The 115,343-nt window shown below is 35.9% G+C and carries 108 protein-coding genes, 1 rRNA gene and 6 pseudogenes (2 of these 115 cut by a window edge); 69 read left to right on the top strand and 46 right to left on the bottom strand.

What is annotated here, in order from left to right:
- The 9 genes from cadA to HS129_05880 form a co-directional block, all read left to right on the top strand.
- Positions 1 to 1,260, top strand: the 3' portion of a protein-coding gene (cadA, locus tag HS129_05920; GenBank protein ID MBE7411588.1) for a cadmium-translocating P-type ATPase. 774 nt of this gene lie to the left of the window's left edge; the window shows 1,260 of its 2,034 coding nt (coding positions 775-2,034); the start codon falls outside the window, past its left edge; it ends in the stop codon at positions 1,258 to 1,260.
- A 391-nt stretch (positions 1,261 to 1,651) separates the two neighbouring features.
- Entirely contained in the window at positions 1,652 to 2,410 is a 759-nt protein-coding gene (locus HS129_05915; protein MBE7411587.1) for a hypothetical protein, read from the top strand.
- An 863-nt stretch (positions 2,411 to 3,273) separates the two neighbouring features.
- Positions 3,274 to 3,963 (top strand): hypothetical protein, encoded by a 690-nt coding sequence (locus tag HS129_05910; protein MBE7411586.1) that lies wholly within the window; start codon positions 3,274 to 3,276, stop codon positions 3,961 to 3,963.
- Complete coding sequence (locus tag HS129_05905; protein MBE7411585.1) at positions 3,960 to 5,693, top strand: hypothetical protein; 1,734 nt, start codon at positions 3,960 to 3,962, stop codon at positions 5,691 to 5,693. The genes HS129_05910 and HS129_05905 overlap by 4 nt, the downstream gene beginning before the upstream one ends.
- Positions 5,690 to 5,920, top strand: coding sequence for a hypothetical protein (locus tag HS129_05900; GenBank protein ID MBE7411584.1), 231 nt, complete (start codon positions 5,690 to 5,692; stop codon positions 5,918 to 5,920). The genes HS129_05905 and HS129_05900 overlap by 4 nt, the downstream gene beginning before the upstream one ends.
- Positions 5,921 to 5,929: 9 nt before the next feature.
- Positions 5,930 to 6,631 (top strand): PilZ domain-containing protein, encoded by a 702-nt coding sequence (locus HS129_05895; GenBank protein MBE7411583.1) that lies wholly within the window; start codon positions 5,930 to 5,932, stop codon positions 6,629 to 6,631.
- Between the two features lie 373 nt (positions 6,632 to 7,004).
- Positions 7,005 to 7,931: a site-specific DNA-methyltransferase gene (locus HS129_05890; GenBank protein MBE7411582.1), complete on the top strand. Its 927-nt coding sequence runs from the start codon at positions 7,005 to 7,007 to the stop codon at positions 7,929 to 7,931.
- Entirely contained in the window at positions 7,928 to 8,539 is a 612-nt protein-coding gene (locus tag HS129_05885) for a restriction endonuclease (GenBank protein MBE7411581.1), read from the top strand. Before HS129_05890 ends, HS129_05885 begins: the two co-directional genes overlap by 4 nt.
- Before the next feature lie 460 nt (positions 8,540 to 8,999).
- On the top strand, positions 9,000 to 10,145 hold the full coding sequence (locus HS129_05880) for a DUF1016 family protein (protein ID MBE7411580.1): 1,146 nt from the start codon (positions 9,000 to 9,002) through the stop codon (positions 10,143 to 10,145).
- A gap of 208 nt (positions 10,146 to 10,353) precedes the next feature.
- On the opposite strand, the gene HS129_05875 is transcribed toward HS129_05880, so the two are convergent.
- Both HS129_05875 and HS129_05870 read right to left on the bottom strand, forming a co-directional pair.
- Positions 10,354 to 11,841, bottom strand: a complete 1,488-nt coding sequence (locus HS129_05875; protein ID MBE7411579.1) for an IS1182 family transposase — start codon at positions 11,839 to 11,841, stop codon at positions 10,354 to 10,356.
- 21 nt (positions 11,842 to 11,862) lie between these two features.
- On the bottom strand, positions 11,863 to 13,854 hold the full coding sequence (locus HS129_05870) for an N-6 DNA methylase (protein MBE7411578.1): 1,992 nt from the start codon (positions 13,852 to 13,854) through the stop codon (positions 11,863 to 11,865).
- 547 nt (positions 13,855 to 14,401) lie between these two features.
- Between HS129_05870 and HS129_05865 the strand changes: the two genes are divergently transcribed.
- The gene (locus HS129_05865; protein ID MBE7411577.1) at positions 14,402 to 15,559 is read left to right on the top strand and encodes a transposase; all 1,158 of its coding nucleotides are present in this window, start codon (positions 14,402 to 14,404) and stop codon (positions 15,557 to 15,559) included.
- 294 nt (positions 15,560 to 15,853) lie between these two features.
- On the opposite strand, the gene HS129_05860 is transcribed toward HS129_05865, so the two are convergent.
- The 4 genes and pseudogenes from HS129_05860 to HS129_05845 all read right to left on the bottom strand — a co-directional run bounded on the left by HS129_05860 (position 15,854) and on the right by HS129_05845 (position 20,084).
- On the bottom strand, positions 15,854 to 16,426 hold the full coding sequence (locus tag HS129_05860; GenBank protein MBE7411576.1) for a YkgB family protein: 573 nt from the start codon (positions 16,424 to 16,426) through the stop codon (positions 15,854 to 15,856).
- Between the two features lie 48 nt (positions 16,427 to 16,474).
- Positions 16,475 to 18,976, bottom strand: coding sequence for a heavy metal translocating P-type ATPase (locus HS129_05855; GenBank protein ID MBE7411575.1), 2,502 nt, complete (start codon positions 18,974 to 18,976; stop codon positions 16,475 to 16,477).
- 68 nt (positions 18,977 to 19,044) lie between these two features.
- Positions 19,045 to 19,938 (bottom strand): annotated as a pseudogene (locus tag HS129_05850) (IS3 family transposase).
- Positions 19,872 to 20,084 (bottom strand): hypothetical protein, encoded by a 213-nt coding sequence (locus HS129_05845; GenBank protein ID MBE7411574.1) that lies wholly within the window; start codon positions 20,082 to 20,084, stop codon positions 19,872 to 19,874. The pseudogene HS129_05850 and the gene HS129_05845 overlap by 67 nt, the downstream one beginning before the upstream one ends.
- A 252-nt stretch (positions 20,085 to 20,336) precedes the next feature.
- Here HS129_05845 and HS129_05840 point away from each other — a divergent pair, with 252 nt between their 5' ends.
- The 6 genes from HS129_05840 to HS129_05815 all read left to right on the top strand — a co-directional run bounded on the left by HS129_05840 (position 20,337) and on the right by HS129_05815 (position 23,810).
- Positions 20,337 to 20,963, top strand: coding sequence for a M23 family metallopeptidase (locus tag HS129_05840; protein ID MBE7411573.1), 627 nt, complete (start codon positions 20,337 to 20,339; stop codon positions 20,961 to 20,963).
- 9 nt (positions 20,964 to 20,972) lie between these two features.
- Positions 20,973 to 22,067: an SH3 domain-containing protein gene (locus tag HS129_05835; GenBank protein MBE7411572.1), complete on the top strand. Its 1,095-nt coding sequence runs from the start codon at positions 20,973 to 20,975 to the stop codon at positions 22,065 to 22,067.
- 606 nt (positions 22,068 to 22,673) lie between these two features.
- Entirely contained in the window at positions 22,674 to 22,862 is a 189-nt protein-coding gene (locus HS129_05830; GenBank protein MBE7411571.1) for a transposase, read from the top strand.
- Positions 22,849 to 23,085, top strand: coding sequence for a hypothetical protein (locus tag HS129_05825; GenBank protein ID MBE7411570.1), 237 nt, complete (start codon positions 22,849 to 22,851; stop codon positions 23,083 to 23,085). Before HS129_05830 ends, HS129_05825 begins: the two co-directional genes overlap by 14 nt.
- Positions 23,086 to 23,094: 9 nt before the next feature.
- Positions 23,095 to 23,268 (top strand): hypothetical protein, encoded by a 174-nt coding sequence (locus tag HS129_05820; GenBank protein ID MBE7411569.1) that lies wholly within the window; start codon positions 23,095 to 23,097, stop codon positions 23,266 to 23,268.
- 311 nt (positions 23,269 to 23,579) lie between these two features.
- Positions 23,580 to 23,810 (top strand): hypothetical protein, encoded by a 231-nt coding sequence (locus HS129_05815; GenBank protein ID MBE7411568.1) that lies wholly within the window; start codon positions 23,580 to 23,582, stop codon positions 23,808 to 23,810.
- Positions 23,811 to 24,092: 282 nt separating this feature from the next.
- Here the strand turns inward: HS129_05815 and HS129_05810 are convergent, their stop codons facing one another.
- The 3 genes and pseudogenes from HS129_05810 to HS129_05800 all read right to left on the bottom strand — a co-directional run bounded on the left by HS129_05810 (position 24,093) and on the right by HS129_05800 (position 25,834).
- Positions 24,093 to 24,488, bottom strand: a complete 396-nt coding sequence (locus HS129_05810) for a type II toxin-antitoxin system VapC family toxin (protein MBE7411567.1) — start codon at positions 24,486 to 24,488, stop codon at positions 24,093 to 24,095.
- Positions 24,488 to 24,718: an antitoxin gene (locus HS129_05805; protein MBE7411566.1), complete on the bottom strand. Its 231-nt coding sequence runs from the start codon at positions 24,716 to 24,718 to the stop codon at positions 24,488 to 24,490. Before HS129_05805 ends, HS129_05810 begins: the two co-directional genes overlap by 1 nt.
- A gap of 204 nt (positions 24,719 to 24,922) precedes the next feature.
- A pseudogene (locus HS129_05800) lies at positions 24,923 to 25,834 on the bottom strand (hypothetical protein).
- A gap of 57 nt (positions 25,835 to 25,891) precedes the next feature.
- Between HS129_05800 and HS129_05795 the strand changes: the two are divergent.
- Complete coding sequence (locus HS129_05795; GenBank protein MBE7411565.1) at positions 25,892 to 26,224, top strand: transposase; 333 nt, start codon at positions 25,892 to 25,894, stop codon at positions 26,222 to 26,224.
- A complete protein-coding gene (locus tag HS129_05790; protein ID MBE7411564.1) occupies positions 26,155 to 27,018 on the top strand; it encodes an IS3 family transposase in 864 nt (287 codons plus the stop codon). The genes HS129_05795 and HS129_05790 overlap by 70 nt, the downstream gene beginning before the upstream one ends.
- Positions 27,019 to 27,051: 33 nt before the next feature.
- On the opposite strand, the pseudogene HS129_05785 reads toward HS129_05790, so the two are convergent.
- The 3 genes and pseudogenes from HS129_05785 to HS129_05775 form a co-directional block, all read right to left on the bottom strand.
- A pseudogene (locus HS129_05785) lies at positions 27,052 to 27,954 on the bottom strand (DUF262 domain-containing protein).
- Between the two features lie 149 nt (positions 27,955 to 28,103).
- Positions 28,104 to 28,463: pseudogene (locus HS129_05780) on the bottom strand (HigA family addiction module antidote protein).
- Between the two features lie 6 nt (positions 28,464 to 28,469).
- Entirely contained in the window at positions 28,470 to 28,751 is a 282-nt protein-coding gene (locus tag HS129_05775; protein MBE7411563.1) for a type II toxin-antitoxin system RelE/ParE family toxin, read from the bottom strand.
- Positions 28,752 to 28,841: 90 nt separating this feature from the next.
- Here HS129_05775 and HS129_05770 point away from each other — a divergent pair, with 90 nt between their 5' ends.
- The 9 genes from HS129_05770 to HS129_05730 all read left to right on the top strand — a co-directional run bounded on the left by HS129_05770 (position 28,842) and on the right by HS129_05730 (position 34,460).
- The gene (locus tag HS129_05770) at positions 28,842 to 29,039 is read left to right on the top strand and encodes a hypothetical protein (GenBank protein MBE7411562.1); all 198 of its coding nucleotides are present in this window, start codon (positions 28,842 to 28,844) and stop codon (positions 29,037 to 29,039) included.
- A gap of 341 nt (positions 29,040 to 29,380) precedes the next feature.
- On the top strand, positions 29,381 to 29,560 hold the full coding sequence (locus HS129_05765) for a hypothetical protein (GenBank protein MBE7411561.1): 180 nt from the start codon (positions 29,381 to 29,383) through the stop codon (positions 29,558 to 29,560).
- A gap of 167 nt (positions 29,561 to 29,727) precedes the next feature.
- Positions 29,728 to 29,838, top strand: a complete 111-nt coding sequence (locus tag HS129_05760) for a hypothetical protein (GenBank protein ID MBE7411560.1) — start codon at positions 29,728 to 29,730, stop codon at positions 29,836 to 29,838.
- Between the two features lie 327 nt (positions 29,839 to 30,165).
- The gene (locus HS129_05755; GenBank protein MBE7411559.1) at positions 30,166 to 30,354 is read left to right on the top strand and encodes a transposase; all 189 of its coding nucleotides are present in this window, start codon (positions 30,166 to 30,168) and stop codon (positions 30,352 to 30,354) included.
- A gap of 216 nt (positions 30,355 to 30,570) precedes the next feature.
- The gene (locus tag HS129_05750; GenBank protein MBE7411558.1) at positions 30,571 to 31,122 is read left to right on the top strand and encodes a hypothetical protein; all 552 of its coding nucleotides are present in this window, start codon (positions 30,571 to 30,573) and stop codon (positions 31,120 to 31,122) included.
- A gap of 224 nt (positions 31,123 to 31,346) precedes the next feature.
- Complete coding sequence (locus tag HS129_05745; GenBank protein ID MBE7411557.1) at positions 31,347 to 32,975, top strand: N-6 DNA methylase; 1,629 nt, start codon at positions 31,347 to 31,349, stop codon at positions 32,973 to 32,975.
- The gene (locus HS129_05740; GenBank protein MBE7411556.1) at positions 32,950 to 33,669 is read left to right on the top strand and encodes a hypothetical protein; all 720 of its coding nucleotides are present in this window, start codon (positions 32,950 to 32,952) and stop codon (positions 33,667 to 33,669) included. The genes HS129_05745 and HS129_05740 overlap by 26 nt, the downstream gene beginning before the upstream one ends.
- A 189-nt stretch (positions 33,670 to 33,858) precedes the next feature.
- Positions 33,859 to 34,053, top strand: coding sequence for a type II toxin-antitoxin system VapB family antitoxin (locus HS129_05735; GenBank protein ID MBE7411555.1), 195 nt, complete (start codon positions 33,859 to 33,861; stop codon positions 34,051 to 34,053).
- Entirely contained in the window at positions 34,053 to 34,460 is a 408-nt protein-coding gene (locus tag HS129_05730; protein ID MBE7411554.1) for a PIN domain-containing protein, read from the top strand. Before HS129_05735 ends, HS129_05730 begins: the two co-directional genes overlap by 1 nt.
- 165 nt (positions 34,461 to 34,625) lie before the next feature.
- Here HS129_05730 and HS129_05725 read toward each other — a convergent pair whose 3' ends face one another.
- A complete protein-coding gene (locus tag HS129_05725) occupies positions 34,626 to 36,113 on the bottom strand; it encodes an IS1182 family transposase (protein ID MBE7411553.1) in 1,488 nt (495 codons plus the stop codon).
- Positions 36,114 to 36,370: 257 nt separating this feature from the next.
- On the opposite strand from HS129_05725, the gene HS129_05720 reads away from it, so the two are divergent.
- The 4 genes from HS129_05720 to HS129_05705 all read left to right on the top strand — a co-directional run bounded on the left by HS129_05720 (position 36,371) and on the right by HS129_05705 (position 39,325).
- Positions 36,371 to 37,102: a hypothetical protein gene (locus HS129_05720; protein ID MBE7411552.1), complete on the top strand. Its 732-nt coding sequence runs from the start codon at positions 36,371 to 36,373 to the stop codon at positions 37,100 to 37,102.
- Between the two features lie 73 nt (positions 37,103 to 37,175).
- Positions 37,176 to 38,335, top strand: a protein-coding gene (locus tag HS129_05715; GenBank protein ID MBE7411551.1) for an IS3 family transposase whose coding sequence is annotated in 2 segments (ribosomal slippage) — positions 37,176 to 37,452 and positions 37,452 to 38,335 — 1,161 coding nt in all. Because the reading frame shifts where the segments join, the coding sequence is not laid out codon by codon here.
- A gap of 41 nt (positions 38,336 to 38,376) precedes the next feature.
- Entirely contained in the window at positions 38,377 to 38,970 is a 594-nt protein-coding gene (locus HS129_05710; protein MBE7411550.1) for a hypothetical protein, read from the top strand.
- Between the two features lie 52 nt (positions 38,971 to 39,022).
- Positions 39,023 to 39,325: a hypothetical protein gene (locus HS129_05705; protein MBE7411549.1), complete on the top strand. Its 303-nt coding sequence runs from the start codon at positions 39,023 to 39,025 to the stop codon at positions 39,323 to 39,325.
- A 30-nt stretch (positions 39,326 to 39,355) separates the two neighbouring features.
- On the opposite strand, the gene HS129_05700 is transcribed toward HS129_05705, so the two are convergent.
- Complete coding sequence (locus tag HS129_05700) at positions 39,356 to 40,219, bottom strand: IS3 family transposase (protein ID MBE7411548.1); 864 nt, start codon at positions 40,217 to 40,219, stop codon at positions 39,356 to 39,358.
- Positions 40,150 to 40,482, bottom strand: a complete 333-nt coding sequence (locus HS129_05695; GenBank protein MBE7411547.1) for a transposase — start codon at positions 40,480 to 40,482, stop codon at positions 40,150 to 40,152. Before HS129_05695 ends, HS129_05700 begins: the two co-directional genes overlap by 70 nt.
- A gap of 144 nt (positions 40,483 to 40,626) precedes the next feature.
- On the opposite strand from HS129_05695, the gene HS129_05690 reads away from it, so the two are divergent.
- The 3 genes from HS129_05690 (at position 40,627) to HS129_05680 (ending at position 42,047) form a co-directional block, all read left to right on the top strand.
- Positions 40,627 to 41,133 carry a hypothetical protein gene (locus HS129_05690; protein ID MBE7411546.1) on the top strand — a complete coding sequence of 169 codons (507 nt, stop codon included), beginning with the start codon at positions 40,627 to 40,629 and terminating at the stop codon, positions 41,131 to 41,133.
- A 218-nt stretch (positions 41,134 to 41,351) separates the two neighbouring features.
- Positions 41,352 to 41,639 carry a type II toxin-antitoxin system HigB family toxin gene (locus HS129_05685; GenBank protein ID MBE7411545.1) on the top strand — a complete coding sequence of 96 codons (288 nt, stop codon included), beginning with the start codon at positions 41,352 to 41,354 and terminating at the stop codon, positions 41,637 to 41,639.
- Positions 41,640 to 41,642: 3 nt separating this feature from the next.
- A complete protein-coding gene (locus HS129_05680) occupies positions 41,643 to 42,047 on the top strand; it encodes a helix-turn-helix domain-containing protein (protein ID MBE7411544.1) in 405 nt (134 codons plus the stop codon).
- A 193-nt stretch (positions 42,048 to 42,240) separates the two neighbouring features.
- On the opposite strand, the gene HS129_05675 is transcribed toward HS129_05680, so the two are convergent.
- Positions 42,241 to 43,728, bottom strand: a complete 1,488-nt coding sequence (locus HS129_05675) for an IS1182 family transposase (protein ID MBE7411543.1) — start codon at positions 43,726 to 43,728, stop codon at positions 42,241 to 42,243.
- Between the two features lie 1,023 nt (positions 43,729 to 44,751).
- On the opposite strand from HS129_05675, the gene HS129_05670 reads away from it, so the two are divergent.
- From HS129_05670 to HS129_05655, 4 genes are all read left to right on the top strand, one after another.
- The gene (locus HS129_05670) at positions 44,752 to 45,627 is read left to right on the top strand and encodes a M23 family metallopeptidase (protein ID MBE7411542.1); all 876 of its coding nucleotides are present in this window, start codon (positions 44,752 to 44,754) and stop codon (positions 45,625 to 45,627) included.
- Between the two features lie 637 nt (positions 45,628 to 46,264).
- Positions 46,265 to 46,429 carry a hypothetical protein gene (locus tag HS129_05665; protein MBE7411541.1) on the top strand — a complete coding sequence of 55 codons (165 nt, stop codon included), beginning with the start codon at positions 46,265 to 46,267 and terminating at the stop codon, positions 46,427 to 46,429.
- 195 nt (positions 46,430 to 46,624) lie between these two features.
- Positions 46,625 to 48,505, top strand: coding sequence for a hypothetical protein (locus tag HS129_05660; GenBank protein ID MBE7411540.1), 1,881 nt, complete (start codon positions 46,625 to 46,627; stop codon positions 48,503 to 48,505).
- Complete coding sequence (locus tag HS129_05655; GenBank protein MBE7411539.1) at positions 48,414 to 48,734, top strand: hypothetical protein; 321 nt, start codon at positions 48,414 to 48,416, stop codon at positions 48,732 to 48,734. Before HS129_05660 ends, HS129_05655 begins: the two co-directional genes overlap by 92 nt.
- A 535-nt stretch (positions 48,735 to 49,269) precedes the next feature.
- Here HS129_05655 and HS129_05650 read toward each other — a convergent pair.
- Positions 49,270 to 49,713: a MarR family transcriptional regulator gene (locus HS129_05650; GenBank protein ID MBE7411538.1), complete on the bottom strand. Its 444-nt coding sequence runs from the start codon at positions 49,711 to 49,713 to the stop codon at positions 49,270 to 49,272.
- Positions 49,714 to 49,837: 124 nt separating this feature from the next.
- Here HS129_05650 and HS129_05645 point away from each other — a divergent pair, with 124 nt between their 5' ends.
- Positions 49,838 to 50,404, top strand: coding sequence for a hypothetical protein (locus HS129_05645; GenBank protein ID MBE7411537.1), 567 nt, complete (start codon positions 49,838 to 49,840; stop codon positions 50,402 to 50,404).
- Between the two features lie 4 nt (positions 50,405 to 50,408).
- On the top strand, positions 50,409 to 50,861 hold the full coding sequence (locus HS129_05640; GenBank protein ID MBE7411536.1) for a hypothetical protein: 453 nt from the start codon (positions 50,409 to 50,411) through the stop codon (positions 50,859 to 50,861).
- A 351-nt stretch (positions 50,862 to 51,212) separates the two neighbouring features.
- On the opposite strand, the gene HS129_05635 is transcribed toward HS129_05640, so the two are convergent.
- Complete coding sequence (locus HS129_05635; GenBank protein ID MBE7411535.1) at positions 51,213 to 53,048, bottom strand: OmpA family protein; 1,836 nt, start codon at positions 53,046 to 53,048, stop codon at positions 51,213 to 51,215.
- Positions 53,049 to 53,166: 118 nt separating this feature from the next.
- Between HS129_05635 and HS129_05630 the strand changes: the two genes are divergently transcribed.
- From HS129_05630 to HS129_05620, 3 genes are read left to right on the top strand one after another with little or no spacing between them, the layout of a single operon-like run.
- Complete coding sequence (locus HS129_05630; protein MBE7411534.1) at positions 53,167 to 54,804, top strand: ATP-binding cassette domain-containing protein; 1,638 nt, start codon at positions 53,167 to 53,169, stop codon at positions 54,802 to 54,804.
- Positions 54,805 to 55,617, top strand: coding sequence for a MoxR family ATPase (locus HS129_05625; GenBank protein ID MBE7411533.1), 813 nt, complete (start codon positions 54,805 to 54,807; stop codon positions 55,615 to 55,617). It abuts the gene before it with no gap.
- Between the two features lie 2 nt (positions 55,618 to 55,619).
- Positions 55,620 to 56,150: a gamma carbonic anhydrase family protein gene (locus HS129_05620; protein MBE7411532.1), complete on the top strand. Its 531-nt coding sequence runs from the start codon at positions 55,620 to 55,622 to the stop codon at positions 56,148 to 56,150.
- Positions 56,151 to 56,166: 16 nt separating this feature from the next.
- On the opposite strand, the gene HS129_05615 is transcribed toward HS129_05620, so the two are convergent.
- The gene (locus tag HS129_05615; GenBank protein MBE7411531.1) at positions 56,167 to 56,820 is read right to left on the bottom strand and encodes a carbonic anhydrase; all 654 of its coding nucleotides are present in this window, start codon (positions 56,818 to 56,820) and stop codon (positions 56,167 to 56,169) included.
- Positions 56,821 to 57,166: 346 nt separating this feature from the next.
- On the opposite strand from HS129_05615, the gene cysK reads away from it, so the two are divergent.
- Positions 57,167 to 58,081, top strand: a complete 915-nt coding sequence (cysK, locus tag HS129_05610) for a cysteine synthase A (protein ID MBE7411530.1) — start codon at positions 57,167 to 57,169, stop codon at positions 58,079 to 58,081.
- Here the strand turns inward: cysK and HS129_05605 are convergent.
- The 13 genes from HS129_05605 to HS129_05545 all read right to left on the bottom strand — a co-directional run bounded on the left by HS129_05605 (position 58,078) and on the right by HS129_05545 (position 69,637).
- Positions 58,078 to 58,479, bottom strand: coding sequence for a hypothetical protein (locus HS129_05605; protein ID MBE7411529.1), 402 nt, complete (start codon positions 58,477 to 58,479; stop codon positions 58,078 to 58,080). The two genes, cysK and HS129_05605, sit on opposite strands and share 4 nt — an antisense overlap.
- Before the next feature lie 348 nt (positions 58,480 to 58,827).
- The gene (locus HS129_05600; GenBank protein ID MBE7411528.1) at positions 58,828 to 59,055 is read right to left on the bottom strand and encodes a hypothetical protein; all 228 of its coding nucleotides are present in this window, start codon (positions 59,053 to 59,055) and stop codon (positions 58,828 to 58,830) included.
- Positions 59,056 to 59,392: 337 nt separating this feature from the next.
- On the bottom strand, positions 59,393 to 60,904 hold the full coding sequence (locus HS129_05595; GenBank protein ID MBE7411527.1) for a hypothetical protein: 1,512 nt from the start codon (positions 60,902 to 60,904) through the stop codon (positions 59,393 to 59,395).
- Positions 60,905 to 60,914: 10 nt separating this feature from the next.
- Positions 60,915 to 61,523: a hypothetical protein gene (locus HS129_05590; GenBank protein MBE7411526.1), complete on the bottom strand. Its 609-nt coding sequence runs from the start codon at positions 61,521 to 61,523 to the stop codon at positions 60,915 to 60,917.
- The gene (locus HS129_05585) at positions 61,498 to 62,232 is read right to left on the bottom strand and encodes a hypothetical protein (GenBank protein ID MBE7411525.1); all 735 of its coding nucleotides are present in this window, start codon (positions 62,230 to 62,232) and stop codon (positions 61,498 to 61,500) included. The genes HS129_05590 and HS129_05585 overlap by 26 nt, the downstream gene beginning before the upstream one ends.
- Positions 62,233 to 62,534: 302 nt before the next feature.
- Positions 62,535 to 64,040 (bottom strand): hypothetical protein, encoded by a 1,506-nt coding sequence (locus HS129_05580; GenBank protein MBE7411524.1) that lies wholly within the window; start codon positions 64,038 to 64,040, stop codon positions 62,535 to 62,537.
- A gap of 13 nt (positions 64,041 to 64,053) precedes the next feature.
- Positions 64,054 to 64,617, bottom strand: coding sequence for a hypothetical protein (locus HS129_05575; GenBank protein MBE7411523.1), 564 nt, complete (start codon positions 64,615 to 64,617; stop codon positions 64,054 to 64,056).
- Positions 64,614 to 64,934, bottom strand: coding sequence for a hypothetical protein (locus tag HS129_05570; GenBank protein ID MBE7411522.1), 321 nt, complete (start codon positions 64,932 to 64,934; stop codon positions 64,614 to 64,616). Before HS129_05570 ends, HS129_05575 begins: the two co-directional genes overlap by 4 nt.
- Positions 64,935 to 64,949: 15 nt before the next feature.
- On the bottom strand, positions 64,950 to 65,345 hold the full coding sequence (locus HS129_05565) for a hypothetical protein (protein ID MBE7411521.1): 396 nt from the start codon (positions 65,343 to 65,345) through the stop codon (positions 64,950 to 64,952).
- 270 nt (positions 65,346 to 65,615) lie between these two features.
- Positions 65,616 to 65,888, bottom strand: a complete 273-nt coding sequence (locus HS129_05560) for a hypothetical protein (protein ID MBE7411520.1) — start codon at positions 65,886 to 65,888, stop codon at positions 65,616 to 65,618.
- Between the two features lie 18 nt (positions 65,889 to 65,906).
- The gene (locus HS129_05555; protein ID MBE7411519.1) at positions 65,907 to 67,799 is read right to left on the bottom strand and encodes a long-chain fatty acid--CoA ligase; all 1,893 of its coding nucleotides are present in this window, start codon (positions 67,797 to 67,799) and stop codon (positions 65,907 to 65,909) included.
- 95 nt (positions 67,800 to 67,894) lie between these two features.
- Positions 67,895 to 68,716 (bottom strand): enoyl-CoA hydratase/isomerase family protein, encoded by an 822-nt coding sequence (locus HS129_05550; GenBank protein MBE7411518.1) that lies wholly within the window; start codon positions 68,714 to 68,716, stop codon positions 67,895 to 67,897.
- Between the two features lie 3 nt (positions 68,717 to 68,719).
- Positions 68,720 to 69,637 (bottom strand): nitronate monooxygenase, encoded by a 918-nt coding sequence (locus tag HS129_05545; GenBank protein MBE7411517.1) that lies wholly within the window; start codon positions 69,635 to 69,637, stop codon positions 68,720 to 68,722.
- Positions 69,638 to 69,777: 140 nt separating this feature from the next.
- Here HS129_05545 and HS129_05540 point away from each other — a divergent pair, with 140 nt between their 5' ends.
- Positions 69,778 to 71,073 (top strand): acetyl-CoA hydrolase/transferase family protein, encoded by a 1,296-nt coding sequence (locus tag HS129_05540; GenBank protein ID MBE7411516.1) that lies wholly within the window; start codon positions 69,778 to 69,780, stop codon positions 71,071 to 71,073.
- 74 nt (positions 71,074 to 71,147) lie between these two features.
- Here the strand turns inward: HS129_05540 and HS129_05535 are convergent, their stop codons facing one another.
- The 3 genes from HS129_05535 to HS129_05525 form a co-directional block, all read right to left on the bottom strand.
- Positions 71,148 to 71,609 carry a DUF1564 family protein gene (locus HS129_05535; protein ID MBE7411515.1) on the bottom strand — a complete coding sequence of 154 codons (462 nt, stop codon included), beginning with the start codon at positions 71,607 to 71,609 and terminating at the stop codon, positions 71,148 to 71,150.
- Positions 71,610 to 71,811: 202 nt separating this feature from the next.
- Positions 71,812 to 72,699, bottom strand: coding sequence for a hypothetical protein (locus HS129_05530; protein ID MBE7411514.1), 888 nt, complete (start codon positions 72,697 to 72,699; stop codon positions 71,812 to 71,814).
- On the bottom strand, positions 72,696 to 74,681 hold the full coding sequence (locus tag HS129_05525) for a beta-galactosidase (protein MBE7411513.1): 1,986 nt from the start codon (positions 74,679 to 74,681) through the stop codon (positions 72,696 to 72,698). The genes HS129_05530 and HS129_05525 overlap by 4 nt, the downstream gene beginning before the upstream one ends.
- A gap of 62 nt (positions 74,682 to 74,743) precedes the next feature.
- Here HS129_05525 and HS129_05520 point away from each other — a divergent pair, with 62 nt between their 5' ends.
- The 3 genes from HS129_05520 to HS129_05510 all read left to right on the top strand — a co-directional run bounded on the left by HS129_05520 (position 74,744) and on the right by HS129_05510 (position 78,364).
- Positions 74,744 to 75,334, top strand: a complete 591-nt coding sequence (locus HS129_05520; protein ID MBE7411512.1) for an Hsp33 family molecular chaperone HslO — start codon at positions 74,744 to 74,746, stop codon at positions 75,332 to 75,334.
- Positions 75,335 to 75,364: 30 nt separating this feature from the next.
- Complete coding sequence (locus HS129_05515) at positions 75,365 to 75,604, top strand: Hsp33 family molecular chaperone HslO (protein MBE7411511.1); 240 nt, start codon at positions 75,365 to 75,367, stop codon at positions 75,602 to 75,604.
- Positions 75,605 to 75,691: 87 nt separating this feature from the next.
- Positions 75,692 to 78,364, top strand: coding sequence for a glucosidase (locus HS129_05510; GenBank protein MBE7411510.1), 2,673 nt, complete (start codon positions 75,692 to 75,694; stop codon positions 78,362 to 78,364).
- A 20-nt stretch (positions 78,365 to 78,384) separates the two neighbouring features.
- On the opposite strand, the gene HS129_05505 is transcribed toward HS129_05510, so the two are convergent.
- Positions 78,385 to 78,723 carry an STAS domain-containing protein gene (locus HS129_05505; GenBank protein MBE7411509.1) on the bottom strand — a complete coding sequence of 113 codons (339 nt, stop codon included), beginning with the start codon at positions 78,721 to 78,723 and terminating at the stop codon, positions 78,385 to 78,387.
- 248 nt (positions 78,724 to 78,971) lie between these two features.
- On the opposite strand from HS129_05505, the gene HS129_05500 reads away from it, so the two are divergent.
- From HS129_05500 to HS129_05490, 3 genes are read left to right on the top strand one after another with little or no spacing between them, the layout of a single operon-like run.
- Positions 78,972 to 80,168, top strand: coding sequence for a bifunctional 3,4-dihydroxy-2-butanone-4-phosphate synthase/GTP cyclohydrolase II (locus tag HS129_05500; GenBank protein MBE7411508.1), 1,197 nt, complete (start codon positions 78,972 to 78,974; stop codon positions 80,166 to 80,168).
- A 2-nt stretch (positions 80,169 to 80,170) separates the two neighbouring features.
- Positions 80,171 to 81,301, top strand: a complete 1,131-nt coding sequence (locus tag HS129_05495; GenBank protein ID MBE7411507.1) for a hypothetical protein — start codon at positions 80,171 to 80,173, stop codon at positions 81,299 to 81,301.
- Positions 81,301 to 82,716: an MBOAT family protein gene (locus HS129_05490; GenBank protein ID MBE7411506.1), complete on the top strand. Its 1,416-nt coding sequence runs from the start codon at positions 81,301 to 81,303 to the stop codon at positions 82,714 to 82,716. Before HS129_05495 ends, HS129_05490 begins: the two co-directional genes overlap by 1 nt.
- Here the strand turns inward: HS129_05490 and HS129_05485 are convergent.
- Both HS129_05485 and HS129_05480 read right to left on the bottom strand, forming a co-directional pair.
- Entirely contained in the window at positions 82,697 to 83,491 is a 795-nt protein-coding gene (locus tag HS129_05485) for a prepilin peptidase (GenBank protein MBE7411505.1), read from the bottom strand. The genes HS129_05490 and HS129_05485 overlap by 20 nt on opposite strands.
- Before the next feature lies 1 nt (position 83,492).
- Entirely contained in the window at positions 83,493 to 84,572 is a 1,080-nt protein-coding gene (locus HS129_05480) for an aminotransferase class I/II-fold pyridoxal phosphate-dependent enzyme (GenBank protein ID MBE7411504.1), read from the bottom strand.
- Between the two features lie 296 nt (positions 84,573 to 84,868).
- Here HS129_05480 and HS129_05475 point away from each other — a divergent pair, with 296 nt between their 5' ends.
- Positions 84,869 to 85,672 carry an SHOCT domain-containing protein gene (locus HS129_05475; protein ID MBE7411503.1) on the top strand — a complete coding sequence of 268 codons (804 nt, stop codon included), beginning with the start codon at positions 84,869 to 84,871 and terminating at the stop codon, positions 85,670 to 85,672.
- Between the two features lie 70 nt (positions 85,673 to 85,742).
- On the top strand, positions 85,743 to 86,135 hold the full coding sequence (locus HS129_05470; GenBank protein ID MBE7411502.1) for a DoxX family membrane protein: 393 nt from the start codon (positions 85,743 to 85,745) through the stop codon (positions 86,133 to 86,135).
- A gap of 136 nt (positions 86,136 to 86,271) precedes the next feature.
- Here the strand turns inward: HS129_05470 and HS129_05465 are convergent.
- Positions 86,272 to 87,327: pseudogene (locus HS129_05465) on the bottom strand (hypothetical protein).
- 321 nt (positions 87,328 to 87,648) lie between these two features.
- Positions 87,649 to 88,098 (bottom strand): DUF2141 domain-containing protein, encoded by a 450-nt coding sequence (locus tag HS129_05460; GenBank protein MBE7411501.1) that lies wholly within the window; start codon positions 88,096 to 88,098, stop codon positions 87,649 to 87,651.
- Between the two features lie 232 nt (positions 88,099 to 88,330).
- On the opposite strand from HS129_05460, the gene HS129_05455 reads away from it, so the two are divergent.
- Positions 88,331 to 91,900, top strand: a complete 3,570-nt coding sequence (locus HS129_05455; GenBank protein ID MBE7411500.1) for a carboxypeptidase regulatory-like domain-containing protein — start codon at positions 88,331 to 88,333, stop codon at positions 91,898 to 91,900.
- Positions 91,901 to 92,020: 120 nt separating this feature from the next.
- Positions 92,021 to 92,629: a transcriptional repressor LexA gene (gene lexA, locus HS129_05450; GenBank protein MBE7411499.1), complete on the top strand. Its 609-nt coding sequence runs from the start codon at positions 92,021 to 92,023 to the stop codon at positions 92,627 to 92,629.
- Between the two features lie 10 nt (positions 92,630 to 92,639).
- On the opposite strand, the gene HS129_05445 is transcribed toward lexA, so the two are convergent.
- Positions 92,640 to 93,386, bottom strand: a complete 747-nt coding sequence (locus HS129_05445; GenBank protein ID MBE7411498.1) for a dolichol kinase — start codon at positions 93,384 to 93,386, stop codon at positions 92,640 to 92,642.
- Between the two features lies 1 nt (position 93,387).
- Positions 93,388 to 93,750 (bottom strand): STAS domain-containing protein, encoded by a 363-nt coding sequence (locus HS129_05440; protein MBE7411497.1) that lies wholly within the window; start codon positions 93,748 to 93,750, stop codon positions 93,388 to 93,390.
- 35 nt (positions 93,751 to 93,785) lie between these two features.
- Here HS129_05440 and HS129_05435 point away from each other — a divergent pair, with 35 nt between their 5' ends.
- The 4 genes from HS129_05435 to HS129_05420 all read left to right on the top strand — a co-directional run bounded on the left by HS129_05435 (position 93,786) and on the right by HS129_05420 (position 97,090).
- Positions 93,786 to 94,766 (top strand): hypothetical protein, encoded by a 981-nt coding sequence (locus HS129_05435; protein ID MBE7411496.1) that lies wholly within the window; start codon positions 93,786 to 93,788, stop codon positions 94,764 to 94,766.
- Entirely contained in the window at positions 94,738 to 95,091 is a 354-nt protein-coding gene (locus HS129_05430) for a hypothetical protein (protein ID MBE7411495.1), read from the top strand. The genes HS129_05435 and HS129_05430 overlap by 29 nt, the downstream gene beginning before the upstream one ends.
- 6 nt (positions 95,092 to 95,097) lie before the next feature.
- Positions 95,098 to 96,591, top strand: coding sequence for a hypothetical protein (locus HS129_05425; protein MBE7411494.1), 1,494 nt, complete (start codon positions 95,098 to 95,100; stop codon positions 96,589 to 96,591).
- A gap of 91 nt (positions 96,592 to 96,682) precedes the next feature.
- Positions 96,683 to 97,090, top strand: a complete 408-nt coding sequence (locus HS129_05420; protein MBE7411493.1) for a transcriptional regulator — start codon at positions 96,683 to 96,685, stop codon at positions 97,088 to 97,090.
- Between the two features lie 53 nt (positions 97,091 to 97,143).
- Here HS129_05420 and HS129_05415 read toward each other — a convergent pair whose 3' ends face one another.
- The 3 genes from HS129_05415 to HS129_05405 form a co-directional block, all read right to left on the bottom strand.
- Positions 97,144 to 98,544, bottom strand: a complete 1,401-nt coding sequence (locus HS129_05415) for a hypothetical protein (protein ID MBE7411492.1) — start codon at positions 98,542 to 98,544, stop codon at positions 97,144 to 97,146.
- 6 nt (positions 98,545 to 98,550) lie between these two features.
- Positions 98,551 to 99,081 carry a sigma-70 family RNA polymerase sigma factor gene (locus HS129_05410; GenBank protein MBE7411491.1) on the bottom strand — a complete coding sequence of 177 codons (531 nt, stop codon included), beginning with the start codon at positions 99,079 to 99,081 and terminating at the stop codon, positions 98,551 to 98,553.
- Between the two features lie 144 nt (positions 99,082 to 99,225).
- Positions 99,226 to 99,381 carry a hypothetical protein gene (locus HS129_05405; protein ID MBE7411490.1) on the bottom strand — a complete coding sequence of 52 codons (156 nt, stop codon included), beginning with the start codon at positions 99,379 to 99,381 and terminating at the stop codon, positions 99,226 to 99,228.
- 619 nt (positions 99,382 to 100,000) lie between these two features.
- On the opposite strand from HS129_05405, the gene HS129_05400 reads away from it, so the two are divergent.
- The 3 genes from HS129_05400 (at position 100,001) to HS129_05390 (ending at position 105,229) form a co-directional block, all read left to right on the top strand.
- Positions 100,001 to 104,069 (top strand): 23S ribosomal RNA (locus HS129_05400).
- 544 nt (positions 104,070 to 104,613) lie between these two features.
- Positions 104,614 to 104,820 carry a hypothetical protein gene (locus HS129_05395; protein MBE7411489.1) on the top strand — a complete coding sequence of 69 codons (207 nt, stop codon included), beginning with the start codon at positions 104,614 to 104,616 and terminating at the stop codon, positions 104,818 to 104,820.
- Positions 104,821 to 104,941: 121 nt separating this feature from the next.
- Positions 104,942 to 105,229, top strand: a complete 288-nt coding sequence (locus tag HS129_05390) for a hypothetical protein (protein MBE7411488.1) — start codon at positions 104,942 to 104,944, stop codon at positions 105,227 to 105,229.
- Positions 105,230 to 105,271: 42 nt separating this feature from the next.
- On the opposite strand, the pseudogene HS129_05385 reads toward HS129_05390, so the two are convergent.
- Positions 105,272 to 106,482, bottom strand: a pseudogene (locus tag HS129_05385) (IS256 family transposase).
- A gap of 980 nt (positions 106,483 to 107,462) precedes the next feature.
- On the opposite strand from HS129_05385, the gene HS129_05380 reads away from it, so the two are divergent.
- The 7 genes from HS129_05380 to cyoE all read left to right on the top strand — a co-directional run.
- A complete protein-coding gene (locus HS129_05380) occupies positions 107,463 to 107,705 on the top strand; it encodes a DUF1564 family protein (protein MBE7411487.1) in 243 nt (80 codons plus the stop codon).
- A gap of 439 nt (positions 107,706 to 108,144) precedes the next feature.
- Positions 108,145 to 109,569: a cbb3-type cytochrome c oxidase subunit I gene (locus tag HS129_05375; GenBank protein ID MBE7411486.1), complete on the top strand. Its 1,425-nt coding sequence runs from the start codon at positions 108,145 to 108,147 to the stop codon at positions 109,567 to 109,569.
- Between the two features lie 168 nt (positions 109,570 to 109,737).
- Complete coding sequence (locus HS129_05370; protein MBE7411485.1) at positions 109,738 to 110,262, top strand: cytochrome C oxidase subunit II; 525 nt, start codon at positions 109,738 to 109,740, stop codon at positions 110,260 to 110,262.
- A 4-nt stretch (positions 110,263 to 110,266) separates the two neighbouring features.
- Positions 110,267 to 112,006 (top strand): cbb3-type cytochrome c oxidase subunit I, encoded by a 1,740-nt coding sequence (locus tag HS129_05365; GenBank protein ID MBE7411484.1) that lies wholly within the window; start codon positions 110,267 to 110,269, stop codon positions 112,004 to 112,006.
- A gap of 16 nt (positions 112,007 to 112,022) precedes the next feature.
- Entirely contained in the window at positions 112,023 to 112,970 is a 948-nt protein-coding gene (locus HS129_05360; GenBank protein MBE7411483.1) for an SCO family protein, read from the top strand.
- 15 nt (positions 112,971 to 112,985) lie between these two features.
- Positions 112,986 to 115,127 carry a hydrogenase iron-sulfur subunit gene (locus HS129_05355; GenBank protein MBE7411482.1) on the top strand — a complete coding sequence of 714 codons (2,142 nt, stop codon included), beginning with the start codon at positions 112,986 to 112,988 and terminating at the stop codon, positions 115,125 to 115,127.
- On the top strand, positions 115,109 to 115,343 hold the 5' portion of the coding sequence (gene cyoE, locus HS129_05350) for a protoheme IX farnesyltransferase (protein ID MBE7411481.1). It continues 677 nt past the right edge of the window; 235 of the gene's 912 nt are visible here — the first part of the coding sequence; its start codon is at positions 115,109 to 115,111; the stop codon falls past the right edge of the window. Before HS129_05355 ends, cyoE begins: the two co-directional genes overlap by 19 nt.

Raw genomic sequence — 115,343 nt, 5'->3', positions numbered from 1 at the left:
GTTACCACAGCATATACCGATAGTAAGTTGAGTAAAATTTTAGAATTGGTACAAAATGCCACTTCACAAAAAGCACCTACGGAATTGTTTATCCGCAAGTTTGCAAAAATCTACACACCAATAGTAGTGTTGTTAGCCGTTGCCATTTGTTTGCTTCCTTACTTTTTTGTGGCAGATTATCAGTTTACAGATTGGTTGTACAGGGCTTTGGTTTTCTTGGTAATTTCTTGCCCTTGTGCGTTGGTTATTTCCATTCCGTTGGGTTATTTCGGTGGCATTGGTGCAGCAAGTAAAAACGGTATTTTGTTTAAAGGAAGTAACTTTTTAGATGTACTTGCCAATATCCAAAACGTAGTAATGGATAAAACAGGAACAATGACAGAGGGCGTTTTCAAAGTGCAGGAAGTAGTTTTTGACAAAGCATTTAATCAAACAGAAATGCTACAAATGGTGGACGCTTTGGAACGATTGAGTACGCACCCCGTAGCAACTGCCATTCACGAATATGTTGGCAAAACAAATAATGAAATCAAATTAGAAAACACCGAAGAAATTGCAGGACACGGACTGAAAGCCGAAGTAAACGGAAAACAATTATTAGTAGGAAATTTCAAATTGATGAACAAGTTTAACATTCAGCACGATGTTGATGTAAGTAAAATTGTTTACACCATAATTGCCGTTGCTTACGACAACAAATTTGTAGGTTATCTTACAGTTGCCGACAGCATAAAACAAGACTCACAAAATACCATTGACAAGCTGAAAATGCTCAACGTAAAACCGACAATGTTGAGTGGCGACAAAAGTTCGGTTGTGAAATTTGTTGCCGAACAATTAGGAATTGCAAACGCTTTTGGCGACTTGTTGCCCGAAGACAAAGTAAGCAAGGTAAAAGAAATCAAAGCCAAAAATGAAACCGTTGCCTTTGTCGGAGACGGTGTAAATGATGCACCTGTTGTAGCGTTAAGTGATGTCGGTATTGCAATGGGCGGTTTAGGTAGCGATGCCACCATTGAAACAGCAGACGTAGTAATACAAGACGACAAGCCGAGTAAAATACCTATGGCAATCAATATCGGTAAACAGACAAAGAAAATTGTTTGGCAAAATATCACATTGGCATTTGTAGTAAAAGGAATTGTTTTAATACTTGGTGCAGGTGGCTTGGCAACAATGTGGGAAGCCGTTTTTGCCGATGTAGGTGTAGCATTATTGGCAATCTTAAACGCAGTACGAATACAACGAATGAAATTTTGACAAACCAACGCTAAAAGCAAGCACATTTGCAAACCGCACAAGGCGACACACAAGCCAAAGTTTGCAAAAGAGCTTGCTTTTTCCAACGCACGACAGAAAAAACAAAAAAATCTTTCCACGCTTCGCAAAAAATTAAATCTGCCGACACACCAAACCTGACAGACAAATACGAACGGACGGAAAAAACCACAGCTGCCAACATCGGTTTGGCGTTATGGCGGCTGACGTGCATAATTTGAGCTTAGTGCTACTATTAAACTTTTGTACTAAATTTGGGCTGATGTTCCCTGATTGCCGCCACAAACGCCAAGCCGTGAACCGTTAGAGGGCATGAAATATTCTAGCGTTAAAGAAAAATTTACTTAAAATCTTCTATTACATATTTATTTTTTTGGTATTCATTTTAGTTTTTCCTAAGAGTGATTATGATCTTCATTTTGGGTCTGATCAGGCAGAACTATACTCAAGTGCTTCTAAAATTTTAAATCTAAAATTAGAATTTATTGGACATCCAAGTGTTTGGGGCTTTAGCCATCCTGGACCGGCATTACGAATATATTTTCAAATTGTATATTTATTAAGCTTTGGGAATATATTTTTATTTTTTTTAGTTGATACTTTATTTAAGTTATCTCTGTTATTTTATTCTAAAAATCGTCTGAGCAAAACTCTTAAAATCAACTTAGATATTCCATTCCTTTTTATGCTTTCATCGAGCTATTTTATTTTTTTAATCAAAACTCCATGGGCACATGGAATAGTTGCTGTTGGCTTTTTTTTATGTGTGGTATTTCTTGTAGAAGAAAAATATGTTCATCTTTTCGTTTTGTTGAATATTTTAATTCAGGTAAATATTATTTCTGTAATCCCATTTGCATTTATAGTTCTAATCAATTTCAAGAATTGGGTATTTGAAATAAGGGATAAATTTATGAAATATTCTTTAATCGTTTTAATATTATGGTCATTACCTGTTTTTGAAGTCTTAAAAAATAAAGGTGGAAATTTTTTAAAAATTTTTACAGTTGTTTTCCAAAAAGAAGAGTATAGAAACTTGACAGTATCTTCTAATATAGTTTCGCTTTTTATAAATTTTACCTTCCTTTGTTTCTTCTTATTATATCAGTCTTTTTTGTTATTGCGGGAATAAATTTTTTAAAAAAAGATTTTAGCCATTTAAAAATATTAATTGTTTCATTTGCAATTTTTTCTTTTTCCATAATATTTTCAGTTATTCTGTCGAACAATGAATTTTATTATTTTGCATATCTGTATATTTTTTTCCTTGTTCTTGTCGGATATTCTATAGAAAAACTTCCTAAAAAAAGAAAAGAATTTCTGAGTATAGTCTTTTTGATTCTAGTTAGCTATAACTTTTTTTTCTCTTTAAAAAAATATTTATTTATCGATTGGAACGATTATCCATATAGTGAAATTTTTAATAGTAGTTTGATAATATCGGAATATACAAAAAAGTTTGGAATTACGAATTTGTATATAGATGGCGAAAAGGCAGGTGGGTTAGGTCTTTCTTTTTTAATCATTCTTGAAAAACTAGGTTCAAAAATTGACTTTACTGCAAACGCGAAAAGGAATATCAAAATTCATACAAATTCAGACTATTGTTCGAGAAATGAAAAAGTAACGCATGTAAAAGGTTCTAGATTTTGTATCACTGTCTACTAATTTCACGCCCTCTAACAAAGAGTAGCCACTGCGAAGCCACGAGAAGATGTGGCTTCTTGCTCCGAGCCGACTGGTTGTTTAAGTGAAAATTTTTAGTATTTTTGTCAGACTTACGCAACTCCAGTGCCTTCATTCCAGAAAAATTTGGGAACTGATCCAAATTTTTCTTGCATTCAGTCACAGGACTTGCTTTTTGTAGAAGGCACGGAGACATTGAAAAAATGGAAAGAACAATGCTTGGGGCATTTTCTTCCCATTTTTCCAACGTCGGCTACTCTTGAACGTTAGCGGGCATTTTTTTAAGATTTAATTCTCAGGAGGAAAAATATGGAAAAACATTTTACAAAACTAATATTCTTGGTTTTCTTAAACTGTATCGGTATAGATAAACCGATAGTCTTAGAGCCAGAATCATTTAAGGCAAATAAATTTAAAATTGATATACATAAAATTTTAGGTCTCAATGAAGATCAGTCTCTGAAACCTCTTCATCTATTTCTTTTCTTCATTGGGACTCAAAATCAGTTTTTAAACTCCGATTTAAATTTTGATGAAAATAAAGCGGTTAGTAGTCCATATGTTTTGTCTGAAGTCGAAGATAAAGAAGTGACACTTGATACTTTGACATCTGTTGCATTTGGAGATTTTGAGCCAGAAATGAGAAAAGTGCAAATGGTAAATTTGAAAAATATGCAAGAGTATATCCATTCAAAGGAGTTTTCAGAAACAGTCAAAATTATTGGAAAACCTCCAAACTACCAAGAAGGGTGGACGTTAAACCAAATACAATCCTCCTATATAGATGAGATAAAGGCTGATGTTCCAAAAGCAAATGATGAGTTATTGATAATCTATCGAAGAATGCTTAACTTTCAGCTATTTAATATGCTTGATATGTACTATAAAGTGGAATTTGATAGTAAGACAGTTGATGAAGCGTTTCTTGGAAACTGTATTGTAGAACTTTGGGAATTACGGAAAAATATTATTGATGAAATAAAAAGGAGAGGTCTATGAAATATTTAAAAATTCTATTAATAATTTTGTTGTCAAACAGTCACTTACATTCTGATCCACTTTTCCCGTTCTCTCCGATGCCCCTGACGACTCTACTTGATGAGATAAATAATTCTTTGTACAACAAGAAGGAAAAGGATTTTAAGAACGAACTTGGAAGAGGTATTCTTTCAGTATTATACTCAAAAGAAGTTGTAAAAGACAGATTTTCCAAGAGATGTGGCTGTTCTCTAAAAGGATCAAACCCTAATGAACCAAACAATATTCAAATTCCAGAATATACACAATTTTCAGATAACGGAACAAACATTCCTCTTACAGGAGATTCCAGTTTATTAAAAAAATCTCCTAATTTTTACAACAATATATTGCTAGGAGATTCAATAACACAACTAGGCACGACACCTGATCAAAAATATACATGGAATAAGGATTACGCACCCGGATGGGGCATTGTGAACGGTGGGGTTGGTATGGCAACCTCCCAAGATCTTTCCGAATGGCTGGATACATGTGCTTCACAAAGTACCCAGTTATGGGCACCTTTTCCTGAACAACTTCCATGTGAAAATAACCCTCTTGGTCGGTTTTCGTGCAATCCTCCGCCAAATCCAGGTAGATATTCAGGTTATGTACAATTCCAAAATAGAAATGTTTTCGTGATGATAGGTGGAAATGATTTTAATGTTGGTCTCTATAAAACCTTATTGGAAACATTTCCTGTTTTGATTCCTTTTCGTCACAACCATGTTGCCAATCAGTTGGATAGAATTATGACGTATATAGAAAGACAATCAGGTACAAGAAAAACTTTAATAGGTTACATGCCTCTTCCTTCCTATTATCCTGGGTCAGGAGAATCGCTTGTTTCCACTTTATCACGTTTGAATCTCTTTAATAGGTACGAAGACTGGTTTGAAAAACTTCCCGATGGTACAACTATCGTTAAAGCAAATTATCAGGATATTCCTGGTGGAAGAACTATCTCTGCAACAGCTTCCCTGTTGAACGATTATTTACAAAAAGCGTTAAGGGGACAAAATGTAAGTTTAACGACGCTTCTAGATTGCCTTAGTACATTACAACTAACAGGCAAAGGATTTTGTGATAAAATGCGTGGAGACAATTCATGGGTCAGTCAAAGGCTCATAGAATTAAATCTTGTTATGGCATCTATCGCAAGCAATCGAGGTGCTGGAATGCATACTTTATATCACACCTTTGTTGACTACGATGCACTTTCTAAAGGATACTGGTATGTTGGTAATAGAAATTTCTGGAACATGGAATTTGATGCGAATGACACTGAAAATTTTCTTTACCACCTAATTCAATCTCGAGCCAGCAATGACTCGATCCACCCAAATCATTTAGGCTATCAGGCTTATGGAGCTACACTTGATGTAATTTTAAAGCATGAAAAAGCAAATATCAAGCAGACACCATTTTCCTATAAAGATGATTGCTTTATAGAACCAAACGATCCCGGTCCTTATGAAGAATGTATGACTAAAACATACCATGAATGGGTAAATGGAAAATGTATTGACAATACCCCCAAACCGCCTCCGCCAATTGTCGTACAAAACCCAAATGCTCCCAATAATGAGAGACCGGCAGAAGTGCCACCACCAGCACCCACTTATGAGCCACCCCCAAGACCAGCTGTTGATGATAATACGTTACTTTTGCTTGCCGCTTGCTTTTTCTTCGGAGCGTGTCATTTATGAGAATTTTGATTATTCTATTAATTATCGCTTTCAACTTTGATTGTAGCAATTTTCCTCCTTTTAATGAAAAAGAGAAAAAGGATAAAGAACAGAAAAAAATCGAGAGTTGCCTTATTTCATATTTAATTTGTATTTCTCAATCGCCCGAAGGAGGAAGCCCAATAGGTTCTTGTGCAACAAGCACAGCAGGTTATGTTTCACAAGCATGTATCGGAAATTCTATGTAGGAAAATTCTATGAAAATATTTAATTTTTTAAGTGAAAGACGGAAAAGAATAAAGATACCAACCAGTATAGTGATTTTGTCTTTGTTTTTATTTGTATTACCTCTAGTCAATATCTCTTATATGGGCTTGAGCAACAATATATTTATTAAAGACCTTTATAAAATACCATCAAGGCTTTCGGTATTTACTAATATTATGTTGTTTGCTCCTATCCTGATTGCTATAATGCTATTCTTAGGAAAGAAAAGAGGATGGTATTTATTTTTAGCTTATTCAAGTATCCTAATTTTCCAGAATATTTACTCGTTAGTTGTTCTTCCTAGTATTCAAAATTCAGGAATATTATTCAGGACAATAGTCTGGTTGTCATTAGTTATCTACTTCTGCAAAAAAGATATATCCGCTCCTTATTTAAAAATGTATCCAAGAGGTTGGCGAGGTGAAAAGAGAACCCCTTTGAAATTGCGAGTAAAAATAAAAGGAATAGATTACGTAACAGCAGATGCAAGTTTAAGTGGAATTTTTGTCTTTTTTCCCAATTGCCCTTTTCAATTAACAGAAGAAGTTGAAGTGGAAATATATTTTGAAAAGAAATCTTATAATTTCTCTACTGGAGTTGTAAGAATAGATAACAATGGTATCGGTCTTGCTTTTAGGAATTTAGATAAAGAAAAGACAGAATTATTAAAAAAAATTATTATAAATAGTTAAAAAAACGCCCGCTAACATAGCGTGTGAGCTTCAACCAGCCCGAACTGATGGGCTGGTTTCGGGCTTCGCCAAATTTTGTGCCAGTCACATTTTTTGCAGAGAAGAAGCAAAAAATGCGCCTGCCCCAAAACTTCTCACACGCTTGAACGTTAGGCGACATTTTAGTTTCGAACTCGAATATTGTCTAATAAAATAACGCCAAGTCCTTCCGCTGTAGGTTTCCTCGACATCGTTTCTCGGAAAGACTTTAAATTTGTTAAGGTTTTTGACTAAAAAGTCATTTTTTATGTCTCTAAAAAAATCTTGTAATCTTAATATAGCTACTTAAAATGGGATCAAATGCTTCTATTTTTATATAGTAAGGGATCGATACATGAAAATTAAAGATTTTGATGAAAAAGAAAATACAGGATTATTTGAGGGATTTTCAGAATCTAACGAAATTCAAAGATCAGAAAAAAAACTAGACTTTGTATACAATGTTGAGTTAAAAGATAATATTAAATTTATTGACTCCTTTGAAAACGGAAGCCTAAAATTGATAGTTACCTCCCCTCCTTACAATATTGGGAAATCATATGAGAAAAAAACTCCATTAGAAAATTATGTTGAGTCACAAAAAGAATTAATTCAGAAATGTTATGATAAATTACATCCCGAAGGCTCTATATGCTGGCAAGTCGGAAACAATGTGAACAAAGGTGAGATTTATCCGTTAGACATTATCCTCTATCCAATTTTTAAAGACTTGGGATTAAAATTAAGAAATAGAATTGTTTGGCATTTTGAGCATGGACTTCACTGTAGTAATAGATTATCGGGTCGTTACGAAACTATTTTATGGTTTACGAAATCAGACAATTATACTTTTAATTTAGACCCAATTCGCGTACCATCGAAATATCCGAATAAAAAATATTTTAAAGGTCCTAAAGCGGGGCAAATTTCAGGTAATCCGTTAGGAAAAAATCCGGGAGACTTATGGATAATACCAAATGTGAAATCTAATCATGTTGAAAAAACAAATCATCCTTGTCAATTCCCTATTGAACTAATTGAAAGGTTGGTATTGTCCTTAACCAATGAGGAAGATAAAGTATTCGATCCATATATGGGTGTTGGATCATCTGTATTAGCCGCTCTTTTACATAATCGCGAAGGGTATGGATGTGATATAGAAAGTGAGTATGTGAAAATTGCAAAACAAAGAATTAATGATTTAAAACATGGGAGATTAAAAACAAGACCTATGGGTAAACCAGTATATGATCCTTCATTACCGAATGGTGGTCACAGGTGAAAATAGTTGAACAATATTCGCATTTAAATGGATTGGAATACATTTTAGTACATAAACCAAAACTTTGGAAAGAAATTGAAAAAGTAATTAAATCTGTGGACGCAGAAGAATGTAAAACTAAAATTTCAAAGGAAGAGAGGATTAAAGGTAAAATGCTATACTCTCCTATTGATATGAATAAAAAAATGAAAGAAGGTTTTACTGAACTAAACTGGCTTGAAGACAGAACAAGCTATTGGGTAACAGGTGACGCAAGACTTATTAGAAGAACTCTTCATCTACCAGCCGATGAACAGAAGAAAGAAATTATCGAAGCTGGATTGACGCCTATCTTTTCTTATAATCAAACAGATTTTGTCAAAGAGAGAATTGCTGTTGAAGTTCAATTTGGTAAATATGCTTTTGTTGCTTTTGATTTATTTGTAAAACATATGGCTTTCTATGTAGGAGATAAAATTGACGTAGGAGTAGAAATTCTACCAATGAAAAGTTTACAAGCTGAAATGTCTTCGGGTCCTTCTTATTATGAAGGAGAGCTTTATAATTTAATCAGAGAAGGTAGAGGTGTTCCTGCTGTTCCGCTTGTCCTATTAGGAATTGCCCCATAAATAAAAAATCGTATTTAGCCCGACATCGTGTCGGGACTGGTTTTAGTTTAGGGCGTTATTTTGGCTTTGTCGTAATAGACGCAACTAAAACGTCTGCCTAACAAAGAGTAGCCACTGCGAAGCCACGAGAAGATGTGGCTTCTTGCTCCGAGCCGCTGGTTGTTTAAGTGAAATTTATTGGTTTATTTGGAAAGCTAACGCAAGTCCAGTGCCTTCACTACTGTCACGAAACTTGCAGAAAAGAGCAAGTTTGCGCGCCATCCGTTCAGTCACAGGACTTGCTAGTCATACGGTGGCTCGGAGACATGACTTTTAAATTCAAAAGGTGCTACCGCACTTTCGAATTTAAAAGTCACGTCGGCTACTCTTAACGTTATGTGCCATTGTCTCGCTAACTTTTTTTGACGCCGCCGTCCGTGGCGGCGAAAAGAGATAATATTGATAAATACAAGAAGGTATTATGAAAAAATCTAAATTCAATATAGACTTATTCAAATCTTATTACGAGTCATTTGATTTTTCAACAAAAATAACCACTTGGAAACAATATTCAAATACATTTAAAGAGATTTGGAAAAGTAAAATCAACAAAGGTTCTGGTACAAAATCAGACTATGATGAAATTGTATTTCTTATTGATTCTAATGCACGAGGAAGAACAAAAAAAGATGATGTTGTGGCAAAAACATATATCAGATATGGAACATGGTATCGCATGTTTGGTGATATTACTTCCAAGAGTGACCTTCGTTCTTTAATGAATAATATTCTATCCTCAACTGATTACAATGAAATATTAAAATTATTGAACGATCTTGCAGCCTTAAATGAAAAAAATAAAAATGGTCTTACCGGAGAAAGCGGTATTATTTTAAATTCCTTATTATTCTTAAATAATCCCGAATTATTCATTTGTTCAGTTTCATTACGGCATAGAATCGATATTATAAACTATTTTTCATTTGATGAATTAAAAGAATATGAACAACTTTCATATGGTGAAAAAATTATAAGGACAAATGAAATCATATTAAACGGTTTTAAATCAATAATGACCGAATTAAAATTAGATGATTCTGTTGATAATTTCATATTTCCACGATTTATTTCAGAATATATCTATTCTGATAGCATACGAAATTCTATATGGAAAAAAAGTGACGATGAAGCAACTGTAGATGTATCTGATGATAACGATATTGAAAAACAAAACTTTTATCTCGAAAAGTATCTGGAAAATTTTCTTTTTACAAATTGGGAATCAACGGATCTGGGAAAAAAATATGAGATTATTGTTGAAAATGGTGAACCGGTTAGCCTTCAATATAAAACTGATATTGGGAAAATTGATTTACTTGTAAAAGATAAATCTTCCGGTGATTATCTTGTAATTGAATTAAAAAGATCACAAACCAGTGATGATACAATAGGACAAGTTACAAGGTATATGGGCTGGGTCAAAAAAAACTTAGCTAGAAATAAAAAAGTAAAAGGCTTAATAATCGCTGAAAGTTTTGATGATAAAATTAAATATTCTCTTGATATGGTAAAAGATATTGAATTGATGTCATATCATATTCAATTCAAATTGAAAAATGAAGGTTGAAAAACAGCCTCCGCCATCCGTGGCTTCGGCTGACTTTTTGTGTAATCGCGAGCCAACGGCACATAACGTAGCTGTTGAATAATAGTAAAATTTACATCAATAAAGGCTGCCTTTAAAGATTTTTACAAATTTTTAGATTTCGATTTCACCTAACGCACTTTTTTAAATCTGATGATTGCTCTTTTACCCTATCATTAGTTTCAAGGTCTCAAAGTAGATTAAATTTCCCTTTAGTCACTATCTTTTCAATGTTGTGAACCATGCACCACAAAAGCCACTGAATATTGACCTTTGCTTTTGTCCGCAAGCTGAAATAATCCAGCCCCTTGTTAAACCGTATATTTCCGAATACCGGCTCGATTATACTCATCCGCTTCGAATAAATTTTCCTGCCCTCTTTTGAATCTATTTTTTCACGCATCTTTTCTGTTTCCGGAACATTTACCCCATCATAAATATTAAGTTCGCGTCTATCCTGATTTTCTGAAATACAATTCGATTTCAATGGACATGCAGAACAGGATGCTTTTTTTGTGCCGTAACGACGTCCGTAGCTGTGACCATTTGTAAATCCTCCCCAACGATTTAGTGACTCTCCATTCGGACAAATGTATTCGTCCTTTTCCGAAACATATGTAAAATCCTTTTCGATATATCTCTTGTATTCTCTCGGATTTTTTTCTTCGCGATGTCTGTCACGGGTTTTAAATTTGGGATCTCTTTTCCTGGCATTCTGATCCGGAATATATGCGTCGATTTTTTTCTCTGCAAGATATTCAAGATTCGACTCCTTGAAATAGCCGTTATCTGCAAGAATTTTTGTATCACTTATTTTTCTGTTCATTTGATTGATTATTTTTTCTGCTCCTTCAATCATTGGCTTTAAGAGATCATATTCCTGACCCTCGCCGAATGCTTCAGCCTCTACGATTATCTGATTTTCAGAATCAGCTACAGCTACTCCATTGTAACCCTGAATAACTCCGTGTGATGTTTTCATTTTAGATGAATCATTGTCCGTTATGTTACTTTGCTTTTCATGATTTCGCTTACCCATTTTCTTTTCATTATTTGCAAGAAAATCTGTGATCTTCTCCATTTTCTTGTCCAATTTATCAATCCGCTTGAAATTATTTTCATCTGGATCAGAGTTTTTGTGTTCTTCCATGATCTCCCTGATTTTTGCTTTTATTTTACTTTTCTTGCTCTCAAGCTCTGAAATTGTTCCGCTCCATTCCTTTGATGCGTTAGACGAAATCTTACATCCGTCAATTGCAAGAGTTCCGGATTTGATTAGTCCAAGCTCAAAACAAATCAGAACTACCTGCTCAAATATGTCTTTGACTTCTTTATCCATCGAGGAAACAAAATTTGCAATTGTAGAATGATCCGGTTTTTCATTTTCTGCCAGTGCCATAAACGTGAGATTTTTGTTACAGGCAATTTCAATTTCTCTAGACGAAGTAATTCCTTTGTAATAAGCAAATAAAATAATTTTTAGTAGAATCTTGGGGTTGTATGCCTTTCTGCCGATCACGTCATTATGGTATTTCAAAATTAATTTACTTAAATCGATTTTATCTTTTTCGAAAAGAACTGAAAGTGTATGTTCAAAACTTCCTTCAATGATCTGATCTTTTAGATTTACTGCAAGGATTAGTCCCTGTGAAGGTTCTGTATTCTTGAATTTTCCCATTTTTTGATACCCCTTTTTTACTTATGAAATAGTATGTGTTAAATGGGTACTATTTTTCGACAGCCAGAACACCGCGTCTGCAATGGCGGTAATTTTATCAGTCTTGTTTTTGAAAGTTGGTTTCCAAACGTAACGTGTTGCGTTTAAAGGGCCTTCTTTCAGAATGTCGGAAAGTTTTATAGAGTAACAGTTCTCTGTTCTTTTATATTTTGCCTTGTCTTTGGAATACAGTTTCCATTGATTAAAAATACAAGTTGGTTTGTCAGAATACAAGTCGTTTTCTTCCTCTCTACCTGTGCTGTCAATTCCTACTTGTTTTGCAACTCCCATAAAAACAGTATAGTCAGCAAGTTTTTCTTTCTTTCCCTTTTTGCGTAAAAACAGCAATGAAGATTTTATACCTGCACCAAAATGACTAAATGCAGATTCAGGAAGTGAAATTGATGCTTGAAGTTCACAATGTTCTAAAATGTAATCTCTAACATATTGAAGCGATGTATTTGTCATTACACCTTCGGGAACAACAATTGCAATTCTTCCTGTTCCTGGTTTAGCAAACTCTATACAACGTTCTATAAAAAGTATTTCGCTTTTTTGTGTTGGACGCTCTGAATCTCCATTCATTCCCAAATCAAAGTCTTTTAGGTAAGCACTTTCTTTCTTTTTGATTGTTGCCCCGAAAGGTGGGTTTGAAAGTATTATGTCGTATGATTCCTCTTTGAAGTCTGCATTTAGTTTTTGAAACTCTGTAAATTTTGCCAGTGCATCGTGTCCGATAACGTTTGTATGCCCGTCATCGTGAATAATCATATTCATTTTGCAGACCCTTGCAATTTGGTCGTTAATTTCAATTCCGAAAAGTCGTTTTTCAGCAAAGTTGTGCCAGTGAGTAAATGCTTCAAATTCGTCATAGTTTGCTTCTGCAAATGCACGAACTTCGTCCATTGCATACAAAAGGAAACCACCACTACCACAGGATGGGTCAATGACTTTATGTTCTTGTTTTGGCTCAACCATTTTGACACAAAATTGAACAACTGGTCTTGGTGTGAAGAATTGTCCCATTTTACCAATGAAAAAGTCCTTCATAAATATTTCAAAGGCTACTCCTTTTGTGTCAAGGTCGGTTTTGCCTAAAGAAAGTTGTTGTAAGTGTTCAACTACATTATAAACTATGTCAGCCGAAAGATTAATTCGGTCTTTGAAAACTTGTGGGTCGTCTTTTTTAGCTTGGGAATAGATTTCCTGTATTCTGTCAAAAACTTCTTCATAAGTTTCGTGTGAACCAATTTGAAACTTATATTCTTCTTTTTTCTTAGTTCCCTTTTCGTCTTTTAGTTTACAGAATAGAAGTTTTGCAACTTCGTCAAATGCGGCAGTCGGGGCAAGTTTACCACCTTGCCAAACTGTGCTATGTGATTTCTTTAAAGCACCAATTAAATCTTCTCTGAAAACAATTTTAAGGTCGTTGGTCTTGTCGCCTTTTATAAATTTATATTTTGGGGCTTTACCATACTTTACAGGAATGTCAGCAATTACATTTTTTTCTCTCTCGCTTTGTTTGAAACCTGCAACATTAAAAGCTGTCCTTGTATTACCAGCAACAACAATTGCAAATTTTGCTCTTTTACTGTTGGCGTTTCCAAATGCTTGTTCAATTGCTTGGGTAAACTCAGAATCTGTTATTCCGTCACGTTTTGCCTCAACAACTAAATAGGGAACTTTACATTCTTCGTCCTCATAGATTACAATGTCTGCCCTGTCGTCAGGAGTTCTTCTTTCTACTTTTACCTCAATGTCAATGCGTTCTTTTGGATATTGATAGTCCAACACAAGTTCTACAAAGTATGATGCACGGACTGTTTCCTCTGGGTTTTTAAAGGAAGTCGCATAGTTTCGAGAGCAGATATATGTAATTCTACTTTCGTCCTCATTGAATTGAATGATTTTGGCTTTTAAACCTCTGTCTATATTGGTCTTAAAAATCGAATCTTTTTCTGTTGTTTCTGTCATTTTACAAAGGTGTCTTTTTATGTTTTTGTCAGTCTATAAATTACTGTTTTGTTGTTGTCTGTTGTCAGTTTGCACGGTCGTCATAGCATTGGGCATAACGTTGGATTTACCCGACGTTTCGCCGCAAGGCGAAATGTGCCCGGAGCCACTCGCGGCAAAGCACAAAACAAGCGTCCCGCTTGTGCTTTGTCCGCGATCTTCGTGGCGGAGCGGCCGAGCACCCGAGGAGCTACGGCACCGCAGGGAGCGCAGCGGGTAAATTTTGTTGTCTGAAGTAATTGCGCCTGTGAGCCCGGTTAGGAGGGCCGGGCGACTAAGATTTAGCCCTCATAACGACGAAAATAGCGTGTTTTAGTGACAAATGTCTTTTTGAAATGATTGTGAGAAAAATCATCCGTTTTCTGGTATTTAATATATAGAGGGTGGTATATGCTCTCCGGAGCAATTTATTTACATCGCGTCGAAATCGGGTCAACGACCGTACAGGCCTGCACTGACCCGGTATAGTCACTACAAGGCGATATGGCAGACGCATTGGTCTGATTTTCTGAATGCGTACCCAGAGCACTATGAAGCTAAATTCGGCAAAATCGACGAATGGAAAATCAGCGAAGCGAAGAAACTCTTAACCTGTGGCCAATTTGGGAGAGGCTTTCAATGGCATGAATGTGAATCATGTAAAGTGGTCTTGGCGGTACCTTTTTCATGCAAAAGCCGCCTTTGCCTGTCCTGTTACCATAAACGCGTATTCGGTTGGTCGATTCATTTATCAAAGGTGCTGAATCCGGCGTTAATGCACTTTCACGTGGTCTTTACCATGCCCGGTCAGCTGGCGGATTTACTTTTTGCGCGAAGAATCAACCCGCGGTTTTTGAATCTTCTCGCCGCAAGAGTTTACACGAAACGGCAACGCGCTACCGCAGACGTCGACGAATCTTTTAAACCGGGAATCTTGAGCACAGTTCATCTGGCCGGCAACAGCTTGAACTTTAACCCGCACGTTCATGCCATCGCCACGCGCGATCTCGTAAACCCCAAGACCGGAGAGATTAGAGAAGTGAGTTTTATGCCCTACCAGACGATACGTTACGATTGGCAAAGAGCAGTTTGCCGCTTTTTGCGACGGCGAAAGATGCTGTCGAAAGAGGAATATGATTTTTTCTTGAAAAAGTACGCGAAGGGATTTCACGTGTATTTTCAGAGGATCGCCGGAGAAACGAGCGACGTGATTTTCAAGACCGCACAATATATCGCCTTCGGTCTTTTTCACAACAGCCAGATTGAAAACGTCGATCACGAAAAAAGCACACTGAGGTTTAGATTCAAGAGCCACGTAGACGCGCAAAGCCGGGAGAAAACATTCAGCTCGTTGGTGATGCCGATTCAGGAGTTCATGGCTCGCATGCTCTTTTTCTTGCCTGATAGACATGAAAAATCTATACGCTACTACGGCATCTATGTGCGGCCGGCAAAAACTGCCGCTGTCAAACAGGCTGAAAAACTCTGCCTGTGGGCAGAGGGTATAAAGTCTTCCTTTGACAAACCGAACCCAACGGCATGCCCCCTGTGTCAGAAAAACATGCGAACATTTACAATTTTTGCGCGAGACGCGCTTCGCTTCGAGAAGCGCCTTCGCAGCAAATACTTCCTTGCCGACGGTTATTTTTTCCTAAAATCGACCAGAGCACCGCCTGAAAGGCCATAAACCCCATTAATTGTTTCTGACAGCCATTTTTTACGCATTAAGACTGCGACGGGGATGTTACACGCCATTCAGAAAAAAGCCTGAAAAATCGCGTTTTCGGCGAAAAATATAGCCCTTTAAGGCCGTAACTTCCCATAACCCGTCATTCTGTCACCTCCAAAAACAGGCTTTACACCCGAGAGATGATGAGTTCCGTCGGCTCCAATGGGGAGTAAGTTCTTATATACTTAAAGCTATCGGCAACAGTTTTTTCTGAAAAAGGTTTTGTATATCCATTTTAAGGTTTTCATATTTTTATCTTTTGTTCAATAATTGTTTTGCACTATCAGAAGCACAGATTAATCCTGCTCCTAACATAATTATATCTTTGATTACAAGTCGCCCTGCACCCGACAAATAAGGAAAGCCAAATTGAGGTGTGGGAAAATCGCCCCCCAAATTGGGAACATATACTTCGGGGGTGGTTATCAAAAATGATAAGGTCACCAAAGACATTCCAAAAGTTAACATACCTCCAATAAAACCGATTTTGGCAGACCAAATTCCCAATAAAGTAAAAATTCCGATCATCACAATTACGGTTCCTAAACCATAGGAAAAAATGTAAGTATTGTTTTTCTTATGCCAGTCAATGTTCTTCTGAACTGTTTTGCCCTCGGGGTTTTTATATTCTTTGTATTCAGGAGCTTCTTTATCATAAAAGAAACTCATTAGCGGACTATTGGCAACAAAAGGAACGATCCCGTCTGCTTCATACTGAAACGCTTTCAATCCACCAATCCAAGCCATCACAATAAAAATTGCTATGCGTAAAAGGTTGATGAACTGTTTTTGACTATCGGCAACTATTTTAATTAATTTCTCCATGTCTATTCGTTGATTAAACTCGTTTTTAAATTCACCTTCTCCTTGTTTTTATATTTTCACACTTCGAAGTCTAAGTGCATTTGCAATTACGGAAACTGAACTAAAACTCATTGCAAGTGCTGCTATCATTGGAGAGAGCAATATTCCGAAAAACGGAAATAATACACCTGCTGCAATTGGGATTCCTAATATGTTATAGACAAGGGCGAAAAACAGGTTCTGCTTAATGTTTTTCATTACAGCATCACTTAAATTTCTGGCTTTCACAATTCCGTGTAAATCGCCTTTTACCAAAGTTATCATAGCACTTTCAATGGCTACATCTGTGCCTGTTCCCATTGCTATACCAACATCACTTTTTGCTAATGCCGGTGCATCATTAATTCCGTCTCCTGCCATTGCCACCACGTTCCCTTTTTCTTGTAGTTTCTCCACTTCTTTCAGTTTATCTTCGGGCAACATACTTGCTTTAAAATCTGTAAGTTTTAGCTCTGAAGCTACTGCTTGTGCGGTGTCGTGATTATCGCCTGTCAGCATGATAACTGCTATGCCTTTTTCTTGTAATTCTTTAATGGCTTTGGCACTTGTTGCTTTTATTTTGTCACCAATAACCACATAACCAACCACCGAATTGTCTATTGCCAGATAAGAAACGGTCTTTCCTTGTTTTTGAAATGCTTTCGCTTCATCTTCCATTTTAGAACTGATTTCAGCTTTAGCATATTCCATCATTTTTGGATTTCCCAAAGCAACGTTCTTACCATTGATAGTAGCTTCAACACCTTTTCCTGTAACAGCATTAAAATTTTCCGATTTGATTATTTCAGCATTGTTTTCTTTTCCGTATTTAACGGTTGCTTCGGCTAAAGGATGTTCGCTATTTGTGTTCAATGAAACAATGTATTGAAGTACTTCGCTTTCTCTAAAACCATTATTGAAAGAACCGATACTTTCTACGGTTGGTTTTCCTTCCGTAATCGTTCCTGTTTTATCAACGATTAAGGTGTCTATTTTGTGGAATTTTTCAAGTGCTTCGGCATTTTTAATCAACACGCCATTTTGGGCACCTTTGCCTACGCCAACCATTACAGACATTGGGGTTGCCAAGCCTAAAGCACACGGACAAGCAATAATTAAAACCGCTATTGCATTGACCAAAGCATAAACATAAGCAGGTTCCGGCCCCCAAACTGCCCAAACAATGAAGGTGCTTACCGCAATGAGAACTACAATCGGTACAAAATATCCCGACACTCTATCGGCTAAATTTTGAATAGGGGCACGGCTTCTACTGGCATCATTTACCATTTTAATAATTTGAGAAAGCAAGGTATCGCTACCCACTTTTTCGGCTTTCATCAAAAAGGTTTGGTTGCCATTGATTGTTCCGCTGCTAACTTTATCACCCATAGTTTTATTTACAGGAATCGGTTCTCCCGTAATCATAGATTCGTCAATGGTTGTATCACCTTCGGTGATCACTCCATCAACAGGGATTTTTTCACCGGGTTTTACTTTAAGAATATCGTTTAATTCTATTTTGTCGATGCTGACTTCCACTTCTTCGCCATTAACCATTTTTGTGGCTTTATTGGGTGCTAATTTCAACAATTCTTTTACTGCCGAATTGGTTCTACTATGTGCACGAGCTTCTAAAAGTTGCCCCAACAAAACCAAGGTTAAAATAACGGTTGCTGCTTCAAAATAAACGTGGACTGCTCCGTGATGTGATTTAAATTGTTCGGGAAAAAAATCCGGAAAAAGCATACCCACCACACTGAACAACCAAGCTACACCTGCACCAATTCCGATAAGGGTAAACATATTAAGATTCCAGGTTTTGATGCTTCGATAAGCTCGTTCAAAAAACATCCAAGTGGCATAAAACACGACAGGAATGGATAGAAAAAACTGCACCCAGTTCCATTGTTTTTGTCCCATCAGCTCATATAAAGGATTGTTTGGAATCATTTCGCTCATTGCGATGAAGAAAATGGGCAATGTAAATGCGGTTGCAATCCAAAACTTCTTTGATAATTTTTTATAGGTCTTTTCTTCCGAAGAAAGGTCGGCTTGCATGGGTACTAAATCCATTCCACAAATGGGGCAGGAGCCAGGTTCGTCTTGTACAATTTCAGGGTGCATTGGACACGTCCACTGTTCTGTATTGGAAGTTGATAGATTTTGTTCCTCCACCAAATCCATTCCGCAGACTGGGCAATCACCAGCTTTGTCGTATGTTTTATCGCCTTCGCAACGCATCGGGCAATAAAATACGCCCGTTCCTTTTCCTTTTGGTTTGTCGTGCTGTTTGGGTTCTGAATGGTGATGATGTTCTCCTAAATTATGGATACTATATCTTCCACCATCATTTTTTAAGGCTTCCTGAAATGTTTCCAAGTGAATATGTTTTTCCATTTCAATAGTCGCTTCTGCTTTTTCTAAATCAACAGCAACTTTTGAAACGCCTTGTACTTTTGAAAGTGTTTCTTCTACGTGCTTACGGCAACCGTTACAGGTCATTCCGTGTATGTGATATGTGTGTTTCATTGTTTTGAACTTCCCCCGATAAATCGGACACTCGTTAAGCAATTAATTTTGCAAACTTTATAGGACTGTTATATCCTAGTGAAGAATGCCTTTCTCCTAGTATTATAAAAACAATCTATATAGTCAAACAGAATGTTTTCTAATTCTAAAAAACTTACCTTTCCAGGTAGTCTATAAATACATTCCTTTTTTAATGTTCCAAAAAATGATTCTTGGACAGAATTGTCATAACAATTTCCTTTACGGCTCATACTTTGTAAAGCTCCATTCATCTTGACTGTTTCCTTTATTAAATCTGATGCATATTGAGACCCCCGGTCCGTGTGAAATAATCCTCCTTTCTTTATTGGCCTTCTGAAAAAAGCTTTATCAATTGCGACTTTTATATCTTCACTTTTCATCTCTTTTGATAAATGCCAGCCTATAACTTCTCTATTCCCCAAGTCTAAGACTGTTGTCAAATAGCTGAATCCTCCTATGGTTTCAATATAGGTTATATCGGATACATAATTCATTCCAATTTCACCCACATGGAAAGCTTGATTTAATATATTAGGGAAAATTGGGAATTTGTGATTTGAATCAGTTGTGCAAATTCTAAACGTTTTAGGCTTATTTGGACTTATATAATTGTTTTTCATGATTTTTGCTATTCTGTTCTTTCCGACATTTAAACCCTCATCCCTTAAATCTTCAGCAATTCTGGGACTACCATAAAGGTTTAAGCTGTTCGTAAAGGAAGTTTTTATCCTTTCAAGAATATAGATATTCTCAATAGTCCGATTGGATGGTGCTCTATCTACAAATTCATAATATCCGCTCGTAGAAACTTCTAAGAGTTCAGCCATCTTCTTAATAGAAAAGGAATCCGTATGATTTTGAATCCATTTAAACTTCATTTCCTTGGTTTCAAGAAGATGGCCACGGACTTTTTTAAAATATCCCTTTCTTCTCTTAACTCTGCAATTTCTTCTCTAAGGCGAAGGTTCTCATCTTCCAGTGTTGCTTTTTGAGGACTATTTTCTTCTGCTAAAAAAGTATCTTTCCATTTCTTTAAAGTGGCATCAGTAATTCCTAAATATAGCCCTTTAAGGCCGTAACTTCCCATAACCCGTCATTCTGTCACCTCCAAAAACAGGCTTTATACCCGAGAGATGATGAGTTCCGTCGGCTCCAATGGGGAGTAAGTTCTTATATACTAACTTACCCCAAGGGAGATGGTTTTCATGCGGTTCGTTTTTTACTACAAACTTCGGGGTCTATGGGGGGCCCCATGCTCTATATTGGCCAACCGAAAAAGTTAAAAGATCATAATGGCTGCCGAGATGACCTGGGTAAACCTTTGGCAGAAGGTTGTGTAATGCAGTCTGGGGTCAGTATGCCTTTGAATATACTGGGTCCGGGAGTAACGATTACAACAGATAACAGATATAAGAATAATCCTAAAACTCCACATATTGCTTTGGACATTGCTGCACCATGTGGTACCCCAATTTATGCACAGTTTGATGGAAAAGTACAAGTCAAGGAAGGCAATACTGCATTAGAGAAATGCCAAAATATTGTTGTGGCAGGCGATAATTTTGAAAAATATCAAAATTCTGGTCTTTCAGATTGTGCAAATACGATTATAGTTCGGTATTCTAAGAATATTACCGTTAAATATACGCATCTTCTGCATTCTAAACTGACCCCGGATGGTGCTGTGATAAAACAGGTGTATGAGCATTGTGAAAGATGGGGACTGAAATTAAACAGTGTCAATATTTCTGCCTATACCATTCCTGTAAAGAACGGTCAGGAAATTCGCCAAGGCGATTTAATAGGGTATATTGATAGTTCGGGTTTTAGTACCGGTTCCCATTTGCATTATGAATTAAAGTACCAAAATGAACCAAAACGAATTTTAGATTTTAACTGGATTGCACATAAAGATGAAATTGAAGAGTATTCCAGGAAATTAAAAATTAATTCCGGGAAGCAGTGAGAGTTAATAATGAAAATAAATCAGTTTAAAATTTTTTTGGGTGTAGGTTTTCTGTTTGTTTTGCAAACTTTAAAAATTTGGGCTTATCCACAATTCAAAGTTAGAATTTCAAATATCATGATTGAACAAAATTATCAAAAAAAGAATGCCACTTTTTATGAAGAGCCAAATTATCGTTCTGCTAACGTGACATTAAAACACATACCGGATTATTTTTATATTACAGAAGTGGAAGATTTAGAGAATATTGTCGATAAAAATAGTGCTCCCTGGTATGGTTTATATAGAGACGGTCGTTTAGTCTGGACGGTTGAATATAAATCTTTGGCGGTGGGGTATACTAAAAATTTTCAGACGAAGAAAAAAAAAGTAACTTTGTCAAATGAAGATTATTACCGTCTGACCGGGTGTTATTTTAAGGAAGAATCAGATGTTCGGCTTGTATCTATTGAAGAAGAGTATGTGGAGTACCCGGTCATTCAAATGGAGGATTTCAAGCTAATTCAGATGGAAGGTTTTTTCGGAGGGGTAAACCCAAAGTATATGTGCATTATTGCACGAGGCCAGTACTGGATCATACACCATAGCTCGTCAGGTTTTGGTTTTAGCAATTCTTTTCTTTTGAGTATGGATAAGACGGGAGCCGATAAATTTGCTTATTCTCATTGTTTTGGGGAATGCACTAAAATTGAAAAGGGTACTATACACTTTCAGGCCAATGACCGGGTGGTTGTTACGGATACTGAAGATACCCCACCACAAGTTCCAACCAATGGCGCCTTTTATAAAGCAACCGATCATCTCTTTTATCTATTGCCCAAGTACTATTATCTAATGGGCAATCACCCCGATTTCAAGCCTTTTCGACAGCAATTTCATGCCAGTCGCAAATACAAAGTAAAAGTAAAAGCCTTGAAACTACGATCACAAAATAATACTGATGGAAAAGTATTGGCTACTTTATCTGAGAATGAAATTGTAACTTCCTTGGAAGTAGATGAATATCAATTTATTGACGGCATTTCTGCCCCATGGCTGAAAGTGAAAACCAAAAACGGCCAGGAAGGTTATGCTTTCGGGGGTTACCTGGGACTTGTCGATTGAATTGTATCTATTTTCTTTGCTCACAAATACTCGTGCTGCCGCAAAAATATAGCCCTTTAAGGCCGTAACTTCCCATAACTTGTCATTTTGTCACCCTGTGAATCGAGCTTTACACCTGAGAGATCATGGGGCCCGTAGGCCCTAATGGAGAGTAATTTCCTATATACTAATCCCAATCACGTTGCCGCGCCGACACGATGTCGGCGAATAACAAAGGCGCAATTATTTCAGAACAACGTTTCCGGGCTATGCGACGTTGACCGTAGCGCGACGAAGGCCAATGTGCCGAAGGCCGAGGAGCATAGCGACGAAGCGCATAGCCCGTGTTCTGGCTGTCGAAAATAATGCCCATTTAACACATACTATTTCATAAGTAAAAAGGGTATCAAAAAATGGGAAAATTCAAGAATACAGAACCTTCACAGGGACTAATCCTTTGCAGTAAATCTAAAAAGATCAGATCATTGAAGGAAGTTTTGAACATACACTTTCAGTTCTTTTCAGAAAAAAAGATAAAATCGATTTAAATAAATTAATTTGAAATACCATAATGACGTGATCGGCAGAAAGGCATACAACCCAAGATTCTACTAAAAATTATTTTATTTGCTTATTACAAAGAATTACTTCGTCAGAGAAATTGAAATTGCCTGTAACAAAAATCTCACGTTTATGGCACTGGCAGAAAATGAAAAACCGGATCATTCTACAATTGCAAATTTTGTTTCCTCGATGGATAAAGAAGTCAAAGACATATTTGAGCAGGTAGTTCTGATTTGTTTTGAGCTTGACTAATCAAACCGGAACTCTTGCAATTGACGGATGTAAGATTTCGTCTAACGCATCAAAGGAATGGAGCGGAACAATTTCAGAGCTTGAGACAAAGAAGGAAAATAAAAGAAAAATCAATGAGATCATGGAAGAACACAAAAACTCTGATCCAGATGAAAATAATTTCAAGCGGATTGATAAATTGGACAAGAAAATGGAGAAGATCACAGATTTTCTTTGCAAATAATGAAAAGAAATGGGTAAGCGAAATCATGAAAAGCAAAGTAACATAACGGACAATGATTCATCTAAAATGAAAACATCACACGGAGTTATTCAGGGTTACAATGGAGTAGCTGTAGCTGATTCTGAAAATCAGATAATCGTAGAGGCTGAAGCATCTGGCGAGGGTCAGAATATGATCTCTTAAAGCCAATGATTGAAGGAGCAGAAAAAATAATCAATCAAATGAACAGAAAATAAGTGATACAAAAATTCTTGCAGATAACGGCTATTTCAAGGAGTCGAATCTTGAATATCTTGCAGAGAAAAAATCGACGCATATATTCCGGATCAGAATGCCAGAAAAGAGATCCCAAATTTAAACCCGTGACAGACATCGCGAAGAAAAAATCAGAGAATACAAGAGATATATCGAAAAGGATTTTACATATGTTTCGGAAAAGGACGAATACATTTGTCCGAATGGAGAGTCACTAAATCGTTGGGGAGGATTTACAAATGGTCACAGCTACGGACGTCGTTACGGCACAAAAAGCATCCTGTTCTGCATGTCCATTGAAATCGAATTGTATTTCAGAAAATCAGGATAGACGCGAACTTAATATTTATGATGGGGTAAATGTTCCGGAAACAGAAAGATGCGTGAAAAATAGATTCAAAAGAGGGCAGGAAAATTTATTCAGAGCGGATGAGTATAATCGAGCCGGTATTCGGAAATATACGGTTTAACAAGGGCTGAATTATTTCAGCTTGCGGACAAAAGCAAAGGTTAATATTCAGTGGCTTTTGTGGTGCATGGTTCACAACATTGAAAGATAGTGACTAAAGGAAATTTAATCTACTTTGAGACCTTGAACTAATGATAGGGTAAAAGAGCAATCATCAGATTTAAAAAAGTGCGTTAGGTGAAATCGAAATCTAAAAATTTGTAAAAATCTTTAAAGGCAGCCTTTATTGATGTAAATTTTACTATTATTCAACAGCTACGTTATCGGCTGTTGCGTTTTTGTTTCACACCCAGTTTTCTATTTTTAATCCTTCTACTCTTTCAAATTCTTTTACATTGTTTGTAACGAGAATTAATTTTTTTGATTTTGCTTGAGCTGAGATCAGTAAATCCATTGGTCCAATTATTTTACCTTTTTTTGTTAAATCTGCTTTAATTGTTCCAAACTCAACAGCATCAGTATCATCAAAATTTAAGATGTTGAAGATCGATAAAAATTCAATTAACGAAATTTTATTTTTTTCTGGATATATACTTTTAGCTACACCATATTCTAATTCAGCAACAGTAATTGATGAAATATAAATATCTTTTTTCGATTTAGTTTTTAATCTTTTCAAAACTTCAATCGGTTTTTTCTTAATTATGTAGATGCAAATGTTAGTATCAAGTAAATACATTACATATCTTCTCTTTCTTGATTTTTTCCCTGTTCTCGTCCTTCATCCATAAAATCTTCGGTGAAACTGTTTAAGCCATGAAGAAATACTTCCCAGGATTTATCATGAGGAAGTAGTATTACGGCATCTCCAACTTTTTGGATAAGAACATCTTTTCCGGAGAATTGAAATTCTTTTGGTAATCTAACAGCTTGACTTCTACCGTTGATAAATAATTTTGCACTTTGCATGATAGTTTCCTCTCTATATATAGTATATATCAAGGTATATATTTTGTCAAGTTTAAAAACGCAATTGCCGCTAACGTTTTGCGGCTTTGCGTTGTGGGGGATTTTTAGCACTAATGTTCATACGAAGCACAAATGTTGAACCTTGCACAAATGTTTCTACGAAGTACGTCAGCCCCCATAACGCAAAACCGCTGTTACCAGCCGTTATTCTTCTGTCACTACTGTTGTTTCTTTGACTTCCATTGTGTCCATTTCGTCAAATGTCAGTCCATTTAATTTTGTTTTTAAGTCTGTCAAAATTGTATTTACTCTGCTCTCACTAAAGATGTCAATTGCATTGTCAGGCATTTCGTCCGCTCTTGCCCATTCTAAAATGTTTATTGAAAGTAAATGTGTCGGCATAATTGCAATATATTCAGGCTTATCATAGTCTTTCATATACTCAAGCGGATTTCTATTGGTTATGTCAAGGTTTGTTATTTGTGTCAAGTAAGCGATGTTCATTAAACTGTCGCTTGTAATTTTGTTTTTATGTTGGTTGTTTAAAACGTATTCCGAATTTGTCGGGAATATGTGATGCAAATTAGGTTTGTCTGTTGTAAAGAAAAAGTTTTGAACTAAAACGTCTCTGTCGCAATGTTCCCAGTCTTTTGGTTGAGCACTTGCATAAAGTGATAAAACAGCTCTACTCATTCTTCCTTTTGAACTGTAAGTCGCTGAACGAAGTTTTTGTTTGTCAATTAAGAACCTGTCAAATTGATAAGGCTGTTTTGTTTTTTCGTTGTTCAAAAATTCAATGTGTTGAGCCAACTGCGTTGTATTACTTAACAAGTCGTCATTGTGGAAACTATTAAACCAAAAATACTTTTTCAAAAAGTCATAATTGGGCGAACTGTTTTTATAAAAATATGCTGTAATTGTAAAGTAGAAATAGCGAAACGGTATTAAATAAGGAGTTTTCAAATGTAAATGGTTCTCGAAAAAGTCGAATGTTTTTAGCATTGCAATTTTCGTTTCTTCCCAAACCGCTAAAATGTGTTCTGTTTTTATTTCGTTCAAATAGCGGTCTGTAATATTTCTAACTCCACTGTTTGGAACATTTTGATTTATTAAAACTGGTCTTGCCCCCTAAAACTGGAATACAAAAAAAGGGGATAAAGGAGACTTGATAATATGATAAGAAGAAATAACTATGGCAAAGAATTTAAGGAACAAATAGTAATGGAAATTTTGTCCGGGCAGAGTTCCGTTTCGCAAATAGCTCAAAGGGAAAAGGTAAATCCTCAAACAATCCGAAATTGGAGAAATGAGATAGATACAGGAAAGTTTGAACAAAATAATCAAACCGAATTTGCTTTAAGGAAACGAGTCGCAGAATTGGAAGGTGCACTTGCCAACCTTGCGTTAGATAATCACATTTTAAAAAAAGCCCAAAAATATCTGCAAGACTGGAAGCAAAAAGAGAAATTATCAGGAAGTATCTCGCACCAGAATTTGGAATTGTAAAAAGCTGTAAAGCTTTGGAGATCAGTATCTCTTCCTTTTATTACCAATCGGATGCAAAGATTAAAAGAAAACAGGAGGATAAGCAACTAATAGAAAAGATTGAAGCATATCTGGATTTAATGCCTCAATCAGGTTACAGGTCTGTCACTTATTTTCTGAGAAATGATATGAAAATCAATCATAAGCGAGTTTACAGGATCATGCATGAAAACCTTTTAAAATGCAGTCCGAAGAGGGCTTATCATCATGCGACCACGGATTCAAAACATAACCTGAAAAAATATCCAAATCTTCTTAAGGACAAGTCAATTAATCATGCACGAGTAATAGTTGGTGATGTTACTTTTTTTGATGTTCAGGGGAAAAATCATTATCTGGCATCACTAATGGATATGGAAAACAGAGAGGTCATCGGACGAGCTGTTTCTGATAAACTTAATAGTGAACTTGTCAGGTCTGCATTTGAGTCGGCTCTCATGAACAGAGGAAGTCTCGAAGGTTACATTCATCATACTGATTCTGATAGAAGATATTGTTCGCATGAATATATAGAACTTCTGAACAATTCCAAAATACAAATTTCAATGTGTCTTGGTAATGCATATGAAAATGCACACGCAGAATCTTTTAATAAAACTATCAAGTATCAAGAGATAAATATCTCCTGTTATGCTGATAAAATTGAAACAGCCAAAAGTATTTTTCAATTTATTGATCGGTACAATTCAATCAGACCTCATTCAGCTTTAGGAGGACTATCTCCTCTGCAATTTAAAAATAAACAAAAAATATGATTTTTTTCTTTACAGTTTTAGGGGGGCACTTCAAACCGCAAGAATTTGCAGATAATCAATGTCGCTTATTTTCAAAAACTCACTGTTGTTGTGCCCTCTGAAATCGTCAATTAAGTCACGCAGATAAAATCCGCTATCGGCTTGTGTAGTTGTTGTTTGTTGAACCGAAGGCTTAAATGTTTTTGCAACAACTATGTCAAAGATGTTAAGCGGTTTGCCTGCTTGGTTAATCCTTTCAAATATTTGACATACTTCCGAAACTTGTATTCCTTTTACTTCAATAAAGGAAATTCTGTAGTTGTCAAGCACTCCTTTGATTTTTGAAAGTTCTGCAAGTATGGAATGATTGAAGTCCTTATTTACAAGTTCGCTATTGAACACACTTGTTTGAACAGTCGTAAAATTATTTTTAATGTCAATGAGCTTCACAATTAACCCATCATCAAATCTTTTTTTCTTACCGATGTTTGGTCGAATTTCTCCATTTCTATCGTCAATGTCATTCCAAAAAAGAAAACGATTGCGATAACTTTCATCATCAATTTAGTTGTCTGGCGGAATAGTCAAATCCACATAAAGTAATGGGTTGAAATTCGGTCTGTTTTCAATAGTTCCACCATATAATGAAGTCAGCAAAGATGTTGTTCGTTGTTGTCCATCAAGTATGTATTGATATTCGGTTCTGCTAAAATTTGTATCAGTTATTTGGTGTCCACCAATTTGTCTGTGGTTTTGAAGTTTCAAATCAGTTTTCCATATCAGAATACTTCCCAAAGGATAAAACTTGTAAATACTGTCCCAAAGTTTTTTTACATTTTCCTGTTCCCAAACAACGTCTCGCTGAAAAGTCGGAATTTGATAATTTTTTGCTATCAACTCGTCAAGGTAAGTTGTCAGTCCTTTGTTGGTTGGAAAAATTCTGTCTGTATAATTCATTTTTTATTATTGTTCGTTAGTGTTGTGTCGTCCGTTATAATGGCTGGTAACGTTCGAGTTTATGCGTCGAGCCGAACTTGTGAGGCTTGACCCGCAGGCGTAGCGAGCAATGCGAGCGAAGGCATAAACTCTGTTAGCCGATGGAATCCTCACGTAGCTCGAGAAAATGAAGCCACGGATGGCATCTTTTTTTGTTTATTAATGTCTTTTACAAATTCTGTGTAGACATGTATTTTGGAAAGAGTCGTTTCAATTTTTCTACTCTCCTCCAATAAATCATAATCATTTTGCAGAGTGAGCCAAAATTGAGGTGGAAGATTAAAAAATTTTCCGAGTTTCAGCGCATTAGTAGCAGAAATGCTTCGTTTTCCTGAAATTATTTCGCTTAATCTTGATTGTGGGATACCCGTAATCTTGGATACCTTGTAAGCTGGATAACCCCATTGGCTTTAGAAATTCTCATCTAAAATCTCACCAGGGTGTATATTTCTTATTTTATTTTTCATGATATCTCCTCAATGGTAATCAACAATTTCGACATCAAAGGCATGGCCATCAATCCAGGTAAAGCAAATCCTCCATTGGTCATTGATTCGAATACTATGCTGGCCTTTACGATCATTTCTTAACGCTTCCAGAAAATTTTTTGGTGGAATCCTTAAATTTTCCAATTCCAAAGCACCATTAATAAGCCTAAGTTTCCGTAAAGCTACATCTGAAATTTGATTTGGAATTCTTTTTGAAAATTCACCTTTCCAAATTTTTTCAGTATCTTTGTCATGAAACGATTTGATCACATCCTAATGCTTACACAATACGTATACAATGTCAAGCAAAAAATCAACTCTCTACCCTGGACACGGATGTCCAGAGTTTAGAATTTAATTGTGAGAATTCTTTCGCCTAACGGACAAGCGGTAGCCGCAGTTGCTTGCGTGTCTGCACTTTCCGCTAAAAGTTTATTCCAAAGTTTCAAATTTGCACTTCTGTTCGGTAACCTTCAATGCAAGCAATTGTCGGCTAACGCATGTTATACGTATTTTACTTTTTATAAATTAACTGCGTACCAAAATACTACTTTTTGAAATGCGAAGCATTTCAAAAACTGTCAACAAATAATAATCACTCGCTAAAAGTCGCCTACTAAACAAGCGTTGTCTAAAAATCATCGGCTAACAATAAATGCGATAGCATAATATAAAATTCGCTAAAAATTGGTATTGCCCCCTAAAACTGGAATACAAAAAAAGGGGATAAAGGAGACTTGATAATATGATAAGAAGAAATAACTATGGCAAAGAATTTAAGAAACAAATAGTAATGGAAATTTTGTCCGGCAGAGTTCCGTTTCGCAAATAGCTCAAAGGAAAAGGTAAATCCTCAAACAATCCGAAATTGGAGAAATCAGAGATAGATACAGGAAAGTTTGAACAAAATAATCAAACCGAATTTGCTTTTAAGGAAACGAGTCGCAGAATTGGAAGGTGCAATTTTGCCAACCTTTGCGTTAGATAATCACATTTTAAAAAAGCCCAAAAATATCTGCAAGACTGGAAGCAAAAAGAGAAATTATCAGGAAGCATCCGCACCAGAATTTGAATTGTAAAAGCTGTAAAGCTTTGAGATCAGTATCTCTTCCTTTTATTACCAATCGGATGCAAAGATTAAAAAGAAACAGGAGGATAAGCAACTATTAGAAAAGATTGAAGTTAATATCTGGATTTAATGCCTCAATCAGGTTACAGGTCTGTCACTTATTTTCTGAGAAATGATATGAAAATCAATCATAAGCGAGTTTACAGGATCATGCATGAAAACCTTTTTAAAATGCAGTCCGAAGAGGGCTTATCATCATGCGACCACGGATTCAAAAACATAACCTGAAAAATATCCAAATCTTCTTAAGGACAAGTCAATTAATCATGCACGAGTAATAGTTGGTGATGTTACTTTTTGATGTTCAGGGGAAAATCAATATCTGGCATCACTAATGGATATGGAAAACAGAGAGGTCATCGGACGAGCTGTTTCTGATAAACTTAATAGTGAACTTGTCAGGTCTGCATTTGAGTCGGCTCCCCTAAGGAACAGAGGAAGTCTCGAAGGTTACATCTCATCATACTGATTCTGATAGAAGATATTGTTCGCATGAATATATAGAACTTCTTGAACAATTCCAAAATACAAATTTCATGTGTCTTGGTAATGCATATGAAAATGCACGCAGAATCTTTTAATAAAACTATCAAGTATCAAGAGATAAATATCTCCTGTTATGCTGATAAAATTGAAGCAGCCAAAAGTATTTTTCAATTTATTGATCGGTACAATTCAATCAGACCTCATTCAGCTTTAGGAGGACTATCTCCTCTGCAATTTAAAAATAAACAAAAAATATGATTTTTTTCTTTACAGTTTTAGGGGGGCACTTCAAAAACAAAGCAATGAATAAAAGTTTTCTCATAGTATTTCACGGACAAATTGTTAATGGTAAAATCATTGACATTGGTAACGACCCATGTTTTGACAATCCACCAAGTTGGGGCATTTGCAGACCACCGACAAGACGAGCAGTAAAAATTGGCGACACATTAATTTTCATCGCAAAAGTTGGCAATGAGTATTTTCTCAAAGGTTGGTTTCAAGTTGGACTATGTTTCTGCTCTCAATAAATTTCCTTCAAGACAAAATGTGATTATTTCTACGACACCTTCGACACATCCAATCAAATGGCGTTACAAGGATTTGCAAAACAATTATTCTAAAACTCACGGACAAAAAACACCAAACTTTCTTATTGACCTTAATTCAATCATCGGGACTTTCTATCATAGCCAAACTGACGACCACGAAACGGACAATTGGAAGTGCAGAAGAATTTTCCATTGCACATCCAAGCAATTTGAAAAATGTATCACGACAAACAGTTGTTTAAAAAGCAGTTCATCACTCACTGCTGACGAATACAAAAACTATATTGTTGCAGAGCCAAATCAATGGGCTGACTTAGATAGTTTAAGAATTACGTTCGAAGAGATAGTTAAAGCAACAAAATTTCCAACTCCAATTAGGACACCAAAAGGGCAACATAATGTTTTGCGGTTTGACGACTATCTACAAAAATTATTTACATTTATTGACACTAAAAAAAGTAATGCTAAGAACTAACCTACACAGCTACGGACAGAAAGAAGCCCGTACCGCTAACAGCACCTACCCAAAAGGCGGGGTTTCGTGCTCCGCAGACAGTTTTGTGGTAGCCGAAAGTTCAGTTCTCCGAATTAAGTTTAGTGGTAAAAATCCCGCCCTTCGGGTAGCTGCAAAACGTTGTAGGCAATGCTAAAAAGACGGACACCTAAAGATTTAACAACAATTTTAACGACATTTGAGCTATGCAGATAAACATATTTGGTGAAGTAGAAACATTCGGAGTTACAATAGAACAAGCGGCAAAAACCGCTAATGTATCAACTGCAACAATTAGGAATTGGATTAAGACAGGTTACTTAATTCAATCTAGCAAGGGAGTTATTTCTCAAGAGTCTTTAGAGAAATTCATAAGTGAGATAGCTGGCAAAGAAAAATTAAATTCAAGGGCTAATAAGTTACTGAAAGACGAACACGACCATAAAGAGGTATCTGATAAAGTAAGCGAACTGATAAAAAAGTTCAAAGGAGAAAGAATAGGTATTGAATACGAAAGCTCACTCTCAGATTCACATCGAAACAAAGTAGGGGTATATTACACACCATCTTGGATTGTGAAAGATTTGTTTAAGAACATAAAAGTTACCCCCAATTTAAGATTTTTAGACCCTTGCTGCGGTTCAGGTAATTTTCTAATTGAAGCAATCAAACAAGGGGTTGCACCTGAAAATGTGTATGGGTTTGACATAGATGAAAATGCTGTTTTAATCGCTAAGCAGAGAATAAAAGATGAGTTCAGCTATGAAACAGAAAATGTAAAGGTTGGCGACTTTTTGCAAGAAGCAATCAAAATGAGCAGGGAAAATAATTCCTTTGATCTGATATTCACTAATCCACCCTGGGGCAAGAAAATTGAAAAAACCACCAAAGAGAAGTATTCCACATTATACGAATGTGGAAACAGTTTAGATACAACCTCTTTATTTTTGGGGGCAAGTTTATCTATACTTAAACCCAATGGATTCTTAGGCTTCTTGATTCAAGAAGCATTTTTCAACATCACTACTTTTGAAGACATCCGAAGGAAAGTATTGTCAAAAAGAATTTTACGTTTTGTAGATTATGGTAAAGCATTCAAAGGGTTGGTAACCAGGGCACAGGCTATTGTGATAGAGAACCAATCCTCAAATTCACTTGACCTCATAGAATGTTGTTTACAAGATAAAACATTCAATAGAACCTTAGAATCATTTACCGAGAACCCCAAAAGCATATTCAACTTTTGGACTAATGAAGCAGAAGCACAGGTAATCAATCGCCTCTATGCAATACCGCATATTACGCTCAAAGATAGGGCGAATTGGGCATTAGGAATTGTAACTGGCAATAACGATAGATATTGTATTGATACACCTAAAGAAGGATATATTCCGATTTATAAAGGTTCAGATATAACTAAATCGGGATTGAAAGAACCAAGCACATTCATACTTGATGATTTTTCAAATTTTCAACAGGTAGCACCCTTAGAAATGTATCTTTCAAAAGAGAAACTCATATACAAATTTATCTCTACTGATCTATGCTTTTTTTACGACACCCAACAACGATACATATTAAATAGTGCCAACCTTCTCATTCCAATAAACCTTGAAATAACTTCCGAACAGCTAACATTGCTGTTAAATAGTGAAATCATTAACTGGCTTTTCAAAAAATTATTTTCAACTCATAAGGTTCTTAGAGGAGACCTTGAGTTAATTCCTATTCACATTGATTACTTTTCAAGTAAGCAAGAATTTACTGAAACGGACTACTTAAACTATTTACAAATAATCAAAACAAACGATGGAACTTACAGAATTAAAAACTAAAATTATTGAATCATTTTCTGGTTCAGCAAGTGACCTTGAAGAAGTTCTTCAAATGGTTGATGACGACCAATCCATTTTCCCTTTTAATGAATATGAACATTTGATTTGTAATTTAATAGAAAGAGGTGGGTTAACCTACGAACAATACATAGATATTAGAACCGAATACATAAGTGCAAATCCAAATCTTTGGGTCTTTGAAATATCGGCTCCAAGAGGATTTGGAGAAAAATTTGCTCAAACTTATGTTCAAGGAAAATGCTCAAAGCTAAAAAGTCCGAATAAAAAACTTGATCCAAGCTATTCAGGAGACTACGACTTGTGGCTGGACGAAATAAGAATTGAAGTTAAGGCTTCAAGAGCGGTTGACAGTGACAGTGAAGAACCCTTGTATATGAAAGCTCTTTCAAGAAATACAGAGAAAAATATTTTGATGAATTTTCAACAATTAAAGCCACAATGTTGCGATGTATTTATTTGGGTTGCCGTTTACAGAGACCAAATAGTCCTTTGGGTTATGAGTAGTAAGGAAGTTTTGGAAAACCCTTCATACTCAAAAGGGCAGCATAGAGGCAACAAAGGTAATGAAGGACAACTTCACATTCGAAGAGATAACATAGCTCAGTTGGAGCAATACGAACTTAAAGATGATAACTTGGAACAAGCCATTAGAGATGCTGCAAAGCGTAACTAAAGCACTGCCTACAACAGCGGTTTTGCGTAATGGCGGGGGCAGTGCTAAATTGAACGGTAGTGCTAAATTGAAAGTTTGTGCTTCTAAATCCGCCACTACGCAAAGCCGCAAAACGTTATAAGCAATGCCCCAAAAAATGTTTGACTTTACACATAATATTGTGTATGTTGTTACACATAGAGGTGTAATATGGCAACAAATCTTGCAATTGATGATAAACTTCTGACTAAAGCTCAAAAAATAAGTGGTTTAAGAACTAAAAAAGAAACGGTTTCTATTGCTTTAAAGGAGTTTATTCAAAGGAGAAAACAGGAAGAAATTATTGAATACTTTGGAACAGTTGATTATGGAAATTACGACTATAAAAAGCTTAGGTCAAAATAATGAAAGTTTTGGTGGATACTTCCATTTGGTCGCAAGCTTTAAGAAAAAATGCTTCAAGTGAAGATGAAATTCTTAATGAACTCAAAGAGCTCATTAAGGAACTTCGTATTGTTATCATAGGACCAATCAGGCAAGAAATTCTATCCGGTCTTTCAGATACAAATAAATATGACCAATTAAAAGAAAGGCTTAGTTTTTTTGACGATCTTCCTCTTGACACAGAATATTTTGAATACGCTGCTCAATTATCAAATACCTGCCGAATTAAAGGGATTCAAGGTTCTCATACAGATTTTTTAATTTGTTCAGTCGCCATTAAAAATGGCATTCCAATTTATACTTTGGACAAAGATTTTGCAAATTACAAAAAATATATTGATATAGAATTATATAAAAGAAGAAAATAAATTATTTGGGGCACTGCGTATAACGTAGCTGTTGAATAATAGTAAAATTTACATCAATAAAGGCTGCCTTTAAAGATTTTTACAAATTTTTAGATTTCGATTTCACCTAACGCACTTTTTTAAATCTGATGATTGCTCTTTTACCCTATCATTAGTTTCAAGGTCTCAAAGTAGATTAAATTTCCCTTTAGTCACTATCTTTTCAATGTTGTGAACCATGCACCACAAAAGCCACTGAATATTGACCTTTGCTTTTGTCCGCAAGCTGAAATAATCCAGCCCCTTGTTAAACCGTATATTTCCGAATACCGGCTCGATTATACTCATCCGCTTCGAATAAATTTTCCTGCCCTCTTTTGAATCTATTTTTTCACGCATCTTTTCTGTTTCCGGAACATTTACCCCATCATAAATATTAAGTTCGCGTCTATCCTGATTTTCTGAAATACAATTCGATTTCAATGGACATGCAGAACAGGATGCTTTTTTTGTGCCGTAACGACGTCCGTAGCTGTGACCATTTGTAAATCCTCCCCAACGATTTAGTGACTCTCCATTCGGACAAATGTATTCGTCCTTTTCCGAAACATATGTAAAATCCTTTTCGATATATCTCTTGTATTCTCTCGGATTTTTTTCTTCGCGATGTCTGTCACGGGTTTTAAATTTGGGATCTCTTTTCCTGGCATTCTGATCCGGAATATATGCGTCGATTTTTTTCTCTGCAAGATATTCAAGATTCGACTCCTTGAAATAGCCGTTATCTGCAAGAATTTTTGTATCACTTATTTTTCTGTTCATTTGATTGATTATTTTTTCTGCTCCTTCAATCATTGGCTTTAAGAGATCATATTCCTGACCCTCGCCGAATGCTTCAGCCTCTACGATTATCTGATTTTCAGAATCAGCTACAGCTACTCCATTGTAACCCTGAATAACTCCGTGTGATGTTTTCATTTTAGATGAATCATTGTCCGTTATGTTACTTTGCTTTTCATGATTTCGCTTACCCATTTTCTTTTCATTATTTGCAAGAAAATCTGTGATCTTCTCCATTTTCTTGTCCAATTTATCAATCCGCTTGAAATTATTTTCATCTGGATCAGAGTTTTTGTGTTCTTCCATGATCTCCCTGATTTTTGCTTTTATTTTACTTTTCTTGCTCTCAAGCTCTGAAATTGTTCCGCTCCATTCCTTTGATGCGTTAGACGAAATCTTACATCCGTCAATTGCAAGAGTTCCGGATTTGATTAGTCCAAGCTCAAAACAAATCAGAACTACCTGCTCAAATATGTCTTTGACTTCTTTATCCATCGAGGAAACAAAATTTGCAATTGTAGAATGATCCGGTTTTTCATTTTCTGCCAGTGCCATAAACGTGAGATTTTTGTTACAGGCAATTTCAATTTCTCTAGACGAAGTAATTCCTTTGTAATAAGCAAATAAAATAATTTTTAGTAGAATCTTGGGGTTGTATGCCTTTCTGCCGATCACGTCATTATGGTATTTCAAAATTAATTTACTTAAATCGATTTTATCTTTTTCGAAAAGAACTGAAAGTGTATGTTCAAAACTTCCTTCAATGATCTGATCTTTTAGATTTACTGCAAGGATTAGTCCCTGTGAAGGTTCTGTATTCTTGAATTTTCCCATTTTTTGATACCCCTTTTTTACTTATGAAATAGTATGTGTTAAATGGGTACTATTTTTCGACAGCCAGAACAACGCGTCATCCGGTGCGGTCGGGCAAGCCCTCCCTTCCCCTACGGGAAATCCAGCTCAGTCATGATTTTTGCATTCGCAAAAATTCATGCCTGTCCCTAACGGGAACGCTGGACTTCGGATACGCGAGGAACGTTAGCGGCAACCGTAGATCGACCACGCAATCAAAGGACATTAAAAAACTAAGTATGAATAAAAAAGAAAGTGCGGTGCAACAACAATTGAAAGAATTTTTACTTGATAAAATTTCAGAACCTTTACCAACGACCGTTAAAATAGTAGAAGGCTCTATTCCAATCGTATTTTTCGGAAATGTTGAAAAAGCTGAGATTGCCACTTTAAGCCTTAACCCAAGTAATATAGAATTTGAGTACAATGGTGTAAGGCGTTGTGTTGATAGAAAATATTTAAAAGTTTCAGACAGCCAAAAATTAACTAGAGAGCAAGCAGAAAGTGTATATCAATCTCTTCTATTGTTCTTTCAAGTAAACCCATATAAAACGTGGTTTAACCCTATGAATAACTTATTCCAAAGTAAAGGTTATGAATATTACAATGACAAAATTGTTCATTTAGATATTTCGCCTTGGGCAACATCTAACAAATGGGATAGTTTAAGTCAGGAAGAAAGAGAATCCATAATTGATACATCAATTATAGAGAAAGTAATAGAACTGCGTGGAATTAAAAAGCTATTTATAAATGGTAAAACTGCGTTTAATGTACTTTGTGCAACATTAAACTTAAATACAAATGACATTCAACAATCAACTTTTATATATACCACTCAGAATGAGAATAACAGAAGTTTTATAATATATGAAACAGAAATTTTTGGGTGCAAAGTTGTTGGTTGGAATTTATACATTCATCAAGGTTGTCCACAAGATCTAGTTAAAAAAATTAATGATTATTTATAATAAAATGGTAATTGTAAAAATTGAACTGTACCCGAAAAAGTGTAGAAATTTTAGCCTTTAAAAGAGGATAAAAATGACCAAGGGACCAAAAACAAGGGAAACATATACAGAGGAATTCAAAAAGGATGCAGTAAATCATTTTATTTCATCCGGCAAATCAGCAAAAGAAATTGCTTCCAATTTAGGAATACGAAAAGATCTTTTGTATCATTGGAGAAAGAATTTACAATTCAAGAAAGGTGATATAATGGAAAAGAAAATCGATCCCAAAGATATTGAAATCCAACAGCTTCAGTATGAATTGTCCGAAGCAAAGATGGAACGTGATATCTTAAAAAAGGCTATGGCCGTTCTCTCAAAACTACAGAAATAATAGTATCTGTGATAAATGAAAACCGTAAGGAATATACGGTAGAGAGAATGTGCAGGGTTTTAGGAATATCACCCAGTAACTATTACAAGAAGCGGAGAGCCAATTCTTCTGAAAGAAAATTTCAAGATGGAATTCTGAAACGAAAGATATTGAATATTTACGAAGAGAACGAAAAAGTTTATGGAGCGAGGAGAATTGTAAAAGAGCTACATCAACAGGAAAATTTTATAGGGAAAAGAAGAGTAAAAAGACTCATGAAAGAGCTGAAAATACAGGGTATTCAACCTGCAAGATTTCAAGTCACAACAACTGTAACGAATCAAAATCTCCCAGTCTCTCCAAATCTCCTGGATCGAAATTTTTTTGCATATGCACCAAATAAAGTTTGGGTTTCTGATATTACATATATCAAAATAAAAAATGGATTTTATTATTTGTGTGTAATCGTCGATTTATATTCCAGAAAAGTAGTTGGCTGGTCGTTGAAAAACCATATGAAAAAAGAACTTGTGATTGATGCTCTCAGAAGTGCCATCAGAAAAAGGAAGCCTGCTTCGGGATTAATATTTCATTCGGACAGAGGTTCTCAATATCAAAGCAATCTGTTCCGGAAAATTTTATTCTGGAATGGTTTTGAATCCAGTATGAGCCGCAAAGGAGATTGTTGGGATAATGCAGTTGCAGAATCTTTTTTCAAGACAATCAAAACAGAATTGATTTATAGAAATAAATTTGAAAATTATGAAGAATTGAGAAAAGATGTTTTCAAATATATTGAAGTATTTTACAATAGGAAAAGACTTCATTCTTTCATTGGCTATCAAAGCCCTTCAAAGTTTGAAGAAAAATTTGTGGCTTAAAAATCTCTCCACTAAAACGGGTACACCTCAAAGGTAAGGCAATGACATTACAAGAATTTATAAAACAGTTTGATAAACCTAATTCTATTGTTCTTCTTGAAGGGAAAAGAAATGTTTTAGAAACAGATAAAGAAAGGTTGATAGCACTTGGAAACTTGTTAGCTTCTAAGACAAAAAGTATGATTTTTAGAAGCGGAAATGCTGAAGGCTCAGACCAACTGTTTTCTGATGGTGTTACCGCAGTCGACTATAAAAGATTACAAGTAATTACACCATATTCTGGACACAGAGAAAAAACAAATCAAGCATATGAAACTATTTCTTTGGACGAAATAAGCATTGCTGCTGAACCCGAAGTGGTGTATCAGTCTAAAAGCAATAAGAAAACTGAAAAGCTAATTGACCAATTTGTCTCAGGTAACAAAAATCGTTATACAATAAAAGCAGCTTATATAATACGAGACACGATAAAAGCAATTGGAACTGACAGAATAAAGCCAGCAACTTTTGGCATATTCTATGACGACTTAGATAAACCAAAAGAGGGTGGAACGGGACACACAATGAAGGTTTGTGAACAAAATAACATTCCAATTATTGATCAAAAAATATGGTTCAAATGGCTGACAGAATAGAAGAACATACCGCAAAACGATAGACTATCAAAAAAATAAAAAGGCATACATAATGAAAATTCAACTTAATCACCCAGGACATCAAAAGCCTTTTAGATTAGGAAACGGTTATAGACAAATCGCCAATAATATTATTCGTGAATGGAGTAATGACAATGTCCATTTTAGGAAGTTCATTCAAAATAACGGACATTATATAAACGGTCTGAATGATTTGAATCCAAAACAAGCAGAATTGTACTTTTGGGGAGAATGGGAAGGAAATTCAATCTTCAATCCGTTTCCAAAAGCTAACAATACAATATTACCAAATGGGCTTCACAAGCTATTTCACTCAACTGTAATTAAAGGCTGAAGTGCCCCCCTAAAACTGTAAAGAAAAAAATCATATTTTTTGTTTATTTTTAAATTGCAGAGGAGATAGTCCTCCTAAAGCTGAATGAGGTCTGATTGAATTGTACCGATCAATAAATTGAAAAATACTTTTGGCTGCTTCAATTTTATCAGCATAACAGGAGATATTTATCTCTTGATACTTGATAGTTTTATTAAAAGATTCTGCGTGTGCATTTTCATATGCATTACCAAGACACATTGAAATTTGTATTTTGGAATTGTTCAGAAGTTCTATATATTCATGCGAACAATATCTTCTATCAGAATCAGTATGATGAATGTAACCTTCGAGACTTCCTCTGTTCATGAGAGCCGACTCAAATGCAGACCTGACAAGTTCACTATTAAGTTTATCAGAAACAGCTCGTCCGATGACCTCTCTGTTTTCCATATCCATTAGTGATGCCAGATAATGATTTTTCCCCTGAACATCAAAAAAAGTAACATCACCAACTATTACTCGTGCATGATTAATTGACTTGTCCTTAAGAAGATTTGGATATTTTTTCAGGTTATGTTTTGAATCCGTGGTCGCATGATGATAAGCCCTCTTCGGACTGCATTTTAAAAGGTTTTCATGCATGATCCTGTAAACTCGCTTATGATTGATTTTCATATCATTTCTCAGAAAATAAGTGACAGACCTGTAACCTGATTGAGGCATTAAATCCAGATATGCTTCAATCTTTTCTATTAGTTGCTTATCCTCCTGTTTTCTTTTAATCTTTGCATCCGATTGGTAATAAAAGGAAGAGATACTGATCTCCAAAGCTTTACAGCTTTTTACAATTCCAAATTCTGGTGCGAGATACTTCCTGATAATTTCTCTTTTTGCTTCCAGTCTTGCAGATATTTTTGGGCTTTTTTTAAAATGTGATTATCTAACGCAAGGTTGGCAAGTGCACCTTCCAATTCTGCGACTCGTTTCCTTAAAGCAAATTCGGTTTGATTATTTTGTTCAAACTTTCCTGTATCTATCTCATTTCTCCAATTTCGGATTGTTTGAGGATTTACCTTTTCCCTTTGAGCTATTTGCGAAACGGAACTCTGCCCGGACAAAATTTCCATTACTATTTGTTCCTTAAATTCTTTGCCATAGTTATTTCTTCTTATCATATTATCAAGTCTCCTTTATCCCCTTTTTTTGTATTCCAGTTTTAGGGGGCAAGACCAGGCATACAAAATACAGACCCTTACATTTACGGAGATAATTTTAAGTATTGTGTTTGCAAACAGACAGGGCGTTTGACAAGCCTTATAATGGACGACCTAATATTGTTTGGAACGGTTGTTCCATCTATAAATAAATTTTATATCGACACTATTTTTGTAATTCAAGACCGCGACTCTTCGTCAAACGTTCAAACAACAGGGGGAGCAAATTATTCTCAAGTATACAAAGAAGAAACATTAGAACAATTGAATGAATATCTGAAAGTGCCTGTAAATGCAAATAATAAAAGACTGTATCGTGGTAAAACGTGGTGGGATGACAAGGAGTTTTTTAGTTTTGTTCCTTGCAAAGTTAGTTACGACAATATTGGATTTGAGAGATTGTTTTTAGACTTAAACAACGAAATATTTCAACTTTCAAGAAATCCTACAGGCAAGTCTTTTTTAGAAAGATGCAGATTAAGCCCAAAAGACTTATGGAAAGAAATTGTAAAAATATCTGAAGAACAAGGGTTTAAATTGGGGGTAAAATTTGACGAACCGATATTCAATAATATTTTAACTGACAATAATGAACAGAACGGCAGCCACTAACAGGCGTTTGGCTCAATGGCGGGTGAAGTGGATAATTGAACATTCTTCCTCGCATCAACTTTTGTGGTGTATTGACAGTTTTGTACCCCGAAATCCGCCACTGCGCCAAGCGCCAAAACGTTCGGCGAAACTTCCGCAAATATTTTTTAGTAGGATTTCACAGAAAAATTTTGTAAAATCGATTTGACAATTATCTCATGATGAGATATGTTTGATTTATCAGAGTAATATCACATAAAAAAATTATAGAGTTTTCAGCAATTCATATTAATAGCGAAAAACCTTTAAATAGTTGGTATAAGATTCTGTCGAGACAGAAGTTTCTATCTTTTGCTGAACTCAGAAAGGTTTTTCCAAGTGCTGATCTTGTTGGCAATTTTACGGTTTTTAACATTGGCGGAAATAAATTTCGGTTAATTACTGCAATTCATTACAATACTCAGATTGTTTATATTCGACATATTTTAACACATACAGAATATGATCAAAATAAATGGAGGAACTAATTAATGATTTCTTCAAGTTTTAAAGAAATTGAACGGACATGGCCTAAAATTTCAAAAGCCATATATATCCCACATACAAAGTCTGAATATGAAAAACTCAGGAAGCAATTAGATGACCTTATTGATTTAGTAGGCAATAATGAAAAGCATCCTTTAGCTTCCTTGCTCGAAACTGTTGGGGTAATTATTTCAAACTTTGAAAGTACAAATTTTCTGATGAAATCAGCTACTGGTATAGATGTTCTTAAGTTTCTCATGGAAGAGCATAATTTAAAGCAAGCGGATTTAAAAGAAATCGGTTCACAGGGTGTTGTATCTGAAATTCTGAGTGGTAAAAGAGAATTAAATTTAAGGCAGATTAAGGCTCTAGCAAAAAGATTTTCAGTGATGCCTGGAATATTTGTATAGTTTTTTGAAATTCCTCAGAACCTCAGAAATTGATGCGGAAGCGTCGCCTAACGTAGCTGTTGAATAATAGTAAAATTTACATCAATAAAGGCTGCCTTTAAAGATTTTTACAAATTTTTAGATTTCGATTTCACCTAACGCACTTTTTTAAATCTGATGATTGCTCTTTTACCCTATCATTAGTTTCAAGGTCTCAAAGTAGATTAAATTTCCCTTTAGTCACTATCTTTTCAATGTTGTGAACCATGCACCACAAAAGCCACTGAATATTGACCTTTGCTTTTGTCCGCAAGCTGAAATAATCCAGCCCCTTGTTAAACCGTATATTTCCGAATACCGGCTCGATTATACTCATCCGCTTCGAATAAATTTTCCTGCCCTCTTTTGAATCTATTTTTTCACGCATCTTTTCTGTTTCCGGAACATTTACCCCATCATAAATATTAAGTTCGCGTCTATCCTGATTTTCTGAAATACAATTCGATTTCAATGGACATGCAGAACAGGATGCTTTTTTTGTGCCGTAACGACGTCCGTAGCTGTGACCATTTGTAAATCCTCCCCAACGATTTAGTGACTCTCCATTCGGACAAATGTATTCGTCCTTTTCCGAAACATATGTAAAATCCTTTTCGATATATCTCTTGTATTCTCTCGGATTTTTTTCTTCGCGATGTCTGTCACGGGTTTTAAATTTGGGATCTCTTTTCCTGGCATTCTGATCCGGAATATATGCGTCGATTTTTTTCTCTGCAAGATATTCAAGATTCGACTCCTTGAAATAGCCGTTATCTGCAAGAATTTTTGTATCACTTATTTTTCTGTTCATTTGATTGATTATTTTTTCTGCTCCTTCAATCATTGGCTTTAAGAGATCATATTCCTGACCCTCGCCGAATGCTTCAGCCTCTACGATTATCTGATTTTCAGAATCAGCTACAGCTACTCCATTGTAACCCTGAATAACTCCGTGTGATGTTTTCATTTTAGATGAATCATTGTCCGTTATGTTACTTTGCTTTTCATGATTTCGCTTACCCATTTTCTTTTCATTATTTGCAAGAAAATCTGTGATCTTCTCCATTTTCTTGTCCAATTTATCAATCCGCTTGAAATTATTTTCATCTGGATCAGAGTTTTTGTGTTCTTCCATGATCTCCCTGATTTTTGCTTTTATTTTACTTTTCTTGCTCTCAAGCTCTGAAATTGTTCCGCTCCATTCCTTTGATGCGTTAGACGAAATCTTACATCCGTCAATTGCAAGAGTTCCGGATTTGATTAGTCCAAGCTCAAAACAAATCAGAACTACCTGCTCAAATATGTCTTTGACTTCTTTATCCATCGAGGAAACAAAATTTGCAATTGTAGAATGATCCGGTTTTTCATTTTCTGCCAGTGCCATAAACGTGAGATTTTTGTTACAGGCAATTTCAATTTCTCTAGACGAAGTAATTCCTTTGTAATAAGCAAATAAAATAATTTTTAGTAGAATCTTGGGGTTGTATGCCTTTCTGCCGATCACGTCATTATGGTATTTCAAAATTAATTTACTTAAATCGATTTTATCTTTTTCGAAAAGAACTGAAAGTGTATGTTCAAAACTTCCTTCAATGATCTGATCTTTTAGATTTACTGCAAGGATTAGTCCCTGTGAAGGTTCTGTATTCTTGAATTTTCCCATTTTTTGATACCCCTTTTTTACTTATGAAATAGTATGTGTTAAATGGGTACTATTTTTCGACAGCCAGAACAACGCGTCATCCGCTACGCCCGGAACAAGTCCGGGCTTGCCCTACGGGAAATTTGTCTCTGTCACGATTTTTGCTTTGCAAAAATTCGTGCCATCAACAAACTTCGGATACGCGAGGAACGTTAGGTGACATAGTTTCGCCGTTGTTCGTCGGTCGCCGTGCCGACGTTAATGCAGTCGAACAAATAGATTTTGTTTAGGAAGGGAGTATATATGAAATATAGATTTTTACTAACTGCAAAATTTCTGACGGTTAAATTTATCGGACTTATTTTTTGCATTTTTTTTCCGCTATTGAGTTTGCTTTCTGCAGAAAAGTCATGGTATTACAATGAGTATAACCGCTTGGCGCAAGCCAAAGATTGGCAGGCGGCACTTAAAGTGCTCGAGGAAGGAACCGCAGAATACCCTGCTGAAGCAGGCCTGAAGCTAAATCTTGCTATTGTCTACACACAGTTCGCTATCGAAAGCAAGAAGGTAAACGATAAAGCCAGCGAATTAGCGAACTGGGAAAAGGCATATCGTCTGGCACCGAATAGCGATTGGATCGTCAACGGTTATGCCTGGACACTTGCTGACAGCGGCAAGCTCGTCGAAAGCATACAGTTGTTCGAGGATTGCATAAGCCGGTTTTCCAAATATATATGGTGTCGTCAGAATCTTCCTTATACCTATGTACGGTATGCCGAGCAGTTAAAGAATAACGGAGATAAAGAAGGAGCGTTTATCTATTGGAAAAAAGCATATCAATCTGCCCCAAATGCAGACTATATTCTCAACGGTTATGCTTACGTCTTGTCGACGCACAACGAGTTTGACGAGAGCATACGAATTTTTCGCGATTGTATTCGCAGGTTTCCGAAATACGAATGGTGCGCCAAGAATCTTCCATGGGTATATCTTGGCAAATTTAATGCGCTGAAAGATTCGGCTACGGATGTTGAATTGCAGGCCATGCTCCAACAGGCATTACACGAGTTGCGCGCAGCGGGAGATTACGACCCAAATTCAGCCTATGTCCAGATCATTTGGAATGGTCTGCCAAGGGTTGCCAACGATATTTTTTTTAAAAAATTTACACATCAATTGATACAGCTCTATCCAAAGCAGAGTCAGTTATATGAGGCTCTTGGACTTATTTATATATCCAAGGCCGAAAATGCCCACCAGCCGATCTCAGAGAATATTCTGAAACAGGTAATTTCTTTGCGCAGAAAAGGTAGAGACCTGTTTGACGCCGGTGCGACTGAGGTGCCTACTCTGAAGCTGACTGCATTTCCATTTAATGCTCGTTTCCTCGTCACAACGCCGTGGAATGGAGAAGTTTGGTCTCATGTGGGCATTCAGGGAAAGCATTGCTACGATCTTATGGGGGTCGATGAACAGGGAAAAGTTATCAAGGCGGGAGGCGATGGAAAGAGTAACGAAGATTTTCATACCTTCGGTATCGAGCTAATGGCCGTGGCAAATGGCACGGTCGTCTCTGCCACCATGGGAAGCAGCGATCAGCCACCTGGCGAGAGAAATTGGCAACCAGGCAATACTGTTATGATACGCCATGTTGACGGTTCATACGCATATTACGATCACCTCAAGTATCCTGGCCCCAGCGTAAAAGTTGGAGAACCAGTGCGCCAGGGCCAAGTGATTGGCCACATGGGAAATACTGGAGCATCCGGTGCCCCTCACCTGCATTTTTGTCTGTTCAGGGATGTTAATAGTACGAGAGTGACAATTCCATATACGTTTCCTACGCGGAACATTACCTCCGAAAAGAGAAGCGGACAAAGCCAGGGCCCCTACCGCAAAGGAGATATTGTAATACCTTGAAATCTGCATTAAGCATTTCAAAAGATTTTTGTCTTCCATTCGCCCGCCATCCTTGCCGGGCGCACCGGCGCAACTACGTCTGAGAACAAGATTTACAAGCTGATCGCACGCGCACTTCGTTGGCGTGTGTGCTCTGCCTCGGGCTCATGGACTGTTTCCTCACGCACGCGTGAAGTGCATTTTGCTCTCGTCGGCAGGTGCCCTCGGCACATAAAGTGACGCGGAACGGCTTTACATATGCAAAGTTGAACGAAGCGTCACTTTACGTCTTGTAAATCCAACGTTATTAGAAATTTTTATTTCGGGCAGAAATTTAAAATTTAACGAATTGTTGTAGATTTCGATTGAAATTCTTGACAAATTTACCCTTTATAGGTAACATCAAGTCTAAATGTGGAAAGTTTCTATTAAGCATGAAAAGAAAGTTGTTCCGAAACTTCCCAAGTTTATTAAAGAAATATTTGCAGAATTAGTTTCTGAATTATAAAAAGAAGGTCCATATCAAATTGAATGGCAAAGTTATAGTCTACTTGAAAAAGATCATTTTCACTGTCATTTGAATCGTAGTTGGGTTGCCTGTTGGAAATTCTTAGGATAGCGTGAATATAAGGATGAAAACGGAAAAAAAGGGAAGGAAGTGGCTATTTCTTTCGGAAAGAAGAAAGAGAAAATAACTGATTTAATTCCATATTCGAAATATGCTAAGAAAAGTAATCGTAAAATTGGATTATTAGAGAAAAAAGCATCATTTAAAATGTCTTCTGATTTTAAAATATCAGATGAAGAATTATTTGATTTATGAAATATTTTTTAGATACACATGTTTTATTATGGTCTTTATTCGATACTCCCAAATTATCAAAATCAGTAAAAGAAATCATTTTAGATGATCAAGTCGAGGTCTTTTCTATGGGAATCGCCGCAAGACTTTTTTTCGAAATACAATATACTTGAAATTGAAAAGAAATTTTTAATCTATGAAAAGGATGGAGAGAAATTGGAAAAACTCATTTACGGAATCTTTGGAATTCTATCAGTTTTCTGCTTATATTATTGTAAAGCAGAAGCAATGGATTTTGGAACGAGAAACTCGAAAAAACAGTACCAATGTAAAAAAATTGACTTCTATAAAAATGTAAAAATAGATTATAAACCCCATGGTAAATGTGCTGAGGTGTCGAAGTTCCCGGATGATTTTCCCCTAGAAGTAAATCATAATAGGGATGCCGCAAAAAAATATTTTGCAGATAAAAATTTTCCCGGCAAAATCAGTCCTTCTGTGAAATGGGAAACGATTGAACTCAAACTGAGTTACCCACTCCCTTTATGGGTGTTTTCGACTGGTGCCTATGCCGCACCGAATGAAGAAATCACTCTGGAGGTGCCGGAGGAATTGATTAAATATAATTTGCAGATTCAAATTGGTGTTCATTCGGACAATGTATCTCACATAAAAGATGCACTTCGGGATGGAGTTGTCGTCGTTAAGAAAAAAATCGAAAATAAAATTACTAGGATTAAAAACAGAAGGGGTGGTCCCGTTCTAATAGAAACCAGGTTCATCGACAAGAATACAAAAGAAGAAGTCTCCTATTGGCATTTAGATAAAGCCGTGCGGGAAAAAACTCTTTTGAATGAGAACTATTCTATTACTTTGAAGAACGTGATCCGCGCACCGAAATTTGTACTCGGAAAAACTAGCCCTCAAGAATGGGTGGATGAAGAAAGATGTAACCCTGCACCCTGGGCGGAACTGGAAGGAAAATATATCACAATCTCCGTTCCTTCCAATGTAATAAGAAATTTGAATAATCCGGAAGCTGTAATGAATTTTTGGGATGCGGGAGTTCGATCGATTCAATCTCTTTCTGGTTGGGAAGATTTGATTCACCTGATAAAGGAAAGATTTGTAACGGACATTGATATCAGTATCGGATTCATGCATTCCGGTTATCCCGTTATGAGTACCCTGCAGTCGGCACTTTATGTAGTAGATCAGGAGCCTAGGGATAAATCAAAACCATGGTCCCCTGAAAATTCTGAACTTCAACTCGATTATACGTTGGGACACTTCCATGAATTAGCACATAACAGACAGACTGCTGATCCCTGGATTACAGCCGAACTGGGAGAATGGTCAACCAATATTTTCGTGATGAAGGCAAACTGTGAGTTGAAAGGTTATGAGCCGGAAGAAATTTTTACAAAATATGGAGATCATCCAAAAATGGAAGCACTTCGTTTTTTCAATGGAGATGAGAGTGTATATAACAAAGATTTGCGGAAGAAATGGAAAAATACATATGCCGCAGTTGCCCATACAAAGATCCCGAATTTATTTTATATCCACCTCTACAAAGTTTTCGGGTTTGATATATACAAAAAAATCATCACTCATTACCAAAATATAAAACAGGAGGAATGGGATAAAAATGGATCCTGTAAAAATAAAAACTCCATAGAATGCAATAACAATAGATTGAATTCATTTGCTCTGGAATTTTCAAAAATCACAGGGAGTGATATGACAGATTATTTGAACATCTGGGGATATGAATTGACCTGGGGAAGAGAAGAAATTCAAAAACTGAATTTGCCGAAGTTTTCGTACCCACCCATTTTAACGGATTATACAATCGGATCCTCAGAAATCAAGGAAGGGATTTTTTATGATTTTACAAATTTGAAAACCAATGAAAAATCTTTTTCAATCAATATTTCCGGGAGAGCTGTTCATGACGGAGCATCTGTAATCAGCTGGGGGAGAGAATTCTGCAGGAAATACTTTGTTCCATCTGAAAAAATCAGAGACGGAAGATTCTATCTATCAAATCATCGGAAAAGATTCCGGGAAATGCCTCGGATTGGACAAGGATGAGAAAAATATTGTCATCCGGGATTGCGACCAAAATGTGTTATCCCAGAACTGGAAAATAGAAGAAGTCAAAATTTCCGGATTTCCTTTTCATGCATTATGGAATATGGGCAAGAAAAAATATCTTTCCATTGCATCTGACAAGCCCGACTGGAACGCGAAATTGAATTTTTCCGTAAAAATCGACAAATTCGGGGGAACTCAACTTTGGTCTATTCGCGATAAAGAGTAAAATTTGCAATAACATGAAAACTGGATCCCTAGAGGATCGAATTAGATAAAAGCATACATTATATCTTGAGGCTCACCACAAAAAATATCTGTTTTATCTTTTGTAAAAGGGTGGACGAACTCTAATCTATGTGAGTGGAGAAATTGAATTTATATCTGCTTTCAGAAGGCTGTTATTAGAAAAAGAGATTACAGTTGATGAGTATTATAGCCTCAAAAAGGAAGTTTCTCAGGATTTTTATATTTTGAAGCCATTAATTTTTCGATAGGCCATTAAAAAGTTTTCGATAAAAGTTATTGATAAGTATCAATTAGAGAGTCTTGATTCAATTCACCTAGGAACTGTTATTTCAATAAAAAATGAAATAGATTATTTTGTTTCTTGTGACAAACAATTATTACATGTTGTAAAAAAAAGGATTAGAAGTAGTAAATCCTAGGTGATTAGGGGCGGCAAAACGACAGATAACACCGTGTCCGTGTCATCCTACGGGAAATCGTTAGGTGAAAATATCTGTAGCTTCTCGTAAATAAAATTATTTTTTACTTTCAAAATCATTTAGAGAAACTCTGAGTTGAATTAATAGTTTTAAAAGCTCTTTTTGATCCAGTTCTGGAAATTTCTTTAGAAATAAATTAAAATTCTCTCTTAGTTTTTTAGGTAAAATAGATTCAAGTTTTTTCCCAATCGGAGTTATACTTAAATAAATCTCTCTTTTATCATTAGGGTTAATTTTCTTTTTGATCCATCCATTTTTGATCAATCTCCCAATCATCCTTGATATGCTTGGTGCATCTTGAAGGGTAATATTTGCTATTTCAGATTGGGTTGTAGTTCCCTTATCCCATATATGCACTAGGGCTTGCCACTGCTCTGGTGTAATCTTGTATTCTCGCAAGCATCGAATCAATTCTCTGCGAAATAGCAAGGATGCTCTATATAGATTAAAACCAAGTTGTTTATCTAATTCAAGTTTCATACTCAGAATATGAATTTTCTTTTCTGAACTGTCACTAAAAAAAAATAAATTTTTAAAAAAAATTGTGTAGACAAGTAATATATTTTACAAAATACTTGTCTAAACAAATATCAGGAGATATAAAATGAAATTTAAATTTACTCACTTTTTTAGTATCATGGCAATCTGCATACAACCTTTGTTTTCGGATGTTTTTAATAAAATGAACTCAGAGCAGATATGTGTAGCTTATAAAACTACCAAAGGAATGTTTTTTCTAAGTGAAGTAGAGGTCGTTGGCATTAATTGCAGTGTTCAACTCAAAAGGTCAGATGCATCTATTCAGGTTATAATACCGGTAGAAAAATTTGACTCTAGTAATTCTAAGAGAGATTCAGAGGTAGCTTTAATTTTAGGGGGTTCAAAAAAGACACCTCTAAGATTTGAATTCGTAATTCCTAAAAATTCTAAGCAAGACACAATCCCAGCAGCTATTTCAGGTAAGCTTTTCATAAAAGATAATCCTAATGATATAACTTTAAACCTTTCACAGGTGCAAGACAAAATTCGTTTTTCTGTACAAACAAAATTTTCTACATTAGGTGTTAAAGTTGAGTCTGTAGGTCCTGGTGGGGTAATTGCAAAACCTAGAGATGAGTTGACGCTATATGGACAAGTATCTAGTAAAATTATCTTTAAGAAGGAAAACTAAGTCTATGAAAAAATCTATTCCACACGGTATTTTAGGTTTCGAAGCGTTATGCGTCATATCTATATTTTGGATAACCACATTTGTATCTGAACTTTTTCTTGATCATGGTGCAGTAGTGATAGTAAAACAATTGATTGCTAGTTATGGTATAGCTTTGCTTGTTGTTGTAATGGGCGGATTAGGGATTTCCGGAAATTTATTGGGAAAAAGAAAAGGAAATCTGATTGAAAAAAAGAAAAAACGAATGGTGATTATTGCCATGAACGGGTTTTTAATAATGATTCCTTCTGCTCTTTTTCTAAATTATAAAGCCACTAATGGTGAATTTGATAACTGGTTTTATTTAGTTCAAATAATTGAATTGATTCTGGGAATTATTCAACTCAGTTTATTAGGGCTAAGTTTTCGAGATGGGTTAAAACTATCCGGTCGTTTACGTTCTAATTCTTCAGGATAAAAATGGTTTTACTGATGAACATTCAAGATGAAGTTAAAAGCAGACTCATTAATCAACTTTTTGAGAAATATTGATTTTGTTGAGGTATCAAAAGAAAATCAGCACTTTACTGAAAAGAGTGGAGTTCCCACATTTTTGCATGAAAATTACAAAATCTATACGAAATGTGAAGTACTAAGAACTCTACTAAAAATCTAATTAAAAAAAATCCAACTCTACTATTTCCATCTTCAATCATCAGCCCTCTGAATTGGAGCCCCACATTTTTGTGTAAAAAATATTCTATCAACATAAATCTCATAATTCAAACATCTTTACTTCACTAAACTACAACTTGACCACAACCCTTGACTAATCTAAAATTTTGAAGATCACTCTTCTATTTTTTGCTCTGGATTCAGGGGTAGAGTTGTCTGCTACTGGTTTTTTTTCACCAAAGCCTTTAGAACTCAACCTCTCTTTTGGGATTTTGTGTTTGTTGTGGAGGTATTCTAAAACAGAATTTGCTCTGGCTTTTGACAATTCGAGATTATCTTTTTCACCTCCCACGTTATCGGTATGGCCTTCTATGGAAATTTTTATATTTTTATTTTCTTTGATAATTTCAGCTAAACGATCTAACTCCGGCTCTGAATCTTTTGTTATATCGAATTTTTTTGTGTCAAAGAAAAGATTGTTGATTACGATTTCTTTACCTTTCTTAATTTCTGGTAAAACTATATCTACATCTACTTCTTTATAGAGGTTGTCGGAATTTCTAAGGTCGATACTTTTATGAACAGGGAGATAACCATTTTTTTTTGCTACAAATCCATATCTTTCACCGTGTGGGACTACAATAGAAAAATTCCCCTTTTCAGATTCAGAGATAGTCGTGCCTAACTGTTCGTTATTTTTCAGAGATTCAAAAATAATTTCTGCATCAATTGGTTCTCCTTTTTCATTTTTAACCTTTACTTTTACCAGTATCACCGGCTTTGGTCGAAATTCTTGTGGCAAATAAGTCATATACAATTGTCCATTTTTGCTTATATAAGCCCAGTTTCCAGACGCAGGTATTGTAAAAAAGTTTACTCCTTGAAGATTTTTTGAAATCTCAAGAGGACTTGTCCAGTTGATCCACCCATCTCCGATTCTTTGAGTGAAGTAAATAGAGAGCCCGTTGTGACCGTTACTGGAAAAATATAAGGTTCGGTCATCTGCTGCAAGAAATGGAGCCATCTCTTCTTCGTTTGTATTAATTGTTCTACCGAGGTTTCTGCCAAGTGGGAAATTCCCGTTTTTGTCTGCTATGGATATATACAAATCTAATTTGCCCTGAGAGTCGCTTTGCATTACCGAATAGATTAAGACTTTTCCGCTACTTGAAAGTGCCGATCCACCGAATACTTGTTGGTTTGGATTGTCTTCTTTTTTATACAAATTGTAGAAGTCAGGAAATGAAATTGGCTTTGGATGAGTCCAGTTGTGACCGGTTTTAAAAGTTTTGTACAAAGGAACTCTACTGTAAATTCTATCTAATCTTCTTTGGAAAATAATTTGAAGATCAGCAAATCGCAATTTGTATTCTCTTTCATTTTTGGATTCTTTGATAATTCTTTTGTGCTCGGTATCCATTTCTTTTTCTAAATTTTTTATAATTTCCTCTTCCGAATAGCTTCCGAATACAAAAAGTTCATTCCCTCCTGGTAAAGCTGAAATTACAGCGGAAGGTGTGTCATTATTCAAAGGCTCTGCCAGTTGGATACCGGGCTTCCAAAAGCCAAATTCATCTAACTCGGAATACCAGATTTTTTGAGTGGAGTTTCTTTTTTTTTCGATTAGCGTAGTCCAAAACATCTGATTCCCATCGGGTGTAACTTTTGGATTGAATGCAGGGAGTCTTCTGTGGACGTATTTTGGAATTTGTTTTAAAGTCCATGGGGGAAGATTTGATTCTGTTGTAAATGGAGAAATTTCATAGCGGGTGATTTCACAAGTTCTGCCTGATGTTATAACAAGAGCACGTATTTTATTTCCGGTGGCTTCGGCAAGCTCTATGGATAAATCGTTTGCAATTAGTTCACAAGTAAATTCTTTTGTTTTAAAAAATTTGCCGGCTCCGATGATTTCTCCGACTTGTACACTTTCTTTTGCGATAAGTGCAAATTGGGATAAAAATAGAAAAGAAAAGAAAATAGCCTTCATGTTTTTAGCTTCGGTAAAAAAAAAGATCCTCTTAATAGTCACAAATATTTTCAAATCGGCTTGGCTAAAGAAAAGGAAGTAAAATACTGACTTTATTATATAGTTCTATAGGTAGATTATGATTAGTGTATCGGGTCTTGCAGTACGTTTTGGGAAAAAAACTTTATTCGAAAATGTGACAATTAAATTCAAATCGGGATCTAGGTATGGTCTTATAGGAGCCAACGGTACCGGTAAGTCAACTTTTATGAAAATTCTTGCCGGTATTGAGCAGCCTCACCAAGGGGTGGTTTCTGTGGATAAAGGGATGGTCATAGGATACTTAAAACAGGATCACTATGAATATGAGAATGAAACTATTACCAATACCGTAATTCAAGGAAATAAAGAATTGTGGAAGATTTCTCAGGAAAGAGATAGACTCTATGCCTTACCCGAAATGAGTGAAGAAGAAGGGATTCGGGCAAGCGAATTAGAAGAGGAATTTGCAGATTTAGGTGGTTATGAATCTGAAAGTGTAGCAGGTGAATTGCTGGAAGGGCTGGGTATTCCATCCAATATCCATAACGAAACTATGTCTAAGATTACTGGTGGGTTTAAGCTAAGGGTTTTACTCGCTCAAGTTTTATTTTTGAAGCCGGATGTACTTCTTTTAGATGAGCCTACAAACCACCTTGATATTAAGACGATTACTTGGCTGGAAAATTTTCTAAAATCCTATAATGGGGTCGTGATTGTGATTTCTCACGATAGACATTTTATAAACTCAATCGCTACAGATATTGCAGATTTAGATTATAGCTCGATTAAAATTTATCCGGGGAACTACGACGATTTCATGGAAGCATCTACTCTTGCAAGAGAGCAATTGATTTCTGAAAATAAAAGGAAAAAAGAAAAAATTGCGGACTTGCAAGAATTTGTGAATCGTTTTAGTGCAAATGCAAGTAAAGCAAAGCAGGCCACTTCCAGAGCAAAGTTAATAGAAAAAATTAAAGTAGAAGAAATGAAGCCTTCTTCCAGAGTATCGCCATACATTCGGTTTAAAGTGGGTAAACCTCTTGGTAAAGATGTGATCGATGCAGTAAATATTTCTAAAAAATATTCTACCCAGATTTTTAAAGAGGTAAATATATCTATCAGCAAGGGTGAAAAGGTTGCAATCATCGGAACAAATGGAGTTGGTAAAACTACTCTTTTAAAATGCTTGATGAAAAGATTGGAGCCGGACACGGGAAAAGTAGATTGGGGTATGAGTGTGTATGCTTCTTATTTTCCGCAAGACCATAGAGAAGGCATTGAAGTCGATAAGCCAAGTCTAATTGAATGGCTTTATAGTTACGCTCCACCAGGGACAGACATGACTGTGATTCGAGGGCTGCTCGGAAGAATGCTTTTTAGTGGTGAGATGGCTCAAAAAAGTACAGAAGTCTTGTCGGGTGGTGAAAAGTCCAGACTGATCCTAGCAAGAATGATTATGGCAGAGGATAATTTGTTAGCCTTAGACGAGCCTACAAATCACTTAGACTTAGAGTCTATCGAAGCCTTGAACTACGCACTGTCGATATATGAGGGGACTGTGCTATTTGTATCCCACGATCGAGAATTTGTATCTTCTCTTGCTACAAGAATTTTAGAGGTAACCTCAGATGGAATAAAAGATTTCAAAGGAACTTACGAGGAATTTTTAGACAGGGAAGGGGCTGACTATTATAAAAGACAGAGTACTATATCTATTTTAGCGAGTGCTACTTGAATGTCCGATCCTAGGGAAGATTTTGAGAAATATATACTGTCGAATGAACTTGGAGAGGCAGTAAAAATTGCAGAGATTACAGAGAGACCACTTCTTGTAAAAGGTGAGCCCGGAACTGGGAAAACCTTACTGGCTCACTATGTTTCTACCCAAAAAAAAATGCCACTTTTTCGATGGCATGTAAAGTCAACGAGTGAAGCAAAAGAAGGGCTGTACTTTTATGATGCAGTTGCAAGACTAAATGATTCTAGGTTTTCAGAAATAGATTCAAAAAAAGATATACACAATATAGAAAATTATATCCGACTCGGTGCGCTTGGAGAGGCTTTTGAGTCAGACGTAAAGCCCATAGTGTTGATTGACGAAATTGACAAGGCCGATATAGAGTTTCCAAATGATTTGCTATTGGAACTCGATAGTATGGAATTTTTTATTACAGAGACAAATAGAAAAGTCAAGGCAAAACACAGACCCTTAATTATTATCACTTCCAATAACGAGAAGGAGTTGCCTGACGCATTTTTAAGGAGGTGTATTTTTCATTATATAGATTTCCCTTCTAAAGAATTTATGGAATCTATCGTGAAGTCTCATTTTCCAGAAATTGATAAAGATATTCTAAAAAAGGCAATCGAAACTTTCTATTCTCTTAGAAAAAGCTATGACTTAAAAAAGAAGCCATCTACAAGCGAACTAATTGACTGGATTCATATTTTACTTCACCAGGGGGCAGACTGGAAAAAAACAAACATCCCTTACCTTGGTACTCTTGTAAAAAATGAGGAAGACTACGAAGTTTTAAAAGGCAGGTAGATATGATTTACGAATTTCAATCTATAAAACCAAATATTCACGAAACTGCGTTTATTGCTCCAAGTGCAGATATAATCGGGAATGTCACTATAGGAAAAAATTCTTCAATTTGGTTTCAAACACTTGTCCGAGGGGATGTAAATTATATTACAATCGGAGAAAACGTAAATATTCAAGATATGAGTGTAGTGCACGTAGCGAGAGATAAATTTCCCACAATCATAGGAGATAACGTATCTATCGGACACAGGGCAATCGTTCACGGTTGTGTATTGCAAAAATTTTCATTTGTAGGAATGGGTGCAATGCTAATGGATGGGGTAGAATTGGGTGAGTATTCTTTTATTGCAGCCGGAACTCTTATCCCTCCCGGAAAAAAAATTCCACCCGGTGTACTTGTAATGGGTAGTCCGGGTAAGATTATCAGGGACATTACGGACGAAGATAGAGAAATCATTACTCGAACTGCAAGCAATTATTCAAGGTATAAGGATAACTATCTAAAAGAAAAAGATTTTGCATGCAAGGGCTAACTTATATTTATTTCTTCTATGGTATTTCTTCAAAGTCCAATCTATATACACTGCTGTTCTTTAAATCACCGTGAGAGGAAAAATTTACTTCTAAGTCTTTGATTAGTCCTGAGTCAATCCTATAAATCCAACCATGAATAGATAATTCCTGTCCATTACTCCATGCTTGTTGAACAATAGATGTTACCGCTAAATTAAAAACTTGCTGTTTTGTATTCCATTCTACAAATCGATCCAATCTTTCATTCTCGTCTTGAATTGATTCAATTTCATTTTTCCGAAACCTGTAACTGTCTTTTATATGACGAATCCAGTTGTCGATAATTCCCACAGGTCTCGAACTCATCGCTGCCTTTACTCCGCCACAACCATAATGACCGCAAACGATCACATGTCTTACTTTTAGAATATTCACTGCGTAATCTAAAACACTCAACATATTTATGTCGGAGTGAATAACCATGTTGGCAATATTTCTGTGAACAAATACTTCACCGGGTTGTGCGCCTATTACTTCATTTGCAGGGATTCTACTATCCGAGCAACCGATCCAAAGTAAAGAGGGGCTTTGTGTGTCTTTTAGCTTCAGAAAAAAATTCGGGTCCAAAGCCAATTTAGACTCTACCCATTTTTTGTTGTTTTCAATTATTGTGTTATAGAAATCAGACATAAATGTTTGAGGGTGCTCACTGGTTGAAAAAGTAACGAATTGAGCTTCGTTGTATGAAATAATAATTCTTCTTCTGTGTCAATCTTATTTAAGGGCTTTTGCAGCGGGTAGGGTCAGAGTTTTTAGAGGATTTTTGTATTTTTCTATCGTTTCTTCCCTAAAATTTCTAAAAAATCAATATATTTATCTGTTTAAGTGGAGAATTTTGGTAATATTTCCATTAAATCGAAAAAATTGTTTAATTTATTGGAAATATTCTTGACATTTTTAAAATTAGTAAACTATAGTGGTCATATTGGTAAATTTATGAACCTAAGCAAAAATGGCTTAGAATAAAGAGGGAAAAATGAAAGCAGAAAATATATTGCAAACCATAGGAAACACTCCTCATGTAAGGGTGAATCATTTATTTGGAAAAGACCACGAGGTTTGGGTAAAATTAGAAAAATACAACCCGGGTGGAAGTATCAAAGACAGAATTGCATTGTCTATGATCGAAGACGCTGAAAAGAAAGGCCTATTAAAAAAAGATAGCGTAATTGTTGAGCCAACTTCTGGAAATACTGGAATCGGACTTGCTTTGGTTGCAGCCGTAAAAAAGTACCCGCTTATTTTAGTTATGCCTGAGTCTATGTCTCTTGAAAGACGAAAAATCATGTCTGCTTATGGTGCAACTTTTGAGCTAACCCCGAGAGAAAAAGGAATGCCCGGGGCTATCGAAAGAGCAAAAGAAATTGCTGCAGAAAAAAAGAACGCTTGGATTCCACAACAATTTGAGAACGAGGCAAATATCAAAATTCACCAAGAGGCAACTGCAAAAGAAATCTTGGCAGATTTTCCAGAGGGCTTTGACTATCTTATAACAGGGGTAGGAACAGGTGGACATATTACTGGTGTTGCTCGGGCTCTAAAAGAAAAGTTTCCAAAATTGAAAGTATTTGCAGTTGAGCCATCAGCGTCTCCTGTGATCAGTGGTGGAAAGCCGGGCCCACATCCAATCCAAGGCCTTGGTGCAGGTTTTATTCCAAAAAATTTACACACAAATCTTTTAGACGGAACTATTCAGGTTACAAAGGAAGAGGCTTTTGAATATACTATTCGAGCTGCAAAAGAGGAGGGGTTATTTATTGGAGTGTCCTCTGGTGCTGCACTTGCATCCGTTGCAAGTAAGATCAAAGAAGCTCCAAAGGGTTCAAGAATCCTTACCTTTAACTACGATACAGGAGAAAGATATTTGTCCATCGACGGACTTTTTACCTAAGATTGACCTGCCGGTTTCGTTATGCGACACCGGCTTAAATTTCCTAAGCATGTAAATAAATGACCATTCAGTTGGTCTGCTATCCAAGTGCTTTGTCCGAAGTTTTGAATTCCAAAATTTGGTACGTTAGACGAATCACTTCCATCAATTCCATTATTTATATACCAGAGCAGATTTTTTCCTCCTGTCACAGGCTCATCAGCATAGTCTAAACGGCTATCCCCGTAAAATGTGATTCGGGTTAGATCGGGGGAGTATTGAGATGAAGTATTACATCCTTTTTCGGAAATATCACCGGCAGGTCTTTCCCAAAAACAAGGTTTTTGTTCTTTAGAAAATAGTTGACTTGTTAAAAACATAAAATTAAGAATGATAAAAATAAGAAATTTAATTTTCATTTAAGTTCTCCTTTTTAATTTGATTCAAATTTAAAGCTTAATTTACATACTGTTTTTGGTAGATAGCTTTGAAACATACCAGAAAATGATGACCTGCTTTGATCTTGAGAGTCTATGCTGCAAATTACTTTTCTTATTGATGAATCAAAACTCCCATCTGTAATTATTTTATTTGTGTTGGAGATACAATTATAACTAGTGTTTTGGGTTCGGTAAAAACCTTTGCAAAACCCATAATGAGAAAAATAAAATTCACATCCCGTAGTTAACGATTCATAAGTAACTTTTAATTTTTGACCATTATCTACTTTTAGAAAAAAGTATCTCTGATAGTCATTTAAAGGAAGTTCAATTATGTATTCTTTCCCAACCTCCGGGAAAAAATTTGCCAGAGCTTTTTCCTTCACCCTCGCATCCTCCAGTGAAAATGCCTGTCTCAGCGAACATCAAATAATACCAACCTGGATTTTTTTTGATGTTATACCCATCTAATGCTTGCTCATTTTTACTTTTTTCCCCTTCACACGATACTGTAAGTATTGAGAATAATATAATAAGAGTAAGAACTTTTTTCATATTAGATTTCGCCTGACGTATTCTTAAACTATTATTGACTTTCATATTGTATTGAATTTAGACTTGTAATAGAAATTGTCAATAAATATAGAGGTATTAAGAATTTTAACCTAAAGTAGTTAGTTTAATTTAAAATTAAGCCCTAACTTCCAAATATTAGCAAGCTTTAGAGGCATAATCACCCCTAATTGGTCTTAGCTATGGAGTTCCACCCAAAAATAGCACGATTTCGGTTGGGATGTATTTTTCAAGAGGACAATATCCACTGTCACTACTAAATATTCTGTGGTATTTTTACCTTTGCCTTGGGTTTGTAAGTTATTTTCACATTATCACTTTACCAACATTTCCCTGTAAGTAAGCAAAATAGTAAGGCTGCATCTCTTGCTTCTTGTGCTCGTTGCGATTCCTTTTCTGCCTCTGCTGCCTTTTTTTTAGCAAGCTGTCTTTGTATTTCAGCTTCTTCTGCATCTTGTCTGGCTTTTTCAGCCGCAATCCTTGCAACGTCCGTTTCTGCACGTAGTCTTGCCTGCTGTTGAGCATAAGCGAGTTCTTCTCTTTCTAACCTTTGTCTTTCTGAAATCGCTAAATTCAGTTCGTTTTGCTTTTGAATAATTTCATCATCTGTAATTGCAATCCTTGCCTGAATTTCTAAAATATCTGCATCGACTTTTTCGATTCTTTTAGTAACAAGATTTATTTTGTATTCAACATCCCTAATCTGATCTTGAAGTTCCTGCAATCTTTTCAACCTTGAATTCAATTCAGCTTTTGCTTCCTGCAAGATTCTTTCCTTGTCTTGTAAATCTTTTTTTGCTTCAGTTAGATTGATTAGAGTCTGTTGAAGATTTGCTTCAGCAGTAAGTGCAACACCGAGTGGGGAGAATGGAGAATTCGGATTGCCTAAAAGCATTGCAGTTTGAATAAACTGCTCAATTGTTTTTTGAATAGAGAATTGTGTTTTAAAAAAAGAATTTCTTTGTATTGAATCTTTGAATCCATTAGTGGCAAGATAGCTGCCAACAGCGTTTCCCCATTTTTGAAAGCCTGCATGATTTGGATGTAGCAAATCTGGCAACATCAACTGCGGGTCTGCACTATTCGGATTAATCGGGTCACGCATAACGGCAGTAGTATCTAAATAATGAATTTGATTTTGTTCTGCAATCTCTTTATACTTTTCATTCATATATCCAACACCAGCGTTGATGATGGTTCCAACATTTAATATTGTTTCAAGCGGGAGAAGGTCTTTTGAACTTCCAGCTTTATATTGATATGAACCGGAAACAACAGGATAATTACCCAGAATTAAAACTTCGAATTTCCCTTGGTTTCGGCTGGCATTCATTTTCAATTTTCCTATAATTCCTCTGAGGTTATTTTCAATAACTGCTGCTGCAACAACTGCAATCCACGGATTTCCCAAAATTCCGGGCGACCACCATATCCAATCGTTACCACCGATATTTACAACGAAACGATTTGAGATTTTGTAATTTTTATTTCGTAAGCATGTAAATAAATGACTATTCAGTTGGTCTGCTATCCAAGTGCTTTGTCCGAAATTTTGAATTCCAAAATTTGGTAGGTTAGACGAATCACTTCCATCAATTCCATTGTTTATATACCAGAGCAGATTTTTTCCACCTGTCACAGGCTCGTCAGCATAATCTAAACGGCTATCCCCGTAAAATGTGATTTGGGTATCTTCTTTAAAATAATCTGTTAAATGACAATTGTTTTCCTGAATCCCATATGCTGGTTTCTCAAAACTGTAGTCTGTTCCTTCGGCTATCAAAACTGAAAAGGAAAAGAGAAAAGTGGAAAGTGTTAGTAATAATTTCATAATCACCTCTTTATTCGTATTGAATTAAAATTGAAACTTTGCATTTGTATCCTACTGATGCTGAATCTATTCTAAGAGTTCCCCACAGACTCGTTAAAGTTTGATTTAATATATTTAATTTACAAATTACAGGACCACTTGACAAACCAAAATTGGAGAAATCAGAACAATTGATATAAGATGGGGATCCATTAAGTAAACCATTGCATGCTTTAAAACTAAAACCATTATTTGGATTATAAAGACAACCTGCGTCGAGTGGAGTGAAGGTCATCTTCAAGTTTTTATTTTTTGAGATTTTAAATAAAATATCAATTAAACTGCTGCTGGTAGTGGTTTCCATTGTTGTTTCTTTTTCAGCCTCTATTATATACTTTGCTTTTCTTTGAGCTTCACCCTCGCATCCTCCCGTGAAAATGCCTGCTTCAGCGAACATCAAATAATACCAACCTGGATTATTTTTGATGTTGTACCCTTCTAATGCTTGCTCATTTTTCCTTCTTTCCCCTTCACATGATACTGTAAGTATTGAGGAAAATATAATAAGAGTAAGAACCTTTTTTATTTTAGATTTCGCCTGACGTATTATTGTCTTAGTTATACTCTGCATTTTCATCAATGAGTCCTCTTTTGATTTGCTCTTTAATCACTTCGATCCGTATTCTATTAAGCCAATATAGATTTAATCCAAGAACTTCTTCCGGGAAATTTGAATCACCCTTACAATATTCTTTTATCTTATCATGCATGAAAATTGCATTTACCATATTTATTCTGAGAGTATGCAATTGCTCATCTGGAGTAGTTGCTATTTTTAATTCTAAATTATTGTAGTAGGAATATATCTGATTTAAACTTTCCTGTTTTTTTGATTGCAATTCTGTAATAGAGTATTCCCTTTTTTTATGTTCAATACCTAAAGATTTTTCATCTATCATGGAATCAATATCATCTTGAGTTGGTTGAGGGTAGGTCACCATTTGAACATAGTTTTCTCCAATAGTTTTTAAAATATTCTCTTTAAGTAGTCCCTTATCTTTCATATCATTTTCAATTTTGAGATTTTCTTTGAGTTCGTATTCCGATAGATAAAAAACTTGATTTTGAACATTTGGTGTCAAAGTTGAGTTTTCATTTTCTGTCAAAGGTGGTTCATTATTACTTTCTATTGAATTTGAGGTTTGTGGCAACTGGAGATATATCATCACCATATTATTGAATGTTTGCTTATATTTACTTTTTTTTGAACCTGTAACTTCCATATTATTAGTTGCAATTCCATTGCATGCAGCTATAAAATTGATTAGAAAAATAATTAATGTTTTCATATTGACTTTCATATTGTATTGAATTTAGACTTTTGATATAAATTGTCAATAATTATAGAGGTATTAAGAATTTTAACCTAAAGTAGTTAGTTTAATTAAAAATTAAGCCCTAACTTCCAAATATTAGCAAGCTTTAGAGACATAATCACTCCTGATTGGTCTTAGCTATGGAGTTCCAACCGAAAATAGCACGATTTCGGTTGGAATGTATTTTTTGAGGAGACAATATCCACTGTCACTACTAAATATTCTGTGGTATTTTTACCTTTGCCTTGGACTTGTAAGTTATTTTCGTTACCTCTTTACCAACATTTCCCTGTAAATAAGCAAAATAGTAATGCGTTATTTCTTGCTTCCCGTGCTCGCCGCGCTTCTTCTTCTGCCTCTGCTGCCTTTTTTTTAGCAAGCTGTCTTTGTATTTCAGCTTCTTCTGCATCTTGTCTGGCTTTTTCAGCTGCAATCCTTGCAACGTCCGTTTCTGCACGTAGTCTTGCCTGCTGTTGAGCATAAGCGAGTTCTTCTCTTTCTAACCTTTGCCTTTCTGAAATCGCTAAATTCAGTTCGTTTTGCTTTTGAATAATTTCTTCATCTGTAATTGCAATCCTTGCCTGAATTTCTAAAATATCTGCATCGACTTTTTCGATTCTTTTAGTAACAAGATTTATTTTGTATTCAACATCCCTAATCTGATCTTGAAGTTCCTGCAATCTTTTCAACCTTGAATTCAATTCAGCTTTTGCTTCCTGCAAGATTCTTTCCTTGTCTTGTAAATCTTTTTTTGCTTCAGTTAGATTTATTAGAGTCTGTTGAAGATTTGCTTCAGCAGTAAGTGCAACACCGAGTGGGGAGAATGGAGAATTCGGATTGCCTAAAAGCATTGCAGTTTGAATAAACTGCTCAATTGTTTTTTGAATAGAGAATTGTGTTTTAAAAAAAGAATTTCTTTGTATTGAATCTTTGAATCCATTAGTGGCAAGATAGCTGCCAACAGCGTTTCCCCATTTTTGAAAGCCTGCATGATTTGGATGTAGCAAATCTGGCAACATCAACTGCGGGTCTGCACTATTCGGATTAATCGGGTCACGCATAACGGCAGTAGTATCTAAATAATGAATTTGATTTTGTTCTGCAATCTCTTTATAGACGTTATTTGAATACATGATTCCCGCATTTGTTATTGTCATGACATTACTGGCTCCTTCCAGAAAATTTTTATCATGTCCAATAAATGTACCTGCGATTCCGTGGTAGTTTCCAAGTAGCAGTATCTCAAATTTTCCATTGTTCATGCTTGCCCTCTGCTTTAGCTTCCCTACAATTCCCCTCACATTATTCTCTACCCAAAGTGCAGTTCCAACTGCAATCCACGGATTAGCGATGATGAATGTAGAAGATATAAACCAATCGTTTCCACCGATGTTGACAACGAAACGCTTAGAAGTTTTGTAATTTTCATTATTAATGCATTTAGATAGATGTTCATTTACTTGGTCGGTTCGCCAAGTGCTTTGCCCAAAATTTTGAATTCCAAAATTTGGTACGTTAGACGAATCACTTCCATCAATTCCATTGTTTATATACCAGAGTAGATTTTTTCCACCTGTCACAGGGTCATCAGCATAGTCTAAACGGCTATCCCCGTAAAATGTGATACGGGTTAGATCGGAGGAGTATTGAGATAAAGTGTTACATCCTTTTTCGGAAATATCACCGGCAGGACGCTCGTAATCAAAGTTATTTTTTCCGGGAATAGCTTCGGCAGATAACAAAAATATGGGGGATAAAATTAAAAATATAATTCTAAGCATTTAAATTAGCTCCTTATTCATATTGAATTAAAACTGAAATTTTACATTTAGTAGCTGGTGATTTATAGTTGATGCCAATATGGAATACTCCGATAGTTGTAGGAATATTGGTTAAGTCTATTTTACAAGTTTTTGGGCCATCAGCCATCGTAAAATTTATAAAATCTGAATTATTAAAATCTGATTGGTTCGCATTAAAACATTTTATGGATGTTGGAAATGTTTTGAAAAGACCATTACAAAAGTCGTATCCATAATGATGAAAAATACAGTTTGCATCTATTGGTATATAGGTTATATTTACATTTTTATTTTGTATATTTTGCAAGCGAAAGGCTCTAGAAACAAGGCCATTAAGCTCAATTGTCATCTCCATTCCGGGCTCTGGAATAAAATCTGCCTGACCTTTTACCTGTCCCTCGCATCCAATTGGAACACCAGCTAAAATCCCGAAGGAAGTTAAAAAGACGAATAGATCGACCTCTTTTTTTACTTTTGAGTTTTGCTCATCATGTCCACAGGAAATAGCAATTGCAAGAATCACAAGAAGAAATATGTATTGCCTGACGTATCTCATATTTTTCTCGCCCACAGATTGTTTTGAATTCCAAAATTTGGTAGGTTATACGAATCACTTCCATCAATTCCATTGTTTATATACCAGAGTAGATTCTTCCCACCTGTCATAGGGTCATCAGCATAATCCAAACGGCTATCCCCGTAAAATGTGATGCGGGTAAGGAAATCGCTATAAGCTCCGGCTGTGTTACAATTTCTAATTTCAAACTTATCTGAACCAGAAGGACGTTCAAAATTCCAGTCTCTACTTTCTTCACTGACTAACTCGATTTGGGCTGAAAATAATAATATTAAATAAATAATTTTAATTTTCATATCCATTAAACTCCTCTACTGATATTCTATCGAAAATAATAATTTACAATTTGTAGTAGCTATATTATATTTCTGATGATTGCCTGATATACTTGTAGCAGATGAATGGTTTGATGAAAACACACATGACACTACCCCAAGCGATTGTTCGATTTGACTCCCTTGCAAGCTTTGGTTCTTTTCATCCTTACAGTTTGATGTATTGGCAACATCAAGAAATCCATTGCAAAGAGTTGGGTATCTTATAGAAAATTTGCAATCGTCTGTTAATACCCGATATTTAACTTTTACAGTTTTACTCCCATTTAATACGGAAAAATAAGTTTGACTTCCATATTCACTTGGAGCTAATTCCCAAATGTATTCTTTCCCAATCTCCGGGAAAAAATTTGCCAGAGCTTTTTCCTTCACCCTCGCATCCTCCAGTGAAAATGCCTGTCTCAGCGAACATCAAATAATACCAACCTGGATTTTTTTTGATGTTATACCCATCTAATGCTTGCTCATTTTTACTTTTTTCCCCTTCACACGATACTGTAAGTATTGAGAATAATATAATAAGAGTAAGAACCTTTTTCATATTAGATTTCGCCTGACGTATTCTTGTCTTAGTTGTACTCTGTATTTTCATCAATGAGTCCTCTTTTGATTTGCTCTTTAATCGTTTCGATCCGTATTCTATTAAGCCAATACAGATTTAATCCAAAAACTTCTTCCGGGAAAATTTGAATCACCCTTACAATATTCTTTTATCCTATCATGCATAAAAATTGCATTTACCATATTTATTCTGAGAGTATGCAATTGCTCATCTGGAGTAGTTGCTATTTTTAATTCTAAATTATTGTAGTAGGAATATATCTGATTTAAACTTTCCTGTTTTTTTGATTGCAATTCTGTAATAGAGTATTCCCTTTTTTTATGTTCAATACCTAAAGATTCTTCATCTATCATAATTTTATATTTCTTGTTTTAATACATTCCGTCGATTTCTTTTTGAAAGTGTTCTTTGATTATAGTTCTTTTCATTTTTAAAGTTCTTGTCATTTCGGTGTCCGGGTCGAAATTTCTGGGTACTATGTAAAAGCAATTTCCGGGGATTAATTCAAAAGTTTTAAATCCGGTATCTTTAGAAATCAACCTTGTAATTTCTTTTTTAAATAGCTCACGAACTTGTTTATTTTCATTCCATTTTTCGGTAACTTCTTTTAATTGAAGCTCTATTTTTACTCTTTCAAAGTTGGGAACTATTAAGGCTCCTAAAGTTTTTTTATCATCTCCTGTTACCATAACTTGATCAATGAACTCACTTACTAATAACTTATCTTCAATCGGACCGGGTTCTACGTTTTCTCCACCTGCAAGTGCAATCGTGTCTTTTGCCCTTCCTGCAAAAATTAATTCTCCCTTGTAGTTTAGAGTCATAATATCTCCAGTGTCAAAAAATCTATCTTTGTCAAACACTGCTTTATTTAATTCCGGTCTTTTATAGTATCCCATTAGAATTTGATCGCTTTTCACCCAGAGTACTCCTCTTTTCCCCGGAGTAGAAGATACGTCGTGGCCTTTATCGTCTTTGATTTGTATTTGGTAGCCTATTAGTGGATCTCCCAAAGTTCCTGAAGTTGGCTTAAAAGCATTTCGGACTGAGATTACAGCAGCAGTTTCTGTTAGTCCGTATCCTTCTAAAACTTTTATTCCTATGGAAGTTAGAAATCTATCTACTACGCTTGGAAGTGCGCTTCCGCCTGATACTGATATTCTTAAATTACCTCCAACAGCTCCATGGATGGGGGAAAAAATCTTATTCGCTAAAATTCTTAATGGAAAAAGAAAAATTAAATGAATGCCAGCGAGAATTTTACGAATTGTACTTAGAATCGGATTTGGTTCTTCTATTGCAGGGTCATAGCCTAATAGAAACGCTTTTTCTTTTGCAAAAATTTCACTAATTTTTAAAGCAAAATTAAATATCTTTTGCTTTGCAGGCTTTTCTTTTTTGATCTTAGACATAATTCCGTTATACACTGACTCCCAGATTCTTGGAACAGATGGAAACATAGTCGGCTTGAATTCTCTTAAGTCATCTTTTATTTTTGCAGAGTCTGAGACTAAAAAATCTGCACCCGTGCTTATTACTGCGTATTCAATCGCTCTTTCTAATGCGTGCCAAGGAGGGAGAAGACTTACTATTCTGTCATTTTCCGTTACTTCAATTCTATTTAAAACTTTGTGAACTGCGTCTATCCAATTCATCTGGTTTAGCATGACCCCTTTTGGTGCGCCGGTAGTCCCGCTTGTATAGATTAAAGTAGCTAAGTTTTTTGGGTTGATTTTTGTTTTTCTATTTTGGATTATTTTTGGATCTTTTTTTAGTGCAGACTCTCCCTTTTTCATTAAATCGGTTAGAGAATTTTTCCCCGTGGCGAGCTGAAAATTTTCACTTTCAATTACAAAAATTTCTTTTAGCTTTGGAAATTTTCGTTTTAGCTTCATTAGCCTTTTTCGGTCTTTTTCTTTTTGAACGATTGCAAACTTACTTTCAGAATGGCTGAGTATATAAATTATATCTTCATCAGTTACATCAGTTCCTCTGGGGACGCTTACTGCACCTGAGGCTACTATTGAAATATCTACCAATATCCAGTTAGGGGAGGCATCACATAGAAATGCAATTTTGTCTCCCACTGAGACTTTTAAATTAATCAGTCCAGCAGTGATTTGGTTGATTTCTTCAAAGATTTGGCTATATGTTTTTCCGACAAAATTTCCTTCAGTGTCTCTTTTTTTAAAACTTACCTTATTAGGAAATTTTTTTGCAGTTTCTTGGATTAGATCATAAAAAAATTTTGGAGGATTATTCATGGCAGAGAATTATATTTTCTAATAGAAATACTGCAAGAATTTATTTGCTCTTTTCTGAAAATTTTAAAAAAAAACTAAAAAAGGGAGTTCTTAGTTTATTTGAAATTAGGTTTTCTTTTTTCCTTGAATGCGTCTCCTAATTCTCTCAAATCTTCACTGTCTAAAAATGCAGAATTCCATACAGCTACATAATCCATTCCGTCTTTTGGACCGTGGTCTTCCATATAGTTTAGGATTTCCTTAGTCCCTCTGACTGCAATTGAAGGATTGGATGCGATTTCAGTTGCTAATTCAATGGAATTTTTCTCTAATTCTTCAAAATCCTCATATATTTCGCTCACTAATCCTATTCTTTTTGCTTCTTCTCCTGAAATATCTCTTCCGGTAAATGCAAGCATCTTTGTGTTGCCCATTCCTATGATTTGCGGGAGTCGGTTCAAACTGCCCATATCGGCAACAATTGCAACCTTGGTTTCTCTTAACGAAATACTCGCATCTTTACTTGCTAATCGAATATCGCAAGCGACCATTAGATCCAATCCACCACCTATACAGTGTTTGTGAACGCTGCATATATACACTTTCTCACTGGAGATAATTTTTTTAAAGCCTTCCTGCATTGTTTTTATGAGTTGAAATAGCTTCTCTCTTTTATCTGCAATATCCCCGGTAATTGTTTCTTTGAACTCAGTGAAAAAATCTTCTATATCAAGTCCGGTAGAAAAAGACTTTCCGTTTCCTAAGATTACTACAGAGCGAATATTTTTATCTTTTTCTAATTCATCTACAAGTAGAGGTAAGTCCCTCCAAAAAGACCAATTCATTGCATTTCTTTTTTCTGGTCTATTTAACTTGATTGTTGCAATTTTTTTTTCAGGGATTTTTTTTACTTCAAAAAACGGATAGCTCATGTTTATCCTCTAATAAATTGGTTTAGGAAGACTTTCTACAGTTTTCCAATATTCTTCAGCCATTTCTTTTATAATTTTACCTGCGGGTTGAATGTCGTGAATTTGTGCAATCCCATGCCCCGCAGACCAAATATCTTTCCACCTTTTGTATTCATCCATTGACTTAGATTCTTCTCCTGTGAGTAGGTGCTTTGCTTTTTCTAAACTTTTCTCAAGCCAATTCGCAGGTATTCCTGAAATTTTTTCGGTATAGACTATTTCTTCAGGGTATGAGTCGATTAGCATTTTTTTATAGTCTTCGGATGATCTTGCCTCAGGAGTTGCGATTAGCCTTGTGCCTACATAGACCGCATCCGCACCAAGTGAAAGAGCTGCTGCCATTTGTTTTCCTCCACTGATTGCGCCAGATGCAATTACGGGTAGTCCTGTTTCTTCTTTTAAATAGGGAAATAGTGCAAATGGAGTAATCACACCTGCGTGGCCTCCAGCTCCTGCTGCTACAGCTATCAAGGCATCTGCCCCGGATTTAGCCACTATATTTGCGTGCTTTAAAGTAGTTACATCACAAAATAAATGCGCCCCATTCGATTTAATTTCTTTTGCAATCGTTCGTGGGGTACCAAGGCTTGTGATAATAAGCTCTACTTTGGATTGCATACATACTTCAAATTGCTTAGCCCAGTTTGGATTATGCTCTTTGTGTAAAATCAAATTTACACCGATTGGCTTTTTCGTTTTACTTCTTATTTCGGCGATACCGTCTTTTAGTTGTTCGGGGGTTCTGTAATTTAATGAAGGAAAACAACCAATTCCACCGGCTTCGGATACGGCTACTACTAACTCTGGATAAGAAACTAAAAACATGGGGGCAGCGATTATAGGTAGGTCAATATTTAAGATTTCAGTAATTTTTGTTTTTATTTTCATGTCTTCCTCTTTGGCTTTACCCATATTTTCTTTCTAATCTCTTTTTAGCAATTTAAAATTTCAATTGCTCTAAGATAGATATGAGATAAAGAGAAGTAAATTGCACTTGAACTCGTCTTTAATTTTACAAAATTGGTTTTATGAATTATAAAAACTGGAAAGATAAAGCAAAAAACCCTGATGAAATAATGAAACCTCTAAAGAGTGGAGATAAAATTTTTGTCCATGGTGCGTCAGCAACCCCAACGCCGCTACTTGAGTTAATGGTAAAAAGAAAAGATTTGGAAAACGTACATTTATACCATTTACATTTAGCCGGAAATATTCCATTTGCAGAGCCTGAGTTTAAAAATCAGTTTTATTCTACTTCTTTATTTACTGGTGCTTCTCTTCGTAAACCGATAGAAGAGGGCAGGGCTGACTTTATGCCGATTTTTCTTTCTGATATTCCGGGTTTATTTACCTCCGGTAGTGTGCCCCTTGATGTAGCTCTGTTGCAATTATCTCCCCCGGATTCTCACGGCATGTGCTCCCTTGGTACTTCTATTGACGCTGCAAAGGCAGCAGCTGACTCTGCAAAAATTATAATTGCAGAAATCAATGAGGATATGCCGAGGACTCACGGAAATTCTGTAATTCCATTTGAGAGTATTCATTCTTTCATTTATACGAAAAGAGCTGTTATAGAGCACCCGGTCGAGTCGGAGACTGAGATAGAAGCACAAATCGGACAAATTGTGGCTGATCTAATCGAAGATCGTTCTACTCTACAAATGGGAATTGGTGGAATTCCAGACGCTGTTTTATCTCGATTAAAAAATAAAAGAGACCTTGGAATCCATACTGAAATGTTTTCTGATAGAGTAGTTGATTTGTATGAATCAGGTGCAATCACCAATAAATACAAAAACGTGCATTCAGGAAGAATTGTAACTAGCTTTGTTGCCGGAACGAAAAAGCTATTTGATTTTGTAAACGATAACCCTGTTGTAGAATTTCACCCTTGTGATAGGACAAACGATACCCAACTGATTAGAAAAAATGATAAGGTTGTTGCAATTAATTCTGCGATCCAAATTGACCTAACAGGTCAAGTCTGTGCTGATTCTATGGGGCATAAAATTTTTTCGGGGATAGGTGGACAAATGGACTTTATCAGAGGAGCAGCTCTTTCTAAAGGCGGGAAGGCTATTATTGCACTTCCAAGCACTGCTGCAAAAGGGAAAGTTTCCAGAATTACAACTGAGTTAAATCCTGGTGCAGGGGTAGTTACTACACGGGGACACGTTCATTGGATTGTTACAGAATACGGTGCGGTTAACCTTCATGGTAAAACTCTTAAAGAAAGAGCCAAGGCTCTAATCTCAATTTCTCATCCTGATTTCAAGAAAGACTTGGAATCAAAGGTTTGCGAGATTAGGCATTTTGTTTTTTAATCTGAGTATAGGTCGGTTGTATTAGGTTGAGGACTTTTGTTTTTTAGATCTACTTTTGGGGTCTTTTTCGTGTTTTATCTCGGCTTATGTCGTATCAATCTATTGTATCGGACAGTTTTTCTTTTGGAGAGATAAACTCCTACCGCAATCGTACTCACTTTTGGTGGAACTCCATAGTCATAGAACTTTGCTGGTATGATTATGTCCCATCCGGCAACATCAAGCAATAGAAGAAGGGTAAATAAAGCCGTCCTACTAATACCTAACACTAACGCAAACTGACCCAATTCGATCCAATCACTATTTTCTGGATAGAAATTTTTCTTCTGTAAATTTTGGCCTTCTTCTTGATACTGCGTTTTCACGGAGTCTGTCTTCTCAAACGTATTCCACAAAAGTACATTTCTATACCTTACAAGTAACTCATGCAAATAGTCTTCTCTCGAAATATTTTCAGTCCTTGTGTCAAACTCATCAATATACTTTTCTGGAATAAGCAGACTCGATTGTGTTCGCATTTTATATTCCGGGTTCATATATTACTCCTTCTTTACAATTTTATTTTTTGGAAAAAATAAAATTTGAGCTTTATTAAGAAAAATATTTTTTTAATTATAGTGAAATTTTTTTATAATTTTTACAGAAAAAGTGTAAGATTTCACTAAACTCATCGTTTTTCATACTGAACTAAAAATAATAAAATCTCCCTAAAAGTTTAACTTATTATTCTTAAATTTTCTAACCTCTATCTTCTATCTTCCAAATAATATTTCCAGATTTGGAAATCGCCCTATCGGCAGAAAATCTTTGTAGCCAAGTATGATAATTATTTATTGAATCGTTTGAATCTTGAGGGTCATTAAATAAAAAATAAACAATCTCTTTGAATGAATCAAAGTCGCTCAAGTTTTGTTTTTGAGACAGGTTTAAAAAACGAACTGAGACAGTCAGATACTCTATAGAGATTGGGTGATAAACTTTTTCGGGCTTCCAATTATTTTTATGAATCAAAAGTTTATTATTTAAGTTTTGAATTTGGTCTGAAAAATCAATTTCATCAAAAAGTTCGGAAACTTTTTTTTTCCCTTTATGCAGTTGTTCATTGGTTTCGATGAGGGTGGAATTACCCGGTTCAAAAATTTTTCCTTGAAAGTCAATAATTTGTCCTTCCTTCTCAATAATTTTTTCAACAGGAATGATTCTTATTGAAAAATAGATTCGATTTGTAAGAATGGAGGCTTTCTTTTCTAAGGTTTCTTTTTCAATTATATCGTTGGGGATCACTCCACCCAAGTAGCTTGGCTCAAATTTTATAATGTATAAAAATTTATCGTTGTAAAGTTTTTTTACAAGAAATAGTTTACCGCTTTCTCTTTTGGGTCTTGGCTCCGGTAACACGCTGCAACCGGAAATAGATTCCGGAAGAAAATGAATTAGTGTATCAATAAATTTTTCTGCGGAAAGAAAATCCAATTCGTTATGGCTTACCGGTGGTAAAATATAAGTTTCGGAAAACTCGGCATAAGGGGAGTGAAGATTGTCAACGAAGACACAGTGTGTCAGATTTTTTCTTTCCGGTATAGATTGGATTTTTCGATTTAGCTCTTTGATTTCGTCTAACGTCAATTTTTATGCCTCAAAGGAATGATTTTAAATTCAAAAGGTTTTAGTCTTGTAAAGCCAGTCCATCTTGTTTTATTAGAGTGATTCATCAGAATCCTGTAATCGTTTTCATTCCCGATCCTATAAACTTCTTCTATATATCTTCCTTTATACGATGGTTTTAACCCGGATTTTTTTAGAACAGAGTAATAAAATTTTACAAAAGTTTCAGGGCTAAGTGAAGAGCCTAAATAATAAACTTTCCCTTTACCGAATGAATTCACTGTGATCACGGGTGAGCCTGTATAAAATTTATTTTTATCAGAATATCTTGCTATTACTTTCGCAGTTTTTGGCTCAACGATCTCACAAATTTTTGAAACCTCACCACTTAGGAATTTGAATTTTATCTTAACTTTAGAATTTCCTACTGATTCAAATCTTCTGACCTCTACCCCGGCCATTTCTTTAAATTTACCGGGAGGTATTTCGTCTCTCATCCACAGGTTTTCGTCTTTAATACCGCTCCTATATCCAAGGATTAGAATTCCACCATTCGATACAAAGTCTTCAATTTTTTCATAAAACTTTTCTGAAACAATGGAATACAGTGGTAGTGCTAAAATTTTATATTGATATAGATCGGAATAATTTGCAGGGATTAGGTGTGTGTTTACGTTTAAAATATTAAACCCGGAAAACCAAGTTGCTATTTCTACGTCATACCCTAACTGAGCAAAAGGAACAGGAGAAAATTTTAACCCTTCAGAAAGTGGTTGGTGTTTGAAATTTCTTGCATTTTCAATATCGTGTACAACAGCAACTTCAGCGTGCACATCTTCGTCTATAAAATCTTCTGCATAGATTTTAATTTTTTGAATTGTGTCTTTTAGCTCTTTATAACGAAGAGTGAGGCTTTTGTCGTGGTCCAAGATTCCGTAACAAAGCTGCTCTTGGCCAAATCTTGCAGTTCTGAATCTAAAAAAATAAATTTTATTTGCACCATGAGCAATAGACTGCATAAGCCAAAGACCCACTTGACCGGGTGGAGGTAAGTACCCTAACGTATCGTGTCCTTGGATTCCTGAAAATTGCTCCATCACAGTGAAGTTTTGATTTTTCAAACCACGAGCGTATTCTAACATTGCAGATACAAACGGATGAGGAAAAGGCTCAGACTGAGGCCCCCAAACAGGGTAATTGTCCCAAGAAATAAAATCCAACTTTGATGCGAGCTTTGCCATGTCCGTAATGGCTAAAAACGGACTTGGAAAAAGATTTGTGGTAAGGAATTGATTTTTGGTATATTTTTTTAAAATTTTTGCTTGAAGGTGGATAAAATTTACAAGCATTTCTGAATTGAATCTGTAAAAATCTTGGATCATACTTGGATTGAAGTTACTCGAAACATAATTTCCAGGCAGAGGGATTTCATCAAAATCATTGTATAGCACTCCCCAAAAAATATTTCCCCAAGCATCGTTTAGTTTAGAAATTTTACCGTACTTTTCTTCTAACCATTTTCTGAAATTTTTTGCACTTGTCTTTGAGTAAGAAAGATCAGAGCCTTCGTGTCCGGGTTCGTTGTCGATTTGCCAACCGATTACAGTTTTGTTATCTCCATAATGAATTGCCATTTCTGTTACAATATTTTCCACTGCATGTAAATATTCTTTGGAAGAAAAACACGCTTGTCTTCGAGTGCCGATTACTCTTTCTACTCCGTCTTTAGAGACTTGCACTATTTTTGGAAATTTTTTGAATAACCAAGGAGGGAATGTTGCTGTAGGTGTGCCGAGTATTACAGTCATATCTCTTTTTTTGAACTTATCTATAATTTTATCAAAAAAAGAAAAATCGTATTTGCCTTCTTTTGGTTCAATAAGTGCCCATGAGAATTCTCCAAGTCGCACTGAAGAGATTCCCATATTTTGCATAATAAGAATATCCTCGTCCCAGTCTTTTGCAGTCCATTGTTCGGGGTAGTAATCGGCTCCAAATATCAATTGAGTTCTCCTAAATTAAAAAAATGTTTTGCCTTCATAAGGTTTAAGCAAATGTTAAAACAATGAACGCTATTCAAAACAAAGATTCTTATATTGTAGGTATTTTTTCAAGGTACAATTTTCGATTTTTAATAACAGATTGCAGTAATTCTGTAATAGAGGCAGTAAGAAGACATAAATTGGAAGGCTCTTCACTTATTTTAGCTGCAAAAACTATGATAGGCTCGTTTTTTTTGGCAGGAATGGTCAAGGAAGACACTGTGGTGAGTATTCAATTAGAAGGAGACGGTGAAATTGAAAGAGTAATTGGCTACAGCAACAGGGTAGGACTTATGAGAGTTCTAGCAAAAAATACTTCCGTAAACTCCAACTCTAATGACCCAACCTTCGGAATCGGAACAGGAATTTTTCGAGTTACCCGTTGGGGTGGAGTAAAAAAACTACACCAGTCCTTGACTAAGTTAGAAAAGAAAAGTTTTGAGTCAAATCTACTTGACCATATCCAAGAGTCAGATCAAATTACATCCTTTTTATCAATACATATAGATGCGTTAGGCGAAATGGTTTATGCCAAAGGAATGATACTCTATGCACTTCCCGGAACGGAGTTATTTCTAATCGAGGAATTATTCGAAAAGTTGAATAATATATAATACAACGGTAAAGAATTATTTTCTGGAGGGGTGAAAGAAATTTTGAATAGGATTGAAAATGTGTTGGGTGTGCGATCTGAAGTTTTAGAAGAGGGATCCCCTAAATTTCATTGTGGGTGCAGTATAGAAAAAATCAAAGATGTGGTAGTCTCTATGGGGAAGGATGAAGCAAATTCTATTTTAAAAGAAAAGGGAAGTATCGAGTTTACGTGCGAGTTCTGCAAAAAAGTGTATAGTTTGAATTCGGACGAAGTGAATCTATTATTTTAGTGTGATTATTAGCTAATAGATTTCAATTGGTTAATAATAATTGACCGAAACTATATAGTAAGAAAACCAAGAATAAATATTTAAACTATGAATAAAAAAGTTGTTAAAAAGAATACTGAAGTAGAAAGACTTACCGAGCCGTCCAATTTACCTTTTCAGAAATGGAAAAGATGGGGACCTTATGTTTCAGAGAGATCTTGGGGAACTGTTAGAGAAGATTATTCATATAACGGAAATGCGTGGGATTATTTTCCACACGACCATGCGAGATCCAGAGCCTACAGGTGGGGAGAAGACGGAATTGCTGGTTTTTGCGACAGATACCAACTATTGGTTTTTAGCCACTCATTTTGGAACGGCAAAGACCCTATTTTAAAAGAGAGGTTATTCGGGTTGTCCCACGATGAAGGCAATCACGGTGAGGACGTTAAAGAGATTTATTATTATTTAGATGGACTTCCTACTTACTCTTATTGCAAATACCTATACAAGTATCCTCAAAATGAATACCCGTACAACGAGCTTATACAGGAAAACAAAAAAAGAGGGTTAGCTGACGACGAGTATGAAATTATAGATTCGGGAGTATTTGACAATAATGAGTATTTTGATATTTTTATAGAATACGCAAAACCTGATTATGAAGATATTTGTGTTCGGATCGAAGTCTGCAATCGATCGGAGCACGAAGCAGAAATTCATGTAATTCCGCAGATTTTTTTTAGAAACCAATGGTCTTGGACTAAGCAAACAGAAAGGCCTTTTTTAAAGCTAGACCCATCCAATAATCGAATTTTAATTGATGACAATGAAGCCATTTCAATGCCGAATCTTTCTTTTGATTACAAGCTCGGTAGGTGGTATTTGTATTCACAAGAAGGGGGAGAATTTTTATTCACGGACAACGATACAAATACAGAAAGGCTCTATGGGATTAGCTCACTTTCAAAATACACCAAAGACGCATTTCACAGAAAGATTGTAAACGGAGAAGATTCAACAAATCCAAAACTCACCGGAACAAAAGCCTGTGTTCATTTTAAAAATGTGGTAATTTCAGGAAAAGAATCCAAGGTATTTTATTTGAGACTTACAAATTCTGATTTAATAAAACCTTTTCACAATATCGAAGAAGTTTTTATTCACAAAAGAAAAGAAGCAGATGATTACTACAATTCTATTCACCCGAAAAAATCCACAAACGATGAAAAAAGAATTCAAAGGCAAGCTCTTGCAGGAATGCTTTTATCTAAACAGATTTATTTATTTGATGTAAAAAAATGGTTGGATGGAGATGACCCAAATTTTCCTCCACCTTCTCAAAGAAGAAGAATTCGTAATTTCAAATGGCCTCACTTGAATTCCATGAGAATTCTGACAATTCCAGACAAATGGGAATACCCTTGGTTTGCAGCCTGGGATCTTGCATTTCAGACAATTCCACTTGCACTTGTTGACATAGGGTCTGCTAAGGATCAGCTTTGGCTTTTACTGTTTGAGCAATTTCAACACCCCAACGGACAGATCCCAGCTTATGAATGGGAGTATTCAGACTTAAACCCACCAGTGCACGCTTACGCTGTACTGAGAGTTTATAATATGGAGAAAGAAAAAACTGGAAAAGGGGATAGATTATTTTTAGAGAAATGTTTTCATAAGTTGCTTATCAATTTTGCTTGGTGGGTCAACAGGGTGGATAGCGGGGATAATAATATTTTTGAAGGTGGGTTTCTCGGATTGGACAATATCACCGTAGTTGATAGAAGCTCGGTTATGCCTGGTGGTGCTGTTCTTGAACAATCGGATGCTACAGGCTGGATGGGTATGTTTTGTTTGAATCTTATGAAGATTGCCTTAGAGCTTGCGAGAGAAAATAGATCTTACGAGTGGTTGGCGACAAAATTTTTCCAACACTTTGCTTATATCAGCTCTGCCATGAAGCACATGGGGGGTAGGGAGCATGAACACCAACTCTGGGATGAAGCAGATGGTTTTTTTTATGATGTGCTTCGTTACCCAAACGGTAGATACGAAAAATTTCGAGTTCGCTCTTTAGTGGGGTTAATTCCTATGTTTGCCACGGAAATCCTAACTTCAGAAGAATTAGACAGGTTTCCGAATTTTAAGACGAACTTTTTTTGGTTTTTGGAAAATCGAAAAGAAATATCGGAAGAGTGTGTAACTGAAATTCACAGTAGCGAAAAAAGAGAATTCCTTTTGACTACGGTAAACCAAAGGCAGCTTTCAAGACTACTCCATAAGGTTGGGCATAAAAATGAATTTAAAAGTGATTTTGGTCTTAGAAGTCTTTCCAAATTCCATGAACTGAATCCATTTATTCATGGTGGAGAAAAAATCGGTTATGAACCTGGGGTATCTCATATAATGCTCAAAGGTGGGAACTCCAATTGGAGGGGACCTGTTTGGTTTCCTACCAGTTTTATGATGATCGAATCTTTAAAAAAGTTGAGCCATTTTTATGAGGATAAACTGAAAATACCGATTCATGGAGAAGAAAAAACGTTATACGAAATCGCAAAAGATTTGTCCGATAGTTTAATTAATATATTTAAAACAAACCCTGAAGGAAAAAGAGCGGTATTCGGAAATTCAAAAAAATTTCAAGAGGATGTTCATTTTAAGGATTATATTTTGTTTTATGAATATTTTCACGCAGAGACAGGTCAAGGTTTAGGTGCAAGCCACCAAACTGGATGGACAGGTCTTATTGCATCCATTATTGACGAGTGGAGAAAATAAATTTTCTTTAAAATAGAAAATTATTCGTTTTCAAATTTTAATTTGAAATCTTCGTTTGACATGATTTGAAAAAACATATCTAATTTGGCTAATTTGAAAACATTGAGTATCATGGGTTTTAAGCCTACAAGAATCAGTTTTCCTTTTTGATTTTTTATATTGTTCAGAGATTTAATAAGTGAGCCGATTCCAGAAGAATCAATATAGTCCAATTTATTCATGTCTATTGCAAGCGTCTCCGGTTTTAATTCTAATTGCTTGTTGAAAATGGATTCAAACTCTTCTGTAGATTCTATATCAAATTTTCCATAGATTTCAATTACTTTCGTTTTACCAACTGTGTTTAATTTTAATTCCATTCCCTCTTCCTGCTTGTATCGTAATTATAGATGAGTATCTTCATATTATATAAAATATAACCAACTCACCTTGATTGAACTTTGTCCATTCTTTTTTTTAAAACCTAACTATAATAATATAAAATTGCAAAAATGCAAATATTTTATTATTCAAGTACAATTGCACTTTTATTTTTAACATAGACGGAAAAAAGTGCAATAGAAATCAAATTTTTCTATTTTTTGAATAATTTGAGCTTAGGAGAAAAATGTCAAACCCTATTGAAAAAGCAATTTTAGATATTCAAGCAGGTAAAATGATTGTACTCGTTGACTCTGAGGATAGAGAAAACGAAGGAGACCTTGTAATTGCAGCAGAATTTGCAAATAAAGAAATAATCAATTTTATGGCGACTCACGGGCGTGGGCTTGTATGTGTTCCCATGACATCAGATAGGCTAGAAAAATTAGGTCTGGGTAGAATGGTTCAGACAAGCGACCACCAAGGAACGGCTTTTACTGTTTCTGTTGACGCTAAACACGGGATCACTACAGGGATTTCTGCGGGCGATAGGGCAAAGACAATTGAAGTTTTATTAGACGACAAGTCATCAAAAGAGGATCTTGTGCGACCTGGGCATATTTTTCCTTTGGAAGCTGTCAAGGGAGGAGTTCTTAGACGTGCAGGGCATACCGAGGCTTCTACCGATTTGTGTATCTTGGCAGGGCTGAAACCCGCATCCGTAATTTGTGAAATAATGAATGCTGATGGAACGATGGCTCGGATGAAAGACCTGGAAGAGTTTGTAAAAATCCATAATCTAAATATTTATTCTATTGAAGAATTGATTCGCTACAAAAGGAAAAATGAAAAACTAATTCGTCTGGAAGCTGAGGCAAGACTTCCCACGGAATATGGAGAGTTTCAAGTCAAAGCCTATTCTACAATTGTGGATGACAAAATCCACGTAGCTCTGGTGAAAGGCAATATTTCAAAAGAAAAACCTGTACTTGTTCGGGTGCATTCTGAATGTTTGACTGGAGATATTTTTATGAGTTGTCGTTGCGATTGCGGCCCACAGCTACACAGTGCACTTGAAGCTATTGAAAAAGAGGGGAGTGGAATTTTATTGTATATGAGGCAGGAAGGCAGGGGGATTGGTCTTATAAATAAACTAAAAGCCTACACTTTTCAAGATACCGGTTTAGACACGGTAGAGGCAAATGAAAAATTGGGTTTTGCCCCCGATTTAAGAGATTATGGAATTGGGGCTCAGATTTTAAAAGATTTGGGAGTGGAGAAAATGAGGCTTATGACAAACAATCCGAGAAAAATTGTAGGTCTCGAAGGATATGGACTTTCTATTACAGACAGAGTTCCTTTGGAAATTCCGTCTGTATCCGAAAATGAAAAATACTTGAATACAAAAAAAAATAAATTGGGGCACTTACTCGGAATCAAATAAATATGAAAGAGTATGTTATATTTTTAAAAGAGAAGCCCGTTCTTATTTTTTTAGGATTTATTCTTGGCTTTGAAATCTTTCTTCAATCAGGAATATACACTTCCATTTTAAAACCAAATTCTTATGCCTCTAATATAAACAGGATCACAGAAAATGTAATTTCACATAAGGACAAACTCAACCCGGATATATTGGTCGTGGGAACATCTCTTGCTCAAGAAGGAATCCTTTTGAGTGATTTTAATGAGTCTTTGAACCCTATTCATAAAAAAGTTTCTTCTATTGCAATTCCCGGGTCTGAAACTTTAGCACAAAACTTAGCTTTAGAAAAAGTTCTAAAAAACTTAGAGAAAGTTAAGCTGATTGTGCATGTAGTTGAGCTTGAAAGACCTTGGGCAGACGAAAAATGGCTTGAATCTGTGAATTTTCCGATGATTGCAGAATTTCACAAAAAAAATGCGTACAGTTTAATGAAGAAATATGAGTACGATTTTTCTTATAAAGATATTTTTTTTCTTTTATTGAAAAGTATCGCATATAGACAAGACCTAAGAGATTTTTTTCTAAATCCTCCAAAGAGATTCAAAAACATTTCAAGACTAAATCAAAAACAAAAAGACAGCCTCTTTTTTTACGAAAATGGGTACACTGAAAGTGTGTCTATGTACAAACTTGAATCTTTAGATGACTGCATGATAAAGATGGCTAACTCAGATTTGCCTCCGGTTGGTTCGACTGTATTCCACAAAAAAGCAATCCTTGACACTTGCAGTCTTATGAAATCTTCAAAAGTGACAAATAGAGAAACAGAAACATCTCAAATGTATTTTAAAAGACTAAAATTATTTTACGACTTTATAAAAAATCACAGGATACAGATAGTGAGCGTTTTACCACCTACAAATAGATTGGCAGTTTTTCCCGGTGAAGAAGAAAGAATACGACTTTGGAAAAACCATTTAAAAGAAATTGGAGTGGATGAAATTTTTGAATTTCAAAATATTTTTTCATACAACGAAGGAGAAAAATACTTTTACGATTTATTTCATTTGAATAGAGAAGGTGCAAAAATATTCACTGAAGCACTTTCTAAATCTATACTAAAATCCCAAAAATTATCAGGTGAATTTTAATGCTCTTCAATTCGTTACACTTTCTAATATTTTTTCCTCTTGTAATCATTCTTACGCATTTTTTAAAAAAGAAGGAAGGTCTTCTTAGAATATTTTTATTAATTGCGAGCTTGTACTTCTACATGGTTTGGAATGTGTATTTTATATTTTTACTTTTACTTTCCATAGTCATAGATTATTTTATTGCAATAGAAATTCAAAAATCTGAAAACGAAATAAAAAGAAAGATTCTACTTGTAGCGTCTCTTTTTGCCAATCTTGGGCTATTGTGTTATTTTAAATATACCAATTTTCTTTTAGGTGCTTTTAACGATTTGAATTTTTTCAATTCATTTCGTTTTCCTTTGTATTCTATCATTCTCCCTGTGGGAATTTCTTTTTATACATTTCAATCCATGAGTTACAGTATTGATGTGTATAGAAGACAAATCGAAGCGAGAAAGTCTTTTATAGATTTTGCTTTATACGTTTCTTTTTTTCCTCAATTGGTTGCTGGTCCTATTGTAAGAGCACAAACCTTCTTTAGAGACTTGGACAACAGACTCCCCGTAAAAATGGAAGATATAAAGATTTCATTTGCAAGGATACTACTCGGATTTACAAAAAAAATCGTATTTGCAGACAACATGGCAATTCAAGTTGACTTGGTTTTTAAAAATTATTCCGAGTTTAGCTCTATAGAAATTTGGACAGGCTCACTTTTATTTGCATGGCAGATCTATTATGACTTTGCGGGATACACAGATATAGCCATTGGCGTAGCAAGGTTATTTGGTTTTCAATTCGACAAGAACTTTCATTTTCCTTACGCTGCATCTAATATAAACGATTATTGGGCTAAGTGGCACATTTCTTTTATTACTTGGATACGCGATTATATATTTATCCCTCTCGGTGGCTCCAGAGGAAGTAAGCTTATGGTGTATAGAAATATTTTAATTACTTTTCTATTTGCTGGAATCTGGCATGGTGCAAGTTACCACTTTGTACTTTGGGGAGTGTGGAATGGAGTATTTGTAAGCATCCACAGAGAATACTCAAAGACCAAGGTTCGAGAATTTCTAGTAACAAAAGGTGGTGCAGTCTATGAATGGTTTTGCCGACTGTTACTAATATTTTTTCTTGGAGTGAGTGCAATATTTTTTAGAGCCGAAGATATGACAAAAGGCTGGGAAATGCTTCACAGAATGTTTGCAATGTCGGATAACGTATCTTTTGCTGGCAGATACCAAAATTCTAATTTTGCAATTCTACTTTTTATTTGTTATTTTGCTGGAATTTATTTTTCTAAAAGACCGCTTGAGACTCTTGTAAAAAAACCTGTAGCCTTGACTCTTTTTCTAATAGCTAATTTTCTTATGCTTCTTGCTTTTGGAATTACAGAGAGTCAGAGTTTTATATATTTTGCATTTTAAAATAGACTGCTTTTGCTATATATACAATTGTAATACCTACAGAGAAATATAAGCCCATAGGGATCGGGGTATTTTTTAGGCTTTGATTTTTCTTTTTTAGCAAAATTGTAAATACAATTGCTATGATATAGGAGCTGTTTAAGAATAGCATCCACCAAGGATGAGAAGATAGAAATGCATAGAATGGAGCAAATAACACATCTCCAAGTCCAATTCCTTTTTTGTAAAAATAATACAAGCCAAGGTAGAATACAAAAAATCCAAAGAGTACATAAACCTCATTTAGGGTCGGAAGTTCTTTTTGTAGAAGGTAGTTTGTGAGGCTTCCAAAAACCACAATGAAGACTAAATTTTCGTAGTCCAAAGAAAAATAATTCCAATCAGTAATCGCAGAAATATAGATATGTCCAATAAAAACCATAACTACTACAGAATAAAAAAGATTTTTTGTCAGAAAAAAAAATAAAATAAATCCAAGCCCGAAAAAAAGTTCGGAAATAGGGTAATAAATAGAAATTTTTGAATTGCAAGTTTTGCATTTTTTCCCTGAAAAAAAATACCCAAATACCGGGAAAAGATTTAACGGGCTTAGTTTTTGACCACAGTGATTGCACGAACTTCTTTCTAATAAGGTTTTTTTTAATTTTTGGAGGAAGGTCTTATTTTTTCTTTCTTTAGAATAAAAAAATTCTAAAATTCTTTCGGATAGAGTTACATAAAAACTACCGATGGATGCACAGATAAAAAAACCAAACAAATAAAAAGAAAATTCCATTTCAAGTTTTAGATAATTCTTGAAGTGCTTGGGTTCCTTTTTTTAGGTTCTCCCATTCTGATGCAAAACTAATCCGAACAAATTTATGCGATTCGTGAAAAATATACCCGGGTACTAAAATGAGTTTTTTTTCTTCTACGGCTCTTTTTACAAACTCTTCGTCGTTTCCCTGAATTGGCAGAAAAAAATAAAAAGCGCCTCCACTTTTTTTTAGAGGATAGTAGTCTTTTAGTGAATTGTAAACATAGTCTCTTTTTTCTTTATAATCTTTTATATAATCACTCATATCTGTTTTCAACGCTTCTATCCCTGCCCATTGTGTTATGGAAGGAGCACACACAATTGTATATTGTTGTAGAGTGGTTAATGCTTTGTTTACTTCCGGAGGAGACAAGATCGATGCAAGCCTAAGACCTGTCATACTGTAAGTTTTTGAAAACCCGGTTAGGGTGATTGTTTTTTCGTAAAATGAGCCTACTGAAATAAACGATTTATCGTAATCAAATAGCTCGTAAATTTCATCCGAGATCAAATACGCACCTGTTTTTTCTGCAAGCTCTGCGAGTATCTCCAATTGATTCTTGGAAAGTATCGTGCCTGTAGGGTTTGAAGGATTAGAAAAAATAATTAGTTTTAGTTTTTTAGGTTGAATATTTTTTATATCGTCTTTGTTAAAATCTTCGTTTAGGGTGTGGATTTTTGCACCGTTAAATTTTAACATAGAAGGATACATTAAAAAGTAAGGAGAAACAATAAGGCAGTCGTCTCCCGGATCCACCAAGGCGTTGAAAAGTAAAAGTAGGCCTGAACTCACTCCGGAGGTAATTAGAATTCTATCGGGGCTTGCGTAATGGATTTTATTTATCGAAGAGTATTTTTCGATCATCGCAGTTTTTAATTCGCTAATCCCACCTGTTATGGTGTAGGCGGTTTTTTTATCTTTAATCGCTTTTTCAAGTGAGTTCAGTATATTCTCAGGACAGGGAAAATGGGGTTGACCGATGGATAAATTGATTGGGTCTTTCAGACTTGCCGCAAGCTCAAAAGCCTTTCGTATGGGTGATGAGTCTAATCCATTCATTTTTTTGGAAAATTTAAAGTTCATGGTAATATCATTTTTTTTCAATAGGCTCAAGGTCAAATAAAAATCCGACCGAACTCTGCTTGAAAAAATTTTGTATTGAATCATAGTAAAATACTTGGCGAAGTATTTTTTTTAAAAAATTCTATTATTGTGTAAGAATAAATTTCAGCTTTACAAAAATGAGATTTTTTTTATTGTAAAAGCAGATTTTGATAAATGGGCACCTGCAAAAAGTCTTTCTTGGAAATATATACTCTAAAAAAACTATGAAACTTTTAATTAAGAAAAATATCTTGAAAGTTTTTCTTATTGTATATATTTTTGTACTCTTATTTACGAACTGCTCTATTTTTCAAAGAACTGAGAGAAAAATTATAGGGCAGGGTGAAGAGTTTGTGGTTTTTGAAATGGAGAAGCCCATTGAAATTCAAACCGAAGAAAACAAAGTCACAGAAATGCCTCCAGCTTACAAAACATTGCTTTTAAATTCTCTGAAGTCGATAGCCACAACAGGGTCTATACTCGGTCCGGTCAATATTGCACTGATTCAAGAGAATATATCAGAAAAACTAACTGAAATACTGTGGAGAAAAATCCAAGAAAAAGACTTTAGTAAAATCTACCAAGTCATAATCCGTAAAGACGACAAGCTCGCACCGGAAACTAGAATCTTTAGGACAAAGTTTTTCTTTTATGCGGACGGCAACGGAATAAATTTAATTTTCATAGAAGCCAATCAAAATATCAATTTTGGAAATCAATACAATTTTGTTGATTGGGCAAATCCACTCCCGTTGGACATGAAATCTTCGCTTACTTTAAACTCTATTATTTCTGTTTTTGAAAAGCCAGATTTGTCTTACCAGTTTCAAGATAGAAACGGAAAGCCTTGTGGGAATAAAACTATAGACAAAGAAAATACCCTCGCATGTAAAAAAATTGTATTTTTTCCAAGCCAAGAATCCACTATAGCTAAAAAAGACGACGTATCCAATATCGAGAAAAGACTTAGCGAATTGAAAAAACTCTACGACAAAAAGTTAATCAATAAGTCAGAGTATGAGTCCAAGAAAAAAGAAATATTAGACAAACTTTGATTGAAAATATTTCATTGACAAAATAGTTTAATATTAAACTATGGTCTAATCACATATTAAGAGGTTCTCTATGAGAAAAATAGTTTTGGCAGCTCGAATTTTACTAGGGCTGATTTTTGTTGTTTTTGGTTTTAATGGGTTTTTTAATTTTATCCCTTCTCCTCCTCCCGCTCCTGAAGCAGGGGCTTTTTTTGGGGCTTTGTTTGCCACTAAGTATTTAATACCTGTGCTCAAAACTACTGAAATCGTATGCGGGATTTTACTTCTTTCCAACTATTTTGTTCCACTTGCACTAACTATACTTGCACCGATTGCCATAAATATATTTTTATTCCATGTATTTTTGAACAATGCTGGAATGCCTGTTGCGATTGCAGTAGTGGCTTTGGAAATATTCTTGGCCTATTCATACAGAAAAAATTACTCCGGTGTTTTGACTGCAAAAGCAGAGCCGACAGAATAACCGAAAGAAGTTTTTTTCGTATTGCCCTTCCTTTAAGGGCAATACATTTTCACTTTTCAAAATTGACCGAAATCTTTTCAAAATATTGGATGTAGGGTGAGATTACTGCATCTTTTCCTTCTTTATACACAATATCGCTAAGCACAAATATTCCTATGCTTACCGCAATTCCGAGAGAAGCAAAAACTACATCTTTCCCCACTTTTTTAAAAGTATCCAAGTAGGGGTTGTCTTTGAATGTGACTACGTGTAAAATTATTTCTCTTCCTGCGAGTAACCCTAAAAATACCCAAGTTGTTGACATGGGCATTTTACTCCATTTCTGGAAAACTAATAAAATTGTGGCGTAAACTAAATCTACAATAGTTGCAGCCTTCGACCATTTAATGTCTGATTTTTCGCTGACTACTTCTTGGATTGTTCCACCGTTCGTTCGAATGATGATCCCTAGTGCAATCACGATAAGCCCCATGGCTCCACAAAATTCGGTAATACTCAGCTTTCTTGGAAGAAACACTGCTATGTTTGCAGTGTCCTGTAAGAGCCATGCCCCCCACAGATAAATCGTAGAAAACCATTGAAGTAAAGCCCATCTCTTTTCTGTTTTTTCGTCGGGGACATGGTTTTCGGTGTATTCATCCGGGTCTAATTTTGCTAAAATTCCCCAAACCAAAAGAGCCACAACAAATGCAATCCCGTAACCGATGAATGATTTAGTCAGCATTTTATTGATATTTGCAGAGCCGCCGAAAAGTCCGAGTATCATAAATGTAGTAGAAACCGGTGCTTTCATTCTGGTAATAATGACTAATAAGATAGGAGCCAATAATTGGACTAGGTTGAAGGCTCTGGTCTCATGAAAAGAATCTAATCTATGGAAATGAATTTCTCCGCTATCCATAAACCAGCCGAATGCGTGAACACCTATTAGCATTCCTCCTAATATTATCAGTTTTGGTAGCCAGTGTACACCGGATTTACTTTCAATGAAAGTTCCGATAGTTTGGATCGCGTCGTTACCTGCAACAGAGAAGGCTGCAACCGTAAAAGCAACCCACCCAAGCCAATAGGACGGTATATTCAGAAAATAGCCCAATACGATTAATACAGAAGCTATGAATGTAAATGAGTAGAATCGAATCTGATCTTTTCTTGTTGGGTTTTTATAGTCAATGATTTGTGTCTCTTTCATAAAATTTCTTCAATTATCTCCGAAAATATCCATATAATTTATTTAATAGCTAAAATATAATTGTAAATTATTACAATTTGATTACAAATTTATTTAATTTTAGTGTATTTTACAATTCAATTTATGACGCTACTGCAAAAACCCCTTTCAGGACTTTTTACAACGCTAGAAAATGGCACTTTTATTGGCTTTTTGAACAATTGCTTTTTCAAAAAAAACGACTTTTTGCAGGTACGCCATTTAAAGCGTAAATTCTGGTTTTTGCTTTATTGCAAAAAAGGGCTCTTTTGGGAACTTTTTTTAGTGTGTATAAAAAAAGGCTCAATAAATCATTTTTAGGGTAATTTTTAGCTCATTTTTATCCAGTAAAATCTTTGCTTTTTGAAATTGAGGAGGACTAAAACTCGAAAATCTTTGGTTGGATACGGAAAAGCCTTCTCCTGGGTGGGGAAATGGGAGCCATTTCATATCCATTTTGCCATTATTATTCTCGTCGTGAACTGCTACAATTGCATACTCCCCGTAATTTAGCCCGCTAAAATTCGCAGTAATTTCTGTAGATATGTCTAATCGGTATAATTTGATTGCTTTTCTGGTGTCTGGAAACCCTTTTTCTTTATCAAAAAGCCCTATTATCAATTGACCCGGACGATCAACTTGGATATTTTCTAAATAAATTGTGATTTTACCTGTTTGACTTGTTGGTAAAATAGAGTTTACCCAAAAAAAAGTAAAAATAATACAGGTTGAAGCTAAAATTCTTATTTTCATTGCAATAGAAACTATAAAAAACTTTTATCTTTTCTTTGTAACATAGATTTTTAATTTCTAAAAATGTCCAATTATAAATTTCCAAAAAATAACAGGTACATTCAAAAATTTGAAGATAACAAAAAAAAATCATAAAATTTGCAAAAAAAACAAAAACTCTTGACAGAATTTTAAATCTATGGTATTTTTAGTAAAATTAGGCTAAAAGTATATATGAAAAGAGGAAAACGATATGAAAACGAAAACAATAGGGTCTCCCTATAGATATTTTATTTTCTCACTGATTCTGATTTTTGCCGTCGTAGGTTGTGGCGGTAAGAAAAAAGGAATGCCGTTATGGCCCCTGTTATTAATGGGTAGTGGGACAACAGGCTCAAGCGGTACACAAACCGACGCAAACGGTGTACCCCTTCCAGCAAGTAGTGGAAGTTCTGCTGCTCAACAAGAGAATCCAACTTCCGGTCCAGCGAGAATTACAGGTAGTATAGATGTTGTATTGGGTGGGGTGAATGTTAATTCAGATTTAGACCCTACCAATGATGTAGATCTTACTGCAATTCAAGTACAATTGGTTTCTGCCGACGGAACAGTGATCAGCACTACCTATCTTGATGAAAACGGTAACTATACATTTGATATCTCCAATCTACACAATGAAAACTATAGAGTGCTGATTCAATCCGGATTTGGTGCGAATTACACCTATCAAGATTTTAATTTTACTTACAATCCTGCCTCCGGGTCTTATACTGCAGTCGATATACCTGCCATGCACGCAGAGAGATTGTTTTACACAAGCGGTCCTGCTTTAATCTCCGGAACAGTAAAAACTCCCGGATATAACAATATTGTAGTAATTCCTGCCGGTGGATTGAATGGAGTTTCCATAAAGTTACTTGATTCCAATGGGAATGTGGTATCAAGTACTACAACCAATGCAAGCGGAAATTATTCTTTTTCCTTGGCAAATCTACCTAATGGAAATTATACGGTTCAAATAAATGGTGATTCTATATCTCAAAATGGAAGACCATTTGAAAATCAAACAATTCCTTTCAGATTTGTATTTGCCGGAAATAACCCTGCCATAACCACTCCGGTTTCTATTGCAAACGCACAACTTGCATGGGATGTAGCCAGTTCAAGCTCTGGTCTCATTACAGGCTCTGTGTCTAATGCAGCTATTCAGGGAGACAACAGTTACTCTTCTTATGTCGTAACTTTAAAAGATTCCAATGGAAGTGTAGTCGCTACAGCAACTCCAGATGGTAGCGGAAATTACAGCTTTTCCAATACTTTGGCTAACGGGGTTTATTACATTGAAGTTACAAGAACCAATTTCTTGACTGCCTCTGTGTCTTTCTTATTTAGTGCTCATCCTTCGGGTGGCTCAAACGTAAAGAATGTTTCTGTTGCAGCTATTAAAGTTGTGCCTAAACCTTCTTCGATTACAGGTAGTGTAACAGACGGGTTAGTTTCACCAGTACCTGGGGCTGTAATCAACTTCAGACCGGATAAGACTACTACACCGGCTCAGTTAGCCTATCTACTCGCAGGGTCCGATGATAGATTGAAAAATTTAGCAGCTATGTGGATCCGTGAAGTATGTCCTTCTTGGAACGGGCAACTTACAGGAATCGCTTCGTGTATTGGAACAGGTGTGGGTCAGTGTACAGGAACCGCAGGCTACTACTGTAACTACAATACCTACCAAAATAAACTATACGAAATTAGTGGAACCAATGTATATTTTACTGCGGCTGCCGGTGCTTGGCAGTATTATGTATCCGCTCCGGGCTATCAAAATACATCACCTGCTACAATAACTTTGAACGGGACTGATTTGACTGTGGCATCGGTAACTCTAACTCCAAGTACACACAGAACACAAATTGCTGGTGTTGCAATTGTATTGGATACTTTGGTCTCTGGAACAAAAAGAGCTTACCAAGGGGCTATACCGACCTACACAAACGCAGGCACCAGTTTACCCGGAATGTTTGTAGTAATGCTAGGAAATTCAAATAATTCCAACGCACCCGTAGCTCATATTACTGTTACAAATTCAAATGGGCAGTTTGCTTTCGATGAAAATTCAAAGGTAGTCCAACTATCTAACTCATTTACAAACGACACTCAGAGAGTTGGGTATGCGATTCAAAATTATGCTTCTGCAACGAGATTAGATTCTACACCGAGTGTAGCTGGTCCTTCAGTGACTGATTCTGTTCAGGTTAGTGCAGGAAAATATCAGTTCAAGCAAGGCTCTTACGCTGTAATTGTAGTGGATCCTCTCGGACACTTGAGTGCATCATCTACAAGAGCAGACAACGAGGGAACTGCACTTTACGGAACACACAATGTAGTTTCAACGATTCTCCATTTGCCAAGAAGAAAGATTTCTGGAAAAGTATCTAATTCGATTACTACTGAAAATCTTAACGGTGCAACTGTTACACTTGGAAGAAATTTAAGCTCTGACCCAAGTGTTATGGATTTTTCGGCAAATGTTCGCAAAGACTATGACTTAATCACATCCAGTTCAAGATTGATCCCCGGCTCTGATGAGTTAGTGGGTGCAGTTTCGACTGATTCAGTTGGTGCTTACTCGATCAATAATATTGACCCAGGTGAGTATGTCTTAAAAATTACAAAACCAGGATATGGAGATTCATTTATTTCTGTTTCTCTAACTTCTTCATCGGATGTAGCTATCAACACTCAACTAACAGAGAATACCGGTTTTGGAAATTTGAGCGGGTATGTAAAACTCCCCGGTGGGTTCCAATTTACAGGAGCTTATAGCTTAGAATTGGTTCATCCTACCTCTGGTGCTAGACCGTCTAATGGAATTTCACCGGCTTCTCTTGCATCTGGATCCTCTTCTTTTGCGAATGTGCCAAAGTATGACGTATTCCATATCAATGCAGGCCAGTGGAAGTTGAGATTTGTGGCTGCAGGATATAAAACTGTAGAAGGGTTGGTAAATATCCAAAAAGATGTAACTACCAACTTCGATATTATCACTATGGTTCCTGGCTCTCACGGACCGGCGGCAATATCTGGAAGGGCTTTGAATGCTCTCAACAATACAGGATTAGCTAACCTTACAGTTCGCTTGAGACCTGGAATTAACGTAGTGAATGGTGCTTACGCAACAGATATCAATGGTAACACGATTTCTGCTGTAACAACCAGCTCTGACGGTACTTTTGCAGTTCCTGGAGTTCCTCCTGGCAACTATACTCTTGAAGTTTCAGGAGCTAGTGTAGTAACTGCCTTCAAGACTGTAATTTCTGCCGGAACTGATACCCCTGCTAACCAGAATATCTTGGTTAGCCCGGTATTGGTCGATACAGAGATGAGAGTGGTTCTTTCTTGGAATGCAACTCCAAGAGACTTAGACTCTCACTTAGAGTTTGGCGACTCTACTTGTTTAAATGGCGGAAAGAAATGTCAGGCAGTTTGGAACGATAAGAATAAACTAAGCGGTGGTATAACTCTGGACTACGATATTACTACCGGTTACGGACCTGAGACAGTGACACTAAAGGGAAGTGCATGGACTCAGCCAAGACTTGGTTACAGTATCTACAACTGGAGTAACGAAGCTTCAATGGCAACATCTGGTGCTACCATTCGAGTATTCAAGTCCCAAGGACTTGTAAGAACATTCTCTGTGGGCTCTGGTCAAGTAGCTAGATGGTGGCAGATATTCTGTCTAACTCCGAGCATGAGTATTATTGATGCCGGAACAGCAGGATGTCCTGTAAACAGCTTCTTCAACGCACCATACAATTAGAATAGATTCTAATTCTTAGAATTGGAAAGGCACCCGCTCTGTAATGGATCGGGTGTTTTTTTTTTGTAAAATTATAAAAAAAACTTGACGTAACATTTATTCACTTTTTCTTTGTATAGTATGAAAGAACTAACTGAGAAACAAGAAGAAGTATTGAGTTATATAACCAATACAATTAAAGATAGGGGGCTTCCACCTACAATTCGGGAAATTGGTGATGAGTTTGGAATAACGGCTAAGGGTGCCTACGACCACTTAAAAGCTATTGAGAAAAAAGGGTACATCCGAACTTCAAAGAATCAATCTCGTGCGATTGAGCTTTTAAGACCAAATGCAGAGGATATGTTGCCTGTGAGGGTGATGAGTATTCCGTTGGTTGGAAGAGTGGCTGCTGGTTTACCAATATTGGCTGAAGAGAATATCGAGGATTATATTCCAGTCCCTGACGAATTAGCAAAAAAGGGTGTTACTTTTGCTTTGAGGGTCGTAGGTGATTCCATGACCGGTGCCGGAATATTGGATGGGGATATTGCTATAGTCCAAAAAAAAGAATCAGCAAGAAACGGAGAAATTGTAGTAGCTCTGGTAGAAGATTCTGCTACTTTAAAAACCTATTACAAAGAGTCGGACTACATTCGTTTGGAGCCAAGCAATACTTCCTACAAGCCAATTAAAACCAAAAAGGCCTCTGTTGTTGGGAAACTAATTGGTCTGTATAGAATGTATTAGATTCTGCATTTTATTTATTGTATAGCTCGCTCAATGGAAATAGAATCTTAGTAGCGGAAGATTCATTTAATAAAGCGAGGGCTACAATCGCCATTGTTGCAGAAGAAATTATAGGGATTGTAAAATTATCATCCAATAGTCCTTTCCAGGCGTTGGATGAATAAAACTCCGCAGCAGACGCAGTACTTGCACCAAAAAATAGTATGGCTATGGCAGGGAAGTTGATTTTATTATTTATATACAATTGAAATTCTAAAGAAGAGTTCGTGATTGAAAATAGGAATAAAACAAACAATCCTCCAAAAAAACTAACTATGAAAAATGCGATTACGCCTACTAAAGATTTTCCGTTTTTGAATCTGTATTTTCCATATCGGAAACCGAAAAATGCAGCAGATGGATCTCCGGCTAATAGAAAAAACATGGATAGAAAAGCGATTTCCGGAGGGTAAATTGCAACTACAAAAGCAATGGATAAAAAATAGGGCAGAGTAGCTGTAATTCTATTTTTTTCTTTTTCTTTCATTAGGAAACCGAAATATTTCCAGAAAAAATTATTAAACCAAGTATTTTGTAGCCTGAGTGTTTCAACTACTATAAATGCTAAATTGACCACACAAAGCCCGGTAAATATAATAGCCCGGCTGGCGTGTATCAAGCCAAAACCTCCCTTAAAAATATCGTAAAGTAGGGCTATGGGAATAACCAGACCCAAAAAGTGCCAAAGTTTTCTGTATGTGTTGAATTTTTCTGCCAAACTATATTCTCCTCGAAGTTCTGGTAGCAAGTTTCATGGCTAATTCTTCGTTGGCGGCTACGCTAAATAAATTTTTGATCCCACCCATTTCAAAAACCTGTTTAATTTGAGGGGATGGGTTTAGAAGAATTATTTTATTTCCTGAATCAAAGCTAAAGTCACTGATTTCTTTGAGGGCAATAATTCCGGTTGAAGAAACTATTAAAATATCTTCCATATCTAAAATCAGAGGGCCTTTACTGTTGTAGCTTTTGATTTCTTCTGTAAATTTGTCCTTTGTAAAAGAGTTGATTGAACCGCTGACCCTGATTACAAAAATATTTTCTATTTTTTCTACAGAAAAATTTATTTCCATGAAACTCACAATATCTATTCTGAAATAAGAGTGCTTTAATTCAAATGTTATTTCCTGTTATTTGTCTAATTTTTTTTGTTTTCTATACTTATCAGATTCAGTTTGCAGGCGCAATTTGTCTTGGATTGTACATTTTTTTTGACAGAAAAGATCTTTCCTTGGGGTTTCGTGAAAATAAAAATGATTTTAATATATTTCTTGGAATGTTTTTTTCGTATTTATTGATTCTTTCTGCTTTAGACGGAAAGAATCCAGATGAATTGCTGAATCTTTTTGCTGTGTCTTGTATTTGTATTTTAGATAATTTTAAAAAGCAAAGAGTAGATTTCTTTTCTTCATTTTATTTTCTTACTTTTATTTCTATAGAAATATTTGTAATTCTTGCTTGTGTATTTTTAGAGGGGAATTTCTGGATATTGTTTTTCCTTGCTACACTTCAATCAATGTATATAAATGCATTTTATGAAAAAAACTTTCCATCCTTAAATTATGGCTCCAAAATTTATCTTCAATCAAAAGAAACAGGTTCCGAACATTTTCCGAGTCATACTTCACAGATTGCCGGTTTCAGTAAGTTTGGAATTTGGATTGTAGTTTTGAATACCGTGGTCGTATGTATCATAATATTTTGGTACAGTGTGAATTCACTCAAAACAAACAGTCTTTTTTCTATTTTGTTAAATCCGGATTCTTCAATAATCGATCGAATCTTAATTGTTTCTATTTTTTTTATTGTAGTTGGATTTTTTGGGGTAGGGGCAAAGAGAAAAAGAGTCACAAATATTTTCAGTCTATCCAGATCTCAAAAAGAAAAATCTCAGAAAAAGCGACTTATTCGATTTTGTTCTGTTTTTAAGAATAGAGCAATGTTTTTTTTGTTTTTATGGATACTATTTTTTTTTACTCCTTCTGAGTTTTCTGACCCAGTATTTACAATTTTAATTGTATTTTCTTTCGTTCGTATTGAATTGGAGAAAAAGGTTGCAGGAGGAGCTATTGAAAGTCAGAGTAGTCAATCTATATAAAAAAATTGAAGCCATTGACAAAGATATTACTGAGTTAAAGAATACCAGAAGCAGAATTTCCATTGAAAGGGATTATTCCGATTCATTAAAAAATTCATTTGATCTAGAGATTTCTAAATTAGAAAACCAAAAGAAAGAAATACTATCTTTGAAAGTTTTGGAAGCTCCGAATGACTTGAACAAGCAAAAAAAAGATGAATCTTTTGTGGCAAAAAATCTATACAACACTCAAGAAAAAGAGCTAAGTAAAAAATCTATTACAATAGAGTCTCCTTCTGCAGCAGAGAAAAAAAATGAAATTAAAAAACAGGTACACAGGTATTAAAACAAGATGAAAATTACCAAACTTCTACTTATAGGATTTTTTACTATTTCCATATATTGCAAAAGAGACAGCGATGTATTGGTCACATTTGATAACGGCAAAGTTTTGCGTTCCGATCTTAGGATATTTTATTCATTGAAAGAAATTCCTATAAATGCAAATACAACCTCAATTCAAAATCAGTCAAGTATTGCAGAGGATATCGCAATTCAGATGATTTCTGAATTTGAGTTTAAGAAGAACCATCCTAACTCTACTATGCAATTCAATAACATTAAAGAGGTTGTAGAAAAGCAGCTCGTTGCAACACTCTGGAAAAAGCAATTTTTAGAAAAAGTTAGAAATAACTCGGAGATAGAATTTGCAGAGTCTCAGATTGCCATCATAAGAAGGACAAACCCCGCACAGAGTGGAATTGAGAAAGCCGATAAATTATTGTCTTTATTACAATCTTTAAAATCAGATAAAGAAATTTCAGAATCCATTTCGCAAAATACGGAAGAGGAAAGTCGAAAACCCCTCGGAGGACTACTTGAGCCACATTGCCTGAATTGCGGGAAGGATCCGGTTACAGAAAATATTTTTGGAAATCTTAAAGACAACCCAAAAGGTCAATTTTTTAAAAAGGAGATTGATGGAAATTTTTATATTATTAGGATTAATAAAGTCACAAAAGTTAAACCTTTAAAATTAGAAAATTATTTTCAAAAAGTGTTTAGTGAATTTAAAGTAATGGCTGACAAATACAAGAAACTTGCCAAAAGCGAAGAAGATAAAAAAAATGCAGAGTATTATGCTGATGACAAGACGAGCGAAAAGGCAAAAATGACTGCCGAACATATTTTGAAACAATATGAAAATAGCAAATGGAATGATAAATACCAAAAACTAAAAGAAGATAGTGGAATAAAATTATCGCAGGCAATTCTTCCTCAAAATCAGGATTTTTCGATAAATCTTAAATCGGACACTGTTCTTTTTACTAAAAAAGATAATTCAGTTTTTACATATCAAAACTTGGTGGATACTTACGAAAAGGTGAATATTTTTAAAAGAAAGGGTCAAACATCTAAAGAAGAGGATATGAAAGAGAAGATTGCATTTTTACAACAGATACTACTCCCTTCAGCAATCTTAACAGATAGAAAAGAAGCCTCTGAAATTATTGGCTCTCAAAAATTCAAACAGAATTTAGAGTTTGCCAATCGGTCCATTGCCTTTGCATTAATTCAGAGCGATATTCAGAATAAGAACTATCCGGTTACAGAGAAAGAGTTGAAGGATACTTATGAAATGGGAAAATTGTACGCTTATTCTACCCCACAAAAAGAGGATCCGACAAAAAGAACCCCCTTGCCGTTTAGCATGGTCAGAGATAGAATTGTGACTGAAGTGGAAAATTCAAAGAAAAAAGCAGAGTATGAAAAAATTATAAATAGGTTTAAAAACGATTATCATTTAAAAATTTCGACAGAAAATTTCACTGCCGGTGAAATTTAATCAGAAATAAGTAAATTTTTTCTTGAATCTTTTCGTCATTTTTTTATAATGAGTAAAAAAAGAGGGCTATATAATGAAAAATCACGTTTATATGTTGCGAAAGAAAAGAGCGATTAAGCAGTACGATATGGCAAGAGCACTTGGTGTTTCACCGAGTTATCTCTCGAAGATTGAGACTGGTAGTCAGGAGCCAACTGAAAAATTTAAGATTAATTGTGCCAAGTATTTAAAAATATCTGTAGAGAAGTTGTTTAATGAGTTTACTGTGGAAGAGGTTTTTCCGGAATTTTCAGAAGGACTTACGAACAGACTATGGGCAAAAAGACGACAGTTGGGGATTAGACAATACGACATGGCAAAAAAGTTGAAAGTATCTTCTCCCTTTTTATCAAAAGTTGAGCTTGGGTTGGTTGAGCCTCCAGATGAGTTTAAACAACTTGCTTCTAAGATATTAAAAGTTGAAGAAAACGAGCTTTTTCTTTCATCTGTAGAAGTTTAAATTCAAATTCTATTAAACCTCAAGAAATATATTTCTTGAAGTTTTTTATTTCTTTATTTTAATTCTATCAAAGCAACTTTCTCACTCGGAACTTCCATTTCGTTGCCTTCTTTTGTCTTAATTATATAAAATCCGTCTTTGTGACTCAACTCTCCAATTAGAGATGTTGAATCTTTTAGGCTTAGAGTAAAAATCAGAGCCGGCTTTTTGTTTAAGTTTTCTTGAGCCAATTTGTAGTATTCTTCTTCCTCTTTTGCAAATTCCAGAGATTCTTCGCTATTCGTTGAAACTATTTTTTCGATTTTAGGCGTGAAAAATGAAAGTATTTCTCCGTTTAGAATATTTTCTCTATTATCTTTTAAATAAGGAAAATCTGCTTCAGGAGTGTAGTTGATAGCAGTTTGAATTTTCGGACCGCTTAGCTTTAAAAAAGATTCAACTTCATTAAAAGCATTTTGAGAAACTTCTTTTTTATCGGAAGATAAAATGCTTTCAATTTCTTGTAAAATTAACTCTTTTTGATTTAATTTGTTTGAATCAAATTCTAAGGTGTATGCAGTTCCTTCATCTATTTCACTTTTTAAATCTCCGAAAACTTGAGGTAATTTCTCTTCAAATAGCTTTCGTTCAGTTTGGGTAACAATTCTATTTGTCCTATTCCCGAATAAGAAGGATGCATTTTGCACGACTTCTGTTTTTCCTTTGATAGATTCAATGTTCAAGCGACTTTTTTCAAACTCAATAAAACTAACACCAATGCCCCTAGTAATCAGATGGTCCTTAATTTGAAAGTTCATTTTTGGTTGGTTTGACTCTGTATAAATTTTTCCTTGATTTAGTTTCCAGACTTCTTTGCCTTCGATCTGAATGTTTTGTATTTCTGTTTCAGGGAAAAGGCGAATAGATAGAAAGTTTTTTTCATTTGAAGAAACGATATAGCAGTAAGAGTTTTTTGCACTTTGTATTAGAGTGTTGTCAAAAATCTCACCTTTTTTTAGTAATACCCCATTTGAATAGCACCTACCGATTGTATCTTTTACAATATATTTGGTATTTTTCGGGTATAGGCTTAAAAATTCTTTTGAATAATCAAGGCTTACAGCCCAATAAACTCCGGTCACAAATAAAATAGTGGCAGCAAGCTTCATAAAGATATTTATTCTTTTCATGAAAGCACTAGGTTTCGTATTTTTATCAATAGAACGAAACTTTTTCTGGAATTGGAGTTTTTCAAATTCAGAGACAGTGTAGCTATTGTCCCCAAAAAATACACCTGAATCTGTATGGCTTAGGTTAGCCAATATAGATTGTATTTTTTCATAGTATAAATAGTCTTTTTCTAATTGAGAAAATGATTTTAACTGCTCTCGGAAAATTTGCATTTCCTCGTGGGTCATTTCTCCACTAAGGTATTTTTGAAAAAGTCTTTCAAATTGTTTTCTGGTGTTTGTCATATTTTTCTATTGGCTATCTGGAGGAAGAATATTTCTACGGATAAGCTCAGTTTTTAATTTTTCAAAGGCGCTTAAAAGTCTTCGTCGAATAGTTCTTTCGGATAGGTTCATCAAATAAGCCGTTTCCTCCAAAGTTTTATTTTTTATTTTCTTAAATATTAATATGCTTTTTTCCGGTTCAGGGAGACATTGAATCGCTAAAATTATTTCATTTTCTGTGATTTTTTTTTCAATAATCTCTGCCGGATCAAAATCATTTTTTGCGATATTTTGGGTTTTATTTTCATCTAAAGACTCAGAATCGACTCTTTTTTTTCGTAAGTGCATATAGAATACATTTCTGGCGATAGTGAAAGCCCATGTTTTGAAATTTCCCTTTTCTTCTGAATAGGATTCAATTGCCTTATAAATATTGATAAAAGCTTCTTGGGTTAGATCATCGGCTAACTCTGGATTGGAAGACATTTTTAACAAATATTTATACACGGATTGGTAGTTTTCTGAATAAAATTTTTCAAATTTTCTTTCTTTTTCCATAATGCTAATATACTTTTTACTACCCCGTAAACCTTGTATTCGGTAAATTTTAGAATCCGGACAATCTTATTAAACCTTATTATTTTATAAGGTATGAGTTTGATTTATTGTAAACACCTTTTCGACTACAATGTGGGAACTCCATCATTTTGCAGAAATTATGTCTCTTGGAGGATAAATTTTTTTAGTAAATAGGCAATAAAATCCTTGACGTATAAGAGCCAAAAATAGAGTGGAATTTCCGGTCAGCGTAGTCATTCTTGTCCACGTAATCGGTATAAGGTCTGAAAATTTTCCCAAGACGAGAATTCTCTTTGTAAGGATTTTGACGGACAAATATTTGTTCTTTACAACGTATATATAATAAACCCCTCACCACTTTTTCTTGAGGAAAAAGAAGTGAGGGGCGACATCACTCAGTCTCTCTGCCGAGGGGCTGGTATAGAAATTTTTTCAGCACCAGTTTTTTATCAAAACCAGTGTTGGATTGTATCTAAAAGGATACAGTGTCCCTCACCATTTTTTCTTGAGGAAAAAGAAGTGAGGGTTTGCAAAAATTTTCGTTGAGAAAATTCAAATAAAGCAAGTGGTTGTAATCCATTGGTTTATTTGAAAATGAGACAAATAAAATCCAATTTCTTTTGTCGAAGAGAAGTTGGTAGGTTCGGAGGATAAGGTGCTAAAGGTCTATGCGAATTAAAAAGTTATATCTTTTAATTTCGGTCACAGGCTTTAGTCAATTTAACCTCTGAACGAGTTCCTATATAAAAATTCCGGATTATCCAACCGGAAAAAATCTCGAGACTAAACTATTCTTCATTCCGTGCGTGAAATGAATTTTTACACATAAGAATGGGGAGTCTGAGGGGCGATGAGCCCCTCAGGAAAGATTCAACAATTCTTTGTTGAGTTTTAAGTAATATGGTCAAGTAAGTAAGGGCATACGGAGGATGCCAAGGCATTGATAGGCGAAGAAGGACGTGGTTTGTCGCGATAAGCAACGGGGAGCTGTAAACAAGCATCGATCCGTTGATTTCCGAATGGGAGAACCTGTAGGTAAATTCCTACAGACCCAGCCCTTGCACGCAAGAGCTGGGAGCGATACCTGGGGAACTGAAACATCTTAATACCCGGAGGAAAAGAGAAAGAAATTGATTCCGAAAGTAGCGGTGAGCGAAATTGAGTAGCCCAAACCCCTGTCTATGTTACAGCTTCGATGCGCCAGCAGCAGGTGTTGTAGGACCGACAGGCACAGATCGAAATGTGCGACGAAGTTACAAAATTTACAGTTAGCGGAAAGGTTTTGGAAAAGCCTGCCAGAGAGAGGGTGAAAGCCCCGTAGGCGAAAAATTGTAGATCTTCGGTCGGTATCCCATACCACGGAACACGTGTAATTTTAGGGAATCTGGGAGACCACTCCCCAAGGCTAAATACTTATCAGTGACCGATAGTGAACCAGTACCGTGAGGGAAAGGTGAAAATGCACTGGGGACCGGGGTGAAATAGTACCTGAAACCGTATGCTTACAAGGTATGGGCGCCCTTCGCATAATTTATTTTTTAATTTTGGAGCAGTTAGTCGCCCCGAAGACAGATGGCTGAAGATAGAAGACTGATGGATCAGTTTTCAGAATTCAGTGTAGTAAATGTTTTCGGGAGAGGTGGAATAGTTGTGAATAGCAATCTTTTCTGTCCTCAGTCATCAGACCTCAGTCGTCTGTGACCCTTCGCGACTCAGTTCCAAATTTTCAAGAAAAAGTAAAGTATGCGAAGGGTCACCGTGTGCCTTTGTAGAATGAGCCGGCGAGTTACTTTGTGTTGCAAGCTTAGGTAGTGAGATACCGGAGGCGAAGCGAAAGCGAGTCTGAATAGGGCGAGAAGTAGCACGGAGTAAACCCGAAGCCAGTTGATCTACCCATGAGCAGGCTGAAGGTGGGGTAAACCTACTGGAGGGCCGAACCGGTAAACGTTGAAAAGTTTTCGGATGACTTGTGGATAGGGGGGAAAGACCAATCAAAATTGGCAATAGCTGGTTCTCCTCGAAATAGCTTTAGGCTGCAGCGTCATTTGTTTAGTTATAGGGTAGAGCTACTGATAGGACTGGGGACCACAAGTTTACCAAACCCTCTCAAACTCCAAATACTATAACTCCAAAATGGCAGTCAGACTACGGGGATAAGCTCCGTGGTCGAAAGGAAACAAGCCCAGATCGTCGTCTAACGCCCCAAAGTTCACGCTAATGGCAAAGGATGTGGGGTGCATACACAACCAGGAGGTTGGCTTAAGCGCGCCCACCCTTTAAAGAGTGCGTAATAGCTCACTGGTCGAGTGCCCTGCGCCGAAAAATGTAATCGGGACTAAGCGTGGCGCCGAAGACACGGGTTCAGAGGACAGATGACAGAAGACTGAGGACAGATAATAGAGGAAAAAGATGATAAAATCGTATGAAGATTTAGAAGTATTTCAAAAGCGTATAAAGTATCGTTGGAGATACATAAGTTGAGTTTAGAAATATCTCAGATGGAGCAAAGAAGTTTGGCAGATCAGTTAAGAAGATCCAGATAAATCAGTTTGTGTAAATCTGGCAGAAGGTTTTGGCAAGCAAAGCCATTCTAGACAAGAGTTTAAAAAATACTTAAGTATATATAGGAAGTGCAGATGAGACAAAGGTCTGGCTGAAATATACAAGAGATTTGAAATACTTTCTGAAGATAAGTCGAATGAATTGATTCAGGAATATACAAATATAGCTAAAATGCTTAGTGGTTTGTATAAGAACTGGGGTTAATCATAGAAGAATATAAGACGATTTTGATTAGCTTTGTATCTTTAGTATTTCCTTAAAAAAGCGACAGAAAGAGTTGAGCGAAGAAAGAAGAAGTTTTACGAATAAAATTTCAGACTTCAGTCATCAGTCTTCGTCCCTCTGAACGGTAGAGGAGCGTTCTGTATCCCGCTGAAGGCGCACTGTAAAGATCGCTGGAGGGTTCAGAAGTGAAGATGCCGGCATGAGTAGCGATAAAGGGGTGAGATTCCCCTCACCGATAGCCTAAGGTTTCCCCGGCAAGGTCAATCCACCGGGGTTAGTCGGTCCCTAAGATGAGGCTAAAGTAGCGTAGTCGATGGAAGCAGGTTCATATTCCTGCACCAAAATGTTTGTGCGATGGAACGACGGAGAAGGATAGTCTGTGCAACAGGCGTTGGTTGTCCCAGTTTTCTGATTGAAGGCGTTGAGGATCTTTGAAAATCCGGGGTCTGAGCTGACAGTTGGAGGATCCCTCACCTTTTTCTGCTAAGGGCATGAAATGCCCCACGAATGTGATAAATTAGCACAAAAAAGGTGAGGGAGTAGCAGATGATTTCAAGCTCCCAAGAAATAGTTTCTAAGTTTAGGACATTTTGACCGCACCGCAAACCGACACAGGTAGGCGAGTAGAGAATACTAAGGTGCTCGAGATAACTCCTCGCTAAGGAACTCGGCAATATATCCTGTAACTTCGAGAAGGTTCTCACCACTTTCGCAAGAAAAGTGGTGAGGGGGGCACATAAATAGGGGTAGCGACTGTTTACCAAAACACAGGACTCTGCAAAATCGAAAGATGAAGTATAGGGTCTGACACCTGCCCGGTGCCGGAAGGTTAAGAGGACTTGTAAGCTGTAAGGCGAAGCTCGGAATCGAAGCCCTGGTAAACGGCGGCCGTAACTATGACGGTCCTAAGGTAGCGAAATTCCTTGTCGGGTAAGTTCCCGACCTGCACGAATGGTGTAACGACTTCCCTTGTCTCAGCGAGAGTCTCGGCGAAATTGTAGTGCCCGTGAAGATGCGGGCTACCTGCGAAAGGACGGAAAGACCCCGTGAACCTTCACTGTAACCTGGCATTGAACTTTGGTTCTGTATGTGTAGTATAGGTGGAGACTTTGAAATCTGGATTCCGGTCTGGATGGAGTCGTCGTTGAAATACCACCCTTACTGAACCTCGAGTTCTAACCGGAGTGGAACAACACTTGAGACATTGTCAGGCGGGCAGTTTGATCAAGGGGCGGTCGCCTCATAAAGAGTAACTGAGGCGCCCAAAGGTTCTCTCAGCGCGGACGGAAATCGCGCATAGAGTGCAATGGCATAAGAGAGCTTAACTGTGAGACCAACAAGTCGAGCAGATACGAAAGTAGGGCATAGTGATCCGGTGGTTCTGTGTGGAAGGGCCATCGCTCAACGGATAAAAGCGCATCTGGGGATAACAGGCTTATCGCGTCCAAGAGTCCATATCGACGACGCGGTTTGGCACCTCGATGTCGGCTCGTCGCATCCTGGGGCTGGAGCAGGTCCCAAGGGTATGGCTGTTCGCCATTTTAAAGCGTACGCGAGCTGGGTTCAGAACGTCGTGAGACAGTTCGGTCCCTATCCTTCGCAGGCGTTGAGATTTGATGAGAGCCGCGCCCCAGCATGAGAGGACCGGGGTGGACGAACCTCCAGTGTATCTGTTGTCACGCCAGTGGCGCTGCAGAGTAGCTATGTTCGGACGGGATAACCGCTGAAAGCATATAAGCGGGAAGCCTCCTTAAAGATAAGATCTCCTCCCAGCACCACTTTTCATATTAACGAGTAAAGGAGTTTCAAGTATGGTTTGTTTACGTGATTCAAAAATCTGAAACGAATGAAAATTATATTGGTTCAACAGGTGATTTAGAACGCAGGTTGAACGAGCATAACTCAGAATCAGGTCATTCTACAGAAAGAAAGTTCGAACTTGGAATTAATTTACTATGAAGCATTTTCATCGAAGAAGTTAGCTTTAGTTCGTGAGAAGAAATTAAAATCTCATGGAAGAGCAAAGCAGGAATTGATGAAAAGAATTAAAGAATAGTGTGAAAAGTGGTGCTGGCTGAAGAGCCCGGGAAGATTACCCGGTTGATAGGCTACAGATGAAGCGTTGTAAGGCGTTCAGTCGAGTATACTAATAGCTCGTGAGGCTTGACCATATTACAGAGGACTGATGTCAGAGGACAGAGGACTGAGAGGTCTCTATGATATCAGCATTTATGAAATTTAAATTGCTATGTATGTCTAAGTTGAATAAATAAAAGATAAAGCAGAGTGTATTAGCTCTGCTTTTTGTTTTTGAGCGTTGTAAGGCGACCATCTCTTCGTCTTCGACGAAGCCCATTCTCGCTTTCTATTGGCGTTCTGAATATCGAGTAAAGATATTACAAGTCCCTCACACCTTTTGAATAGAAAAAGAGGTGAGGGATAGCTCGTTGTGCCCAGACCATATTACCACAGCACCACTTTCTTCAAAAAGATGGTGCTGGGCAGGCAGTTGACAGGATTCAGGAAACTGATAACTACGAGATGTGATTTGTTTTCCGGAAAGATTGCGCATGACGTATGGAAATAGCTCTGGTCGAAAGGTCAGAGCTTTTTTGTTTTGTGGGGTGTTTTTTTCAGTCCTCAGACTTCTGACCTATGTCTTCTGAATTGTGTGTTGACAAAGTTTTCGCTTTTAATTCATTAAGAATATTTAAGGAGTTCTTAATGAACAAAAATATGTTATTATTTTCAACAATTTTTTTAAATTGTGAAAATTTTCGAGTTAATAGTCTGCCTGAAAAAACTGTAGAAGATACATTAGAAGTAAGGGGAATTGCTTGGGGTGAAAATGCAAGTGTGGAAATTAATTCAGTAAATGTAAAAATTGAACAAAAGCGATTTTCATATACATTTCCTCTAAAGCTGTGGTGATAACAAGATTTATATAATATATAAAAATAAAGGGAAAACTGAAATTAAAGATTTTCTAGTAAAAAGAATTACAAAAGAAGAGCTTGAAAATGAAATAACCCAGAATTATTGTGAAATGGACTTGGCTTCATCTGTCAAAGTTGAAAAAACGAATTGGTCGAAAGGTGATCGTGGCTACGTTGCAGAACATAATGTATTAATATTTAATCCCTGCAAATTTAAAATTAAGGATATAGAATTTAAAGCAAATTATTATAGTAATAGTAGCACACAAATTGGTTCAACAAGCCACACTGTTTATGAAGTAATAAATCCAAATAGTCGCAAGTGGTTAAAATTTTCAGGATTGGTTCATCCGCAAGCATCCAGTTCGAGTGTTACGATTTCAAGCGTGAAGAAAATTGAGTAACAAACGAGGGTGTAGGAAATTTTGTGTAAAATCCTTTTCCGTTTAAATTTCCATTCTCCCTTCAAAATTTATTGCAAACTGATTAATCGCAGCACCCCAATCCCGGATAGGCATGGTCCATTTTTTTGATGCATTCTGCAGAGCCAGATACAACAGTTTTTTTGCCGCATCATCATTGGGAAATGAAGCCCGGTTTTTGATCACTTTTCGAAGCGTCATATTCAAAGACTCGATTGCATTGGTTGTGTAAATTACTTTTCTGATTTCTGCCGGATAGGCAAGAAAAGGAATTATCTCATTCCATCTGTTTTCCCAGGATTTTGAAATCATCGGATATTTTGAATCCCATTTTTAGAAAATTCCTGAAGTTTTAATTTTGCTTCCTCAACGTTCACTGCACGATAGATTTTTTCAAGTCAGATGAAAGCTCTTTTCGATTTTTAAAGGAAACATACTTCAGAGAATTTCTGACCATATGAACGATACAAAGCTGAACTTCGGCATTTGATAAATAGTTTTAATCGCTTCCGGAAAACCGGTAAGTCCATCAACACAGGCAATCAATATATCCTGCAACCCACGGTTTTTAGTTCAGTCAGGATTTGGAGCCAGAACTTGGGATCCTTCATTTTCTTCAATCCAGAAGCCCAAAACCTTTTTAAACCGTTCATATTGACGCCGATAGCCATATGAACAGCCTTGTTTTGACCTGACCATCGTCTCTAATTTTGACCCTCAATGCATCAAGATAAATAATCGGATAGATTGAATCAATAGGTCTGGTCTGCCATTTTACTACTTCTTCGATTACACCATCTGTTACTGTGGAGATCAGATCAGAGAAACTTCAACCTGATAGATTTCCTGAAGATGAGCCTGATGTCGCGTGTCGTCATTCCTCTCGCATACATAGAAATTATTTTATCATCAAATCCATTCCAATGGGTCTGGTTTTCTTGATTATCTTCGGTTCAAATTCGGAATTCCGGTCTCTTGGGAACGTCGATTTGCAGGTTTCCAAAATCGTCTTGATAGTCTTTTTTTGAAAACCATTGCGGAATTGCCGGCACCATTTTGCCGAGAATGTTTTTCATAACCCAATTCATGGGTCAGTTCCTGCCGCATAGCCTTCTCGACTATAGCTTTGGTTAATTCTTTCAGAAGACCATTTTCACCGATCAATTCTTCAGGATTTTGTATTCCTTGATCAACTCTTCAAGGAGCTCGTCTTTTCTGGATTTTGTTTTTGCCATATTCTTTACCCTCTTTTATTTTCGGAGTAAAAGATATTTACACAAAATTAATTACACCTTCTAACAAACACGTCCCCTAACTAAGTGACGAGCTGCGGGGCTATCGCCTCCTCGGCTGCTGATCTACGGTAAAACAACTCGTAAACAAGTCGTTATGCGAATAGAAATGAAAGCAGAGTTTAATAGCTCTGCTTTTTTGTGAGGTGGAGTTTATTTTTTCAGTCCTCCGACTTCTTACCTCAGTCCTCCGAATAGTATGTTAAGAAGGATTAACAAGAAGGAAAAAGTCGGGATTCGAAAGAGTCTTGGCTTTTTTTGTTTTGTCCTTCGAAATTGCGTTCTGTCGATCCCTCCCACTTTTTCTCGGTGAATCACTAACCAAATAGGTAAATCCTAAATCGTCTTTGACGATTTAGTGTATCCTGTATCGTCTAACTCCCGTGAAATATAAAAAATGGTATACTAAAATATCGCATTTGCCTTATTTTAGTATTCTCTTTTTTTCTAATTCAACTTCACTCGTCATTTGTTTTGTTTTTTTAAACTCATAAAAACGGTCAACGTATTTCAGCACAACACAATTCAGAGGACTGATGACGGAGGTCTAAGGTCGGGAATCGTGAAGGTAGAATCTTTGCAATTAGGTGTATCTTTTAGGATAAGGTTTTGAGCTTTAGTAGAGTTTTTGAGATTTCGCGTTTAGTGCAGATTTTACACTTTTCGTGCTAAAATGTGGGATCTCCACTCTTTTCTGTAAAGTGCATGCTTTATACCAATTGTTCACCTTTCACGCAAAAATGTGGGAACTCCATCGTTTTAGGGAATTTCAAGAGATTACGCATTTAATACAGATTTGGGACTTTTTCTGTAAAAGTTGAAAAATTTCTTCAGAAAATCGCAAAAATTTTATTTCTATCACGCTATTATTTTACCTTATATCAGAGAACAAGATTAAAAAACTTTTATATTAGGAGAATACTATGAACCCGGAAAAATTTGAGCGAACCCAATCGAGTCTGCTTATTCCAGAAAAATTTATGGATGAGTTTAATTCGAGGACTGAAACTATTTCGAGAGAAGATTACTTGCATGATTTGCTGGAGAGGTATCGCAATGTGTTACTTTGGAGGACTTTTGAAAAGTTGGATTGTGTTAAGACGGTGTATCAGGAAGAAGGGCAAAACTTGCAGAAGAAGAATTTTCGTCCAGAGAACGCAGATTGATTGAGCTTGGTGAGTTTGCTCAATGGCTTGGTATTTCCTGAACGGCTCTTTTACCTTCTTTGTTACTTGACATTGCCGGATGGGACATAATCATCCTGCCAAGTTCTATGACTTTGAGTTCCACCCAAGGTCAGTTCGATTATGATAGGAGTTTACCTCTCCAAGAGAAAAACTATACGATACAATAGGCTGATACGACATAAGAAGTGGCGAAAAAACTAAAAGAAACAAAAAAATTAGATAAAAAAGCAAAACAAGCGAAAAATAGTCAAAAACTAATAATCGAGCTGTACTATCAAGAGAAAAAGTAATATTTGACTTCAAAAAATAAAAAATGTGCGAGAAAAATTCAAAATTACGAAAAAAGGTTGACATAAATAGGGTTGAAAATTTCAGAATTAGTGGGTGATTTTCTTATTGGCTATGAAGGGGGCGTACTGTGTCTTTTGAAATCCGTGAATTAAAGGAAGATAAGACTTACGCATTTTTATGGCTAACGCTTTCAGTTGGCAGTTTAATTCTTGCAGGACTATTGTCCTTACTACTTGTAATTGCAAGAATCCCAGTTTTCAGTCCTTTTATTACCGATCCACTTTTTTTCAAAAGATGTCTTGTAGTTCACGTCAACTTAGCTCTTTCGGTTTGGGTTTATTCTTTTATAGCGTCTATTTTTTTTGTTTTTTTAAAGAGTAGTCGGGATCTAAAACTCTGGAAGTTAGCTTCTTTTTTTATTTCTCTATTAGGTGTTTGTCTAATGGTGTTTTCTGCAGGAGTTCCAAACGCATACCCTATTTTATCTAACTATATCCCTGTAATTGATCATCCAGTGTATTTAGTTGGGCTTGGACTTTTTTTTATGGGAATATTTTTTACATTTATAGACAAAAGGGTAATTCCATCCAAAGAAGAAGAATCAAACTTATCTCAATTAGCTATTAGAATCTCTGTAGTATTTTTTATAATTGCCATTGAAATTATGGTTGTTTCTATTTTGAACACATCTAAAGATATCGCTACAGATCATTATTATGAAGTTTTAGTATGGGGAGGGGGGCACTTACTTCAATTTTCTTCAGAAGTTGCAAAAATAGCAGTTTGGTTCTTTTTAATTTCTTCCATTACTACAAAACATTTTGCTCAAGGCAAATGGATCAGATACTTTCTATTATTGTTTTTATTCCCTGCAATTGTTTCACTCCCTTATGTTTTTTCCCAACCTACAACCTCAAACGATTATAGGAATTTTTTTACAACTTTAATGCGATATGGGATATTTCCATTTACCTTAGCCATTATTACGATATTTCTTTTTTCTATTTGGAAAAATAAAAACTTTAACAAATATTCTTTTTTTGATCTAAGGGTCAATGGACTTTTATCCAGTATATTTTTAACTATTCTTGGATTTACATTTGGAGCCTTAATAGAAGGACCCAATACAATGGTTCCGGCTCACTACCATGCTTCTATAGGTGCTGTGACAGTATCATTTATGGCATTTACATTTATAATTTTTGAGTCTTGGGAATTCGATGAAGAAATAAAAACTTCAAGACTTATTTCAGTTCAGCCTTTTATTTTTGGTATAGGTCAAGCGGTGTTTGCAGCAGGGTTTGCGATTGCCGGCTTAAATGGTATGGGAAGAAAGTTGTATGGAAACGAACAACAAGTGAAAACTCTTTCGGATCATATCGGTATGAGCCTCATGGGAATCGGTGGATTTGTAGCGATTTTAGGTGGATTGATATTTTTATTTTATTCAGGAAAATCAATTCTACTAATTTTCAAATCTTATAACGAAAAAAAAAGGCAAAAAGGAATTTCAAATCTGAAATTCTTTGACAAGTATTTGGTTTCAAAATAGGAGAGGATAGAATTATGGAAAATAAACACATACTTCAAAAACTTATGGATAATACCTGGTTGTTATTAGTACTCGGTATTGTTGTCCCTACCGTTTCATATTCAGTATGGGGAACAATCGAGCTACTCAATCTTCCAAAGGCAATTTTACCATAAAAGGAGCTAAAAAATGAGTATATTTGTACCAGCAAAAGATTGGTTTAAAGCTCCAGAAGGTGGAGAAAGAGTTTGGATTGGACTTGCAATAGTTTGGTGTATCGTATTAAGTATTATGATGCCCTACTGGCATTTCAAAGGAAAGCAAAATAGCACAGGTCATGCGTATAAAATATCAGGTGCTGATTTTGCCGGTCAGGTAGCTAAGTTTGTAGAAGCAGGTAAAGTTGGAGAAGAAAAAGGTGTACCTATTGTAGAGCCGATCCCTGGTGGAGATGCTTACCTTCAAGGTGCAGGTTGGAAATGGTTTCCAATTTTAAAATTGAAAGAAGGTCAAGAGTATAAAGTACATATTTCTTCCTTAGATTTCCAGCATGGCTTTTCACTCTTACCCGTGAATATGAATTTTCAAATTGTTCCTGGCTACGATCACATATTAACTCTGACTCCTACCAGAAAGGGAGAATATCAAATAGTTTGTAACGAATTTTGCGGTATCGGGCATCACACGATGACCGGTAAAATAATAGTGGAGTAAATACATGACAACAAAGGCATTAAATATAGCTGGTTTTTTAAAAGGGAACTACGGTTCAAGTGAAGCTAGGGTTTGTGACACTACCGGTTTACCTGTATCTTTGACTGCTCAACTATTTATAAAGTTGAATGCAGTAATGGCGGTAGTATTCCTACTCTTAGGTGGGATTGCGGCACTACTGATCGCTTTGACTCGTTGGCCTACAGTTCACCTTCTTCCTGCAGAGTGGTACTATAGACTTCTAACTTTCCATGGTCTAAATATGTTAATCTTTTGGATTATATTTATGGAAGTTGCAATTCTATATTTTACTTGTACTACTCTTCTAAATTCAAAGTTATTCTCGGCAGGAGTTGCATGGGCTTCCTTTGCACTAATGCTAATAGGCTCAATCTTAGTAGATTATATGATCCTTGGTGGGTACGGAGATGTTCTAATGACATCTTACATCCCATTAAAAGCTCATCCGCTTTTTTATTTTGGGATTATAGTATTTGCGGTAGGTGCACTAATTGCAGTGTTTAACTTTTTTGCTACTTTATATATTGCAAAAAGAGACAAAACTTACGAAGGCTCAGTTCCATTAGTAGTTTTTGGTGCTATTGCAGCTGCTATCATTGCGGTATTCACGATTTTACACGGTGCTGTTGCAGTAGGTGCTGCGTTTATCTGGTCAACCGGATGGATTCAAGGGTTTACAGTGGATGCTGTTTGGTACAGGATGATTTGGTGGGGACTTGGACACGCTTCTCAGCAAATTAATGTTACAGCGATGGTATCTGTATGGTACTTAATTATGACTATGGCTGCCGGTGCAAGACCGTTAAACCAAGCAGTATGTAGAGGAGCTTTCGTTCTTTACATTCTATTTATCAATTTAGCATCTGCTCACCACGCTCTTGTTGACCCTGGTGTGAGTGCTTCTTGGAAAATATGGAATACTTCTTATGCGATGTATTTGGCTGTACTTGCTTCCATGATTCATGGATTTACAGTTCCTGCATCTTTAGAAGTGGCTATGAGAAAAAAAGGTTACGACAAAGGTTTATTTGGATGGCTACTGAACGCTCCTTGGAAAAATCCGGCTTTTAGCGCAGGATTCATGTCTCTTGTAATTTTTGGTTTTATCGGTGGTATTACAGGTGTAACCCTTGGAACCCAACAGATTAATATCATTGCACACAATACTCTTAGAATTCCTGGTCACTTCCACGCTACAGTAGTTGGTGGAACTACACTTGCATTCATGGGTCTTGCGTATTATGTTGTTCCACTAATTTTCCAAAGAGAATACTATTGGAAAGGATTAGCCAGGATTCAACCTCTGATTTTTGCAGTTGGAATTGTAACCATGTTAATGGGAATGCAATTTGCAGGCTCTTACGGTGTACCAAGAAGACATTGGGACGTAGAATTTACCGGTGCACAATTGAGTGCAGGTGTAGATCCGGGTGCTCATATCTGGCTTGGACTGCTTGGCGTAGGTGGAATTATTGCATTCACCGGTTTACTGATCTTTGTGCTACTAACTGTAGCTGCGGTATTTTTTGGAAAATCCAACGCAGGTAAGCCAATGGAGAGTTGGGGAGAGGTTGCACCTCTTGCTGATTCTAAAAAAGACACTAGCGCATTAGAGCACAAGACTCCCGGAACTATGGTTCTTGTGATAATTCTACTCGTTAGTTTTGTAGTTTATTATTTTGCAAACTGGAAGGCTCTTGCAGACGTTTGGTACGTTCGTTAATCTTTGCACAGTTTGAATGAATAAGAAAGGGGCCGAAAATAGCACAATTGAATTTATTTCGGATTGGATCGCAAGCTGGAAATTTCCTTCTTTTGCGCTATTTCTGCTCTTTTTCACTACTCTATTATTTAGCGTAGTTTTATTTATCCCGGATACAAATGATATAACTGGCAGCTTTGCTAAAGATTTCAAAATCTGGTGCTTTGGTTATAATCCGGAAACAGGCGAGATGAAAACAATCTATGTAGTCATGCTCGTTTTAGATCCATTATTTTTAATGCTTATCATCGGCACTATTTGGAAAAATCAATTAAAGGAAGTTATCACAAAAGAACCAAAAAAAATAATTCCTTACGCAATCTTTTCATTTCTTATTATGCTTTCTTTTGGATATGGTTTCACAGTTCTTGCAGAAACTTCTTTTCAACCGGTAAACAACGAATTTCCGGCAAAAGGACTTAGAACATCTATTCCTGCCCACGATTTTCAATTCATTGACCACAGAAATCACAAGGTTCAACTTTCTGATTTCAAAAACCAAGTTCTAATCATTACATCATTTTACACTGCATGTGGTAAATCTTGTCCTACGATTTTATTTCAGGCGAAAAGAGTATTAAATTCTTTGACCGAAAAAGAAAAATCCCAAGTCAAATTAGTAGCGATTACTTTAGACCCACAAAAGGAAACCAAAGAGACAATGACTAAAACTGCAAAAGGACACGGTCTGGATATGCCAGGAGTTTATTTTTTAAATGGCGACCCAATCTTAGTAGAAAAAGTTTTAGACAAGTATTCATTTGAAAGAAGAAAAAATTCTGAGAATGGGGACATCGATCATAATAACCTATTTGTAGTTATTGATAAAAAAGGCAAAATTGCCTATCGGTTTAGTTTGGGAGAACTACAAGAAAAGTGGTTGAAAGAAGCAGTCCGACTATTAGCAAACGAAAAAATAAATTAATTTTAAGGAAAAATAATGAGTATAGAAATAGAAGAGGAACAACCCTCTTTGAAAAGTTCCAATTCAACATCGAGTGAGAATTTCAACTACCAGCCCAAAAAAAACAATTCAGCCCTACCTGAAGTCAGGCTTGGATTTTTGTTTAAACCATTTCATGAATTTTTTGATTTTTTAAATAATATTTCAGCAAAATTTGTTCCTGTTAGTTTTAATCCAATTGCACAGGCCGGTGCGATTGCAAACACTTCTTTTCTGATTGCTGCGATTACAGGCGTACTTTTACTCTTATGGTATATACCGAGTGTTTATCAGGCTTATGGCTCACTTGAAAACATGAAGTCAGATTTTTTCACAGCCCAGCTTATTCGCTCCCTCCACAGATACAGCTCTGATGTTTGCATATTTTTTGCAACTCTACACGGTCTTACTCTATTTTTTTCAAAAAGATTTACGGGACCCAGATGGCTTGCATGGGTTACGGGGCTATTTTCTATTGGTATGCTTTGGCTAATTGGTTGGATCGGTTACTGGTTAGTATGGGATGTGAGAGCAAAAGAAGTAGCACTTGGAACTGCAAAATTACTCGACCTGCTTCCTATCTTTGCCGACCCCTTATCCAGATCTTTTCTCACTGACTCTGATATTAACACTCTATTGTTTTTTGTAGTATTCTTCTTTCACATGTTACTTCCGCTTGCGATGGCTTTTGCGCTTTGGCTCCATATCACGAGGCTCAATAGGTCCAAATTTTTTATAAGTAGGAATGCAATCATCTGGCTATTAGTTTCTATGATTGTATTGTCAATCTGGAAGCCGGCAGTGAATGAAATCCCTGCCAAAATGAACACAATTACGACTACTTTTACTATGGACTATTGGTATTTAGCTCCACTCTATATTTTTGACAGACTCTCAGGGGGAGCAATATGGGGCTTATTGTTTTTCGGTGGGATTATCGTATTTACTATTCCTTGGTGGCTTGCAAAAGAAAAAGTGATTCCTTCTGTAGTTATCCCTGAAAGGTGCAACGCTTGCAGGGTATGTTATGTAGATTGTCCGTATAGTGCAATATCCATGATTCCTAGAACAGATGGGAAGCATTTTGATTCTGTAGCATGGGTCAATCCTGACTTATGCGTTGGCTGTGGTATATGCAATGCATCTTGCAGTACAAATGGTATAGGAATTCCTTGGCTTACTGTCAAAGACGGGAAAGATATTGTAGATACTTGGTCTGATGAAATTGTGAAAAAAGCGAATGACAAGGAGCTAATCGCCTTTGTTTGTTCAGAATCATTCAATATAAAAATGAATGACAAAGAAAAAGGTATATCTTCCGATTTCGAAGGTTATCGAGTCATGCAAGTTCCTTGTGCAGGTTGGGTTCACGCCCATTTGATAGACAGACTTCTATCTAAAAATGTACTCGGAATAATGGTAGTATCCTGTGCCGATGGAAATGCAACGTATAGAGAAGGACAAACATGGACAGAAAAAAGAATTTTTGAAGGCAGGAAACCTTTCTTAAAAGAAGAAGTCAAAAACCAGAATAGGGTTCTTTATCTTCAAAAGTCTATTTTGGGCTTTCAGGATATAAAAAAGAAAGCAGCCGATTTCAGAAAAACTCAAAAGTCCAAATACGAAAAAAAACCTTATGGACTCGCTAAAATTGGAATTTTTTCTTTTTTGATTACGATTTTTTTCGGGGTAGGAATTTGGTTTTTTAGTGATTTACGTTTCAATCTATTAAAGCACTCAGATAGTGAACTCGTAGTCAGTTTTAAGCACCCTGGTTTTGCAGGTGAAAATTGCAGGACTTTGACCCAAGAAGAGCTTGAAAAATTACCTATGCACATGAGAAAACCGGTACATTGCGAAAGAACAAGAGCCAATGTAAGGATGAAAATATTAATCGACGGAAAAGAAATCCTAAATAAGTCATATATTCCACAAGGGATTTGGAAAGACGGAAATAGTATTGCCATAGAATATATTTCCCAAAAAGACGGGTTACACAATGTTCAGATTATGATTGGAGATAAATCTGACGGAAATTGGGATTATACGGATACAAAACAAATTGAATTTAAAAATGGATTTCGTAATGTAGTCATATTTAATAAATTGAACGGGTTTACATGGCATCTGACTCAATAGAGATTAATAAATTGAAAGAAAATTCAAGACTACTTTTTTTAAAAGATTTACTTCTTTTAAGTAAGCCAAGAATTACTCTTATGAGTGTGCTTATGGCACTTGGGGGTTTTTATTTATCGAATGCAGAATTCTCTGCATCTGTTTTAATGTATTCCATGCTCGGGGTTGCACTTATTGTAGCCTCGGCTAATACACTCAATATGTACCTCGAAAGAG

Source organism: Leptospiraceae bacterium (assembly GCA_015075105.1).
Lineage (GTDB): Bacteria > Spirochaetota > Leptospiria > Leptospirales > Leptospiraceae > JABWCC01.
The sequence above is the reverse complement of the archived record's forward strand: the minus strand, read 5'-3'. Positions and strand labels throughout refer to the sequence as shown.

What these genes read in the sequence shown, in the direction of transcription:
- HS129_05910 (MBE7411586.1), top strand. Translation starts at nt 3,274, where the DNA reads ATGGAAAAACATTTTACAAAACTAATATTCTTGGTTTTCTTAAACTGT.
- HS129_05905 (MBE7411585.1), top strand. Translation starts at nt 3,960, where the DNA reads ATGAAATATTTAAAAATTCTATTAATAATTTTGTTGTCAAACAGTCAC.
- HS129_05900 (MBE7411584.1), top strand. Translation starts at nt 5,690, where the DNA reads ATGAGAATTTTGATTATTCTATTAATTATCGCTTTCAACTTTGATTGT.
- HS129_05895 (MBE7411583.1), top strand. Translation starts at nt 5,930, where the DNA reads ATGAAAATATTTAATTTTTTAAGTGAAAGACGGAAAAGAATAAAGATA.
- HS129_05890 (MBE7411582.1), top strand. Translation starts at nt 7,005, where the DNA reads ATGAAAATTAAAGATTTTGATGAAAAAGAAAATACAGGATTATTTGAG.
- HS129_05880 (MBE7411580.1), top strand. Translation starts at nt 9,000, where the DNA reads ATGAAAAAATCTAAATTCAATATAGACTTATTCAAATCTTATTACGAG.
- HS129_05875 (MBE7411579.1), bottom strand. Translation starts at nt 11,841, where the DNA reads ATGGGAAAATTCAAGAATACAGAACCTTCACAGGGACTAATCCTTGCA.
- HS129_05870 (MBE7411578.1), bottom strand. Translation starts at nt 13,854, where the DNA reads ATGACAGAAACAACAGAAAAAGATTCGATTTTTAAGACCAATATAGAC.
- HS129_05860 (MBE7411576.1), bottom strand. Translation starts at nt 16,426, where the DNA reads ATGGAGAAATTAATTAAAATAGTTGCCGATAGTCAAAAACAGTTCATC.
- HS129_05855 (MBE7411575.1), bottom strand. Translation starts at nt 18,976, where the DNA reads ATGAAACACACATATCACATACACGGAATGACCTGTAACGGTTGCCGT.
- HS129_05845 (MBE7411574.1), bottom strand. Translation starts at nt 20,084, where the DNA reads ATGGGAAGTTACGGCCTTAAAGGGCTATATTTAGGAATTACTGATGCC.
- HS129_05840 (MBE7411573.1), top strand. Translation starts at nt 20,337, where the DNA reads ATGCAGTCTGGGGTCAGTATGCCTTTGAATATACTGGGTCCGGGAGTA.
- HS129_05835 (MBE7411572.1), top strand. Translation starts at nt 20,973, where the DNA reads ATGAAAATAAATCAGTTTAAAATTTTTTTGGGTGTAGGTTTTCTGTTT.
- HS129_05820 (MBE7411569.1), top strand. Translation starts at nt 23,095, where the DNA reads ATGGGTAAGCGAAATCATGAAAAGCAAAGTAACATAACGGACAATGAT.
- HS129_05815 (MBE7411568.1), top strand. Translation starts at nt 23,580, where the DNA reads ATGGTCACAGCTACGGACGTCGTTACGGCACAAAAAGCATCCTGTTCT.
- HS129_05810 (MBE7411567.1), bottom strand. Translation starts at nt 24,488, where the DNA reads ATGTATTTACTTGATACTAACATTTGCATCTACATAATTAAGAAAAAA.
- HS129_05805 (MBE7411566.1), bottom strand. Translation starts at nt 24,718, where the DNA reads ATGCAAAGTGCAAAATTATTTATCAACGGTAGAAGTCAAGCTGTTAGA.
- HS129_05795 (MBE7411565.1), top strand. Translation starts at nt 25,892, where the DNA reads ATGATAAGAAGAAATAACTATGGCAAAGAATTTAAGGAACAAATAGTA.
- HS129_05760 (MBE7411560.1), top strand. Translation starts at nt 29,728, where the DNA reads ATGAAAATCAATCATAAGCGAGTTTACAGGATCATGCATGAAAACCTT.
- HS129_05755 (MBE7411559.1), top strand. Translation starts at nt 30,166, where the DNA reads ATGAAAATGCACGCAGAATCTTTTAATAAAACTATCAAGTATCAAGAG.
- HS129_05750 (MBE7411558.1), top strand. Translation starts at nt 30,571, where the DNA reads ATGAGTATTTTCTCAAAGGTTGGTTTCAAGTTGGACTATGTTTCTGCT.
- HS129_05745 (MBE7411557.1), top strand. Translation starts at nt 31,347, where the DNA reads ATGCAGATAAACATATTTGGTGAAGTAGAAACATTCGGAGTTACAATA.
- HS129_05740 (MBE7411556.1), top strand. Translation starts at nt 32,950, where the DNA reads ATGGAACTTACAGAATTAAAAACTAAAATTATTGAATCATTTTCTGGT.
- HS129_05735 (MBE7411555.1), top strand. Translation starts at nt 33,859, where the DNA reads ATGGCAACAAATCTTGCAATTGATGATAAACTTCTGACTAAAGCTCAA.
- HS129_05730 (MBE7411554.1), top strand. Translation starts at nt 34,053, where the DNA reads ATGAAAGTTTTGGTGGATACTTCCATTTGGTCGCAAGCTTTAAGAAAA.
- HS129_05725 (MBE7411553.1), bottom strand. Translation starts at nt 36,113, where the DNA reads ATGGGAAAATTCAAGAATACAGAACCTTCACAGGGACTAATCCTTGCA.
- HS129_05720 (MBE7411552.1), top strand. Translation starts at nt 36,371, where the DNA reads ATGAATAAAAAAGAAAGTGCGGTGCAACAACAATTGAAAGAATTTTTA.
- HS129_05710 (MBE7411550.1), top strand. Translation starts at nt 38,377, where the DNA reads ATGACATTACAAGAATTTATAAAACAGTTTGATAAACCTAATTCTATT.
- HS129_05705 (MBE7411549.1), top strand. Translation starts at nt 39,023, where the DNA reads ATGAAAATTCAACTTAATCACCCAGGACATCAAAAGCCTTTTAGATTA.
- HS129_05695 (MBE7411547.1), bottom strand. Translation starts at nt 40,482, where the DNA reads ATGATAAGAAGAAATAACTATGGCAAAGAATTTAAGGAACAAATAGTA.
- HS129_05690 (MBE7411546.1), top strand. Translation starts at nt 40,627, where the DNA reads ATGGACGACCTAATATTGTTTGGAACGGTTGTTCCATCTATAAATAAA.
- HS129_05680 (MBE7411544.1), top strand. Translation starts at nt 41,643, where the DNA reads ATGATTTCTTCAAGTTTTAAAGAAATTGAACGGACATGGCCTAAAATT.
- HS129_05675 (MBE7411543.1), bottom strand. Translation starts at nt 43,728, where the DNA reads ATGGGAAAATTCAAGAATACAGAACCTTCACAGGGACTAATCCTTGCA.
- HS129_05670 (MBE7411542.1), top strand. Translation starts at nt 44,752, where the DNA reads ATGCTCCAACAGGCATTACACGAGTTGCGCGCAGCGGGAGATTACGAC.
- HS129_05650 (MBE7411538.1), bottom strand. Translation starts at nt 49,713, where the DNA reads ATGAAACTTGAATTAGATAAACAACTTGGTTTTAATCTATATAGAGCA.
- HS129_05645 (MBE7411537.1), top strand. Translation starts at nt 49,838, where the DNA reads ATGAAATTTAAATTTACTCACTTTTTTAGTATCATGGCAATCTGCATA.
- HS129_05640 (MBE7411536.1), top strand. Translation starts at nt 50,409, where the DNA reads ATGAAAAAATCTATTCCACACGGTATTTTAGGTTTCGAAGCGTTATGC.
- HS129_05635 (MBE7411535.1), bottom strand. Translation starts at nt 53,048, where the DNA reads ATGAAGGCTATTTTCTTTTCTTTTCTATTTTTATCCCAATTTGCACTT.
- HS129_05630 (MBE7411534.1), top strand. Translation starts at nt 53,167, where the DNA reads ATGATTAGTGTATCGGGTCTTGCAGTACGTTTTGGGAAAAAAACTTTA.
- HS129_05625 (MBE7411533.1), top strand. Translation starts at nt 54,805, where the DNA reads ATGTCCGATCCTAGGGAAGATTTTGAGAAATATATACTGTCGAATGAA.
- HS129_05620 (MBE7411532.1), top strand. Translation starts at nt 55,620, where the DNA reads ATGATTTACGAATTTCAATCTATAAAACCAAATATTCACGAAACTGCG.
- HS129_05615 (MBE7411531.1), bottom strand. Translation starts at nt 56,820, where the DNA reads ATGTCTGATTTCTATAACACAATAATTGAAAACAACAAAAAATGGGTA.
- cysK (MBE7411530.1), top strand. Translation starts at nt 57,167, where the DNA reads ATGAAAGCAGAAAATATATTGCAAACCATAGGAAACACTCCTCATGTA.
- HS129_05605 (MBE7411529.1), bottom strand. Translation starts at nt 58,479, where the DNA reads ATGAAAATTAAATTTCTTATTTTTATCATTCTTAATTTTATGTTTTTA.
- HS129_05600 (MBE7411528.1), bottom strand. Translation starts at nt 59,055, where the DNA reads ATGAAAAAAGTTCTTACTCTTATTATATTATTCTCAATACTTACAGTA.
- HS129_05595 (MBE7411527.1), bottom strand. Translation starts at nt 60,904, where the DNA reads ATGAAATTATTACTAACACTTTCCACTTTTCTCTTTTCCTTTTCAGTT.
- HS129_05585 (MBE7411525.1), bottom strand. Translation starts at nt 62,232, where the DNA reads ATGAAAACATTAATTATTTTTCTAATCAATTTTATAGCTGCATGCAAT.
- HS129_05580 (MBE7411524.1), bottom strand. Translation starts at nt 64,040, where the DNA reads ATGCTTAGAATTATATTTTTAATTTTATCCCCCATATTTTTGTTATCT.
- HS129_05575 (MBE7411523.1), bottom strand. Translation starts at nt 64,617, where the DNA reads ATGAGATACGTCAGGCAATACATATTTCTTCTTGTGATTCTTGCAATT.
- HS129_05570 (MBE7411522.1), bottom strand. Translation starts at nt 64,934, where the DNA reads ATGAAAATTAAAATTATTTATTTAATATTATTATTTTCAGCCCAAATC.
- HS129_05560 (MBE7411520.1), bottom strand. Translation starts at nt 65,888, where the DNA reads ATGATAGATGAAGAATCTTTAGGTATTGAACATAAAAAAAGGGAATAC.
- HS129_05555 (MBE7411519.1), bottom strand. Translation starts at nt 67,799, where the DNA reads ATGAATAATCCTCCAAAATTTTTTTATGATCTAATCCAAGAAACTGCA.
- HS129_05545 (MBE7411517.1), bottom strand. Translation starts at nt 69,637, where the DNA reads ATGAAAATAAAAACAAAAATTACTGAAATCTTAAATATTGACCTACCT.
- HS129_05540 (MBE7411516.1), top strand. Translation starts at nt 69,778, where the DNA reads ATGAATTATAAAAACTGGAAAGATAAAGCAAAAAACCCTGATGAAATA.
- HS129_05535 (MBE7411515.1), bottom strand. Translation starts at nt 71,609, where the DNA reads ATGAACCCGGAATATAAAATGCGAACACAATCGAGTCTGCTTATTCCA.
- HS129_05520 (MBE7411512.1), top strand. Translation starts at nt 74,744, where the DNA reads ATGAACGCTATTCAAAACAAAGATTCTTATATTGTAGGTATTTTTTCA.
- HS129_05510 (MBE7411510.1), top strand. Translation starts at nt 75,692, where the DNA reads ATGAATAAAAAAGTTGTTAAAAAGAATACTGAAGTAGAAAGACTTACC.
- HS129_05505 (MBE7411509.1), bottom strand. Translation starts at nt 78,723, where the DNA reads ATGGAATTAAAATTAAACACAGTTGGTAAAACGAAAGTAATTGAAATC.
- HS129_05500 (MBE7411508.1), top strand. Translation starts at nt 78,972, where the DNA reads ATGTCAAACCCTATTGAAAAAGCAATTTTAGATATTCAAGCAGGTAAA.
- HS129_05495 (MBE7411507.1), top strand. Translation starts at nt 80,171, where the DNA reads ATGAAAGAGTATGTTATATTTTTAAAAGAGAAGCCCGTTCTTATTTTT.
- HS129_05490 (MBE7411506.1), top strand. Translation starts at nt 81,301, where the DNA reads ATGCTCTTCAATTCGTTACACTTTCTAATATTTTTTCCTCTTGTAATC.
- HS129_05485 (MBE7411505.1), bottom strand. Translation starts at nt 83,491, where the DNA reads ATGGAATTTTCTTTTTATTTGTTTGGTTTTTTTATCTGTGCATCCATC.
- HS129_05480 (MBE7411504.1), bottom strand. Translation starts at nt 84,572, where the DNA reads ATGAATGGATTAGACTCATCACCCATACGAAAGGCTTTTGAGCTTGCG.
- HS129_05470 (MBE7411502.1), top strand. Translation starts at nt 85,743, where the DNA reads ATGAGAAAAATAGTTTTGGCAGCTCGAATTTTACTAGGGCTGATTTTT.
- HS129_05460 (MBE7411501.1), bottom strand. Translation starts at nt 88,098, where the DNA reads ATGAAAATAAGAATTTTAGCTTCAACCTGTATTATTTTTACTTTTTTT.
- HS129_05455 (MBE7411500.1), top strand. Translation starts at nt 88,331, where the DNA reads ATGAAAACGAAAACAATAGGGTCTCCCTATAGATATTTTATTTTCTCA.
- lexA (MBE7411499.1), top strand. Translation starts at nt 92,021, where the DNA reads ATGAAAGAACTAACTGAGAAACAAGAAGAAGTATTGAGTTATATAACC.
- HS129_05435 (MBE7411496.1), top strand. Translation starts at nt 93,786, where the DNA reads ATGTTATTTCCTGTTATTTGTCTAATTTTTTTTGTTTTCTATACTTAT.
- HS129_05425 (MBE7411494.1), top strand. Translation starts at nt 95,098, where the DNA reads ATGAAAATTACCAAACTTCTACTTATAGGATTTTTTACTATTTCCATA.
- HS129_05420 (MBE7411493.1), top strand. Translation starts at nt 96,683, where the DNA reads ATGTTGCGAAAGAAAAGAGCGATTAAGCAGTACGATATGGCAAGAGCA.
- HS129_05415 (MBE7411492.1), bottom strand. Translation starts at nt 98,544, where the DNA reads ATGACAAACACCAGAAAACAATTTGAAAGACTTTTTCAAAAATACCTT.
- HS129_05410 (MBE7411491.1), bottom strand. Translation starts at nt 99,081, where the DNA reads ATGGAAAAAGAAAGAAAATTTGAAAAATTTTATTCAGAAAACTACCAA.
- HS129_05395 (MBE7411489.1), top strand. Translation starts at nt 104,614, where the DNA reads ATGAACAAAAATATGTTATTATTTTCAACAATTTTTTTAAATTGTGAA.
- HS129_05380 (MBE7411487.1), top strand. Translation starts at nt 107,463, where the DNA reads ATGAACCCGGAAAAATTTGAGCGAACCCAATCGAGTCTGCTTATTCCA.
- HS129_05370 (MBE7411485.1), top strand. Translation starts at nt 109,738, where the DNA reads ATGAGTATATTTGTACCAGCAAAAGATTGGTTTAAAGCTCCAGAAGGT.
- HS129_05365 (MBE7411484.1), top strand. Translation starts at nt 110,267, where the DNA reads ATGACAACAAAGGCATTAAATATAGCTGGTTTTTTAAAAGGGAACTAC.
- HS129_05360 (MBE7411483.1), top strand. Translation starts at nt 112,023, where the DNA reads ATGAATAAGAAAGGGGCCGAAAATAGCACAATTGAATTTATTTCGGAT.
- HS129_05355 (MBE7411482.1), top strand. Translation starts at nt 112,986, where the DNA reads ATGAGTATAGAAATAGAAGAGGAACAACCCTCTTTGAAAAGTTCCAAT.